The organism is Enterobacteriaceae endosymbiont of Donacia fulgens, assembly GCF_012567545.1.
In the GTDB taxonomy this organism is placed as follows: domain Bacteria; phylum Pseudomonadota; class Gammaproteobacteria; order Enterobacterales; family Enterobacteriaceae.
In genome coordinates, this window is the sequence record NZ_CP046182.1 from 117,666 (window position 1) to 233,008 (window position 115,343).

At 19.5% G+C, this 115,343-nt stretch carries 89 protein-coding genes, 6 tRNA genes and 1 pseudogene (2 of these 96 cut by a window edge); 42 read left to right on the top strand and 54 right to left on the bottom strand.

What is annotated here, in order from left to right; all coding sequences use genetic code 11:
- Positions 1–78 carry the 5' portion of an ATP phosphoribosyltransferase gene (hisG, locus tag GJU05_RS00610; protein WP_208753624.1) on the bottom strand. It extends 822 nt beyond the left edge of the window, so only the first 78 of its 900 coding nucleotides appear in the window; the start codon lies at positions 76–78; its stop codon lies beyond the left edge, outside the window.
- Positions 79–212: 134 nt separating this feature from the next.
- On the bottom strand, positions 213–686 hold the full coding sequence (rnhA, locus tag GJU05_RS00615; protein WP_208753625.1) for a ribonuclease HI: 474 nt from the start codon (positions 684–686) through the stop codon (positions 213–215).
- Positions 687–725: 39 nt separating this feature from the next.
- Here rnhA and dnaQ point away from each other — a divergent pair, with 39 nt between their 5' ends.
- The gene (dnaQ, locus tag GJU05_RS00620; protein WP_208753626.1) at positions 726–1,469 is read left to right on the top strand and encodes a DNA polymerase III subunit epsilon; all 744 of its coding nucleotides are present in this window, start codon (positions 726–728) and stop codon (positions 1,467–1,469) included.
- Between the two features lie 45 nt (positions 1,470–1,514).
- A tRNA-Asp gene (locus GJU05_RS00625) sits at positions 1,515–1,588 on the top strand.
- Between the two features lie 32 nt (positions 1,589–1,620).
- Here GJU05_RS00625 and GJU05_RS00630 read toward each other — a convergent pair.
- The 4 genes from GJU05_RS00630 to tkt form a co-directional block, all read right to left on the bottom strand.
- Entirely contained in the window at positions 1,621–2,454 is an 834-nt protein-coding gene (locus GJU05_RS00630) for a mechanosensitive ion channel domain-containing protein (protein ID WP_208753627.1), read from the bottom strand.
- Between the two features lie 63 nt (positions 2,455–2,517).
- A complete protein-coding gene (gene fbaA, locus GJU05_RS00635) occupies positions 2,518–3,597 on the bottom strand; it encodes a class II fructose-bisphosphate aldolase (RefSeq protein ID WP_208753628.1) in 1,080 nt (359 codons plus the stop codon).
- Positions 3,598–3,664: 67 nt separating this feature from the next.
- Complete coding sequence (locus GJU05_RS00640; protein ID WP_208753934.1) at positions 3,665–4,825, bottom strand: phosphoglycerate kinase; 1,161 nt, start codon at positions 4,823–4,825, stop codon at positions 3,665–3,667.
- Positions 4,826–4,860: 35 nt separating this feature from the next.
- Complete coding sequence (gene tkt / locus GJU05_RS00645) at positions 4,861–6,867, bottom strand: transketolase (protein WP_208753629.1); 2,007 nt, start codon at positions 6,865–6,867, stop codon at positions 4,861–4,863.
- A gap of 214 nt (positions 6,868–7,081) precedes the next feature.
- On the opposite strand from tkt, the gene metK reads away from it, so the two are divergent.
- Positions 7,082–8,239 (top strand): methionine adenosyltransferase, encoded by a 1,158-nt coding sequence (gene metK / locus GJU05_RS00650; RefSeq protein WP_208753630.1) that lies wholly within the window; start codon positions 7,082–7,084, stop codon positions 8,237–8,239.
- 30 nt (positions 8,240–8,269) lie between these two features.
- On the opposite strand, the gene gyrA is transcribed toward metK, so the two are convergent.
- The 3 genes from gyrA to GJU05_RS00665 all read right to left on the bottom strand — a co-directional run bounded on the left by gyrA (position 8,270) and on the right by GJU05_RS00665 (position 14,303).
- The gene (gyrA, locus tag GJU05_RS00655; protein WP_208753631.1) at positions 8,270–10,810 is read right to left on the bottom strand and encodes a DNA gyrase subunit A; all 2,541 of its coding nucleotides are present in this window, start codon (positions 10,808–10,810) and stop codon (positions 8,270–8,272) included.
- Between the two features lie 227 nt (positions 10,811–11,037).
- Positions 11,038–13,431, bottom strand: coding sequence for a DNA mismatch repair protein MutS (mutS, locus tag GJU05_RS00660; protein WP_208753632.1), 2,394 nt, complete (start codon positions 13,429–13,431; stop codon positions 11,038–11,040).
- 131 nt (positions 13,432–13,562) lie between these two features.
- Positions 13,563–14,303, bottom strand: a complete 741-nt coding sequence (locus GJU05_RS00665) for a Bax inhibitor-1/YccA family protein (protein ID WP_208753633.1) — start codon at positions 14,301–14,303, stop codon at positions 13,563–13,565.
- A 119-nt stretch (positions 14,304–14,422) separates the two neighbouring features.
- On the opposite strand from GJU05_RS00665, the gene rsmH reads away from it, so the two are divergent.
- The 8 genes from rsmH (at position 14,423) to GJU05_RS00705 (ending at position 24,289) form a co-directional block, all read left to right on the top strand.
- Complete coding sequence (gene rsmH / locus GJU05_RS00670) at positions 14,423–15,352, top strand: 16S rRNA (cytosine(1402)-N(4))-methyltransferase RsmH (RefSeq protein ID WP_208753634.1); 930 nt, start codon at positions 14,423–14,425, stop codon at positions 15,350–15,352.
- 65 nt (positions 15,353–15,417) lie between these two features.
- Entirely contained in the window at positions 15,418–16,920 is a 1,503-nt protein-coding gene (gene murE, locus GJU05_RS00675; RefSeq protein WP_208753635.1) for a UDP-N-acetylmuramoyl-L-alanyl-D-glutamate--2,6-diaminopimelate ligase, read from the top strand.
- Positions 16,913–18,286: a UDP-N-acetylmuramoyl-tripeptide--D-alanyl-D-alanine ligase gene (locus tag GJU05_RS00680; protein WP_208753636.1), complete on the top strand. Its 1,374-nt coding sequence runs from the start codon at positions 16,913–16,915 to the stop codon at positions 18,284–18,286. The genes murE and GJU05_RS00680 overlap by 8 nt, the downstream gene beginning before the upstream one ends.
- Positions 18,277–19,362, top strand: a complete 1,086-nt coding sequence (gene mraY / locus GJU05_RS00685; RefSeq protein ID WP_208753637.1) for a phospho-N-acetylmuramoyl-pentapeptide-transferase — start codon at positions 18,277–18,279, stop codon at positions 19,360–19,362. Before GJU05_RS00680 ends, mraY begins: the two co-directional genes overlap by 10 nt.
- Before the next feature lie 10 nt (positions 19,363–19,372).
- A complete protein-coding gene (gene murD / locus GJU05_RS00690; protein ID WP_208753638.1) occupies positions 19,373–20,689 on the top strand; it encodes a UDP-N-acetylmuramoyl-L-alanine--D-glutamate ligase in 1,317 nt (438 codons plus the stop codon).
- 66 nt (positions 20,690–20,755) lie between these two features.
- Entirely contained in the window at positions 20,756–21,817 is a 1,062-nt protein-coding gene (murG, locus tag GJU05_RS00695) for an undecaprenyldiphospho-muramoylpentapeptide beta-N-acetylglucosaminyltransferase (RefSeq protein ID WP_208753639.1), read from the top strand.
- Positions 21,818–21,852: 35 nt separating this feature from the next.
- Positions 21,853–23,316, top strand: coding sequence for a UDP-N-acetylmuramate--L-alanine ligase (gene murC / locus GJU05_RS00700; RefSeq protein WP_208753640.1), 1,464 nt, complete (start codon positions 21,853–21,855; stop codon positions 23,314–23,316).
- Between the two features lie 49 nt (positions 23,317–23,365).
- Positions 23,366–24,289 (top strand): D-alanine--D-alanine ligase, encoded by a 924-nt coding sequence (locus GJU05_RS00705; protein ID WP_208753641.1) that lies wholly within the window; start codon positions 23,366–23,368, stop codon positions 24,287–24,289.
- Positions 24,290–24,326: 37 nt separating this feature from the next.
- Here the strand turns inward: GJU05_RS00705 and GJU05_RS00710 are convergent, their stop codons facing one another.
- Positions 24,327–24,803, bottom strand: coding sequence for a hypothetical protein (locus GJU05_RS00710; protein ID WP_208753642.1), 477 nt, complete (start codon positions 24,801–24,803; stop codon positions 24,327–24,329).
- Between the two features lie 114 nt (positions 24,804–24,917).
- On the opposite strand from GJU05_RS00710, the gene secA reads away from it, so the two are divergent.
- Positions 24,918–27,659, top strand: a complete 2,742-nt coding sequence (secA, locus tag GJU05_RS00715) for a preprotein translocase subunit SecA (RefSeq protein ID WP_208753643.1) — start codon at positions 24,918–24,920, stop codon at positions 27,657–27,659.
- A 59-nt stretch (positions 27,660–27,718) separates the two neighbouring features.
- On the opposite strand, the gene dnaJ is transcribed toward secA, so the two are convergent.
- Entirely contained in the window at positions 27,719–28,834 is a 1,116-nt protein-coding gene (dnaJ, locus tag GJU05_RS00720) for a molecular chaperone DnaJ (RefSeq protein WP_208753644.1), read from the bottom strand.
- Between the two features lie 118 nt (positions 28,835–28,952).
- Positions 28,953–30,866: a molecular chaperone DnaK gene (gene dnaK, locus GJU05_RS00725; RefSeq protein ID WP_208753645.1), complete on the bottom strand. Its 1,914-nt coding sequence runs from the start codon at positions 30,864–30,866 to the stop codon at positions 28,953–28,955.
- Positions 30,867–31,205: 339 nt separating this feature from the next.
- Here dnaK and GJU05_RS00730 point away from each other — a divergent pair, with 339 nt between their 5' ends.
- From GJU05_RS00730 to aroC, 7 genes are all read left to right on the top strand, one after another.
- Positions 31,206–32,699, top strand: coding sequence for a leucyl aminopeptidase (locus GJU05_RS00730; protein WP_208753646.1), 1,494 nt, complete (start codon positions 31,206–31,208; stop codon positions 32,697–32,699).
- 50 nt (positions 32,700–32,749) lie between these two features.
- Positions 32,750–35,542, top strand: a complete 2,793-nt coding sequence (locus GJU05_RS00735) for a valine--tRNA ligase (RefSeq protein ID WP_208753647.1) — start codon at positions 32,750–32,752, stop codon at positions 35,540–35,542.
- Positions 35,543–35,571: 29 nt separating this feature from the next.
- A complete protein-coding gene (gene argF, locus GJU05_RS00740; protein ID WP_208753648.1) occupies positions 35,572–36,612 on the top strand; it encodes an ornithine carbamoyltransferase in 1,041 nt (346 codons plus the stop codon).
- Positions 36,613–36,834: 222 nt separating this feature from the next.
- Entirely contained in the window at positions 36,835–37,893 is a 1,059-nt protein-coding gene (locus tag GJU05_RS00745) for an extracellular solute-binding protein (protein WP_208753649.1), read from the top strand.
- 129 nt (positions 37,894–38,022) lie between these two features.
- Positions 38,023–38,095 (top strand) — tRNA-Asn (locus GJU05_RS00750).
- A gap of 90 nt (positions 38,096–38,185) precedes the next feature.
- The gene (prmB, locus tag GJU05_RS00755) at positions 38,186–39,094 is read left to right on the top strand and encodes a 50S ribosomal protein L3 N(5)-glutamine methyltransferase (protein WP_208753650.1); all 909 of its coding nucleotides are present in this window, start codon (positions 38,186–38,188) and stop codon (positions 39,092–39,094) included.
- Between the two features lie 52 nt (positions 39,095–39,146).
- Positions 39,147–40,217 carry a chorismate synthase gene (aroC, locus tag GJU05_RS00760; RefSeq protein ID WP_208753651.1) on the top strand — a complete coding sequence of 357 codons (1,071 nt, stop codon included), beginning with the start codon at positions 39,147–39,149 and terminating at the stop codon, positions 40,215–40,217.
- Positions 40,218–40,239: 22 nt separating this feature from the next.
- On the opposite strand, the gene GJU05_RS00765 is transcribed toward aroC, so the two are convergent.
- The 6 genes from GJU05_RS00765 to GJU05_RS00790 all read right to left on the bottom strand — a co-directional run bounded on the left by GJU05_RS00765 (position 40,240) and on the right by GJU05_RS00790 (position 45,644).
- Entirely contained in the window at positions 40,240–40,845 is a 606-nt protein-coding gene (locus GJU05_RS00765) for a redoxin domain-containing protein (RefSeq protein WP_208753652.1), read from the bottom strand.
- A gap of 337 nt (positions 40,846–41,182) precedes the next feature.
- Positions 41,183–42,220 carry a methyltransferase gene (locus GJU05_RS00770; RefSeq protein WP_208753653.1) on the bottom strand — a complete coding sequence of 346 codons (1,038 nt, stop codon included), beginning with the start codon at positions 42,218–42,220 and terminating at the stop codon, positions 41,183–41,185.
- A 4-nt stretch (positions 42,221–42,224) separates the two neighbouring features.
- On the bottom strand, positions 42,225–43,061 hold the full coding sequence (locus GJU05_RS00775; RefSeq protein WP_208753654.1) for a symmetrical bis(5'-nucleosyl)-tetraphosphatase: 837 nt from the start codon (positions 43,059–43,061) through the stop codon (positions 42,225–42,227).
- Between the two features lie 22 nt (positions 43,062–43,083).
- On the bottom strand, positions 43,084–43,464 hold the full coding sequence (apaG, locus tag GJU05_RS00780; RefSeq protein WP_208753655.1) for a Co2+/Mg2+ efflux protein ApaG: 381 nt from the start codon (positions 43,462–43,464) through the stop codon (positions 43,084–43,086).
- A gap of 4 nt (positions 43,465–43,468) precedes the next feature.
- Positions 43,469–44,269, bottom strand: a complete 801-nt coding sequence (rsmA, locus tag GJU05_RS00785) for a 16S rRNA (adenine(1518)-N(6)/adenine(1519)-N(6))-dimethyltransferase RsmA (RefSeq protein WP_208753656.1) — start codon at positions 44,267–44,269, stop codon at positions 43,469–43,471.
- An 85-nt stretch (positions 44,270–44,354) separates the two neighbouring features.
- Positions 44,355–45,644, bottom strand: coding sequence for a peptidylprolyl isomerase (locus GJU05_RS00790; protein ID WP_208753657.1), 1,290 nt, complete (start codon positions 45,642–45,644; stop codon positions 44,355–44,357).
- Positions 45,645–45,794: 150 nt separating this feature from the next.
- Between GJU05_RS00790 and djlA the strand changes: the two genes are divergently transcribed.
- Positions 45,795–46,688 (top strand): co-chaperone DjlA, encoded by an 894-nt coding sequence (djlA, locus tag GJU05_RS00795; protein WP_208753658.1) that lies wholly within the window; start codon positions 45,795–45,797, stop codon positions 46,686–46,688.
- 8 nt (positions 46,689–46,696) lie between these two features.
- Here the strand turns inward: djlA and acpS are convergent, their stop codons facing one another.
- The 11 genes from acpS to orn all read right to left on the bottom strand — a co-directional run bounded on the left by acpS (position 46,697) and on the right by orn (position 57,812).
- The gene (gene acpS, locus GJU05_RS00800) at positions 46,697–47,083 is read right to left on the bottom strand and encodes a holo-ACP synthase (protein ID WP_208753659.1); all 387 of its coding nucleotides are present in this window, start codon (positions 47,081–47,083) and stop codon (positions 46,697–46,699) included.
- Positions 47,084–47,121: 38 nt separating this feature from the next.
- A complete protein-coding gene (gene era, locus GJU05_RS00805) occupies positions 47,122–47,949 on the bottom strand; it encodes a GTPase Era (protein WP_208753660.1) in 828 nt (275 codons plus the stop codon).
- Between the two features lie 30 nt (positions 47,950–47,979).
- Positions 47,980–48,660, bottom strand: coding sequence for a ribonuclease III (rnc, locus tag GJU05_RS00810; protein ID WP_208753661.1), 681 nt, complete (start codon positions 48,658–48,660; stop codon positions 47,980–47,982).
- Between the two features lie 49 nt (positions 48,661–48,709).
- Complete coding sequence (gene lepB, locus GJU05_RS00815) at positions 48,710–49,471, bottom strand: signal peptidase I (RefSeq protein ID WP_208753662.1); 762 nt, start codon at positions 49,469–49,471, stop codon at positions 48,710–48,712.
- A gap of 115 nt (positions 49,472–49,586) precedes the next feature.
- The gene (gene lepA / locus GJU05_RS00820) at positions 49,587–51,377 is read right to left on the bottom strand and encodes a translation elongation factor 4 (protein ID WP_208753663.1); all 1,791 of its coding nucleotides are present in this window, start codon (positions 51,375–51,377) and stop codon (positions 49,587–49,589) included.
- Between the two features lie 56 nt (positions 51,378–51,433).
- Positions 51,434–53,479: a M3 family metallopeptidase gene (locus tag GJU05_RS00825; RefSeq protein ID WP_208753664.1), complete on the bottom strand. Its 2,046-nt coding sequence runs from the start codon at positions 53,477–53,479 to the stop codon at positions 51,434–51,436.
- A gap of 68 nt (positions 53,480–53,547) precedes the next feature.
- On the bottom strand, positions 53,548–54,303 hold the full coding sequence (gene rlmB / locus GJU05_RS00830; RefSeq protein WP_208753665.1) for a 23S rRNA (guanosine(2251)-2'-O)-methyltransferase RlmB: 756 nt from the start codon (positions 54,301–54,303) through the stop codon (positions 53,548–53,550).
- 86 nt (positions 54,304–54,389) lie between these two features.
- Entirely contained in the window at positions 54,390–55,343 is a 954-nt protein-coding gene (miaA, locus tag GJU05_RS00835) for a tRNA (adenosine(37)-N6)-dimethylallyltransferase MiaA (RefSeq protein WP_208753666.1), read from the bottom strand.
- 8 nt (positions 55,344–55,351) lie between these two features.
- Positions 55,352–57,055, bottom strand: coding sequence for a DNA mismatch repair endonuclease MutL (gene mutL / locus GJU05_RS00840; protein WP_208753667.1), 1,704 nt, complete (start codon positions 57,053–57,055; stop codon positions 55,352–55,354).
- A 60-nt stretch (positions 57,056–57,115) separates the two neighbouring features.
- Positions 57,116–57,189 (bottom strand) — tRNA-Gly (locus GJU05_RS00845).
- 53 nt (positions 57,190–57,242) lie between these two features.
- Entirely contained in the window at positions 57,243–57,812 is a 570-nt protein-coding gene (gene orn / locus GJU05_RS00850) for an oligoribonuclease (RefSeq protein ID WP_208753668.1), read from the bottom strand.
- Positions 57,813–58,052: 240 nt separating this feature from the next.
- Here orn and asd point away from each other — a divergent pair, with 240 nt between their 5' ends.
- Entirely contained in the window at positions 58,053–58,520 is a 468-nt protein-coding gene (gene asd / locus GJU05_RS00855) for an archaetidylserine decarboxylase (RefSeq protein WP_208753669.1), read from the top strand.
- Positions 58,521–58,647: 127 nt separating this feature from the next.
- Positions 58,648–58,731: pseudogene (locus GJU05_RS02305) on the top strand (phosphatidylserine decarboxylase); the annotation flags it as partial.
- 73 nt (positions 58,732–58,804) lie between these two features.
- Here the strand turns inward: GJU05_RS02305 and epmA are convergent.
- Positions 58,805–59,773 (bottom strand): elongation factor P--(R)-beta-lysine ligase, encoded by a 969-nt coding sequence (gene epmA / locus GJU05_RS00865; protein ID WP_208753670.1) that lies wholly within the window; start codon positions 59,771–59,773, stop codon positions 58,805–58,807.
- A 25-nt stretch (positions 59,774–59,798) separates the two neighbouring features.
- The gene (gene efp, locus GJU05_RS00870) at positions 59,799–60,365 is read right to left on the bottom strand and encodes an elongation factor P (RefSeq protein WP_208753671.1); all 567 of its coding nucleotides are present in this window, start codon (positions 60,363–60,365) and stop codon (positions 59,799–59,801) included.
- Positions 60,366–60,431: 66 nt separating this feature from the next.
- Between efp and GJU05_RS00875 the strand changes: the two genes are divergently transcribed.
- Positions 60,432–61,409 (top strand): KamA family radical SAM protein, encoded by a 978-nt coding sequence (locus tag GJU05_RS00875; RefSeq protein WP_208753672.1) that lies wholly within the window; start codon positions 60,432–60,434, stop codon positions 61,407–61,409.
- A 130-nt stretch (positions 61,410–61,539) separates the two neighbouring features.
- On the opposite strand, the gene groL is transcribed toward GJU05_RS00875, so the two are convergent.
- Entirely contained in the window at positions 61,540–63,186 is a 1,647-nt protein-coding gene (gene groL, locus GJU05_RS00880; RefSeq protein ID WP_208753673.1) for a chaperonin GroEL, read from the bottom strand.
- Between the two features lie 77 nt (positions 63,187–63,263).
- Positions 63,264–63,554, bottom strand: coding sequence for a co-chaperone GroES (locus GJU05_RS00885; protein ID WP_168893030.1), 291 nt, complete (start codon positions 63,552–63,554; stop codon positions 63,264–63,266).
- Positions 63,555–63,829: 275 nt separating this feature from the next.
- On the opposite strand from GJU05_RS00885, the gene GJU05_RS00890 reads away from it, so the two are divergent.
- Positions 63,830–63,902, top strand: a tRNA-Phe gene (locus GJU05_RS00890).
- Positions 63,903–63,988: 86 nt separating this feature from the next.
- On the opposite strand, the gene GJU05_RS00895 is transcribed toward GJU05_RS00890, so the two are convergent.
- From GJU05_RS00895 to GJU05_RS00940, 10 genes are all read right to left on the bottom strand, one after another.
- Entirely contained in the window at positions 63,989–65,296 is a 1,308-nt protein-coding gene (locus GJU05_RS00895) for an OmpA family protein (protein WP_208753674.1), read from the bottom strand.
- 69 nt (positions 65,297–65,365) lie between these two features.
- Complete coding sequence (gene ygfZ / locus GJU05_RS00900; protein WP_208753675.1) at positions 65,366–66,367, bottom strand: CAF17-like 4Fe-4S cluster assembly/insertion protein YgfZ; 1,002 nt, start codon at positions 66,365–66,367, stop codon at positions 65,366–65,368.
- A gap of 24 nt (positions 66,368–66,391) precedes the next feature.
- Positions 66,392–69,631: a carbamoyl-phosphate synthase large subunit gene (gene carB, locus GJU05_RS00905; RefSeq protein WP_208753676.1), complete on the bottom strand. Its 3,240-nt coding sequence runs from the start codon at positions 69,629–69,631 to the stop codon at positions 66,392–66,394.
- 1 nt (position 69,632) lies between these two features.
- Positions 69,633–70,778, bottom strand: a complete 1,146-nt coding sequence (gene carA / locus GJU05_RS00910; RefSeq protein ID WP_246228875.1) for a glutamine-hydrolyzing carbamoyl-phosphate synthase small subunit — start codon at positions 70,776–70,778, stop codon at positions 69,633–69,635.
- Between the two features lie 241 nt (positions 70,779–71,019).
- Positions 71,020–72,501, bottom strand: coding sequence for a ketol-acid reductoisomerase (ilvC, locus tag GJU05_RS00915; protein WP_208753678.1), 1,482 nt, complete (start codon positions 72,499–72,501; stop codon positions 71,020–71,022).
- Between the two features lie 224 nt (positions 72,502–72,725).
- Positions 72,726–74,585 (bottom strand): dihydroxy-acid dehydratase, encoded by a 1,860-nt coding sequence (gene ilvD, locus GJU05_RS00920; RefSeq protein WP_208753679.1) that lies wholly within the window; start codon positions 74,583–74,585, stop codon positions 72,726–72,728.
- Positions 74,586–74,616: 31 nt separating this feature from the next.
- The gene (locus GJU05_RS00925; protein WP_208753680.1) at positions 74,617–75,546 is read right to left on the bottom strand and encodes a branched-chain amino acid transaminase; all 930 of its coding nucleotides are present in this window, start codon (positions 75,544–75,546) and stop codon (positions 74,617–74,619) included.
- Positions 75,547–75,591: 45 nt separating this feature from the next.
- A complete protein-coding gene (gene ilvM / locus GJU05_RS00930; RefSeq protein WP_208753681.1) occupies positions 75,592–75,825 on the bottom strand; it encodes an acetolactate synthase 2 small subunit in 234 nt (77 codons plus the stop codon).
- Positions 75,826–77,487, bottom strand: coding sequence for an acetolactate synthase 2 catalytic subunit (ilvG, locus tag GJU05_RS00935; RefSeq protein ID WP_208753682.1), 1,662 nt, complete (start codon positions 77,485–77,487; stop codon positions 75,826–75,828). It lies immediately after the preceding gene.
- 231 nt (positions 77,488–77,718) lie between these two features.
- Positions 77,719–77,791: transfer RNA gene (locus tag GJU05_RS00940), tRNA-Trp, on the bottom strand.
- A gap of 194 nt (positions 77,792–77,985) precedes the next feature.
- On the opposite strand from GJU05_RS00940, the gene GJU05_RS00945 reads away from it, so the two are divergent.
- Both GJU05_RS00945 and tpiA read left to right on the top strand, forming a co-directional pair.
- Positions 77,986–78,738, top strand: coding sequence for an FAD-binding oxidoreductase (locus GJU05_RS00945; RefSeq protein ID WP_208753683.1), 753 nt, complete (start codon positions 77,986–77,988; stop codon positions 78,736–78,738).
- Between the two features lie 22 nt (positions 78,739–78,760).
- Positions 78,761–79,543: a triose-phosphate isomerase gene (gene tpiA, locus GJU05_RS00950; RefSeq protein ID WP_208753684.1), complete on the top strand. Its 783-nt coding sequence runs from the start codon at positions 78,761–78,763 to the stop codon at positions 79,541–79,543.
- Here the strand turns inward: tpiA and lysS are convergent.
- The 4 genes from lysS to GJU05_RS00970 form a co-directional block, all read right to left on the bottom strand.
- Positions 79,529–81,049: a lysine--tRNA ligase gene (gene lysS, locus GJU05_RS00955; RefSeq protein WP_208753685.1), complete on the bottom strand. Its 1,521-nt coding sequence runs from the start codon at positions 81,047–81,049 to the stop codon at positions 79,529–79,531. The genes tpiA and lysS overlap by 15 nt on opposite strands.
- Before the next feature lie 28 nt (positions 81,050–81,077).
- Positions 81,078–82,176, bottom strand: a protein-coding gene (prfB, locus tag GJU05_RS00960; RefSeq protein ID WP_208753686.1) for a peptide chain release factor 2 whose coding sequence is annotated in 2 segments (ribosomal slippage) — positions 81,078–82,100 and positions 82,102–82,176 — 1,098 coding nt in all. Because the reading frame shifts where the segments join, the coding sequence is not laid out codon by codon here.
- Positions 82,177–82,317: 141 nt separating this feature from the next.
- Positions 82,318–82,390 (bottom strand) — tRNA-Ile (locus GJU05_RS00965).
- Between the two features lie 60 nt (positions 82,391–82,450).
- Entirely contained in the window at positions 82,451–83,905 is a 1,455-nt protein-coding gene (locus GJU05_RS00970) for a Do family serine endopeptidase (RefSeq protein WP_208753687.1), read from the bottom strand.
- A 182-nt stretch (positions 83,906–84,087) separates the two neighbouring features.
- Here GJU05_RS00970 and rpiA point away from each other — a divergent pair, with 182 nt between their 5' ends.
- The 13 genes from rpiA (at position 84,088) to lpdA (ending at position 104,670) form a co-directional block, all read left to right on the top strand.
- The gene (gene rpiA / locus GJU05_RS00975) at positions 84,088–84,756 is read left to right on the top strand and encodes a ribose-5-phosphate isomerase RpiA (protein ID WP_208753688.1); all 669 of its coding nucleotides are present in this window, start codon (positions 84,088–84,090) and stop codon (positions 84,754–84,756) included.
- Positions 84,757–84,812: 56 nt separating this feature from the next.
- Positions 84,813–85,637 carry a diaminopimelate epimerase gene (gene dapF / locus GJU05_RS00980; RefSeq protein WP_208753936.1) on the top strand — a complete coding sequence of 275 codons (825 nt, stop codon included), beginning with the start codon at positions 84,813–84,815 and terminating at the stop codon, positions 85,635–85,637.
- A gap of 32 nt (positions 85,638–85,669) precedes the next feature.
- Positions 85,670–87,871 carry a UvrD-helicase domain-containing protein gene (locus GJU05_RS00985; protein WP_208753689.1) on the top strand — a complete coding sequence of 734 codons (2,202 nt, stop codon included), beginning with the start codon at positions 85,670–85,672 and terminating at the stop codon, positions 87,869–87,871.
- Positions 87,872–87,967: 96 nt separating this feature from the next.
- Positions 87,968–88,924, top strand: a complete 957-nt coding sequence (gene corA, locus GJU05_RS00990; RefSeq protein ID WP_208753690.1) for a magnesium/cobalt transporter CorA — start codon at positions 87,968–87,970, stop codon at positions 88,922–88,924.
- A 1,036-nt stretch (positions 88,925–89,960) separates the two neighbouring features.
- Positions 89,961–92,672, top strand: a complete 2,712-nt coding sequence (locus GJU05_RS00995) for a 2-oxoglutarate dehydrogenase E1 component (RefSeq protein WP_208753691.1) — start codon at positions 89,961–89,963, stop codon at positions 92,670–92,672.
- 26 nt (positions 92,673–92,698) lie between these two features.
- Positions 92,699–93,871: a dihydrolipoyllysine-residue succinyltransferase gene (gene sucB / locus GJU05_RS01000; RefSeq protein WP_208753692.1), complete on the top strand. Its 1,173-nt coding sequence runs from the start codon at positions 92,699–92,701 to the stop codon at positions 93,869–93,871.
- Between the two features lie 129 nt (positions 93,872–94,000).
- Positions 94,001–95,584, top strand: a complete 1,584-nt coding sequence (locus tag GJU05_RS01005) for a cytochrome ubiquinol oxidase subunit I (protein ID WP_208753693.1) — start codon at positions 94,001–94,003, stop codon at positions 95,582–95,584.
- A 9-nt stretch (positions 95,585–95,593) separates the two neighbouring features.
- Positions 95,594–96,739: a cytochrome d ubiquinol oxidase subunit II gene (cydB, locus tag GJU05_RS01010; protein WP_208753694.1), complete on the top strand. Its 1,146-nt coding sequence runs from the start codon at positions 95,594–95,596 to the stop codon at positions 96,737–96,739.
- 46 nt (positions 96,740–96,785) lie between these two features.
- Positions 96,786–96,872 (top strand): cytochrome bd oxidase small subunit, CydX/CbdX family, encoded by an 87-nt coding sequence (locus GJU05_RS02310; protein WP_208753937.1) that lies wholly within the window; start codon positions 96,786–96,788, stop codon positions 96,870–96,872.
- Between the two features lie 233 nt (positions 96,873–97,105).
- Positions 97,106–99,025 carry a DNA topoisomerase IV subunit B gene (gene parE, locus GJU05_RS01020; protein WP_208753695.1) on the top strand — a complete coding sequence of 640 codons (1,920 nt, stop codon included), beginning with the start codon at positions 97,106–97,108 and terminating at the stop codon, positions 99,023–99,025.
- Between the two features lie 186 nt (positions 99,026–99,211).
- Positions 99,212–101,878: a pyruvate dehydrogenase (acetyl-transferring), homodimeric type gene (aceE, locus tag GJU05_RS01025; protein ID WP_208753696.1), complete on the top strand. Its 2,667-nt coding sequence runs from the start codon at positions 99,212–99,214 to the stop codon at positions 101,876–101,878.
- Between the two features lie 12 nt (positions 101,879–101,890).
- Positions 101,891–103,201 (top strand): 2-oxo acid dehydrogenase subunit E2, encoded by a 1,311-nt coding sequence (locus tag GJU05_RS01030; RefSeq protein WP_208753697.1) that lies wholly within the window; start codon positions 101,891–101,893, stop codon positions 103,199–103,201.
- Between the two features lie 50 nt (positions 103,202–103,251).
- On the top strand, positions 103,252–104,670 hold the full coding sequence (lpdA, locus tag GJU05_RS01035; RefSeq protein WP_208753698.1) for a dihydrolipoyl dehydrogenase: 1,419 nt from the start codon (positions 103,252–103,254) through the stop codon (positions 104,668–104,670).
- A gap of 94 nt (positions 104,671–104,764) precedes the next feature.
- On the opposite strand, the gene dapE is transcribed toward lpdA, so the two are convergent.
- The 6 genes from dapE to GJU05_RS01065 all read right to left on the bottom strand — a co-directional run bounded on the left by dapE (position 104,765) and on the right by GJU05_RS01065 (position 111,532).
- The gene (gene dapE / locus GJU05_RS01040) at positions 104,765–105,940 is read right to left on the bottom strand and encodes a succinyl-diaminopimelate desuccinylase (protein ID WP_208753699.1); all 1,176 of its coding nucleotides are present in this window, start codon (positions 105,938–105,940) and stop codon (positions 104,765–104,767) included.
- Between the two features lie 26 nt (positions 105,941–105,966).
- On the bottom strand, positions 105,967–108,300 hold the full coding sequence (gene lon, locus GJU05_RS01045) for an endopeptidase La (RefSeq protein WP_208753700.1): 2,334 nt from the start codon (positions 108,298–108,300) through the stop codon (positions 105,967–105,969).
- 54 nt (positions 108,301–108,354) lie between these two features.
- The gene (gene clpX, locus GJU05_RS01050; protein ID WP_208753701.1) at positions 108,355–109,614 is read right to left on the bottom strand and encodes an ATP-dependent Clp protease ATP-binding subunit ClpX; all 1,260 of its coding nucleotides are present in this window, start codon (positions 109,612–109,614) and stop codon (positions 108,355–108,357) included.
- A gap of 73 nt (positions 109,615–109,687) precedes the next feature.
- On the bottom strand, positions 109,688–110,314 hold the full coding sequence (clpP, locus tag GJU05_RS01055; RefSeq protein WP_208753702.1) for an ATP-dependent Clp endopeptidase proteolytic subunit ClpP: 627 nt from the start codon (positions 110,312–110,314) through the stop codon (positions 109,688–109,690).
- A 54-nt stretch (positions 110,315–110,368) separates the two neighbouring features.
- The gene (locus GJU05_RS01060; RefSeq protein WP_208753703.1) at positions 110,369–110,659 is read right to left on the bottom strand and encodes a BolA family protein; all 291 of its coding nucleotides are present in this window, start codon (positions 110,657–110,659) and stop codon (positions 110,369–110,371) included.
- Positions 110,660–110,755: 96 nt separating this feature from the next.
- Positions 110,756–111,532 carry an inositol monophosphatase family protein gene (locus tag GJU05_RS01065; protein ID WP_208753704.1) on the bottom strand — a complete coding sequence of 259 codons (777 nt, stop codon included), beginning with the start codon at positions 111,530–111,532 and terminating at the stop codon, positions 110,756–110,758.
- Positions 111,533–111,725: 193 nt separating this feature from the next.
- Here GJU05_RS01065 and GJU05_RS01070 point away from each other — a divergent pair, with 193 nt between their 5' ends.
- The 3 genes from GJU05_RS01070 to GJU05_RS01080 all read left to right on the top strand — a co-directional run bounded on the left by GJU05_RS01070 (position 111,726) and on the right by GJU05_RS01080 (position 115,118).
- Positions 111,726–112,301, top strand: a complete 576-nt coding sequence (locus GJU05_RS01070; RefSeq protein WP_208753705.1) for a NifU family protein — start codon at positions 111,726–111,728, stop codon at positions 112,299–112,301.
- Between the two features lie 120 nt (positions 112,302–112,421).
- Positions 112,422–113,312, top strand: coding sequence for a homoserine O-succinyltransferase (locus GJU05_RS01075; RefSeq protein ID WP_208753706.1), 891 nt, complete (start codon positions 112,422–112,424; stop codon positions 113,310–113,312).
- Between the two features lie 51 nt (positions 113,313–113,363).
- Positions 113,364–115,118, top strand: a complete 1,755-nt coding sequence (locus GJU05_RS01080; RefSeq protein WP_208753707.1) for a proline--tRNA ligase — start codon at positions 113,364–113,366, stop codon at positions 115,116–115,118.
- Here GJU05_RS01080 and tilS read toward each other — a convergent pair.
- On the bottom strand, positions 115,093–115,343 hold the 3' portion of the coding sequence (gene tilS / locus GJU05_RS01085; protein WP_208753708.1) for a tRNA lysidine(34) synthetase TilS. The gene runs 1,072 nt beyond the window's last position; 251 of the gene's 1,323 nt are visible here — the last part of the coding sequence; the start codon falls outside the window, past its right edge; the stop codon is at positions 115,093–115,095. The two genes, GJU05_RS01080 and tilS, sit on opposite strands and share 26 nt — an antisense overlap.

Consider the following 115,343-nt stretch of genomic DNA (forward strand, 5'->3'; position numbering starts at 1 on the left):
TTTTAATAGTTTACTAGATTCATTACTTAAACGACCAGATTTTTGCATAGCTATGCGTAAACGATTGTTATCCGGCATACTTTTATCCTTTTTTTTTAAAATTTAAAATTTTTAAAAATTAAATTTTATGTTAAAAATTAATTATTTTAATTAAACTTAAATAAATTATAAAAAAATAACAACTATTTTTCTTAAAATTTTATGCAAAAATTTTAATTATTTATTTTTTTTATATATCCTAAATCTTGATTTAAAGGATTTTTTGCTGAAATACGAGCTAATTTATCACATTTATTATTCATTTTATTATATGAATGACCTTTTATCCATTTCCAACAAATATTATGTTTAGATAAAGATAATTCTAATCTTTTCCATAAATCAATATTTTTTACTATTTTTTTATTATTACGTATCCAATTATATTTTTTCCAATTATACAACCATATTGTAATTCCTTGTTTTAAATAATTACTATCAGTAAATAAATAAATATTACAATTTTCTTTTAAAGATTCTAATGCAATAATAGAAGCCATTAATTCCATTCTATTATTAGTTGTAAAAAAAAAACCTTTAGTTAAAACTTTTTCATATTTATGATATTGTAATATAGCAGCACAACCTCCAGGACCAGGATTATATATACAAGAACCATCAGTAAAAATATTTATATTTTTATACATATTACTTTGATTAAAATTTATATTATTTATATAACAAATATGAAAAAAATTAATATACGTCAAGTAGTTTTAGATACAGAAACAACAGGGATGAATTTATCTTATCCATATTATATAGGACATCGTATTATAGAAATAGGTATTATTGAAATTATTAATCGTAATATTACTAAAAATTATTTTCATACATATTTAAATCCACAAAGAACTATAAGTAAAGAAGCATTTAATATTCATGGTATTTCTAATCAATTTTTATCTAAAAAACCTATTTTTTCTGATATATTAGATAATTTTATTAATTTTATTAAAGGAGCGGAACTGATTATTCATAATGCTCAATTTGATATTAATTTTATTAATTATGAATTATCATTATTAAAAAAAAAAATACCTAAAATTGAAAACATTTGTACAATAACAGATACGCTTAAAATAGCTCGAAATATTTTTCCAGGAAAAAGAAATTCATTAAATTCTTTATGTAATAGATTTAATATTAATATAAGTAAACGTAATTTACATGGTGCTTTATTAGATGCAAAATTATTAGCTTATGTTTTTTTATTTATGACTACAAAACAAAATTCATTTAAATTAAAATTTTTAAAAGAAAAAAATAATATATTTAATAATAAATTAAAATTTTTATATAAAAATCTAAAAAGAAAAAACATATTAGTTATACATGCTTCTAAAGAAGAATTAAAATTACATAAATTAAAATTAAATTTAATTAAAAAAAAATGTGGTTTTTCTTTATGGGAAAACAAAAATAAATAAAAATATTGACGATTAAAGATATTATCTATATTATAAAATAATTACGGTGCGATAGTTCAGTTGGTTAGAATACCGGCTTGTCACGCCGGGGGTCACGGGTTCAAATCCCGTTCGCACCGTATGATTTATTTTAGAATAAAAAATAATAATGTTAATCATTATTAATCCATAATACACATGATTTTTTATATAATTCTAAATTATTTTTTAATATATTAATTAAATCTGAACAAATTTCTTTTTTATTTATAAAATCGTTAATCCAAAAAAACACAGTAAAATTAATTGAATTATTAGTAATTTCATCAACAATAACATTAACAATTGAATTTTTTATTATTTTTTCATTTACTGAAACAGTATCTAATAAAATTTTTTTAATCATATTAATATCTTTTTGTATTAAATTTCTTGCAATACCTAAAGTAATTTTATTTCGATATTCATTAGATTTAGAAAAATTTATTATATTTTCCGTAAGTATTTTTCCATTAGGAACAGATATAATACTTCCATCAAATGTTTTAAAAAGAGTACAAAAAATTTCAACATTAGTAATTTTACCAGTTACATTACCTATATTAATATAATCTCCAACTTTAAAAATACGGAATGTAATAATTAATAATCCTGATGCTAAATTTGATAAAGCACTTTGCCATGCTAAACCTATTACTAATCCTATAGTTCCAAAAGCAGCAAAAATTGATGATGTTTTTAATCCTATACTACTTAATGCACTAACTATAACAAATATAGTTAAACTATATTTAAAAATATTTGTAAGAAATCCAGTTGTAATTGGATCTATATTTCTAATAGTAAAAACATTCCTTGTTGTTTTCGTAACAATTTTTACACCCCATAATCCAAAAAATAAAATCATACCTGCCAAAACAAAATGTTCGCATTGATATAAAATAAAAGCTCTATTTTTAAATATCCACAATTTTATAAAATCTAATACACTAGTAAATTTATTCATATTTTCATAATCCATTCTATGAAATAATTTGTATTGTTTTTTATAATTTAAATAATTTGTTTTTTATAATATATTAATTGCATTTAATTCATTAAATGTTTTTTCTAATCTTTTTTTCATAGAAATTTGTGATGCTCTAATCCATGATCTAGGATCATAATATTTTTTATTTGGTTTATTAAAACCTTTTGGATTACCAAGTTGTTTTTGTAAATATTTTTCATATTTTTTATAAAATTTTAATACACCTTGCCATGTAGCCCATTGTGTATCTGTATCAATATTCATTTTAACAACACCATAATTAATCGATTCTTTAATTTTTAATAATGAAGAACCTGAACCTCCATGAAATACAAAATTTATAGAATTATTAGGAATATTATGTTTTTTACTAATAAAAATTTGTGCATCTCTTAAAATTTTTGGTAATAATTTTACATGTCCTGTTTGATATACTCCATGTACATTTCCAAAAGATGCTGCAATAATAAATTGAGAACTAATTAATTTTAGTTTTTCATAAGCATAATTTATATCATAATAATCAGTATATAATGATTTTTTAGTTATATTACTATTATCAATACCATCTTCTTCCCCACCTGTACATCCTAATTCAATTTCTAATGTCATTTGCATTTTTGACATTCTTTTTAAATAATGACTACATATTTTAATATTATCTTTAATTGATTCTTTAGAAAGATCTATCATATGAGATGAAAATAAAGATTTTTTATGGATTAAATAATGTTTTTCATTTTCATCTAATAAATTATCTATCCAAGATAATTTATTTTTTGGACAATGATCAGTATGTAAAATCACTGGAATACCATAATATTTAGCAAGTTTATGAACATGTTTAGCCCCAGAAATGGCACCAATAACAGGAGCTAATTGTGGATTTATCATTTGTAATCCTTTACCTGCAATAAAAGAAGCTCCTGAATTAGAAAATTGAATAATAACTGAAGATCTTACTTTAGCTGCAGTTTCTAAAACTATATTTATAGAATCAGTACCTATACAATTAACAGCTGGTAAAGCAAATTTATTTTCTTTTGCTATTTTAAATATGGTTTGTAAATCATGACCAACAACAACACCAGGTTTTATATAATTTAAAATTTTAGACATAATATATACTTTACCCTATTAAAATTTTAATTGTTAACAATTTTATTATTTTATTTTAAATAAAATGTTATGAAATACTTTCTAATATAGATATAACAGGTAATTTATTTCCTTCTATATATTTTAAAAAAGCTCCTCCACCTGTAGAAATATAAGAAATTTTATCAAAAGAATTAAATAATTCTACTGCAGCTAAAGTATCTCCTCCGCCTACAATAGAAAAAGCATTACTATTTCTAATAGTTTTAATAATAATTTCAGTTCCTTTTCTAAATTTTTTAAATTCAAAAACTCCAATAGGACCATTCCATAATATGGTTCCAGCTTTTTTTAATTCACATTTAATTATATTTATAGTTTTATTACCTATATCAAGAATTTTTTCATTTTTTAAAATATTATCAATATTTTTATTTTTTATAAAAGAATCATTACTAATAGATGTACTAACTATACAATCAATTGGGAGAATTATATTTTTATATTTTTTATTAATTTCTTTGGCTAATAAAATTGCATTAGGTTCATATAAGGAACTTCCAATATTATTATTTAATGATAATAATGTATTTGCTATACCTCCTCCTACAATAACTTTCTCTGATAATTTACATAATTTTTTTAAAACATTAAATTTTGTAGATATTTTAGATCCTCCTATAATAGAAATTATAGGTTTTATAGGATTTTTTAAAAATTTTTTTAAATTTTTTATTTCATTTATTAATAATAATCCTGCACAAGATTTTTTAGCAAAGTTTATAATTCCATAAGTAGATGAATGCATACGATGTGAAGTAGCAAATGCATCCATAACAAATATATCACATAAAGATGCATATTTTTTAGATAATTTTTCATTATTATCTTTTTCACCAATATTAAATCGTACATTTTCCAAAAGAATAATTTCATTTTTTTTAAAAATACATCCATTTAAATAATTTTTTTTTAAAATAACTTTATGATTTAAAATTTTTTCTAAATATATAGCAATTTTTTTTAAAGAAAATAAAGAATTATATTTACCTTCAATAGGTCTTCCCAAATGTGATGCTATAATAATTTTAGATTTTTTTTCTAAAGCATATTTTATAGTAGGTAAAGATAATCTGATTCTAATATCAGATGTAATATTACCCCTTTTATCTAAAGGTACATTTAAATCTGATCTTATTAATAAAATTTTATTTTTAATATTTAGATTTAAAATACTTAACATAGTAATTAATCCTATTAATTTAAAATTTAAAAAATAAATAATTATATAATTTTAAAAGTTTTTTTTATTTTTAAAATAATATTTTCAACTGTAAAACCAAATTTTTGAAATAATTTTTCTGCAGATCCAGAATATCCAAATTCATTAATACCAATTACAAGACCATCCAACCCTACATATTTATACCAAAAATCTGTAGATCCAGCTTCAATAGCTATTCTATTTTTAATATGTTTAGGTAATACATAATCTTGATATTCTTTTGTTTGTCTATCAAAAGTATCAGTAGATGGCATAGATATTACTCTAATTTTATATTTCAAAAAAGATAATTTTTTATATACTTCTGTTGCTAAAATTACTTCTGAACCAGTAGCTATTAGTATAATTTGAGGATTTTTATCTAAACAATCTTTTAAAATATATGCTCCATATGATATTAATGATATTTGTTTTTTACTTCTTTTTTGTGTAGGTAAATTTTGTCTTGATAAAATTAAGACAGTTGGTTTATGTATATTTTCAATACTAATTTTCCATGATATAGCTGTTTCAATTTTATCACATGGACGCCAAATACTTATATTAGGGATCAGTCTTAAACTAGATAATTGTTCTATCGGTTGATGTGTTGGACCATCTTCACCTAAACCAATAGAATCATGAGTATAAATCATTATATTTCTAATTTTCATTAAAGCAGACATTCTTATTGCATTACGACAATAATCTGAAAAAACTAAAAAAGTAGCTGTATAAGGTATAAATCCTTTATATAAAGAAATTCCATTTGAAATTGCCATCATACCAAATTCTCTTACTCCATAATAAATATAATTTCCATCTTTAAATTTATTAATTGGTTTAGAATTTTTTAAAATAGTTAAATTACTACTAGATAAATCTGCAGAACCGCCTATTAATTCTGGTAATAATTTGGAATATTCTTGTAAAATATATTGAGATGATTCTCTTGTTGAAAAATTAGTATTAATATTATTTAATTCATAAATAAATTTATTTACTTTACTATTCCAATGTTTGGGAAGAAGATTATTGATCCTTCTTTTAAGCTCTTTAGCTAAAAGAGGGAATTTATTACAATATTTTTTAAACATATTTTCCCATTTAGATTCTTTTATATTGCCTATTTTTTTTGCATCCCATTTTTTATAAATATATAAAGGAATTTCGAAAGGTTTATAATTCCAATTTAAATTTTTTCTTGTAAGAATAACTTCTTCTTTACCTAAAGGTGCCCCATGAGCAATATTTTTTCCTGATTTATTAGGTGATCCAAAAGCAATAATTGTATTACAAATTAATAAAGAAGGTTTTTCTTCTGTTAGAGATCTAGCTTTATTAATGGCTTCTTCTATTTCTTTAAAATTATGTCCATCTATATTTGATATAACATTCCATCCATAAGATTTAAATCTTTTTTTAGTATCATCATTAAACCATCCTGTAATATTTCCATCTATAGAAATACCATTATTATCATAAAAAACTATTAATTTTTTTAATTTTAATGTTCCTGCTAAAGAACATACTTCATGAGAAATACCTTCCATTAAACAACCATCACCTAAAAATATATAAGTATAGTGATCTATTATATTATAATTTAATCTATTAAATTGTGAAGCTAATGTTTTTTCAGCTATAGCCATACCAACCCCATTAGCTAATCCTTGACCTAATGGTCCAGTACTAGTTTCAATATTAGGAGTACATCTAAATTCAGGATGCCCAGGAGTTTTAGAATATAGTTTTCTAAAATTTTTTAAATCAGAAATTGTTAAATTATATCCACTTAAATGTAATAAACTATAAATTAACATAACACAATGACCATTAGATAATATAAATCTATCACGGTTAATCCATGTTGGATTATTAGGATTATGATTTAAATAATTGCGCCAAAGTACTTCTGCTATATCAGCCATACCCATTGGTGCTCCAGGATGTCCTGATTTAGAATTTTCTATAGCATCTATACTTAAAAATCTAATAGCATTAGCAAGATCTCTTCTAGAAGGCATAATATAAATTACTCCTAAAACTTAAATAAAATATTTTTTAAAAAAATTATTTATATAAAGAAATATATACGTAAAATGTTTTAAAATCTATTTTTATAATTTTAAAATTTTAAAAAATAAAATTTATTAAAATTTTAATTTTATATTTATTTTATTTTATTTAAATATATAATAATATAAGTAATTTATTTATTAAAAATAAAAGGTAATATTAATGACAGAATATTTATTTACTTCAGAATCTGTATCAGAAGGACATCCTGATAAAATAGCAGATCAAATTTCTGATGCTATTTTAGATAAAATAATTGAACAGGATATTAATTCTCGTGTAGCATGTGAAACATATATTAAAAATAATATAGTATTAATTGGAGGAGAAATAACAACAAAAGCTAAAATAAATATAGAAAAAATAACAAGAAAAACTATAAAAGAAATAGGATATACTAATCCTGATAAAGGATTTGATGCTAATACATGTACAATATTAAATATTATAAGTAAACAATCAAATGATATTGATAAAGGTATAACATCTAATTTAGATAAAGCTAATCAAAAAGCAGGAGATCAAGGATTTGTATTTGGTTATGCAACAAATGAAACAGATGTTTTCATGCCGGCACCTATTATATATGCACATAAGTTAATGTATCAACAATCGTTAATAAGAAAAAAAAAAATTTTATCATGGTTAGAACCAGATGCAAAGAGTCAAATTACTTTTAAATATAAAAATGATCAAATTATTAATATAGATTCTGTAGTTTTATCAACACAAATTTCTAAAGAAATATCATTTAAAAAATTAAAAGAAGCAATTATGGAAGAAATTATTAAACCTGTTTTACCTAAAATATGGATAAATAAAAAAACAAAATTTTTTATTAATCCTTCTGGTCGTTTTATTACTGGGGGACCTATTAGTGATTGTGGTTTAACTGGAAGAAAAATTATTGTAGATACTTATGGCGGTATGGCTAGACATGGAGGAGGAGCTTTTTCCGGAAAAGATCCATCTAAAGTAGATAGATCAGCTGCTTATGCAGCTCGGTATATAGCTAAAAATATAGTAGCATCATCTTTAGCGTCACGATGTGAAATACAAATTGCATATATTATTGGTATTGCTAAACCAATTTCAATAATGGTAAATACATTTGGTACTGGAAAAGTATCTGATAAAAAAATAACTTCATTTATTAAAACAACTTTTGATTTAAGACCTTTTAATTTGATAACAATGTTAGATTTATTAAAACCAATATATAAAAAAACTGCATCTTATGGTCATTTTGGTAGAAATATTTTTTCATGGGAAAAAACAGATAAAATATCAAAATTTAAAGATTTTTTTAAAATTAATTAAAAATTTAAAATAGAAAAAATTATAAGTTTTTTAAATTTTTTGTAATCCAATAACTTTTTCATTAAATTTTGTTTTAATAATAATTACGCCTTTTGTGTTACGTCCAACAACACAAATTTCAGATATATTTATACGTATTAAAGTTCCCATATTCGTAATTATAATTACTTGATCACTATCTATTACTTTTAAAGATCCTGCTAATTTACCATTTCTTTGATTAATTTTCATAGATATAATTCCTTTTGTAGCTCTAGATTTTGTAGGAAACTTTTTATTATTAGTGCATTTTCCATATCCATTTTCTGTTATAGTAAAAATATTTTTTTTAAATTTATGATTTAATACTATTAATGAAACTACATAATCTTTTTTTTTATTCAAAAAACTAATACCTTTTACACCTATTGTATTCCTTCCCATGGATTTAATTTCAGATTCATTAAATTTAACTACCTTACCTAATGAAGAAAATAACATAATTTTATCATTTTTATTAATAATAGATACTCCTATTAAATTATCTTTTTTTTTTAACTTTATTGCAATAATTCCATTAGATCTAGGTTTATTAAATTTATTTAAATTTGTTTTTTTAATTTTACCTTGTGAAGTTACCATAACTAAATTAGAATAATTTGTATAATTATTTATTACAATAAAAGTATTAATAATTTCATTATTTTTTAAGGGAATAAAATTTATAATAGGTTTTCCTTTTGCATATCTATTAGCTTCAGGTATATCATATACTTTTAACCAATATAAATATCCTTTATTAGAAAAACATAAAATTTGATCATGAGTATATGCTATTAATATTTTATATATAAAATCATTATCTTTTAATTTTACAGCTATTTTACCTTTACCACCTCTATGTTGTAAATTATATTCAGTAATTTTTTGATACTTAATATATCCTTGATAAGATAAAGTAATAATAACTTTTTCATGATTAATTAAATCTTTTTTTTGAATTATAGAATGATTGTTTTTATTTAAAATAATTTCCGTTTTTCTCTTATCTCCAAATTCTTTTTTTACTAAGACTAATTCATTATATATTACTTTCATTAAGTATTCATAATCTTCAATTATTTTCATTAAATTTGATATTTTATATATTAAATTTTCATATTCTATACATAATTTTTTATGTTCTAAATTTGTTAATTTATTTAATTTTAGTTCTAAAATAGCTTTAATTTGTGTATAACTAAAATGATAATTATCATTAAATTTTATTAAATTAGAATTAGTTAAATAAATATTTAATGTTTTTTTTTCTTGTAAATTAAATATTTGAAATATATTTGGAATTTTCCAAGATTGTAAATAGATTTTATCTTTTATAGTTTCTGATACTTTAGAAAAGCGAATAATTTTAATAATTTCTTTTATATTTAATAAAGCTACTATTAATCCTTCTAATATATGTGCTTTACTACGAGCTTTATTTATTTCATAATTTGTTCTTCTTATTACTATTTCACGTCTATGAGAAATAAAAGCTTTAATAATATTTTTTAAAGACATTAATGTAGGCTTACCTTTATATAAAGAAACCATTTTTATACTAAAAGTAGTTTGTAAAGGAGTTAATTTATATAAATTATTTAAAATTACATTAATAGATATATCTTTTTTAATTCTAATTAAAATTCTGACCCCATCTTTATCAGATTCATCTCTTAAAGTTTTAATACCCTGAATTTTCTTTTCTTTTATTAAAAAAGCTATTTTTTCTATTAATTTAGATTTATTTATTTGATAAGGAAGTTCATAAATTATGATTTTTTTATATTTTTGTTCTTTATTTTTAATAATTTTAATACGTCCTCTAAGAAAAATTTTTCCTTTTCCCGTATTATATGCATTTTCAATTTCATTAATACCATAAATAATACCTGCGGTAGGAAAATCAGGACCTGGAATATAATTCATTAATTCTTTAATAGTAATAGTATTATTTTTAATATAAGCTAAACAAGCATTAATTACCTCAGTAATATTATGAGGAGGAATATTAGTTGTCATACCTACTGCTATACCAGATGATCCATTTATTAATAAATTAGGTATTTTTGTAGGCATTATTTCAGGTATTTTTTCTGTATTATCATAATTAGATAAAAAATTTACTGTATTTTTTTCTAAATCGTTAATAATTTCTTGAGAAATTTTAGACATTTTTATTTCAGTATAACGCATAGCTGCAGCAGAATCTCCATCAATAGAACCAAAATTACCTTGTCCTTTTATTAATGGATATCTTAATGAAAAATTTTGTGCTAATCTTACAATTGTATCATAGACTGCATTATCCCCATGGGGATGATATTTTCCTATTACATCTCCGACTATTCTTGCTGATTTTTTATAAGATTTATTCCATGTATTTCCTAATATATACATAGCATATAATATACGTCTATGTACTGGTTTTAATCCGTCTCTTACATCTGGTAATGCTCTTCCTATTATAACTGACATTGCATAATCTAAATAAGAATTTTTTAATTCTTCTTCAATATTAATTAATTTTATTTCTTTAGCAAAAAAATTCATGTAAATAAATATCCTTTTAACTTATAACTTTATAAGTTATAAATTTGTGATTATATTTCTAAATATATAGTTCAAAATAATTAAGTTTATAGAATTATAAAAATAAGCGCTAATTTATAACATTAATTTTTATAATTTTATATTTAACTTATGTAATAAGAATAATTTTATTAAAATAATAAATTTATATATTTTATTTTAAATAAAACTTTTTTAAAAAATATAATTTAAATATTATAATTTTCTAGTTGTTTAATTTTTTTCTTTGCTTGTTTAATAACTTCTTTAGGAATACCTGCTAAAGATGCTACAAATAAGCCATAATTTTTATTAATTGATCCATTTTTAATCTTATATAAAAATACAATAGAATTATTAATTTCTATTGCATCAAAAAACATGTTTTTTATACATTTATTTTTAATTTTTAAATTTGCTAATTCGATATAATTAGTTGCAAATAAAGTAAGTGATTTAATTTTTTTAGCGATATTTTCCGCACAAGCCCATGCTATAGCTAAACCATCATGAGTAGATGTACCTCTTCCTATTTCATCCATTAATACTAAGCTTTTTTTTGTTGCATTTCTTAAAATATTTGCAGTTTCTATCATTTCTACCATAAAAGTAGATAATCCAAAAGAAATATTATCTGCAGAACCTATTCTAGTAAAAATTCTATCTATAGGACCTATAATAGCTTTATCTGCAGGAACATAACTACCTATATAAGTCATTAATATAATTAAAGCTATTTGTCTCATATAAGTACTTTTACCACCCATATTAGGACCTGTTATTAATAACATATTTTGTTTATCAGTTAATATAACATTATTAGCTATAAAAGATGATTTTATAATATTTTCAACAATGGGATGTCTAGAATTAATTAATGATATTCCTATTTTTTTGCTAATTATAGGACATGTGTAATTTAAAGTTAGAGATCTTTCAGATAAATTACATAATACATCTAATTCAGATAAATATAATGATATTTTTTGTAAATTTACTAAAAAAGGATTAATATAAGAAAATAATTTATTATATAAATATTTTTCTAAATTTAAGAGTTTTTCTTTAGATAAAAAAATATTTTTTTGATATTTTTGTAATTCTGGAATAGAATATCTTTTAAAATTTTTTAAAGTTTGAATTTGAATATATTTATTAGGTAAATTACCTTTATAACTTTTATTAATTTGAATATAATATCCATGAATTGTATTATATCCTATTTTTAATTTTTCTATTTTTAATAAATTACGTTCTTGATTTTCTATAAAAAATAAATATTTATTTGAATCATTTGATAATTCTCTCAATTTGTCTAATTCTTGATTATATCCAGTAGCTATAACATTTCCTTCTTTTAAAGATAAAGCAGGTTTTTTTTTTATAGATTTTTCTAATAATTTTTTTAATTGAGAAAAAAGTCCTAAATTTAAAATTTTTGATTTTATTTCACAATTATTAATTTTTTGAAGAATTTTATAAATTTTAGGTAAATAATTTAATGTTTGTCTTAAAGACACTAAATCATTTGGTTTTGCAGTTTTTAAAGCTAATCTAGCAATAATTCTTTCAATATCACTAATTTTTAATAATATTTTTTGAAAATCTAAAAAATATTTTTGTAAAACAAAAATATTTTTTTGTCTATTTAAAATAATTTTTATATCACGTATTGGATTATTTAGCCATCTTTGTAATAAACGACTTCCCATACTAGTTGTAGTATAATCTAATACTTTAATTAAAGTATTATCCTTATCTCCTGAAATACTATTAATAATTTCTAAATTTTTACGTGTATTTTCATCCATAATAATTTCATTATTATGATTTTCTAAAAAAATATTATTAATATGTGGTAAATATACTTTTTGTGTATCTTTAACATATTGGATTAAACATCCTGCCGCTCTAATAGCTAAAAATGATTTATCAATACCAAAACTTTTTAAGTTCTTAGTTCTAAATTGCATATTTAATTGTTGAATTGCTGTATCTATATCAAACTCCCATAATGGTCTACGTCTAATACAATTTCTTTTTTCTAATAAACTTATATCTTGAAAATTTTCAGAATATAATAATTCTTTTGGATTTGTTCTTTGTAATTCTCCTGCAATTATATTAATATCTTTATTTTCCATGATTCTAAAATCGCCAGAACTAATATTTAGTGTTGCATAACCAAATCCTAATTTTATATCTTGATATATTGATCCTAATAAATTATCAATTTTATTATTTAATAAAATATCATCACTAACTGTTCCAGGTGTAATAATTCTAACTATTTTTCTATTTAAAATTTTATTTTTAGATAATGTATTTTTTTTTTTTTCTATTTGTTCACAAATAGCTACAGATTCTCCTAATTTAATTAATTTTGATAAATAATTTTCTATACTATTAACTGGTATTCCTGCCATAGGAATAGGTTTTCCATTTAATTTTCCTCTTTTAGTTAATACAATATTTAATATTTTTGATGCTTTTTTTGCATCTTCAAAAAACATTTCATAAAAATCTCCTAATCTATAAAAAAGTAAAATATTAGGATATTGTTTTTTAAATTTAAAATATTGCTCCATCATAGGTGTAGACATATTTAATTACTTTTTAATATTAATTATTTTAAAATTTAGATATTTTATTTAAATAATGTTTTTGTTTAAAATTAATAAAATAATAAAAATAATTAATAATTCTAATTATTTTTTAGAATATTAATTAATATCTATTTATCATCATTATTATCATTATTTTCATTATTACTAATTAAATTTAATATTATAAAAAATAGATTAATAAAATCTAAATATAACATAAGAGCACCTAAAATAGCGTATCTTCTTAAATTATCTTTGTCATTTATATTTAAACTAATTTGTTTTGCAATATTTTTTAATTTTTGTGTATCATATGCAATAAGTAATGTAAAAAAAATTACACTAACATAATTTATTATAGACGATACAAAATTATTTTGTAACCAAAAATTTATAAATGATGATATAATTATACCAAGGATCCCCATTAGAATAATATTACCTAGATAACTTAAATCTTTTTTAGTAAAATATCCCCATAAACACATAGATAAAAATGTTAATGATGTAGTTATAAAAGCTGTAAAAATTGTATTTTGATTATATGCAGAAAATACCCCCGCTGTTGTTAATCCTGTTAAAGAAGAATAAAACATAAATAATGTAGTTAATGTTTTACCTGATAATCTGTTTAATAAATTAGACATAATAAAGACTAATGCAAATTGTAAAAAACATAAACCTAATAAAAAAAATCTATTATTTAATAAATAATTTATTACTTGTATTGTGTTAGAAACATACCAAGAAACAAATGCTGTTAATAATAAACCACAAGACATCCATCCATATACTCTTCTAAAGTATGTCTGTATATGATATTTTTCTTGTTTTAAAGTAGTACTTTTTAAATTTTGATATTCTATCATAATCATACCCTTTAAAATTTAATAAATTTTTTTAAAAATATATTAAAAAATATATATAAATTATGTTTATATTATATAATATTTTATATAAATTACATAGAAATTAATTTAATTATATAATGAAACACATACCAGTTTTATTAAAAGAATCTATTCAGAGTTTAAATATTAAAACTAATGGAATATATATAGATGCTACTTATGGATGCGGAGGACATACAAAATTAATTTTATCTAAATTAGGAAATTATGGACGAATTTATGCAGTAGATTGTGATATAAAAACAATTTTAAAATATAAAATTATAGATAATAGAATTATTTATATTAATAAAAATTTTTCAAAATTAAAATATGTTTTAAATAATAAAATAGGTAAAATAGATGGAATATTATTCGACTTAGGAATTTCTTCATTTCAATTAAATAATCCCCAAAGAGGTTTTTCTTATATGTCTAATGGCCCATTAGATATGCGTATAAATCAAAAAAAAAAAAAAACAGCTTATACTTTATTAAAAAATATAAATGAAAAAAAATTATCCGAAATATTAAAAAAATATGGTGAAGAAAGATACCATAAAAAAATAGCATATAATATAAAAAAATATATTTTACAAAAAAAATTAAATAATACACAAGATTTATCTACTTTAATATGTTCTATTAGTAAAAATAATAAATTTAAACATCCAGCTAAAAGATCTTTTCAAGCAATAAGAATTTTTTTAAATAAAGAAATAAAAGAGTTAAAAAAATCTTTAAAAATTTCATTAAAATTATTAAAAAAAGGTGGTATTTTATCAATTATTAGTTTTCATTCAATAGAAGATAGAATAATTAAGCATTTTATGAAAAAATATAGTACTTCATATAAAAAAAATATTCATCATAAACTACCTATAACTGAAAAGGAAATAAATAATTTTTATTATAAAAATAATACGATAAATTTAAAAATTATTGATAGAATTTTCCCGAGTAAAAAAGAAATTTTTAATAATCCCAGATCAAGAAGTGCAATACTACGTATTGCAGAAAAAATTTAAAAAAAATAATAATTTTAATTTATTATTTTGTTTCCTAAAATATTTTAAATTAAGGATTTAAATCATTGATTTCTTCTTTATTTAGTTTACAAAAATTATTAAATGGTTATGTAAAAAATAATTTAATTAAAAATATTTTAATAAATAAAATGGTTTTAGATAGTAGAAAAATTAAAGGTAAAAACTGTCTTTTTATAGCAATAAAAGGATGTAAAAATAATGGTAAAAATTTTATTAAAGATGCGATATTAAATGGTGCTGTTGCCGTATTAACATATCCAGATGATAAAATATCATCTTTTAGTATTATTTTTAAAAAAAATATACCTATTATATATTTACCTAATTTAAATAAACATATTTCATATTTTGCAGGCCTATTATATGATAATCCAAGTAAAAAAATACCAGTTATAGGAATTACAGGTACTAATGGAAAAACAAGTATAACTCATTTTTTAATGCAATGGATTAAATTATTAGGAGGAAATCCTGCTATTTTAAGTACCATTGGTAATGGATTTAGTAATAAATTAATTCAAACTAATAATACGACAGATTCAGCAATAAAAATACAATCTACAATAAAAAAATTTATAAAAAAAAAAGCAAATATTATAATAATGGAAGTTTCTTCCCATGGATTAACACAATTTAGAGTATATAATGTATTTTTTACTATTGGAATTTTTACAAATTTAACTAGAGATCATTTAGATTATCATCATAATATGAATAATTATGAATTATCTAAATGGAGTTTTTTTTCTACTCATAAAGTAAAAAAAAAAATTATAAATATTGATGATAATATTGGATTAAAATGGTTTAGAAAATTATCTGAAGTAATATACGTTACTACTAAAAAAAAAATATATAAATCTAATATATTTATTTATATAAAAAATGTGATTTATTTACCTAATAAAACAATTATTTTATTTAATTCTAGTTGGGGTAATGGCAAAATGAAAATAAATTTAATAGGTAAATTTAATGTTTTAAATATTATTTTAAGTATGGCTGCATTATTAAGCTTAAATTATCCTTTAAAAAAATTATTACAAACAGTATCTAAAATAAAACCAGTTCCAGGACGTATGCAAAAAATTTATTTTAAAAAAAAATATTCTAATATCATAATTGATTATGCTCATAGTCCTGATGCATTAAAAAATATATTATTAACTATAAGATTAATTACTTATGGAAAAATATGGTGTGTTTTTGGATGTGGAGGTGAAAGAGATTTAGGAAAAAGAAAAATAATGGGATATATAGCAACTAAATATGCTGAAAATGTAATTTTAACTACTGATAATCCTAGAACAGAAAATATAAATAATATAATTCAAGATATAAAAAAAGGATGTAGTATATCAAGTAATATATATATTATTCTTGATAGAATCAAAGCTATTTCTTATGCAGTATATAATTCTTCTAAAGAAGATACAGTTTTAATAGCAGGTAAAGGTCATGAAAATTATCAAATTATTGGTAATAAAATTTTAAACTATTCAGATTTTAATACTATTCAAAATATATTAAGAAATAAATATGAATAAGTTAATTAGTTTAAAAAAACTATCAAAAATAGTTAATGGGGTATTAATTGGAAATAATATTAAAATATTAAATTTTTCTATAAATAGTAAAAAAATTAAAAAAAATTGTATCTTTATTGCTATTAATGGAAGAAAATTTGATGGGCATTCTTTTATTAAAGAGGCAATCCAAAATGGAGCATTAGCTATTTTAGTAAATAAATTTTTTAATGTTAATATTTCTCAAATAATTGTATTTGATACCATTTTAGCATTAGGAAAATTAGGTTTATGGAAAAGAACACAATTTAATAATTCTGTAATAGGAATAACAGGTTCATCAGGTAAAACTTCAGTAAAAGAAATGACAATATCTATATTAAAAAAAAAATATAAAATTATATTTACTAAAAAAAATATGAATAACCATATTGGTGTTCCTTTAACATTATTAAATATTAAAAATAAATATCAATGTGCAGTAATTGAAATAGGAGGAAATCAAATAAATGATATTGCTTATACTTCTAGTTTAGTAAAACCTAATATTGCACTAATTAATAATATATCAGAATCACATTTACAAGGATTTAAATCCTTAAATAATATTATTCAATGTAAAAGTAATATTTTTAATTATTTAACAAATAAAGGAACTGCTATTTTTAATTATGATGATAATAATCAAAAAAAAATTTTAAAAAACTTAATTAATAAATGTAATATTTTAACTTTTTCTTTATATAATAAAAAAACTAATTTTTTTACAAAAAATATAAAAATTTTATCTAATAAAATTACATTTACTTTAATATCTCCTATTGGAGAGATATTAATTAAATTATTTTTAATAGGAGGGGGAATACATAATATTAGTAATGCATTAGCATCTGCTGCATTATCTTTTTCTGTAGGATGTTCATTAAATGAAATTGCTTATGGTCTAAAATATTTTAGACCTATTCAAGGAAGAATGTATCCAATTATTATTGATAATAATAAATTAATTATAAATGATACATATAATGCAAATCCTCATTCGGTAAATATAGCAATTAATATTCTTAAAAATTTTACAGGTACTAAAATTTTAGTTATTGGTGATATGTTAGAACTAGGAATATATACATTATTTTATCATAAAAAAATTAAAAATTTAATTGTACAAACTAATATAGATTATATTTTTAGTTTTGGAAAATATAGTAAATATCTTACCGAAGGTAATATAAATGCAAAACATTTTTTAAGTAAAAAAAAATTAGTAAATCAATTATTTTTAATAATAAAAAAACTAAAAAATTATACAATTTTATTTAAGGGATCACGTAATAATAAAATGGAAATATTAATTAATATTTTATTGGAGAAATTAAAATGTTATTAATATTATTTAAATATTTACAATATTTTTTAAAAAATGTAGATTTATTTTTTTTAAACTTTAAAATTCGTCTTATAATAGCATTTTTAACATCTTTTATAATTACTTTTTTTTTAAGTCCATTTTTTATTAATTATTTTAATAAAAAAAAAATTTCTCAAATTATTAGAAAAAACGGTCCTGTTACACATTATTCTAAAAATAATACCCCTACTATGGGGGGGATAATATTATTATTAGCTATTTTAATAGCTGTTATTTCTTGTTCAGATTTATCAAATAAATATATTTTTTACTCATTAATTATAATGATATTATATTCAATAATCGGATTTATAGATGATTTTTATAAAATTATTTTAAATAATTCTAAAGGACTATCTCCTTCTAAAAAATTTTTTTTTCAATCTATTTGTACAATTATAACAATATCATTTATTTATATAAATAATACAGAAAAATTATATATACAATTTATTATACCTTTTACAAATAAAATTATTAAATATAATTTAAACTTTACTTTATATTTAATTATTTCTTATTTAATAATTATAGGAATAAGTAATTCTGTAAATTTAACTGATGGATTAGATGGTTTAGTAATAATGCCTGTAATTTTTATTTCTTTAGGATTATCTATATTATGTTATTTTTCAGGAGATATATATTTTTCTGAATATTTTAATTTTATTTATATAAAAAATGCAAAAGAATTAATAATTATCTGTTTAGCTATTATTGGATCAGGATTAGGATTTTTATGGTACAATACTTATCCTGCTAAAATTTTTATGGGAGATGTAGGATCTTTATCATTAGGTTGTATTATATCTATAATAGCAATATTAATAAGACAAGAATTTTTATTCCTTATAATGTGTGGTGTATTCATACTAGAATCAATTTCTGTAATAATTCAAGTAATTAAATTTAAATATGATAAAAAGCGTTTTTTTTTAATGGCTCCTTTACATCATCATTATGAATTAAAAGGAATTACAGAACCTTGTATTATTATTAGATTTTGGATTATTTCATTAATATTAGTGTTATTTTCTTTAATTATAATAATATAAAAAATTTAAAATGAATAAAAAAATACTTATTATAGGATTAGGATTAACAGGTATATCATGTTTAAATTTTCTTTTAAAAAAAAATATTATACCTTCTGTTATGGATACATGTAATCATCCAAAATTTATAAAAAAAATACCATCTTATATTCCATGTCATTTAGGTTATTTAAAAAAAGAATGGATATTAAATTCGCAATTAATAATTTTAAGTCCTGGTATATCAATTTTTAATAATCTTTTATTAGAAGCAAAAAAAAAAGGTATTGAAATAATAGGAGATATAGAATTATTTGCTCGTTATAATACAACCCCCGTAATAGCTATTACAGGTACAAATGGTAAAAGTACTGTAACCAACATGATCGGTAAAATTATGAAAAAAAATAATTTTAATATTAGTGTTGGGGGTAATATAGGTTATCCTGTTCTAGATTTATTATCTTTTACAAGAGATTTCTATATTTTAGAAATATCTAGTTTTCAACTAGAAACAATAAAAAAATTAAATATTTACATTGCAATTATTTTAAATATCTCTCAAGATCATATGGATAGATACCCATTAGGTATGGAACAATATCGTGATTTTAAATTACGTATTTATAAATATGCTTCTATTTGCATATATAATGCAGACAATATATTGTGTTATCCTAAATATTTTGATCAAAAAAAAAAATATATTACTTTTGGAGAGTTTTCTGGTAAATATACATTATATTATGCAAAAAACAATATTTATTTACAAATTAATAATAAAAAAATTTTAAATTTTAATAAAACAAAATTAATTGGTATTCATAATTATTTAAATGCTTTAGCAGTACTAGCAGTAACAGATGTATTAAAAATTTCTAAAAAAATTTCTTTACAAGAAATAAGTAATTATTTAAATATGGATCATATATTACAAATAATACATATAGAAAATGGTGTTACTTGGATTAATGATTCAAAATCTACAAATATTAGTAGTACTAAAGCAGCTTTAAAATATTTATATAAAAAAAAAAGGATTTGGTTATTATTAGGAGGATATGATAAAAATTGTGAATTATATTTATTAAAAAAATATTTACAAAAAAAAAATAATATTAATGTTTATTGTTTTGGAATATCAGGTAAAAAAATATTGTCATTTTATCCTAAAGCAAAAATAGTAAAAACAATATATCAAGGAGTAAAAAAAATAATTAAATTAGTACAATTTGGAGATGTTGTATTATTATCACCAGCTTGTTCTAGTATTGATCAATTTAAAAATTTTAAACATCGTGGTAAAGAATTTATAAGATTAGTTAAAAAATTTCATAATTCTAAATAATATATTTTTATAAAAAAATAATATATAATTTTATATATTTTAATTTATATTAAAAATATTTTAGATATGAAAAAAAGAAAAATTATTATCGTAGCAGGTGGAACAGGAGGACATATTAACCCAGCTTTAAATATAGCATATAAATTAATAAAAAAAGGTTGGGACGTACGTTGGTTAGGAACATTATCTAGAATGGAAGCTAAAATTATTCCTAAAAAAAATATACGTATTTATTTAATAGAATTTTACAGGTTTAAAAATAAAAATATTTTTTCTATAATTATTACCATAATTAAATTAATTATATCAACTTATAAATCAATTCTAATTTATAAAAAATATCAACCACATTTAATTTTAACAATGGGAAGTTACATTTCAGGTCCTAGTGGTTTAGCTGCATGGTTATGTAATATCCCATTAATAATACATGAACAAAATAGTGTTTCTGGAATAACAAATAAAATTCTATCTAAAATAGCAACAATAAAAATGCAAGCATATCCAAATACATTACATAATGCAATCTTAGTAGGAAATCCTATAAGTAATAAGATAATTAAATTATCTTTATATAAGAGATCTTGTATAAAAATTCATAAACCTATTCATTTATTAATTACAGGAGGAAGTCAAGGAGCAACTATAATAAATAAAATAGGTATAAAATTAGCAAAAATTTTAAAAAATAAAATATCTATTTTACATCAAGTTGGAAAAGGTAATCTTAAAAAAATATATTATGAATATAAAAAAAATAAGATTAATAATCTAATTATAAAAGAGTATATAGAAAATATTGATAAAGCATATAAATGGGCTGATATTATATTATGTAGATCAGGAGCTATGACTGTAACTGAAATTATTACAATAGGATTACCTGCTATTTTTATACCTTTTCAACATAAAGATAAACAACAATATTTTAATGCAATAAACTTAAAAAGAATAGGAGCTGCTAAAATATATGAACAACATAATTTAAATATAAATAAAATTGCTAATAATATATTAACTTTAAATAAAAAAAAAATAGCATATATGGCTAAAAGATCATATAATTTGATAAAATTAAATTCTACAGAATTAATTTATCAAGAATTAAAAAAAATAAAAATTAATTAATTAATTCAATTTTAAATAAAATAAAATTTATAAATATGCTTAATAAAAAAAATTTAAATAAAATACCAAAAATGAAAAATATTAATCATATATATTTAATTGGTATTGGTGGTTCTGGAATGGGAGGTATTGCAACAATTTTAGCTAAACAAGGTTATAAAGTTAGTGGATCAGATATATATTCTAATTTTATTATAAAAAAATTAAGTTTATTAAATATAAAAATAAATTTAAAACATGATGCCAAAAATATTACAAATAATATAGATCTTATTATTGTATCTACTGCTATTAAAAATAATAATCCAGAATTAATTGCAGCTAAAAAATTAAATATTATTATTATTAGTAGAGGACAAATGTTAGCAGAATTAATGAGATTTTTTTATGGAATAACTATTACAGGAACTCATGGTAAAACTACAACTACTGCAATAATATATAAAATATTTAAACTATTTATGTTAGATCCTACATTTATTAATGGTGGTTTTTTAAAATTTTCTAAAGAAAATGCTTATTTAGGTTCAAGTAAATATTTTATTGCAGAAGCAGATGAAAGTGATAAATCATTTTTATATTTAAATCCAATAATAAATATTATTACAAATATTGAAAATGAACATTTAGATTATTATCAAAATAATATTGAAATTTTAAAGAAAACATTTTTAAAATTTATAAAAAAAATCCCATTTTATGGATGTATTATTATTTGTATAGATAATATTCATAATTTTAATTTAATAAAACAAAATAAAAATATTTTAAAACAAAATATTATTACATATGGTTTTCATAAAGAAGCTGATTTACAATTATATAATTATCAACAAAATGGATATAAAAGTAAATTCTTTTTATTAGAAAAAAAAAAAAATATATCATTAGAAATAAATTTAAATATTCCTGGATATCATAATGCTTTAAATGCAACTGCTGCATTTGCAGTATCATCTTATATGGGTCTCGACTCAATGATGGTTATAAAATTTTTAAAAAAATTTGAAGGTATCGAAAGAAGATTTGATGTTTTAGGATATATATTACCTTACCAAAAAATAAAATATAAAAAAAATATAATTATTATTGATGACTATGGTCATCATCCTACTGAAATAAATATAACTATTAATACATCACGAAAAATATGGCCTAATAGAAAATTAGTAATGATTTTCCAACCTCATCGTTATTCTAGAACTAAAAATTTACTAAATGAATTTATAAAAATATTATCTAAAGTTGATAAACTATTTATTTTAAATACTTATTCTGCAGGAGAAAATATTATTAAAGAAGCTAATAGTAAATTTTTAACTAAAAAGATAAAAGAATTAGGTATAATTAATCCTAAATTTATTAATTTAAAAAATTATTATGATATTGTAAATAATATATATTTAAAATTAAAAGGAAATGAAGTGTTAATTTTTCAAGGAGCAGGTGATATAAATCATATCTCATCATTATTAATAAGTAATAGTATTAAAAATTAAAAAAATTAAATTAATAATCAGTAATTATAATAAGTTTAAATTAAAAATTATGTCAAAAAAAATAGCTGTTTTATTTGGAGGTAATTCTCCAGAAAGAGAAATTTCTTTAAAATCTGGTAAAGCAATTTTAAATGCTTTAATAAAATCAGGAATTAATGCTATTGGGATAGATCCAATAAATTTTCCATTATTATATTTAAAAAAATATGGATTTAAAAAAATTTTTATATCTTTACATGGTAAAGGAGGAGAGGATGGAACTATTCAAGGGATATTAGATTATCTTAATATTCCTTATACTGGAAGTAATTTATTAACTTCAGCAATTACTATGAATAAATATCTTACAAAGACTATCTGGAATGAATATGGATTACCAGTTATTTATCCTCATTATTTATTAAATAAAAAAGATTTTATAAAATCAAATTATTTAAAAATAGAAAAAAAAATTTTAAAATTAAATTTACCTGTTTTTATTAAACCCAATTGTAATGGTTCTAGTTTAGGTAATGCTAAAATTGATCATATAGATGATTTATTTAATTCACTAGAAAAATCATTTATATATAATGATGATATTTTAATCGAAAAATATATAAAAGGAGAAGAATATACAATAGGGATTTTAAATAAAAAAATTTTACCTCCTATAAAAATAGAATATCCTAATTCTTTTTATAATTATCAAGCTAAATATTATTTAAATACAACTAAATATTTTTGTCCTAGTGGATTAAGTAAGAATAAAATAAAAGAATTAGAAAATATTGTTTTACAAGCATGGAAAGTATTAAACTGTCAAACATGGGGAAGAATTGATGTAATTTTAGATGTAAATAAAAAGTTTCAACTATTAGAAATAAATACCATCCCTGGGATGACAACACATAGTCTATATCCATTAGCAGCAAAAGAAATAGGATTATCTTTTTATGATTTAGTTATAAAAATTTTAAATTTAACTAAATAAATTTTTTTTTAAAAAATTTTTATTTAAAAAATTAATATTACATAACTTTTACAAATTTTTTAATTGTATAACTTAATTTTTTAGAACTTTGTTTTGCGATATTTAATAATAATTTAGTACTATATTTACTTAATACATTTTTTTTAGGTATATATTTATTATTAGTATGATTATTAATAAAATTTTTTTTAAAAAAGAGAGGATTAATTTTAATATCTATCTTTTTTAAAGATGGAATAATGTTTTTTTTTAAAAAATATAAAAGATTAGATTTTTCTGATAAAAATCTAATCATATAACTAGCATTATATGTTTCTATTATTAGAATATGATTTTTAAAATTATTTACATTATATAAATTATGTAATTCTATAGGTAAATATTTCTTTATACAATTTTTAATTTTTATTAAAATATCTGTATGTGTATATATTTTATATAAAATTTTTGTATATGATGAATATTTATTTTTTTGAAAAATTTTATTAATCAGTAATAATTTATTATTACGCATAATTTTATCCTTTAATTTTTATAAAAAATTATATATATTTTTTTTTATTTTGTTAAAATAAACGTCAAATAATATTTCTAATATATACAAATATATTTTATCAAGAGTATTAATATGTTAAAAAAAATTTTTACTAAAATTTTTGGTAGTAATAATGATCATATTTTACGAAATATTCAAAAAACCGTAAATATTATTAATAAAATGGAAATAGAATTTGAAAAATTAACTAATTTTGAATTACAAAATAAAACTTTATATTTTAAAGAAAAATTAAAAAATAATTTTTCTTTAGAAAATATTTTACCAGAAGCTTTTGCTACAGTTAGAGAAGCTAGTAAAAGAATATTTGGTATGCGTCATTTTGACGTTCAATTAATAGGAGGTATTGTCTTAAATAATAATTGTGTAGCTGAAATGAAAACAGGAGAAGGTAAAACATTAACTTCTACATTACCAGCATATCTTAATGCTCTTAATGATAAAGGGGTCCATATTGTTACTGTTAATGATTATTTAGCACAACGTGATGCTATAAATAATAAAAAATTATTTGAGTTTTTAGGATTAACTGTCGGTATTAACATATCTTCTATGTCATTAAAAGAAAAAAGAAATGCTTATAAAGCAGATATTACTTATGGAACTAATAATGAATATGGCTTTGATTTTTTAAGAGATAATATGGTATTTAATTATAGTGATAAGGTACAACGTAATTTACAATATGCTATTATAGATGAAGTTGATTCAATACTAATTGATGAATCTCGAACTCCTTTAATTATTTCAGGAGCTGCCGAAAATAGTTCAAAACTATATATAAAAATAAATAATATTATACCTAAATTAATTTATCAATCACAAGAAGATTCTAATTCATTTCAAGGAAAAGGACATTTTTTTATAGATGAAAAATCTCGTCAAGCATATTTAACTGAAAAAGGTTTAATTTTTTTAGAAAAATTACTTATAGAAGAAAAAATAATAAATCAGGGTGAATCTTTATATTCTAGTGATAATATTATTATTATACATCATATTATTTCTGCTTTAAGAGCACATAAACTTTTTAAAAAAAATGTAGATTATATATTAAAAAATAATAAAATTATAATAGTAGATGAACATACTGGAAGATTAATGGAAGGAAGAAGATGGTCAGAGGGATTACATCAAGCAATAGAAGCAAAAGAAAATGTAAAAATTAATAATGAAAATCAAACTCTAGCATCTATTACTTTTCAAAATTATTTTAGATTATATAAAAAATTATCTGGAATGACAGGTACTGCGATTACTGAATCTTTTGAATTTAAAGAAATTTATAAATTAGATACAATAGTTATTCCTACTAATAAACCAATGATTAGAAAAGATTTACCAGATTTAATCTATTTAACTAAAAAAGAAAAAATAAAAGCAATAATTAACGATATTAAAGAAAAAAATTTGAAAGGTCAACCTATATTAGTTGGTACTGTTTCGATAAAAAAATCAGAATTAATTTCTCAGAAATTAAAAAAAATAGGTATAAAACATAATGTTTTAAATGCAAAATTTCATGCTAGAGAAGCAGAAATAATATCAAAAGCAGGCATGAAATATGCAGTAACAATAGCAACTAATATGGCAGGAAGAGGTACTGATATTGTTTTAGGTGGGACTTTTATATTAAAAAAAAAATATAGTTTAGATGAATTAAAAAAATTAAAATTACAATGGCAAATAAAACATGAAGAAATTATAAAATTAGGTGGTTTATATGTTATTGGTACTGAACGTCATGAATCTAGAAGAATTGATAATCAATTAAGAGGTCGTTCTGGAAGACAAGGTGATCCAGGTATTTCAAGATTTTATCTATCAATGGAAGATTATTTAATGCGTATTTTTGCTCCTAAAAATATGTTATTTTTAATGCAAAAACTTGGTATGAAAAATAATGATTATATTGAACATCCTTGGATAACTAAAGCTATTTCTAAAGCACAAAAAAAAGTAGAAAATTATAATTTTGATATACGTAAACAATTACTTGAATATGATGATGTAATAAATGATCAACGTTTATCAATATATTCTCAAAGAGATAAATTAATAAAATCATTAAAAACTGAACAAATAATTAAAAATTTTAGAATTGATGTATTCACAAAATTAATAAATAATTATATTAAATCTAATAATTATATAAAAGAAAAATGGGATTTAAAAAAAATAAAAGTTTATTTTATTAATGTTTTTAATTTAGAATTACCAATTGAAAATTGGATAAATATATATATAAAAAAAAATAAAAAAGAAATCAATAAAGATTTTTTTTTAAAAAAAATTATTAATTTTTCAGAAAAAGAATATTTAAAAAAAATAAATAATTTAAAAATAAAAAATATAAAAATTTTTGAAAAAAATATTATTTTAAAAATTTTAGATAATTTATGGACAGAACATCTTGCTGCAATAGAATACTTAAAACAAGGTATTCATTTAAGAGGTTATGCTCAACAAGATCCTAAACAGGAATATAAAAAGGAATCTTTTAAAATGTTTAATATAATGTTAAATATTTTAAAGAAAAAGGTTATTATTATTTTAAGTAAATTAGAAAAAGAAATAATAACAAATTATTATGAATCGTCAGATATTTTATCAGAAAATGCTAAAATTGTAAATAATAATATAAAAAATAATAATTTAATGATTATAAAAAAAACATCTGATTCTTTATATATGAATAAAAAGGATAAATATTTAAATAATATGAATTTTTTAAAAAAAAAAATAGGTAGAAATGAAAAGTGTCCTTGTTATTCAGGTAAAAAATATAAATTTTGTCATGGTTTAAATAATTAAATAAATTTAATAATAGAGAGTATAAAAAATAAATTTATTTTTTATACTCTCTATTATTATTAGTTTTTTATATTATAAAAAAAATCTTTAATATTATTTAAAAAATTACTTATTTTAGGAGTATTTTTATAGTTAGAAATATTTTTAAAACTTTTATCTAATTGATATAAAATATTTTTTTGTTCATTATTTAAATTAATCGGTATTTCAACTATTATTTTACATAATAAATCACCAAAATTACTATTTCTTCTAATTGATTTTATACCCTTATTACGTATTCTAAACATTTTACCTGTTTGAGTACCTTCTGGGATTTTTAATTTTACATAGCCATTAAATGTAGGTATTTCTATATCTCCACCTAAAGTAGCTGTAATAAAATTTATTGGTAATTCACAATACAAATTATTACCTTCTCTAATAAAAATAGCATGTTTTTTAATTTTAATTTCTATATATAAATCTCCAGATTGAGCTCCATTTTCACCTAATTCACCTTTACCGTTTAATCTAATACGATCTCCGTTATCAATTCCACTAGGAATTTTTACTAATAAATTTTTATAAACTTCTAATTTACCTTTACCTTTACAATAAAAACAAGGATTTTTAATAAAATTGCCTTGACCATTACATCTAGGACATGTTTGTTGAACAGTAAAAAATCCCTGGCTCATTTGTATCTGTCCATGACCATTACATGTATTACATTTTTGTAATGATCCTTGGGATCCTGTTCCATTACAATAATTACAATTTTTTAAAACAGGAATTTTTATATTTTTATTTATACCTTTTATCGCTTCTTCTAAAGAAATTTCAATTAAATATTTTAAATCAGAACCTTTTCTAGATCTTTTTTTAGATCTTGAATTTCCTCCAAATATATCTCCAAAAACATCTCCAAAAATATCACTAAAATCAGTTGTATTACTTACATTTTCTTGTTCGAAAGCAGAATGCCCATATTGATCATAAGTAGCTCTTTTTTTTGAATCACTTAAGATTTCATACGCTTCTTTTATTTCTTTAAATTTATTTTCAGCATTTTTATTTCCGGGATTACGATCTGGGTGAAATTTTATAGCTAAACGTTTATATGCTCTTTTAATTTCACGATCTTCAGCATTCCTAGTAATACCTAAAATATCATAATAATCTTTTTTTGCCATAATACATTATTGTCCTAATCTAATCCCATAATTTTATTAATACTAATTATTTTATTAATAAAAAATAAACAGTACTAATAATATAATTTAATATTTTTTTTATAAAATTATTAAATAATTATTTTTTTTTATCTTTAACTTCTTCAAATTCAGCATCAACAACTTCATTTTCTTGATTATTATTTTTAATATTATTATCTTTTTCTTTTGTAGTATTCTCATTATTAGTTAAATTCATTATTTTACTAGAAGTTTCAATTAATTTTTGTATTTTTGTTCTTATATCATTTTTATCTTCTTTTTTAAGAGATTTATTTAATTCATTAATAGAATTTTTTATTAAAATTTTGTCTTCTTTATTAACTTGACTATCTACTTCTTTAAGTTTTTTTTCAGTATTATGAATAAGTTGATCACCCTCATTACGAATTTTAACTAATTCTTCAAAAAGACGATCAGATTCAGTATTAGCTTCTGCATCTCTTATCATTTTTTCTACTTCATGTTTATTTAAACCTGATGATGCTTGTATTGTAATTTTTTGTTCTTGTCCACTTTTTTTATCTTTTGCAGAAACATGTAAAATACCATCTGCATCTATATCAAATGTTACTTCTATTTGAGGAATACCCCTAGGAGCAGGACTAATTCCATCTAAATTAAATTGTCCTAAAGATTTATTATCACTTGCTCTTTTACGTTCTCCTTGTAGAACATGAATTGTAACAGAAGATTGATTATTTTCAGCTGTTGAAAAAATCTGACTATGTTTAGTTGGGATTGTTGTATTTTTATTTATTAATGTAGTCATTACTCCCCCAATAGTCTCTATACCTAGAGATAAAGGAGTTACATCTAATAATAATACATCTTTAACATCACCTGCTAATACCCCACCTTGAACCGCTGCACCAATTGCTACTGCTTCATCAGGATTCACATCTTTTCTTGGTTTTTTCCCAAAAAATGATGATACTTTATTTTGAACCATAGGCATACGAGTTTGTCCACCTACTAAAATAACATCATTAATATCTGAAGGAGATAAATTAGCATCTTTTAAAGCCATTTTTAATGGTTTTATTGATTGATCAATTAAATCTTCTACTAGAGACTCTAATTTAGCTCTTGTTAATTTAATATTTAAGTGTTTTGGACCTGAAGAATTAGCTGTAATATAAGGTAAATTTACATCTGTTTGTTGTGCTGAAGATAATTCAATTTTTGCTTTTTCTGCAGATTCTTTTAATCTTTGCATTGCTAATGGATCATTTTTTAAATCTATTCCTTGTTCTTTTTTAAATTCTTTTACTAAATAATTTATAATACGACTATCAAAATCTTCTCCACCTAAATGTGTATCACCATTAGTAGATAATACCTCAAAAGTTTTTTCACCATCTACATCATCAATTTCAATTATAGAAATATCAAAAGTTCCTCCACCTAAATCATATACAGCAATTATTCTATTCCCTTTACCTTTATCTAATCCGTAGGCTAATGCAGCTGCTGTAGGTTCATTTATAATTCTTTTAACTTCTAACCCTGCTATTCTACCAGCATCTTTAGTTGCTTGACGTTGAGCATCATTAAAATAGGCAGGCACTGTAATAACAGCTTCATTTATTTTAACACCTAAAAAATCTTCAGCTGTTTTTTTCATTTTTTTTAAAATTTCAGCTGAAATTTGAGGTGGAGCCATTTTTTTTCCTTTAATATCTATCCATGCATCTCCATTATCAGACTTTATAATTTTATATGGCATTATTTTTATATCACGTTGTACTTCTTTATCATTAAATCTTCTACCGATTAATCTTTTTATAGCAAAAAGAGTATTTTTAGGATTTGTGACAGCTTGACGTTTTGCTGGTTGTCCTACTAAAATTTCTCCATCTTGTGTATATGCAATAACTGAAGGAGTAGTTCTTTCACCTTCAGCATTTTCTAAAACACGAGGTTTATTTCCATCAATAATTGCTACACAAGAATTAGTTGTACCTAAATCAATACCAATTATTTTACCCATATTAATTATTAACTCCTATTTTATATATAAAGTAATTAATTTTTTAAAATATAAAAATTATTAAAATAAATTTTAATAATATATTTTATATAAATAAATTCCCTAATGAAAGGGAAATGGGGCCACATATTGATGCATCAAGGGGCTTGTCTATTTTTTTTTTCAAATATAAAAATTTTTTTTTATTTTAAACATAAATTATTATTTTTTTGAAAAAATGTTATATATTAATTACAATTAACTTATTTTTTTATTAAAAAATAAATTTTATTTTTTAAATACATAAAAATAATTTATATTAACTTTAATTATTTTATTTCCAATTATGGAGATCATAAAATGCAATATTTTGCAGAAAAAATAATTTTTTCAAATAAAAATTTACTAGATTGTATAGTAATACCTATATTTGAACAATATAAATTTTCTAAAATTTTAAAAAAAATAAATGATATATCAAATAATTACATTTTAAATATTTTAAAAAAAAATAATATACAAGGTAAAATTAATCAAAATATAATTTTATATAAAATACCTAATTTTTTATGTAATAAAATTATTATTGTAGGTTGTGGTATTAAAAATACTCTTAATAGAGAGAAAAATAAATTAATTGTAAATAATGTTATTAATATTTTAAAGAAATATTCTATTAAAGAAATTTATTGGTATCTTACAGATATAAAAATAGATAATTATGAGTTATATTGGAATATTAGAGATACAATAAATGTTATTGAACATAATATTTATTTATTTAATAAATTTAAAAAACAGAAATTATTTTTTTCTTCAAAAATAAAATTTATTATTACTAATAATAATGAAAATACTTATTTTTCTGCAATAGAACATAGTAAAGCTATTAATTTAGGTATAAAAAAAGCTAAAAATATAGCTAATTTACCACCTAATATATGTACTCCTAAATATTTATCTATTAAAGCCGAAAAATTAATTAAACAATATAATAATATTTCTGTAGAAATTATTAATAAAAAAATTATGAAAAAAATAGGTATGAATTCCTATTTAGCTGTTAGTAAAGGATCAAAAAATAATCCTTATATGTCTATAATAAAATATCAAAATAATAACAAATTACAACCTATAATTTTACTAGGTAAAGGAGTTACTTTTGATTCTGGAGGAATATCCTTAAAACCTAGTAAAAATATGGAAGATATGAAATATGATATGTGTGGTGCTGCCGCTATATATGGTACAATACATGCAATAGCACAATTAAAATTACCTTTAAATATTATTGCTATTTTAGCTTGTGGTGAAAATATGCCTAGTTCTAATGCATATAGACCTAGTGATGTTATAAAAACAATGTCTGGTATTACTGTTGAAATTACAAATACAGATGCTGAAGGACGTTTAATATTATGTGATGTATTAACATATATTGAAAAATATAATCCTAAATATGTAATTGATATTGCTACTTTAACAGGAGCATGTGTTATAGCATTAGGTAATAATATTAGTGGTTTAATGTCTAATAATAAAAAACTATCTAAAAAAATTATAAAAGCTTCATTAGAAGCAGATGATCGTGTTTGGGAATTACCTATTAATGATCAAAAATATTTTCATCAATTAAAATCAAATATTGCTCATTTAGTTAATAGTAGTAATGGGATTGCAGGTGCAATCACTGCTGCTTGTTTTTTATCTAAATTTACAAAAAAATATAAATGGGCTCATATAGATATAGCTGGCACAGCTTGGTATTATAAAAATAATAGAGCAATGGCTTCTGGTAGACCTATTAATATGTTATGTCAATTTTTAATTAACCAAACATTTAATCATAAATAATTTTTTATATTTTAATATAAATTTTATTATATATAGGATATTTTTTTATTATGGATAAAATATATAATCCAAAAATTTTTGAAAAAAAAATTTATAATTATTGGGAAAATAATAATTTTTTAAAAAATAAATTAGATAATTCAAAAAAATGTTTTTCTATTATGGTTCCTCCACCTAATATTACAGGTTATTTGCATCTAGGACATGCATTACAATATACTTTAATTGATATTTTAATACGTTATCATCGTATGTTAGGTAAAAATATATTATGTCAAGTAGGAATAGATCATGCAGGTATTGCTACCCAAAATTTAATAGAACAAAAAATTTTTAATGAAACAGGAAAAACAAAAAATCATTATAGTAAAAAATTTTTTTTAAATCAAATTTGGAAATGGAAAGATAAATATTGTAATATTATTTATAATCAAATGAAAAGTTTAGGTTTATCTACAGAATGGGAAACAACAAGATTTACAATGGATAATAAATTTACAAAATCTGTAAGAGATATTTTTATTATTCTTTATAATCAAGGATTAATTTATAGAAAAAAAAGATTAATACATTGGGATTTTAAACTTAAAACTGTTATTTCTGATTTAGAAGTTGAGTACAAAAAAAAAAAAACAAACATATGGTATTTAAGATATTTGTTTCAAGATGGTATAACCACTTTAGATAAAAAAAATTATTTAACTGTTGCTACAACTAGACCAGAAACACTATTAGCAGATAGTGCAATTGCTATTAATCCATTAGATAAAAGATATACTAATTTAGTAGGTAAAATGGTAATAATACCGATTATTAATCGACCAATTCCTATTATAGCTGATAACTATGCTAAAATAACAAAAGGAACAGGATGTGTTAAAATTAGTCCAGCTCATGATTTTAATGATTATCAAGTTGCAATAAAACATAATTTACCTTTAATTAATATTTTTGATTTAAATGGTAAAATTTTAGAAAAATATGAAATATTAAATAATGAACAACAAAAAATAAAATTAAATTATGATATTCCAAAAAATTTACAAAAAATAAATTTTTTAAAAGCAAGAAATATAATTATAAAAAAAATAAAACAAAAAGATTTATTAGATAAACATGAAATAAAAATTAGATTAATACCATTTAGTATTCGTAGTAATACTATTATTATTCCTATGCTAACAAATCAATGGTATTTAAATACCAGGATTTTATCTAAAAAAGCAATAAATGCTGTAAAAAATAACAAAATTATATTTTTTCCTAAAAAATATAAAAATATGTTTTATTCTTGGATGAATAATATTCAGGATTGGTGTATATCTCGCCAATTATGGTGGGGTCATAGAATCCCAGTTTGGTATGATATTAAAAATAATATTTATGTAGGAAAAAATGAAAGTGAAATAAAAAAAAAATATAATTTAAATAAAAATATTATTTTAAAACAAGATTCTGATGTTTTAGATACATGGTTTTCTTCTAGTTTATGGACTTTCATTACTTTAGATTGGCCTAATAATAAAAATTTTTATTTATTTCACCCAACTAATATTATTATAAGTGGTTTTGATATTATTTTTTTTTGGATATCTAGAATGATAATGATGACAATGCATTTTGTTAAAAACAAAGATAATAGTCCTCAAGTACCTTTTAAAAATATTTTAATGACAGGATTAATTAGAGACAGTAAGGGAAATAAAATGTCCAAATCAAAAGGTAATGTTATTAATCCTATAGATTTTATTGAAGGTATTTCTTATATAAATTTTAAAAAAAATAATAATTTTAAAAAAAATAATAAAATTTATGGAGCAGATGCATTAAGATTTACATTAGCAGCTTTATCATCTACAGGCCGTGATATATATTGGGATATGACTAGATTAGAGGGTTATCGTAATTTTTGTAATAAAATTTGGAATGCAAGTATTTTTATACTAAAAAATATAAAATATGAGTTTACTAATAAAAAAATAGACTTATCTTTAGTCGATCAATGGATCTGGTCAGAATATTATTTAATTGTAAAATATTACACAAAAGCATTAAATGAATATCGTTTTGATTATGCTGCTAATATTTTATATAATTTTATATGGAATAAATTTTGTGATTGGTATTTAGAATATAGTAAAATAGTTTTCAGAGAAAAAAATCAATTAAAATATATTAGTACACATTATACATTATATAATCTTTTTGAATCTTTATTAAGACTTTCTCATCCTATAATTCCATTTATTACAGAAGTAATATGGCAAAAAATAATTAAAAATAAAAAAAATTTATTTAAAAATAGTATCATGATACAATCTTTTCCAAAAGTTAATAAATTAGAAATAAATAAAAAAGCTATAAATATTTTTAATACATTTATTAATATAGTTACAATTATTCGTAATCATAAAATAGAAATGAATATAAAGAATAATATAAAAATTAATTTATATATAAAAGATATAAATAATGAATTTAATAATTTTTTAAAAATGAATATAAATATTTTTAAAAAATTTATAAATCTTAATAAAATTTTTTTTCTTAAAAAAACAATTAACTTTCCAGAAAAAACATTAATTAATAAAATTAATAATATTGAATTTGGAATTCCATTAAATAATAAAATTATTGATCAAAAAAAATTATTAAATCAAATTAATAAAAAATTAAATGATAATCAACAAATGATAAATTTTTTAATAAAAAATACAAAAAATAAAAATTTTTTATCTAAAGCACCTAAAAATATTATTTTAAGAAGTTTAGAAAAATTAAAAAATTGTAAAATTTTAAAAAAAGAACTATCACAAAAAATTTTTTTAATTAAAAATTTATAATTTTAAATTATTTATAAATAAGGATTATTATGAATCAATTTTATAATAAACATTTTTTAAAATTATCAGATTTTTCAAAAGAAAATATTTATGAATTAATTAAAATTTCAGAAAAATTAAAACATAATAAAAAAAATTTTAAAGAAAAAAAAAAATTAATTAATAAAAATATTATTCTTATTTTTGAAAAAAATTCAACAAGAACTAGATGTTCTTTTGAAATAGCTTGTTTTGATCAAGGAGCAAATGTTACTTATTTAAATATAAAAGATAGTCATATTGGTAATAAGGAATCATTAAAAGATTCAGTTAGAATTCTAAATAATATGTATCATGGATTAGGTTATAGAGGAAAATATCAAAAAAATATTGAAAAATTAGCTAAATATTCAACCATTCCTATATGGAATGGATTAACAAATGAATTCCATCCTACTCAAATATTAGCAGATTTATTAACTATTAAAGAAAATATAAAAAATAGAAAAATAAATCAAATTAAATTATCTTATATAGGAGATATAAATAATAACATATCTTATAGTTTAATAGAAGCATCTATTATTATAGGTTTTGAATTATATTTAATTTCTCCACAAAAAATTAAATCAAATAATAATATTTATATATCTAATATAATAGATAAAATTAAAAATAATAATAATATTCATATTACTAATAATATAGATATAGGTATAAAAGATACAGATTTTATTTATACAGATATTTGGTTATCTATGGGAGAAAAAATATCTTTACAATTATGGGAAAAAAAAATAAAAAAATTACATAATTATCAAGTTAATAAATTATTATTAAAAAAAAGTAAAAATAAAAATATTAAAGTTATGCATTGTTTACCTTCATTACATTTATATAGTCATTATAAAAATTTATTTTCTAAAGAAATTATTTCAAAATATAATTTATATAATGGATTAGAAATAACAGATGAAGTTTTTGAATCTAATAATAATATTATATTTCAACAAGCAGAAAATAAAATTCATGCTATTAAAGCAATAATAATGACTTCTTTATTAAAAGAAAAATATGAAAAATATCTATAATAATTTTTATAAAAAATAAAAAACATAATAATACACTATTAACGAATTTTTTTATAAATTTAAATAAAATTAATATTTTTTATGAAAAATATTTAAAAAAATAAAAAATTAATAATTTAAATCTATATACAATTATATTACATTTAAAAATGTAAAATTTAAAATTAAAGTTATTTTTAATAAAAAATAAATACTTTAAATATATTTATAAGGTTTAATAAAATGTTTTCATTTTTTAGATTAATATTTATTATTTTTATATTATTATTGCCGATTACAAAAAAATATTTAAATAATACAAAATCTTATCAAAATACTATTTTTTTTTATAACTGGACAGAATATGTCCCCCAAGAAATTTTAAATCAATTTACAAGAGAAACAGGTATTAAAATTATTTATTCTACATATGAATCTAATGAAAGTATGTATGCTAAATTAAAAACTTACACAAAACAATCATATGATTTAGTTGTACCTTCTACTTATTTTGTAGAAAAAATGAAAAATGAAGGTATGATACAAAAAATAGAAAAAAAAAAAATACCTAATTTTGCTAATTTAGATTATAAATTTTTAAATAAATCTTTTGATTTAAAAAATGAATATTCTATTCCATTTATGTGGGGTGCAACAGCAATAGGAATTAATACAAATATAATAAAACCTGAATCTGTCCATAGTTGGAAAGATTTATGGAATCCTAGATATTATAAATCTATATCTCTAATAGATGATGCTAAAGAAGTATTTCAAATGTCATTAATAAAATTAGGTTATCCTGCTAATACAAATAATACTAATTATATAAAAAAATCTTTTATAGATCTAAAAAAATTAATGCCTAATATTATTTCATTTAATTCTGATAATCCTGGATATCCTTTTATTGAAGGTTCAGTAAATATAGGTATGATTTGGAATGGATCTGCTTATATGGTTCAAAAATTAGGAATTCCTTTAAAATTTATTTGGCCTAAGGAAGGAGGTATTTTTTGGATGGATAGTTTTGTTATTCCTAAAAATGCAAAAAATATTAAAGGTGCGTTAAAATTAATTAATTTTTTATTAAGACCTGATATTGCTGCAAAAATAGCTAAAAAAACAGGTTTTTCAACTCCAAATTTAAAAGCAAAAAAATTATTACCCTTAGATATGATTAATAATGAGATATTATATCCTAATGATGAGATTATTAATAAGGGAGTATGGCAAAATTATGTTAATAATAATATAAGTAAAAGATATGAAATAGATTTTCAAAAATTAAAAAATTTATAATTTTAAATATAAAATATTTTTTAATATAAAAATATTTTTTTAAAAAAAGATTAATTTATTTTATAAAATATAATTTTCTTGACATATATATAATATTATTAATATAATATAAATAAAGTTGTTAGTAAATCCTCTGTAGTTCAGTTGGTAGAACGGCGGACTGTTAATCCGTATGTCACTGGTTCGAATCCAGTCAGGGGAGAAAATTATAAAAATTTTTTATCATAAAATATATTTTTATATTGTTTATATTTAAATTATTTAATAAATATTTTATTATAGGATATATAATATGGTAATAAAATTAAAATATCTACTTAATGAAAAAATTATAAATGAATTATTATCTGTTCAGGATATAATACGTTGGATAACAAGTTGTTTTAGTATTTCTAATTTATGGTATGGACATGGTAGTAATAATCCATGGGATGAAGCTATAAATTTAGTTCTACCATTATTAGGATTACCTCCTTATCTATATAAAAAGGTTTATAAATCTAAATTATCATTTAAAGAACGTGAATTAATTTATCAATTAGTTTATAAACGTATAAAAAAAAGAATACCAGTAGTATATTTAACAAAAAAAACTTGGTTTTGTGGTTATGAATTATATATAGATAATAGAGTATTAATACCTAGATCTCCAATTGCTGAATTAATTAATAATAAATTTAAATCAGTTATATTACCTAATAATAAACCTAAATATATATTAGACTTATGTACTGGAAGTGGTTGTATAGCTATTGCATGTTCATATTTATTTCCAAATTCACATATTGATGCAGTAGATATTTCTGTAGATGCTATTAATGTTGCAGAATATAATATTCAATTACATGGATTAGAAAATCGTATTACACCAATATGTAGTAATTTATTTAATAATTTAACAAAATCAACTTATGACTTAATTATAACTAATCCTCCATATGTAGATAAAAGAGAAATAAAATATTTACCAAGAGAATATTTATATGAACCTAAAATAGGTTTATTTTCTAAAAATAATGGTATGGAGATTATTGATAAAATAATATCTCAATCACCTTTTTACCTTAAAAAAAATGGTATTTTAATTTGTGAAGTAGGAAATAAAATGTTAAATATTATAGAAAAATATCCTAAAATATGTTTTCAATGGCTTGATATAAAAAATGGAGGTATAGGAATATTCAAAATAGAAAATATTTAATATTAAATTTTATTTTAATAAATAATTTTTATAAATTTAGGAGAAAATATTTATGTCAGGTAATAGTATTGGAAAATTATTTAAAGTTACAACTTTCGGTGAATCACATGGAAAATCTTTAGGATGTATTGTAGATGGTGTCCCTCCCAGAATTCCTTTAAAAATACAAGATATACAAAAAGATTTAGATAGAAGAAGACCAGGACAATCAAAATATACTTCTCCTCGTAAAGAATTAGATAAAATACAAATTTTATCAGGTGTTTTTAATAATTTTACTACAGGAACAAGTATTGGATTATTAATAAATAATATGGATGTACGATCTAAAGATTATAATAATATTAAAAATATTTTTCGTCCTGGTCATGCTGATTATACTTATGAAAAAAAATATGGAATTAGAGATTATAAAGGTGGAGGTCGTTCATCAGCTAGAGAAACAACTATGCGTGTTGCTGCAGGAGCTATTGCTAAAAAATATTTATTAATAAAATATAATTTAAAAATTAAAGGATATTTATCTCAAATGGGGGATATAGTTTGTAATTTTGATAATTGGTCTGAAGTTAGTAAAAATCCTTTTTTTTGTCCAAATAAATATCAAATAAAAGATTTACAAAATATGATAAATATTTTAAAAAAATCTGGTAATTCTATAGGAGCTAAAATTACTATTATTGTAGAAAATGTACCTGTAGGGTTAGGAGAACCAGTATTTGATAAATTAGATGCTGAATTAGCTCATGCAATTATGAGTATAAATGCAGTAAAAGGTATTGAAATAGGTGATGGATTTAATTCAATAAATAAATTAGGAAGTAATTATAGAGATGAAATGGATAAAAATGGATTTAAAAGTAATAATTCTGGTGGTATTTTAGGAGGTATTAGTACAGGACAAAATATAATTATAAATTTTGTAGTTAAACCAACTTCTAGTATTTCTATTCCAGGAAAAACAATAAATTTAGTAGGAAAAGAAATGTCTTGTATTACACAAGGACGCCATGATCCTTGTGTAGGGATTAGAGCTGTTCCAATAGGAGAAGCTATGGTTGCTATCATTTTAATGGATCATTTATTACGTTATCGTGCACAATGTATTGATATTATTAAATAAATATATATATATATTTTTTTTTTTAAAATAATTCATTTATATTATTTGATAAATAATTAACAATACCTTTAGAATTAGGAGTTATACTTTTTTTACCCTTTTCCCATTGTGCAGGACATACATCTCCATATCTTTCATTGTGTTCTAAAGCATCAATTATCCGAATTATTTCATTTATATTTCTTCCAAATTGGAGATCATTAATTAATTGATGTCTTATAATTCTTTTTTTATCTATTAAAAATAATGCTCTTAATGCAACACCTAATTGAGGATGTTCAATTCCATAAGATTTCTGTATATTTTTTGTAATATCAGATATCATTATAAATTTAATATTTCCTATACCTCCTTTATTAATAGGAGTATTACGCCAAGCTTGATGAACAAATTGTGAATCACATGATATACCTAATATTTTAATATTTTTTTTATAAAAAATATCATAATGTTTATTTAAAGATATAATTTCTGTAGGACAAACAAATGTAAAATCTAAAGGCCAAAAAAATAGTATAGTTATTTGATTTTTTGAATATTCATATAAATTAAAATTATCTATAATTGATCCATCAGGAAGAACTGCTGAAGCATTAAAATCTGGAGCTTTTTTAGTTACTAATATCATATTTATCTCTCTTATTTATATTTATTGAAAAAATTATTATATATATTATTTTATATAAAATTTTTTTTTATATATATATTATATATAAAAAAATAAATAAAATAATATTATTATTTATATTTTTCTAAATTAATTTTTTTATAAAAAAATTAATTAATTTAAAATTAAATTTTAAAAAAAAAATTTTATTAAAATTATATAAATTATATTTTTTTTAAAAAATTATAAAAAATATTAATTTTTATTTAGAAAAAATATTTTTTAAAAAAACTAAAATACTATATAATTATGTATAATTTTTAATAATATTTTTTTACAAAAAATTTTTTATTAAAATTTATATATTTTTAATTCTAAATACAGAAAAATTTTTATTTTTAGATAAAATATAAATTTTTAATGGAAAATTATTAAATAATTTTTTATATGATATAAAATTATTTATTACAAATAATAATTCTCCTTTATAATTTATATTTTTTTTAAAATTATTTATCATTTGATAAATAAAATTTAATGAAAAAGATAAATTTTTATGAATAGGAGGATTAGATATAATTAAATCAAATTTTTCTTGAACATTAGAATAAATGTTACTAGGAAATACATGAACATTTTTTATCATATTTTTATTAAATGTTTTTATAGTTGAATAAATTGCTTTTGCATCTATATCAATAGCATAAATTAAATAATTTTTTTTAAAATTATTTTGTATAGCAGTAGAAATAATTCCAGAACCACAACCTAAATCTAATATTTTACCCTTTATAAGGAGGTTACTATTATTAATAGTAGAAATTAATAATTTACTCCCATCATCAATTTTTTTATTTCCAAATACTCCAGGTAAACTATATATTTGATAATTGTCATAATAATAATAATTCCAATAGTTTTTTATATTAAAATAAATATTTTTTGTTAAAATCCCATGAAAAATAATATGTTTTCTTACATTAAGAATTTTTTTTAAATTTAAAATTTCTAATTCTTTTATATTATTAATTTTTTTAACACCACAATTATTAGAACCAATAATGAATATTTCTACTTTTAAAGATAATAAAGATAAAATATTATTTAATATAAATAATGATTCTTGTTTATCTTTTAACCAAAAAAATATTAAAACATTAAAATTGTAATTTTTATATTTATTATCCATTAAGCCATAACATAAATAATTATTATTTATTTTTTTTTTTAACCAATTATAATAATCATAATTATGAGTATTTATAAAACTTATAAGAGTTTTTAAATAAATAGGTATTTTATCGATAATATTTCCAGCAAAAATAACTTTTTTATTTAAAAATTTATTTTTAAATAAACTTAAAAAATATTTATTTATTGATAATAATCTGTACATTATTTTAAATAATACAATTAATATTATAAAATTGTTTTTTTTCCCATGAATAAATTGTTAATTTCTTCCCCCAACAACATCCAGTATCTAATCCTATTATATTTTTTTGAGTATATTCTCCTCCTTGTAAATCAGACCAATGACCAAAAAATATTGTATATTTTTCATATAAAATATTTGGAATCCAAAACCATGGTTTTAATGTTTTAGAATTAATATCATTAGGCGCTTTTTTAGTTAACATTTCTAATGTACCATCTAAATAACAATATCTCATTTTAGTTAGTCCATTAATAATATAATTAAACCGTTTAAAACCTACTAATGTATTTTTTTTCCAATCAATTATTTGATATTTTTCATTATTTATATAATCTAAAAAAAAACTATTATTTTTACTTGAAATAATATTTTTTGCTTCATTAGAAGCAGATAATATAATATCTATATTATCCCATTGGGGAGGGATACCTGCATGTGACATTAAAATCTTTTTTTTTTTATCATATTGTATTAATGGTTGATATTTTAACCAAGTATTTATAATAAATATTATTTTTTTATCTTTTAATAAATTTAAAATTTTTGTATCATTAATATTATTATTTTTAGGATTTAATATAAGAAATATTAAATATAAATCATGATTTCCTAAAACTAATTTTATAGATTTTTTAATAGAATATAAAAAATATAAAACTTTTATAGAATCTGGACCTCTTGCTATAAGATCTCCTGTAATCCATAATTTATCATTTTTATAATCAAAATTAATTTTTCTTAATAAGGAAATAAATTCATTATAATGACCATGAATATCTCCAATAAAATAAGTAGTCATATTTTTTTATAAATTAATTATATTAGTGAATATAGGTTTTAATTGCTAAACGAAAAATAGGGATTTCTACATGATAAACATCATTATTTTCGTCTATTATTATATAATGTCCTTCTATAATTCCAATAGGAGTTTCTAAGATAGTTACATTAGTATAATGAAAATTATTCCCTGGTTTAATATATGGTTTTTTACTTATAATTCCTTCACCATATATTTGAATTTTTTTACCATTACCGTTAGTTATACTCCAATAACGACTAATTAATTGTAAAATTTTTTTTCCTAAATTGTGAATAGTAATTGTATAAGTAAAAACATAACGATTAACTGTAGGTATGGATTGTGATTTTATATAAATACTATTTGTTTTTATATAAATTTGAGATAATAATGATTTCATTAAATTATAACCTTTTATTATTAAATTCCAACCAATTAGCTAATTGACAATATTCTGATACCGAAACATCTTCAGCACGTATTTTATGATCAATACCTAAATAATTTAGTTCTTCTATAGAAAATAAATTAATTAGACTATTTCGTAAAATTTTTCTTCTCATACTAAAAGCTTGTTTTATAATTTTTTTTAAAAAGAAAATATTATTTAAATTATAAGGATTATTAATATAAGGTCTTAAAAATACCATATTAGAAATAATTTTAGGTTTAGGAAAAAAAGAATTTTCTTTAATTTCTATTAAACATTTTATTTTACAAAATAATTGAGCTATTATACTTAAACATCCATAATTTTTACCTCCAGGATAAGCAGTTAAACGCTTTACTACTTCTTTTTGCATAATAAAATTCATATCTTTAATATTATTTAAATATTTAAATAAATAAAAAATTATTGTAATAGAAATATTATACGGTAAACTACCAAATATACGTATTCTTTTTTTATATTTTTGAGTTAAAATTAAAAAATTAAAATTTAATATATTATTTAATATAATATTAATATTTGAATTTATTAAAATTTTATTTTTTTTTAAAATATTAACAAAATTTTTATCTATTTCAATAATAGAAAGATTTTTATTATATTTTATAATTGGAATAGTTAAAGCTCCTAAACCTGGACCTATTTCTAACATAATTTGATAATATTTTGGATTAATAAAAGATATAATCTGTTTAATAATTTTTTCATTAACTAATATATGTTGTCCGTATTTTTTTTTAAAAATAATTTTCATATTATTAATAAATAATTTTTTTATAAAAAATTAATTATTATTATATATATAATATTATATTTTAATATAAATTATATTTTTATTATTAATTTATATTTTTTATATATATTCTTTTAGCATATGTAAAAATAAAAAGGTTAGCTTCTCTTTCTATATGTTCTTGTAAAATAATATTATATGCTTTTTTACTAAAAAATAATTTATTATTTTTAATATTATCTTTATCTAATAATTGTATTATAAAAACTCCATCTGATTCTTGAATAGGTAAACTAAATTCATTAATTTTTAATTTTGTGATAATTTTTTTAAATTTTAAAGAAAAACTATTTAATAATATCCAATTTTTATTATTTTTATATTTAATTGATAATATATCATCAGAAAATAATTCAATTGCTTTTTTAAAAGTTATTCTTTTTTTTAAAAGATTAAAATATATATTTTTAATTTTTTTATTAAAATCCTTATTACTTAAATTATTTTTTTTTATATAAATATATCTTAATAAAACTTTTTCATTATCTGTATTATTATTAATAATAATATTATTTATTTTAAAAATAAATAATTTTGAATTAAAATATATTGGTCCAATTATATCTTTTTTTTTAACATTATCTAAATAATTAATAATATTATTTGGTAATTGATTTTCTTTTTTATTTTTAAAAAAATTTTTTTTTATATTAAAATGAGAAATAAATGTTTTTATATTATATTTTTTTAAATTATTATTTAATTTCTTATTTTTTAATAAAAATATTAATTGATTCAATAAAAAAATTTTATGATTAAATTTATTTTTTAAATATCCTTTATTAATTAAAAAATAAAATAATGTAATATCATATATTTTATTTGTTTTTTTTTTTAAATATAATCTATTACTTAATGAATCAATTTCTTCATCATAAATATTAAAATCTTCTAATAAAAATTTATTTTTTAATACATTAATTAATATAATATTTTTAAAAATTTTATAAAATTTTTTATAATTAATATTATTATCTAAAAAATTTTTTTTTAATAAGTTTTCATCAATATTATTTGATTGATATATATTTGAAATAAGATCATCAAAATCATCTTCTGGTAAAAAAAAATTATTATTTTTTATAATATGTAAAAAAATAAAATATTTTATTACATCTTTAGTATTTTTAATATTTAAAAATAAATATAATATTGGATATTTACTATTATAAATTTTTTTTGTAATAGATAAAATTTCATCTATTTTTTTTTTTAAAATCATATCATCATTTATAATAAATTTAATATTATCAATATTTTTAATAGGCATACATTGAGAAATATTGAATAAACAGAAATATAATATTATAATATAAATTGCTTTTTTGATTATCATTTTAATCCTATTAATAATTAATTTCATATCAATTTATAATAATAAACAATTATTATTATTAATAATAATATTTAATTATTGTAATTTAGTACAATTATTAATTATTATAGATAATTAAATTATAATTTAAATATATTTATTGGAGAATATATGTTTTCTTATTTACAATTATTATTCTTTTTAATAAATTTAATTATTAATTACTATATAAGTTTTAATTTATTAAATATTATTTTATTAATATTAATTAGTTATTTAATTAATCAAATAACTAATTCTTATAATAAAAAACATAATTATAGTTATAAAAATAATATAAAAAAATTATTTCTTCAAACTAATTTTGAAGTTATGGGTTATATAAGTAAATCAAAAGGTTTTATTAGTAAAAATGATATAAATTTTGCTATTCAATTAATTAAAAAAATGAATTTGAATAATGAAGAAATAAGTTTTGTAAAAAAATCATTTAATAACGGTAAAAAAAAAAATTATCCTTTAATTTATAAAATAAATAATTTAAATTATTTATTTTATAAAAATAAAAGTTTAATAAATAAATTTTTAGAAATACAAATTGAATTATCTTTCATAAATAATTTTTTAAATAATAAAAATAAAAAAATATTAAATATTATTTTTCAAGAATTACATGTATCATTTATTGATTTATTTTTTATAATAAAAAAGTTAAAATATAATAATAAATTTATTAATGAAAAAGATTTATTTGATAATTATTATCATCAAAATCAAAAAAAAACAGAATACTATTCTAGTAATTATGAATTTTTTTATAAAAAAAATAATTTTCGAAATAAAAAAAATTATAGTTCAGAATTAGATAAAGCTTATAAATTATTAGGAATTAATTATAATGATAATTTATTAACTATAAAAAGAGCATATCATAAATTAATTAGTAAATATCATCCAGATAAATTGATATCTAAAGGATATTCATCTAAACAATTAGAAATAGCAAAAGTTAAAACACAAAATATACATAAAGCTTATAATATAATTAAAAAACATATTACATAAATAAAATTTTATTTTTTTTCAATTATAACTATTGCACAAGTATATTTTTTTTCATCAGATAATGAAATATGAATATTATATTTATAAACTGTATTTTCTAAAAATTTTAATGCTTGATGATAAAGTTTTAATTTTGGTTTTCCAGTTAAATAATGAGATAACTCTATTTGATTAAAAAATATACCATTACTAAATCCAGTATTTAGTGCTTTTACAGTTGCCTCTTTTACTGAGAAATATTTTGCTAAAATTTTAATTTTATTATTATGTTTTTTATATACATCTAATTCATGTTTAGTAAGTATTTTATATGCAAAACGTTTACCAAAACGTATAAAAATTTTTTTAATTCTATTTATTTCTACTATATCAATTCCTATTCCAATAATTTTCATTTTATGTTTTAAATTTAAATAAATTTTTTATAAATTAATTATTTTATTTTTATCCATAAATTTACATTTATTTTTTTTTTAAAAAAATTTTCTATTTTTTTTTCAGATCTATATTTAATTAATTTTATTATTATAGAATTTTTACCTATTATAATTTTTTTTTGATTTATATTTTTTATTAATAAAAAAACATTTATTTTGTCTGGTAATATTTTTAATTTTTTAAAATAATTTACTTTAATATCTATTAAATATGGTAATTCTTTATGAATATATTTTATAATACTTTCTCTTATAATTTCTTTAAAAATAAATTTTTCTGTTTGATTAGTAATATAATTTTTAGGATAATTATGTTTTTTTTGAGGTAATTTTTTACAAATAGTATTATTAATATCATTAGTATATAATTTATATTTAGCTGAAATTATGAATAAATAAATAAATTTAATTTTTTTTTTAAGAAAATTAATATAAGGTAATAAAATACTTTTATCATTAATTTTATCAATTTTATTAATAATTAAAACTACTGGTATAGTTATTTTATTAAAAATTTTTACAAATTTTTTTTCTATATAATTCCATCGATTTCGATCTAAAATAAAAAAAATATAATTATATTTATTATGTTTTAATGAATTTAAAATTTTATTATTATAAAATATATTTCCTGGAGTATCAATATATTCTATTTGATAATAATTTTTATTATATATTCCTATAATATTATAATTAGTAGTATTAATTTTATGAGAAATTATAGATATTTTTTTACCTACTAAAGTATTTAGTAAAGTAGATTTTCCTGAATTAGATCTTCCCAAAATTAAAATATTACCATAATATGAAGATATTTTTTTCACATAAATTACCTTTGTTTGTTATAAAATAAATTATTCAAGACCAAGTTTTTTTAAAGCTTTTTCTGCTGCTGATTGTTCAGCTTTACGACGACTTGATCCTATTCCTATTATTATTGCTGATATTCCACTAATTTTACATTGTATTGTAAATTTTTGATTATGTACTTCACCATTTATTTGTATTATAAAATAATAAGGTAAAGGAAGATGTGATCTTTGTAAATATTCTTGTAATCTTGTTTTTGGATCTTTTTGATTATTACCAGGTAATATTTTTTTTAATCTAAATTGATACCAAAGTAAAATAATCTTTTCTACAACTTTTATATTACTATCTAAACAAATACTACCAATCAAAGCTTCCATGGTATCAGCAAGAATAGATTCTCTATTATATCCTCCATTTTTAAATTCTCCTGGTCCTAAAAATAAATATTCACCTAATTTAAATTCTCTTGCAATACTTGCTAATGTATTTCCTCTAACTAGAGTAGCACGCATACGACTCATATTACCTTCATTTACACTAGGAAATTTATTATATAATGCTTTAGCTATTATATAGCTTAATATAGAATCTCCTAAAAACTCTAATCTTTCATTATGTTTACTACTTGCACTTCTATGTGTTAAAGCTTGATATAATAAATCTTGATGAATAAAAATATAACCTAATCTTTTTTGTAATTGATTAATCATAATAAAATTCACATAATTGTATTTTAATCTATTATATAAAATAAGTTTTATTTTGAATAAATTAATTAACTTTATGTATTCGATTAAATCTAATTTTAAAAAACCATGAATTTGATTTCTTTTGAATATTTAACCAAATTAATATAGCTTTTCCTAATAAATATTTTTTATGAACAAATCCCCAATATCTACTATCAAAACTATCATCACGATTATCACCCATAACAAAATAATAATTATTTGGAATTATCCAAGTATATAATGGAACATTTTTTTGTTTATATATATTTAATGTTTCATTTTCTAATTCAGGCATAAATAAAATTTTATGTGATAATTTATTTATATATTCTGTATATTGGAATAATCTTAATCCACCCAAAATATGGTGTTTTTTAGAATTTTTAAAAATTTTAATAAATTTACTTTTTTTTAATTTTTTATATTTAAAAATATTTTTTTTAAAATTTTTACTCTTTAAAAGAGTTACTTGTTTATTTTTATAATTATAAACAATAATATCTCCTGGTAAACCAATAATTCTTTTAACATAATTTATTTTAGTATTTTTAGGATATTTAAAAACTACTATATCCCCTCTATTAGGTATTTTATTATTAATAATAATCTTATTATTCAAAGGATTTTTAATTCCATAAATAAATTTATTTACTAGAATAAAATCACCTTCTAATAAGGTAGGCATCATTGAATTTGATGGAATATAAAAAGGTTCATATATAAATGAACGAATTATAAAAATTAATAATATTATAGGTAATAAAAAACTTATTTGTTTTATCCAATATTTTTTTTTTAACATATATTTTTTATAGTAAAAGTTAAATATATTATTTTTTATATAAATAAAATAATTTAAATTTTTATTTAGTAAATAAATATATATATTACTATTTAAATTATATTTTATAAATAAATTATTTATTTATCTTTAACATAGCTAAAAAAACTGAAGTTGGTAATTTTATATTACCAATATTTTTCATTCTTTTTTTTCCTTCTTTTTGTTTTTGAATTAATTTTTTTTTTCTACTAATATCTCCTCCATAACATTTTGCAATAACATTTTTTCTTAATTGTTTAATATTTGTACTAGAAATAATTTTTTTTCCTATTGTAGCTTGAATTGTAATATCAAATTGTTGTCTTGGAATTAATTTTTTAATTTTTTCTATTAAAATACGACTATAAGAATAAATTTTTTTTTTATAAGTAATTGTTGTTAATGCATCAACATTTTTTTTATTAATAAGAATATTAATACAAATTAAATCAGATTTTTTAAAATTTATAAAATTATAATCTAAAGATCCATATCCTTTTGTAATAGATTTTAATTTATCAAAAAAATTTATAATTACTTCAATCATAGGTATTTCATAAATTAATATTACTTGATTACCATGATATATTATATCTTTTTGTATCCCATTTTTTGTTATACATAATTGAATAATTTTTCCTATATATTTAATAGGGGAAATAATTTTACATTTTAAAATAGGTTCTCTTATTTCTTTTATTAAGAAAGATGATGGAAATTTAGATGGATTATCTATATATAAAATATCTTTATTAATTGTTTCTATCTCATATTTTACAGAAGGTGCAGTAGTAATAATATTTATATTATATTCTTTTAATAAACGTTGTTGTATAATTTCCATATGTAATAAACCTAAAAAACCACATCTATATCCATAACCTAATATTTCTGAATTTTCTGGTTCAAAAAATAAAGCAGAATCATTTAAACTTAATTTTTTTAATGCATTACTAAAAATTTTATATTCGTCTGATATTATTGGAAATAAACCAGCAAAAACTTTAGGAACACTTTTTTTAAATCCAGATAACATTATATTAGATGGTTTTATATATGATGTTATAGTAGCTCCTACTGGAACTTCATTTATATTTTTTATACCTAAAACTATCCAACCAACATCACCACATTTTAATACATTTAAATTTATTTTTTTAGGAGTAAAAATTCCTATTTTTTCAACAACATATTTTTTTTTTGTATTTAAAATAATTATTTTCATTCCTTTAAAAATTTGACCATTTTTAATACAAATTAAAACTATAACTCCGAGATAATTATCAAACCATGAATCTATAATAAGAGCTTGTAAAGAGGTATTAATATTTCCTTTTGGAGGGGGGATATTTTTAACTAAATTTTCTATTATTTCTTTAATTCCTAGTCCAGTTTTAGCTGAACATTTAAGAATTTCTTTAGATTTAATACCTATTATTTCTTGAATATCTTCTTGAATTTTTTTAATATTAACAGTTAATAAATCAATTTTATTAATAACTGGTAATACTTTCAATCCCATTTTTAGAGCAGTATCACAATTAGACAAAGTTTGAGCTTCAATCCCCTGTGAAGCATCTATTAATAATAATGCTCCTTCACATGCAGATAAAGATCTAGAAACTTCATAAGAAAAATCTACATGACCTGGAGTATCAATAAAATTTAATTTATAAAAATTATTATTTTTTGCTTTATAATTTAAAGAAACACTTTGTGCTTTTATTGTAATTCCTCTTTCTCTTTCTAAATCCATAGTATCTAATACTTGTGATGTCATTTCTCTATTAGATAATCCACCACAAATTTCAATTAATCTATCTGCAAATGTTGATTTTCCATGATCAATATGAGCAATAATTGAAAAATTTCTTATATTTTTCATAAAATAATATTTTAAAACCTATAATATAAAAGAAAATTTTTTAATAAAATATATTATTAATTATAATTAATACCTCTTTGTATAAGTATAGAATTACTATTTAATTCTTTACCTCTAAATTTTTTAAATAAGATAAGAGGATCTTGAGAACTACCTAAAGATAAAAGATTATTTAAAAATTTTTTTCCAATTTTTTGATTAAATAGTCCATTTTTTTTAAAATATAAAAAAGAATCTGCAGCTAATTGTTCTGCCCATAAATAACTATAATATCCAGCAGCATATTCTCCACCAAATACATGATTAAATACATTGGTATATTTATACCAAATAGGCATAGGAGAAATAGTTATTAAATTTTTTCTTATTTCTGTAATTAAATCTGATATCTGATTTTTTTTATTTAAATTAAATTCGTTATGTATTCTAATATCAAATAAACTTAATTCTATTTGACGCATAAGTAATAAAGCAGAATTATATTTTTTAGATTTAATTAATTTATCAATTATATTTTCTGGAATATTATTTTTTTTTTTATAATGCTGAGAAATAAGTTGTAAAGATTTAATCTCCCAACACCAATATTCCATAAATTGACTTGGAAATTCTACAATATCTAAAGGTATTCCATTAATTCCTGAAATATTAGATATATTTATTTTAGAAGTAATATGATGTAAAGCATGTCCAAATTCATGGAATAAAGTTAAAACTTCATTATGATTGAGTAAAAAAGTTTTATTAGAAGATGGGGTAAAATTACAATTAACATAAGCAATTGGATATTGAATTATTCCATTTTCTTTTAACATTCTTGTTTGACATATATCCATCCAAGCACCACTACGTTTTTCTGTACGAATATATAAATCAAAATAAATACTTCCATATAATTGATATTTTGAATTAAAAACATCAAAAAACATAACACTTTTATGCCAAACGGATACTTTTCTTTGTTTAAAAATTAAACCATATATTTTATTAATAATATTAAACATACCTTTCATTACAATATTAATTGGAAAATAATCACGAATAATATTATCATCAATTCCATATAAATAAAATTTATATTTTTCTGAAAAAAATGCTATATCCCATGGATTTATTTTAACTAAATTATATTTTTTTTTAATAAAATTTTTTAAATCAAAAACTTCTTTTTCTGCTTGTTTTTTAGATAGTTTTATTAATTTATATAAAAAAGATAAAACTTTATCAACTTTTTTAGCAGATTTAACTACTAAAGATTGTTCAGAATAAGAATTATATCCTAATAATTTAGATAATTTTAGACGTAACGATAATTCTTTTATTATGATAGATTCGTTATTAAATTTAGATTTATTTTGGTCTAAAGAAGATGCTCTTGTATTATACATATAATATATTTTTTTTCTTAATACATTATTTTTACAAAATGTTATTATAGAAGAATAAATAGGAAAATCAAAAGTAATTAAATATCCTTTTTTATTTTTTAAAATAGCATTTTGATATAAAATATCTATTATATGATTAGGGATTCCATTTAATTCTTTTTTATCTAAAATATTTTTTTCTAACTTTTGAGTACTATCAAAAACATTATTATTAAAAATATTTTGTAATTTTAATAAATGTGTTACATATTTTATATATATTTTTTTTTTTTCTTGAGATAATAAAATTCCTGAAAATTTAAAATCACGTATTATATTATTAAGAGATGTAATTTTTAATTTATCAAAATTTAAATTTTTTTGATTATTTTTTAATTCTATATAAGCATTATATAAATATATATTTTGTTTAATCCATATATAATAATTAGTTATCATTTTAATAATAGTTTCATAATTTTTTCTAATTTGATTATTGTTACAAACATAATATAAATGACTTATGGGAGAAAAAATACGATATAAATTTTCATCTAATTCTAATATTTTTTGACAAAAATTTTCCCAGTTATAATTATGTTTATATTTATTTAAAATTTTATTAATTTTTTTTTTAGAATTTTTAATTGTAATTTCTATTGCAGAAATCATACAATCATTAGTTATTTTATCAAAAGGTGGTAATAGGAAATCAGATAATAAAGGATTACACATAGTAAAATTCCAGTTTATATATAAAATATGATTAAAAAATATTCATAAAATAAATGTATTTTATAAAATTAATTTTTAGGATTAAAAATAAAATTTTGTCTCATTATTTCAAATAGACAAATTCCTGTTGCTACAGAAACATTTAAAGAATTTAAATTATTAAACATAGGTATAGAAATTAATAAATCACATTTTTTTTTAATAGTATTTTTAATACCTTTATCTTCAGATCCCATGATTAAACATATAGGATATATTAATTTATTATAATAAATAATACTATTTTTTTTATTATTATCAGCTCCCATTATTTTAATTTTATAAGACTTTAGAAGATCAATAGTATTTTTTAAATTTTTTACAAAAATTATAGGTATATATTCTGATGTTCCACAAGATATTTTTTTTACCATAGCATTTATTTTAACAGAATTCTTCTTAGGTAAAATAATCATATTAACATTAAATGCAACAGCACTTCTTATGCATGCTCCTAAATTATGAGTATCTGTAATTCTATCTAAAATAAGAATAAATATTTTTTTTGAAATATTAATAATTTTTAAAATATCTTTTTCAGTGAAAGATTTTGATATATTTATTATTGCCATAATTCCTTGGTGAATACTATTATTAGTTTTTTTATTAAGCCATTTTTTATTTACTCTATGTATATTTATGTTATATTTATTAATATAATAAAATAATTCTTTAATTTTATTAGATTTTTTTTTACTATTTAAAATAAATATCTCTTTTAAAGAAAGAGGATTTTTTTTTAAAATATTAATAACAGAATGTATTCCAAAAATAATATCTTTCATAATTATTTAATAATTATTTTTAATAAATTAAATATATTGTAAAATAAAAATATAAATTTTAACTTTTTTTTAAAATTATGTAAAATTTATTGATTTAATTTTTCTTTTATAAATTTAATGATAAAATCATAAGCTTTATAAATAGAGTTGCTATCAAACCAATATATATTTTTCCAATAACGTAACCAAGTTAGTTGTTTTTTTGCTAAATGACGTGTATTAATAGTAGTTTGTTCAATCATTTCTTTATAAGAAATTTTATTTAAAATATATAAAAACATTTGTTTATATCCAATGCAACGTATTGCAGGAAAATCAATTTTTAAATATTCATTTTTAATAAGATCTCTTACTTCTTTTTCAAAACCTAATTCTAACATTTTAAAAATTCTCTTTTCTATATTTTTATATAAAATTTGTCTATTATAATAAGTTAATCCAAATTGATATATTTTATAAGGAATTTTAGTACCTATATTTTTTTGTAATTCACTTAATGGTTTACCAGTTAAAAAAAATATTTCTAAAGCTCTTAAATTTCTTTGTATATCATTACGATGAATCTTATTTGCAGATATAATATCAACTGTTTTTAACATATGATGATATGATTTATATAATTTATCTTTTATTTTATTAGTAATTATTTTACGTATTTTAAGATTAGATTTAGGTAATAAAGGAGAAATAGTATTAATTAATTTATTATAATAAAACATATTTCCTCCAACTAAAAATGGGATTTTTCCTCTTTTAATAATTTCATCTATGATTTTTAAAACATCATGATAAAATTCCATAACAGAATATAATTGATAAGGTTCTTTAATATCAATTAACCAATGTTTTTCATAAAAAAAATCATTTTTTTTTGGTTTATCAGTTCCTATATCTAATTTTTTATAAATTAAAGATGAATCTACACTAATTAATTCAATAGGTAAAATTTTTGCTAATCTAGTAGCTAAATAAGTTTTTTTAGATGCTGTAGTTCCCATTAAAAAAATAACTATTGGTAATTTTTTATTTTTTTTATTCATATTATCAATTATATGTTTATTAAACAAAATAATTTTTTTATAGAAAAATTATTTTCTTCTAATTTTAATAATTCTAATTCCATTAATAAATTTATAATTTTAGAATAATCCCATAATGTATATATATTAATTATATAATTAATTATCCATTTTTTAATTTTAATTAAAGAAATTTTTTTTATATTTATAAAATATTTTAATAAATTTAAAAAAAAATCTTTTATATTATAAAATGATATAAATATAGGGACACATAATATGTAAATATTCTTTTTATTATTTAATTTTAAATTAAAACCTAGTTTTATTAAAAAAAGTTTTATTTTATATAAAATAAAATATTCTTTTTCTTTTATTTTTATTTTAATATTTGTTTTTATTTTACTTATAATATTTTTTTTTTCTAAATGTAATTTAAATTTTATTTGTAATAATAAAAAAATTATTTTTTTTATTAAAATAGAGTATAAAAAATTTTCTTTTTCTATAATAATATAAGTATTTTTTAAAATTGTTAAAAATTTACCAAAATTTTTAAAATAAAAATTTGGTAAATTATCTAAATAGATTATCTTTTTTTTTTTAATATCATTAAATAATGATTTATTTGTAATTAATAACTTATTTTTGGTCAAAAAATATTCTAAATTTTGTTCATTTTCTTTATTATTTTTTAATAAACTAATATTTTTTGTATTTTTTAAAAAATTATTATTAAATAATAATTTTTTAATATTTTTAAATATAAAATTATATATTAATTTTATGTTATAAAAACATATATCATTTTTTTGAGGATGTATATTTATATCAATTTGATTAGGTTCTATTTTTAAAAAAAATATAAAAGAAAAACTATAATCATTATTTAAATAACTATATATTATTTCTTTAATAATACGATAAATAAAATTAGTAGATACTATACGATTATTAACATAAAGATATTTAAATAAGGTGTTTGTTGAATTTTCTTTTTTAAAAAAAACTATCCATCCATATAATTCTAATTTTTTATATATATAATCTATTTTTAATGCATTTTTTAAAAAATAATTACCACAAATAATTTTTATTCTATTTGAATAAGAAACATTATCAGTTACTTGTTTAAAATTATAAATAATTTTATTATTATATTTAAATTGTATTCCTATACCAAATTTCATTAAAATAATTTTTTTAATAATATTTTTAATATAAATAAACTCTATTTTTTCACTAGAAAGATATGATCTTCTCGCAGGAAAATTATAAAAAAGATCAGACAAAATAATAGTAGTTCCTATAGGATGTGAAATTGGTTTTAAATAAATAATTTTTTCATTAAACCCTTCTGTATATAATTGCCAAGCAATTTTTTGTCTTAATGTTTTAGATGTAATAGTCATTCTAGATATAGTTTTTATACTAGTTAAAGCTTCTCCTCTAAAACCAAAACTTTCAAAAGAATCTAGATCATCTAGATTATTTATCTTACTTGTAGCATATCTTTTAATACACAAAATTAAATTTTTTTTATTCATCCCTATCCCATTATCATTTATATAAATGTATTTTATACCTCCTTTTTTTATACATAAATTTATTTGTGATGCTTTTGCATCAATACTATTTTCAATTAATTCTTTAATAACAGTAGCAGGTCTATCTATTACTTCCCCTGCAGCTATCTTTTTTATAACATCTTTAGGTAAAATTTTAATAGACATTAAATATTATATTAATAAAAAAATTTGTAATATATATTATTACTATTTATTAATATATAAAGCGGGAAACGAGATTCGAACTCGCGACCCCAACCATGGCAAGGTTGTGCTCTACCATACTGAGCTATTCCCGCTAATATATAATTATAAATAATAATTTAATCATATTAAATTTAACTTTTATTTGTCAATCTATTTTAGATAATAATTTATTATTAAAAACAAAATTTTTATAAAATTTTAATTCATTTATAGATTCATATATATCATTATATGCATTATGTTGATGTTTTTTTTCTTCTAATTTAGAATAAATTTTAGGTTTCCATCTTTTAACAAGTTCTTTTATTGAACTAATATCAATATTTCGATAATGAAAATATTTTTCTAATTTAGGCATATAATTATATAAAAATATACGATCTTTATAAATACTATTACCACATAAAGGTGTGGTATTAGGTTTAATATAATATTTTAAGAAATCTAAAATATATATTTCTGCTTTTTTTTCATTAAATTTACTATTTTTAATTCTTTTAATTAAACCAGTTTTTTTATGTATATTTTTACACCATGAATTCATATAATTTAAAATATTATTTGATTGATATATTGGGATAACTATACCTTTATTTATAATATCTAAATTAATATTAGTAATAACTATAGCAATTTCAATTATATGATCTTTATTAGGATTAAGTCCTGTCATTTCTAAATCTAACCATATTAATAAATTATTATTAATTTGCACAAATATCCTTATTTTATTTATAATTTAAGTTTTTAAATATTATTATATATTGTTTTTTTATATTATATTAAAATATTTCATAAAATAATTAATTATAAAATGAAGAAAAAATATATATATATATAAAATTTATTACCAAAATTATTAATTACAAAATTTTTTAGTTATTTTTCAAAAAAAAAACTTAGTTTAATAACTAATTTTTTTATATTTCTATATATTAAAACATATAAAATAAATATGAAAGAAACACAATATCCTAATATTTTTTATTATAAAACTTTTAATAAATTTTTTATAAGAAAATTAAATATGAATAATAGACCAATTGATAATAATATAAATCACATAATTCAAAATACAGATGGTATTATTAATGAATTAGGTATTATAAAAAAAAATAAACTTTTGCAATTTAAAGGTTGTAAATATTTATTATATGATCTTTTAGGCCAAAATAAAAATATATATAAAATTTTCACTAATGGATATTTTATTAATATATATTTATCACCTAGAAATTATCATAGAATACATATATCTTATAATGGTTTTTTATTAAAAATGATATATATACCTGGAAAGTCATTTCCAGTTAATAATATATTTTCTGAAAATTTACGTAATTTATTTATTTTAAATGAAAGAGTAATTTTTTTATTTAAAATATCTTTTGGTTTTATGATTAAAATTTTAATTGGTACTTAAATAGTAGGTAGTATTTATAATTCTTGGTATGGTTTAGTTATTTCTTCTAAAAAAAATAATATTAAAACTTGGAATTGGCCATATATTAAAAATCTTTATAAAAAAGATTCTATTTTTTTAAAAAAAAGGAGAAGAAAGGGGTTATTTTAATTTAGGTTCAACTGTTATTACTTTATTTCCTCCTAAAACAATTAAATTTAATCCTATTTAAAAAAAGGATTAAATATTAAAATTGGAGAATTATTAGCTTATGTTATTTAACATAAAATATTTTAAAAAAAATATTAAGCATTTTTTATAGAAAAACTAATAGATTTATGAATAGATTTTTTTTTTAGTAAAAACATAATAAATCTATCTAAACCTATTGCCATACCTGAATAATTTGAAATACCATATTTTATTGCTTTTAAGAAATAAATATCAACTTTTTTAATTGGTAACCCTATTAATTTACGTTTATTATTATCTTCATTAAATCTTTTTTTTTGTTCTTTATAATTTGTTAATTCATGAAATCCATTGCCTAATTCAACACCTTTAAAAAATATTTCAAATCTATTTGCTATATTTTTATTTTTTATATTTATAGTTTCTGTAGTTTTTTGAGAGGCAGGAAAATTATATATTAATACAGGAGATTTTAATCCTAATTTAGGTACAATATATAAATCAAATAATATTTGTAAGTAATTATCTGTAATTAAAGTATTATTTTTATTTTTTACAAAACCTATTTTTTCTATTAAAAATAAAAGTTTTTTTTTACTTATATGAAAAGGATTTATTTTAAAATATTTTAAAAAAATTTTTTTATATGAATATCTTTTAAGTTTCTTAAATCCAAATTTTACAAAAAAATTATCTATTTCTGCCATTAATTGTTTTAAATGATAATTTTTATGATACCATTCTAGCATAGTAAATTCAGGATTATGATATTGACCTAATTCACCATTACGAAAACTATGACATATTTGATAAATTGAAGAATTTATTTTAGATGCAAGTATCCTTTTCATATGAAATTCAGGACTAGTAATTAAAAATAATTTTTTTTTATTTTTATTATTAATAAAATTTGTATTAAATTGTTGTAAATAAATATTTGTATTTTCAAATTGAGTTAATATTGGAGTTTCTACTTCAATAAAATTTTTATTATCAAAAAATTTTCTTATTTTTTTTATTATAATAGTACGTTTAATTAAATCATTTATTTTTGCACTAGTTAAGTAATTTAAATTTTTCATATTAATTTTTAAATTGTATATTTGATTATTTAAAACGAGAAATATATTTTTTTTTTCTTGTATCAATTTTAATTATATCTCCAATTTTAATAAAAGATGGAACTTTTATTATTTCTCCGTTACTAATTATAGCTTGTTTATTATTATTTACTGTATCTCCTTTTAAAATCATATTTGTACTTATTACTTTTAAATTTAAAAAATTAGGTAATATTAAAAATATTGGTGATTTATTCCAAAATGTTATAATATAATCATATTGAGAAATTAACCATTTTTTTTTATTTTTTATAATTTTACTATGAATTATAATTTGTTCAAAATTATTTTTATCCATAAAATAATAAAAATAATTTTTTTCATTGTATAAATATTTTAATTTTTTTTCAAAAATATCTGCTGTATTTAGATTATCAGTAGATTTAAATGTTTTATCAATTAATTTTTCCGTGATTAAATTTCTCATTTTTATTCTAACAAATGCTTGTCCTTTTCCAGGTTTAACAAATTCACTAGATTCTATAATATATGGTTGGTTTAAAAAAATAAATTTCATTCCAATTTTAAAATTATTACTATAATAGTTAATCATTTTAATCTTTTTTAAAAAAAAATATTAATTTATAATAATACATATTTATAAAAATAAAATTATTTTATGAAAGAATTATGGTTAAAACAATTATCAAATAATATCAATAATAATATTGATCTTATTAAGATTACAGAAATAAAAAAAAAAGATCATCATCAATTTTTATATAAAAAAAAAAATATATTTTTTAAGGTAAAAATACCTGTAATTTTTATAAAAAAGATAGAAAAAAAAAATTCTAAAGATCCTATTTTACTACAGTTTATTTTTAATAGAAAAGAATTAATTCAATATAAAAAATATAATAAAAATCCATTAAATGAAAAATTTATTATTCCTGGTATGATTCATAAATATAAAAATAGAATATTAATATTATTAACAGGAATATGTGCAGTACATTGTAGATATTGTTTCCGAAAAAATACTAAACAAGTAAATTCAATCACAATATGTAATTGGAATAAAATAATTAATTATATAAAAAAAAATTTTGAAATTAATGAAATCATTTTTTCTGGAGGAGATCCTTTAGTTTTAAATGATAATAAAATAAATTTTTTTATTAATGATATTAATAAAATATCTCATATTAAAATATTAAGAATACATACTAGAATAGTATGTATTCTTCCTCAAAGAATTTCTAAAAATTTATTAAAAATATTTAGTAAATGTAAATTTCATATTGTAATAGTGACACATATTAATCATCCTAATGAAATTAGTGATGAGTTATCTGAAAAAATTCATTTTCTAAAAACAATGGGGATAACTGTTTTAAATCAAAGTGTTTTATTAAAAAATATAAATGATAATCATAAAATTTTAATTAAACTAAGTAATAATTTATTTGATATTGGAATAATACCTTATTATTTACATCTTTTAGATAAAATAGAAGGAAGCAAACATTTTTATGTATCTGAAAATAAAGCTAAAATAATTATGAAAAAAATATTATTATCTTTATCAGGATTTTTAGTACCTAAACTAACTAAAGATATTTATGGAGGTAAAAATAAAAAATTTATTTTTTAATAAAATATAAAATTTAAAAAATAAAAAGCTGTGCTTAAAATAAATGCACAGCTTATATTAATATATTAATAAAATAGTAAAAAATTATATTTTAAATTTATTTAAATAAATTTAAAGTTTGTAATAAAAATTACATCATACCACCCATACCTCCACCCATACCACCTGGTGGGGTATTAGATATTTCTGATTTTTCATCTTTTGGTAAATCTGTAACCATACATTCTGTTGTAATCATAAGACCTGCTACAGAAGCAGAATATTGTAATGCTGATCTTGTTACTTTAGTTGGATCTAAAATACCAAATTTAATCATATCTCCATATTCTTCGTTTGCAGCATTATATCCATAATTACCATGTCCATCTTTAACATTATTTGCAATTACTGATGGTTCTTCTCCAGCATTAGAAACTATCTGACGTAAAGGAGCTTCCATTGCTCTTAAAGCTACTTTTATACCCATATTCTGATCTTCATTTTGACCAGTTAAATTCATTAATTTAGCAGCTACACGTACTAATGCAACTCCACCTCCTGCCACAACACCTTCTTCTACTGCAGCTCTAGTAGCATGTAAAGCATCTTCTACTCTAGCTTTTTTTTCTTTCATTTCTACTTCAGTTGCAGCCCCAACTTTTAATACAGCTACTCCACCTGCTAATTTTGCTACTCTTTCTTGAAGTTTTTCACGATCATAATCAGAAGTTGCTTCATCTATTTGTTGTCTGATTTGATTAACACGACCTGAAATATCTTTTTGTTTACCAACACCATCTATTATGGTTGTTGTGTCTTTATTTATAACTATTCTTTTTGCTTGACCTAAATCTTCTAATGTAGCTTTTTCTAATTCTAAACCTATTTCTTCTGAAATAACATTACCACCTGTAAGGATAGCAATATCTTGTAACATAGCTTTACGACGATCTCCAAAACCAGGAGCTTTAACTGCGGCAACTTTTACTACTCCGCGCATAGTATTAACTACTAATGTAGCTAAAGCTTCTCCATCAACATCTTCAGCTATAATTAATAATGATTTACTTGATTTAGCAACCATTTCTAAAATAGGTAAAATTTCTCTAATATTTGAAAGTTTTTTATCTACTAATAGAATATATGGATTATCAAGTTCTACAGTACCAGATTCTGATTTGTTTATAAAATATGGTGATAAATATCCTCTATCAAATTGCATTCCTTCAACAACATCTAATTCATCTTGTAATCCAGTACCTTCTTCAACTGTAATAACTCCTTCTTTTCCTACTCTTTCCATAGCTTGCGCTATTAAATTACCTACAGTTTCATCTGCATTTGCAGAAATAGTTCCTACTTGAGCTATAGATTTTGAATCAGAACATGGAACAGAAATAACTTTTAATTCTTCTACAGCTGCAATAACAGCTTTATCTATTCCTCTTTTTAAATCCATAGGATTCATACCAGCAGCAACTGCTTTTAAACCTTCACTAACAATAGATTGAGCTAATACACTAGCTGTAGTTGTACCATCACCTGCCACATCATTAGCTTTGGAAGCAACTTCTTTTACCATTTGTGCTCCCATATTTTCAAATTTATCTTCTAATTCTATCTCTCTAGCTACTGTTACCCCATCTTTAGTTATAGCTGGAGCACCAAATGATTTATCTAGTACTACATTTCTACCTTTTGGTCCAAGAGTAATTTTGACTGCATCTGCAAGTACGTTTACACCTCGTAACATTTTTACACGAGCATCATTACCAAATTTTACGTCTTTAGCTGCCATTTTAAATATTCCTTAAATTTATTTATATTAAAATAATTAAATTTTCTATAATTTTATTTATCTAATGACAAATTTTATTATTTAATAATAGCCAAAATATCACTTTCAGACATTATAAGAACTTCTTCATCATCAATTTTTTCTGTTTTTACACTATAACCATCATTAAATATAATTGTATCACCTTTTTTTACATCTAATGGTTTTACTGTTCCATTATCTAATATACGTCCTTTACCAACTGCTAATACTTCTCCTCTTGTAGATTTTCCTGCAGCAGAACCTGTTAAAACTATTCCACCTGAAGATTTAGATTCAACTTCTTTTCTTTTTACAATAACACGATCATGTAATGGGCGAATATTCATTAATAATTCTCCTTTTAAGAAGTTTAACTATTGTTAATTAATATTAATTTATTTTGAATAATGTGCACTGAAAGATAAGGACATATAGTCTCTGTTTCAAGTCTTATCTAAAAAAAATTATTTTAATAAAACTATATTTTAAAATTTAATTTATATTTAATTTATTATTAATAATAATAAATTTTAATTTATATTGAAATTTTATTTATTTTTTAATAAAAAATATTGACGTTTACTAATAAATATTGTCATAATGTAAATATATTTTGATTTATGCCCGAATAGCTCAGTCGGTAGAGCAGTGGACTGAAAATCCCCGTGTCGGTGGTTCAATTCCGCCTTCGGGCATTTTTATTTTATTATCTAAAATATCTTTATATTCTCCTTTCATAAATAAAAAATGCAGAAAATAAAATATTTTCTGCATTTTTTATTTAAAATAATTTAAATAAAAAAATATTTATTAAATATAAATTTTTTTGTAATCGATATATTTTAACTAATTTATTTTCTAAAAATAAATTATATTTTTTATATATAAAAAACTTATTTTTATAATTATGTAATCCATGATTAAAATAATTATCATTATCATAATTATTATGATCCATTAAAAAATGATTTTTATAAAAATTATGTTTTTTTATATTTTTTTTTAAAACTTTTAAAATTTTTATTTCTACATAACGATCTCTTACTAAACATTTTTTTAAAAATTCATAATTTTTTATTTTTTGACAAGTTTTATTAATTAATAAATTACTTCCTAATCCTTTTATAAAAATTATTTTTTTCAATAAATTTTTATCTTTAGATTTTAAATATTCGACAACTTGTTGAGCTCTTTTTTGAGATAATATATTATCATTATCTTTTTCTAAATAGTCAGAATGACCTAAAATTACAATTTTATTATCATTATCTTTAGATAAGTTTTTATTTTTAATATTAATATCTAATATTTTACTTAATTTTTTTTTATTTTGTGTTCCTAAAATAATTTCATTAGAATCAAAATAAACTTTTGTTTTAGATAAAATATCACTATTACCATAATTATTATAATAATTATTTTTTGCTTTTTTAATTAAAGATCTTATTGATGGTACATGATATTTATCAGTAAATTTATATATTAAACTAAGAGTAAACATAGAATTATTAGTTTCTTGACCTAAATTATCATTATCTTTATTTCCTATATTACCTGCAAATTGATATTCTACTCTAGATGAAAAATTATTATTTATAATATATTCTCCTCCTAAAACCATTAATGGAGATATATTATAATATTTATTATTTATATTTTTATTATAATTATTTTTATCATATTGTTGATTAATTGATTGAGTAAATAAACCACCTAAACGACTATATAAATATATATTTTTAAATATAGGATATCTAATATTAGATGTTAATTGAATACCTTTAGATTCAAAAAAATTTGTAGTATTCTTATCTTCTATATTTTTTTTAATAGCTCCTAACCAATCAAAACCCATTTCAAAACCTAAAAAATTATTTGATTGATAACCAAAAAATAATCCATTTCCTATTTTATTAAATACAGTATATTCTTTATCATCAATATCTTTTCCTAATAATTTAATATTATCATATTGTGATAATCCAAATTTAGAACCGAAATACCAATAATCTTTAAAATTAGATTCAGCATTAGCAATATTATACATATTCATTATAATCATTATAAAAATAATAGTCATCTTTTTCATTTTGATATAAACCCTTTATTATTAAAAGAATAATATTTAAATTTATATTTTTAAAAAAATATTTTTTAATTATTTAAAAATCTTAATAATAGAAAAAATACTTTTTTTATCTTTCTTTAATCTAATTAAAGAATTTTTAAAAATATTATTTTGCAATATAACTTGTATCCAAATTAAATTGGATTTAATCATTAATGATTTTAAAATAATACTACCTCTTATTATTTGCCATTTTTGAGTTTTATTTTCTTTAATTTCTAATAAATCATCAAATAATGGGCAAAATTTTGTTTTACCTTCTAATAAAAATAATTGTTTATTTTTCTTATTTTTAAATTTTAAACTACTAATTATTTCTTGCCCTAAATAACAACCTTTATTAAAATCAATTGAATTAAATTTTTCCATATTACTTTGTTGTGGGAAAAATAAATTACAATTTTTATTATTATCAATAATAGGATAACCTATTTTCATATAAAATTTATTCCAAAAATTATTGTTTTTAACAAAAATTATTTTTTTTATAGAAAAATCTTTCATTAATAATTTATTATTTTTTTTTGATAAAATTAAAAAATAATAATTATTAGAATAACAAAATTTTAAAAAAATATTTTTTTTAAAAAAAAATAATGTTTTTTGTTGATAAAAAACATTATTTTTTTTAAAAATTTTAAAAATTTTTTTTTTTAATTCTATATCAGATAATAAAAAAATTTTTTCTTGTGGATCTAAATAAATTTCTATGTCATAAATTAAAGTATATTTTTTAATATCTTCTAAATATTTTTTTACTATATTTTTTTGAATAATATATTTATAATGATTATTATCATTTTTTAATATATGCATATTTGTTAATATTTTACCCTGAGAATTACAATGAATAGCATTTAAAAAATTTTTATTATTATCTAATCTATTAATATCAATTGTTAGCTGATTTTGTAAAAAAATTTTACTATCAACACCTTTTATATTTATAATTTGTAAATTATTCAAATAAAAAATTTTTAATAAACTATATTTTTTTTCTTCTACATTCATTTTTTCTATATAATTAGACATTTTTTTATAAAAAATATTATTATTTTAAATATTAAAATTTTTTTTTAATAAAATTTTATGTAATTCTTGTAAAGAAAATACTCTTTGTTGAAAATTTTTTCCTATAGCAATTAAACTAGCTTTAGCACCATTAATAGTAGTATTATAATAAATATTATTTTGTAATGCTAAAATTCTAATTAATTTAGAATTAATAATAGATTCTTTTTTTTCTACAATATTAATTATATAAGTATATCTTTTATTTTTAATAAAATTAACTATATTAGGTTTTTTTTCTGTAGATTTTCTAACTGTTTTAACTAATAAATTTAATTTTTTTAAAAATTTAGCAGTTCCATATGTAGCTTCAATTTTAAAACCATAATTTATTAATTTTTTAACTATTGGAAAAATTAATTTTTTATCTTTATTTTGTACAGATACTAATATAGTACTATTTTTTTTTATACAAAATTTTGTTCCTAATATTGCTTTATAAAATGCTTCTGCAAAAGAAAACCCTATACCCATAACTTCTCCCGTAGATTTCATTTCTGGACCTAAAATAGGATCTATATTATCAAATTTATCAAAAGGTAATATTACTTCCTTTACAGCAAAATATGGTGGAATAATTTCTTTATTAAGATTTAAATCTGGTAAAGTTTTACCAATCATAACTAATGCACCCATTTGTGCTAATGGAATATTTATTGCTTTAGAAATAAAAGGGATTGTTCTAGATGCTCTAGGATTAACTTCTATTATATAAATTTCATCATTTTTTATAGCAAATTGAATATTTATTAATCCACATACATTAATTTTAATAGCTAATTTTTTTGTTTGAATTTTAATTTTTTTTAAAATACTTTTACTTAAAGTACGTGTTGGAAAAGAACAAGCAGAATCTCCAGAATGGATTCCTACATATTCAATATGCTCCATAATTCCACCTATAAAAATATTTTTTTTATCACAGATAGCATCAACATCAATTTCTATTGCATTTTTTAAAAATTTTTCTAATAAAACATGAATATTATCTTTTATATTTAATAAATAATAATTTTTTAAATCATTTTCATTATATACTATTTCCATAGATCTACCTCCTAAAACATAAGAAGGTCTAACTATAAGAGGAAAACCCATTATATTTGCTTTATTTAAAGCTTCATTTAAATTTTTTACTATATAATTAGGAGATTGTTTTAATTTTAAAGAATTAATAATATATTGAAATTTTTTTCTATTTTCAGCAAGATCTATAGATGAAGGACTTGTACCTAAAACATTAATATTCTCTTTTTCTAATTTTTTAGCTAAATTTAATGGTGTTTGTCCTCCATATTGTATAATTACTCCTTGAGGTTTTTCTATTCTAATAATTTCTAATATATTTTCTAAAGTAATAGGTTCAAAATATAAACGATCTGAAATATCATAATCAGTAGATACAGTTTCTGGATTACAATTAATCATAATTGTTTCAAAATTATTTTTACGTAATATCATAGATGCATGTACACAACAATAATCAAATTCAATACCCTGTCCTATTCTATTAGGCCCACTACCTAAAATAATAATTTTTTTTTTATTATTATTCGGATTAGCTTCACATTCTGTTTCATATGTTGAATATATATAAGCAGTATTAGTTTTAAATTCAGCAGAACATGTATCTACTCTTTTATATACTGGATGTATATTTAATTTATATCTTAATTTTCTTATTTTTTCTTCAGAATAATTTAATAAATTAGCTAATCTAGCATCAGAAAAACCTTTTTTTTTTAAATTAAAAAAAGATTGTTTATCATATAAATATTTTATACCTATTTTTTTTAACTTATTCTCAATATTAATTAAATCTTCTATTTGGAATAAAAACCATTTATCTATTTTAGAATAATGATATATATCTTTAATATTTATACCTATACGTATAGCATCTGCAATAAATCTGATTCTATCAGGACCTGGTTTTTTTAATTCTTTTATAATTAAATTATAATTTTCTTTATTTTTAATTAAATTAATTTTAGAATCAAAACCATTTATACCAATTTCTAAACTACATAATGCTTTTTGAATTGATTCTTGAAAAGATCGTCCTATAGACATAACTTCACCTACTGATTTCATTTGAGTTGTTAATCTATCATTAACATTATGAAATTTTTCAAAATTAAATCTAGGTATTTTAGTTACTATATAATCAATAGATGGTTCAAAAGCAGCAGTAATATGATTACTTGTTATATCATTTATTAATTCATCTAATGTATAACCAATAGAAAGTTTTGCTGATATTTTTGCAATTGGAAAACCTGTAGCTTTAGACGCTAAAGCTGATGAACGTGATACACGAGGATTCATTTCAATTACTATTAATTTTCCTGTTTTGGGATTTACAGCAAATTGTACATTAGCACCTCCTGATGTAATATTCATAGATTTCATAATTAATATAGAAGCATTTCTCATTATTTGATATTCTTTATCAGATAAAGTTTGTGCAGGAGCTACTGTAATTGAATCTCCTGTATGAATACCCATAGGATCTATATTTTCAATTGAACATACAATAATAGAATTACCATTTTTATCTCTTATAATTTCCATTTCATATTCTTTCCATCCTATTAATGATTCATCAATAATTAATTCATGATTATGAGATAAACTAAAACCATTTTTACAAATTTTTTTAAATTCTTCTATATTATTTGCTATTCCTCCCCCACTTCCCCCCATGGTGAATGATGGTCTAATAATACATGGAAAACCAATTTTTTTTATATTATTTATTGCTTCATTAAGATTATGGACAATTAAAGAATAAGGAACATTAAATCCTAATTCTTTTATAATATTTGCAAAATAATAACGATTTTCTGCTTTATTTATAGTTTCAATTGAAACTCCAATAGTTTCTACATTAAATTTATTTAAAATATTATTTTTATGTAAATCTAAAACACAATTTAAAGCTGTTTGTCCACCCATTGTTGGTAAAATAGCATCAGGTCTTTCTTTTTTTATAATTTTAGCTATAATTTTCCAATTCATAGGTTCTATATAAGTAATATCAGAAATATCAGGATCAGTCATAATAGTAGCTGGATTAGAATTAACTAAGATTAAATTATATCCTTCTTCTTTTAACGCTTTACATGCTTGAGTACCAGAATAATCAAATTCACAAGCTTGACCAATAACAATAGGACCGGAACCTAAAATCATAATGTTTTTTATATCAGTACGTTTTGGCATTTTATAATCTCTTATATTTTTTTTTACAATATATTTGAATTAATTTTATAAAATAATCAAATAAAATAGATGCATCATGTGGTCCAGGACTAGCTTCAGGGTGTCCTTGAAATCCAAAAGCAGGTTTATTAATATAATGAATTCCTTGTATAGTATTATCAAATAAAGATTTATGTGTAATTTCTAAATTTTTAGGAAAATTATTTTGATCAATAGTAAATCCATGATTTTGAGTAGTAATTAATACTTTATTATGTTTTAAATCCTTAACAGGATGATTACTTCCATGATGACCTATATCCATTTTTTTTATTTTTGCTCCACTTGCAATAGCTAATATTTGATGCCCGAAACAAACTCCAAATATTGGAATATTTGTTTTTAAAATTTTTTTTATAGTATTAATAATAGATAAACATGGAGTAGGATCTCCTGGTCCATTAGATAAAAAAATACCATCTGGATTTAATAAAATTAAATTTTCATAACTAGTAAAAGCTGGGACAACAGTAATTTTACATTTTCTATCAATAAACATTTTTAAAATACTTGTTTTAACACCGAAATCTATTACTACAATATGTATGGAAAATACACAATTTTTAATTATTTTAGTATTTTTATTTCCTTTAATCCAAGAATAATTTTTTTTTGTTGTAATATTTTTTATTAAATTAACTCCTTGTAATCCTTTATATTTATTAATTTTTTTAATAATATTTTTATAATTAAAAGATTCTTTAGTAACTATTAAACTTATTTTATTAATTTTTTTATTACGTATTAATCTTGTTAAATATCGAGTATCTATTCCTTCAATAGCAATAATGTTATGTTTTTTAAGAAATATATCTAAATTTTCAGTACTACGATAGTTACTTGATATTTTAGATAAATTATTAATAATAAGTCCTTTTAAATAAATTTTTGATGATTCATTATCTTCTAAATTAGTACCTACATTACCAATGTGTGGATATGTTAAAGTAACAATTTGCTTATAATAAGAAGGATCGGTAATTATTTCTTGATATCCAGTAATAGCAGTATTAAATACTATTTCTCCTATAATTATTCCTTCAACTCCTATAGATTTTCCAAAAAGTTTAGTACCATCTTCCATTAATACTATGGCTTTATTATTCAATTTATTCTCCATAATCTATATATTTATACTATTTTAGTATATAAATATTTTATATTAGAATTTTATATAAGAAAATACAATTTAAAATTAGATAAGAAGTTTTTTTGAAGTTTAAAAGATATAATTTTTAACTTAAATAAAATTTTAAAAATTAATTTTAAGAGAAATATTAATAAATATTTTTAAATATAAAACATATTACTCTCTTTATAAAATATAAAAAGAGAGCAAATTTTTAGTTTTATTTTCTAATATTAATTAAAGATTTCATATGAATCATATAATTTCTTAATATATATCCTACTTTTTCTATAGGATGATTTCTAATATTATAATTTAAATCACGTAAATATTTATTATTTATTAATTTATTTTTTATTTGAACAATACCTAGATCTTCTGATGTAAGATTATTTATAAAATTTTTTAATAACGGGATAGCATTATTAGAAAATAAATAATTACCATATTCTGCTGTATCTGATATAACTTTATTCATTTCATATAATTTTTTTCTTGCAATAGTATTAGCAATTAAAGGTAATTCATGTAGTGATTCATAATATGCTGATGCTGATGCTATACCTGATTCTATCATTAATTCAAATGATAATTCAATACTACTCTTAATTATAGCAATCATAAAAATCCCCTTATCAAAATAATCTTGTTCTTTTATATTATTATCTTGAATATTTTTAGTTTTTTCAAAATTATTATTTTTATATATTTTTCTCCATTTAATTAAATTAATATTATTATTATTCCAATCTTCTATCAATTTTTTTGAAAATTTTCCTGAAATTATATTATCTATATGTATTTTAAATAAGGGTTTTAATTTTTTTTTTAAAATTAATGATAATTCATAAGCACGTATTTTATTCAAATTATTTAATCTATCCATCATTAAACTAATACCTCCTTGTTTTAAGGCTTCTGTAATAGTTTCCCATCCAAATTGGATTAATTGTGAAGCATATGATGGATTAATATTTAATGTTAATAATTTATCGAATAATAAAATAGATGTTGTTTGTAATATTCCACATAATACTGTTTGTTCACCCATTAAATCTGATTTTACTTCAGCAGAAAAAGATGATTCTAATATCCCAGCTTTATGACTTCCAATAGAAAAAGCCCATGATTTAGCAATATTAAATCCATTATTATGTATACCATTTTGATGAACAGCAATTAGGGCTGGTACACCAAAACCTCGTTTAAATTCTTCTCTTACTTCAGTTCCAGGACATTTAGGTGCTACCATAATAACAGTAATATTTTTAGGAATTTTTTCTCCTTCTTCAATAATATTAAAACCATGGGAATATCCTAATGTTGCTCCTTTTTTTATTAAAGGTTTTATTTTTTTTAAAATATTATGATGATGATTATCTGGAGTTAGATTAATTATTAAATCTGCATTTGGTATTAAATCTTTATAAGAACCAATATTAAAATTATTTTTATATGCTCTTTGCCAAGATAAATTTTTATTTTTTATAGATTCTTTTTTTAATGCATATGAAATATTTAATCCAGAATCTCTCATATTTAATCCTTGATTTAATCCTTGAGATCCACAACCTATAATAACAATATTTTTATTTTTTAAATAATTTATACTGTTTGTAAATTCTTCAAATTGCATTAATCTACATTTTTGTAAATTTTTTAATTTTTTACGAAAATTTAAATTATTAAAATAATTATTCATTAAATAATCCTATATTTTATTAATAAAACTATTATTTAGTTGATTTTTTTAATTAATACTATTTTATTATTTTGTTTAAAAAAATTATTTTTAATCAAAAAATTTTTATTTTATTAATATATAATTAATTTTAATAAAAATATTTTTATTAAAAAATTTATATTTAAACAATTTTTTCTTAAAAATAGAAATTTATATATACTCTTAAATTTAAAAAATTAAATTTATTTATAATTTAATTTATTTTTATCTCGTACTGCACCTTTATCTGCACTAGTTGCTAAAAAAGCATAAGCTTTAAGTGCTAAAGAAATTTTTCTTTTTCTTTTTAGTAAAGGAGTATATGCTAAATTACCTCTTTTTTCTTCCTCCTCTCTTCTTTTATTTAATGTAAAAGATGAAATATCTAATTTAATAGATCTATTTGGAATATCAATTTTAACAATATCACCATTTTTTACTAATGCTATAGTACCCTTACTTGCAGCTTCAGGGGATATATGACCTATAGATAACCCTGAAGTACCTCCAGAAAATCTTCCATCTGTAATTAAAGCACAACTTTTATCTAATTTCATTGATTTTAAATAAGATGTAGGATATAACATTTCTTGCATTCCAGGTCCACCTTTAGGACCTTCATATCTTATAACAATTACATCTCCTGGAGAAATATTTTTATTCAGAATTGCATATACTGCTGACTCTTGACTATCAAATACTTTTATTTTACCTATAAAAACCATTAATTTTTTATTTACACTAGCAGTTTTAACTACACATCCATCTTCAGCAAGATTTCCATATAAAATAGCTAATCCTCCATCTTTACTATATGCATATTTATAGGAACGTATACAACCTTTTTTTCTATCTATATCTAAATCCCATATTTTATTTTGTTTAAAAGGATGTCTTGTTTTTATATTACCAGGAGCTGATTGATAAAATTTTTTTATTTTATTACTATTTGTAGTAGTTATATCATATTTATGAATAGTTTCTTCTATTGTTAATCCTAATATATTTTTAGCATCTTTATTTATTAATCCTATTTTATTTAATTCACTTAGAAGACTAATTACTCCTCCTGCTCTATGAAAATCTTCCATATAAAATTTATTTGTACTGGGAGAAACCATACATAACCATGGTGTATTTTTTGATAATTGATCAATTTTTTTTAAATCAAATGCTACTTTATTTTCTTGCGATAAAGCTAACATATGTAAAATTGTATTTGTTGAACCACCCATAGCAATATCTAACATAGTTGCATTTTCAAATGATTTTTGATTAATAATATTTTGGGGTAAAACATTAGTTTCGTTATTTATATAATATTTTTTTGTAATTTCTACTATTTTATGTGCAGATTCTATACATAATTTTTTACGATTTATATGAGTGGATAATAAAGATCCATTACCTGGTAATGCTAAACCTAAAGCTTCTACTATACAATTCATTGAATTAGCTGTAAACATTCCAGAACAAGAACCACAAGTTGGACATGCATTTAATTCTATTTCTTTTATATATTTATTTGATTGTTCTAATTTACCTGATTGAATCATAGCATCTACTAAATCAATTCTTTTTATTTTTGTAGTTCCTTTTATATTAATTCTTCCAGCTTCCATTGGGCCACCAGATATAAATACAGTAGGTATATTTAATCGTAAACTAGCCATTAACATTCCTGGAGTAATTTTATCACAATTAGATATACAAATCATAGAATCTACACAATGTGCATTTATAACATATTCTATAGAATCTGCAATAAGTTCTCTAGAAGGTAAAGAATACAACATCCCATTATGGCCCATAGCTATTCCATCATCTATAGCTATAGTATTAAATTCTTTTGGTACTCCTCCATTATTTTTGATTTCATTAGCAATAATCTTACTTAATATTTGTAAATGTACATGTCCCGGAACAAATTGTGAAAAAGAATTAACTATAGCAATAATAGGCTTATTAAAATCTTCATCTTTCATCCCTGTTGCTCTCCAAAGAGCTCTTGCTCCAGCCATATTACGGCCTTTTGTTGTAGTAAACGAACGATAATTAGGCATATTCTTTCTTTTTTGTAATTAGTAAAAATAGTTATTTTTTAATATGATCTAACCAATTCCATTTATCTTTTATTTTCCCTGTTAATAAATGTAAAAATTCTTTTTGTATATTTTTTGTTATTTTTCCTCTTTTACCATTATTAATTAATATATTATCTACACTACATACAGGAATAATTTCAGTTGCTGTTCCTGTTAAAAATATTTCATCAGCTAAATATAAAGATTCTCTTAATATTAAACATTCTTTTATTTTAAAATTAAGATTTTTAGCTATTTTTAAAACTGAATCTCTAGTAATTCCTGGTAAAATTGAAGAATTAAGTGGAGGAGTAAATAAAATATTATTTTTTATTTTAAAAATATTTTCTCCAGCTCCTTCTGAAACAAATCCTGAACTATCTAAAGCAATCCCTTCATCATATCCATTTCTTCGAGCTTCACTTCCAATTAATAAAGAAGATAAATAGTTTCCTCCTGCTTTTGCTAAACTAGGTATAGTATTAGGTTTAATCCTATTCCAAGAAGATATCATAGTATTAATCCCATTTTTTTTTGCATTATTACCAAGATAATCTGTCCAAGGAAATGCACTAATCATCATATCTGTATAATATTCTTGAGGGGGATTAATACCTAAACCAACATCTCCTATAAATACTAAAATTCTAATATAAGCTTCATTAAGTTTATTAATATTAATTATATTATGAACAGCAGTCATTATTTCTTTTATATTAAATTTTAATGGAAACCTATAAATTTTAGCAGAATTATATAAACGATTAATATGATCTTTATGACGGAAAATAGCTGGTCCTTTATATGATTGATAACATCTAATACCTTCAAAAACAGAAGTTCCATAATGTAATGCATGAGTCATAACACTAATTTTAGCATCTTCCCATTTTATAATATTACCATTTAACCAAATAAAATCTGCCTTTTTTATAGACATTATTATATTTCCTTATTTTGTGTAATAATAATGTTATCATAAAATTTATGTGATTATTACTATATCTAATACATCTATTAATTTTTTAATTTGTTTAACTAAAAAATCTATAGATTTATAACTTTTTACTATTAATGTAAAATTAATTTTTTCTAATTTATTTTTTACATTAATATTTATAGTCTTAATTAAAAATCTTCTATGACGAATAATTCTTATTATTCTTTCAATAATTTCAGGACTAATATTTGTTTTAATAAATAATTGATATTTATTCATTTAATTTTTCTCCATCATATGATCATTACTATATCCAGGAGGAACTAATGGCCATACATTATCATATTCATTAATTAAAACATGTAATATATAAGGTTTTTTAATAGAAAAAATTTTTTTTAAACTGTTGTTAATTTCATTTTTATAACTAATACTATGTCCTGAAATTCCAAAAGATTTAGCTAATTTTATAAAATCTGGATTATCATATAGAGTAGTTTCACTATATCTTTTTTTAAAAAAGAGTTCTTGCCATTGTCGTACCATACCTAATCTTTTATTATCTAACAAAATAATTTTTATAGGTAAATTTTTTCTTTTAATTGTACTTAATTCTTGAATATTCATTATAAATGAACCATCACCTGAAATACATATAACATCATTATTAGGTTTAGCAATTTGTGCACCAATAGCAGCAGGTAATCCAAAACCCATAGTTCCTAAACCACTAGAAGTGATAAAATTTTTAGGATTAGAAAAAGTTATATGTTGTGCAGTCCACATTTGATGTTGTCCTACATCAGTTGTAATAATAGTTTTTTTATTTTTAATATCTGATAATTTTTTAAGTAAGAGAGGAGCATAAATTTTATTATTTTTTATAAAAAAATTATATTTATAAGAATATCTTTTTTTTATTTTTTTTATATAATTTTGCCATTTTAAAATATTTTGAGGTTTTTTCAATAATGGTATTAAAAGATTTAAATTTCCTAATAATTCTACATTTACTTTACAAATTTTATTAATTTCAGCAGGGTCTATATCCATATGTATAATTTTTGCATACGGTGCAAATTTTTTTATATTACCTGTTACTCTATCATCAAATCTAGCTCCAATAGCTATTAATAAATCACATTTTTGAACAGTATAATTAGCTGCTTTACTTCCATGCATACCTAACATTCCTAAATAATAGGGATTTGTACTCTCTATCGTCCCTAATCCTTTTAATGTAACAACTGTTGGTATTTTAGAAATTTTTACAAATTTTCTTAATGTATAAACTGCATTACTTATATTTACACCTCCTCCTATATATAATATAGGCATAATAGATTTTTTTAATAAAAAATTAGCTTCTTTAATCTTTTTTTTTGAATATTCTTTTTTTTTAATAAAAAATTTTTTTTTATTTTTTAATTTTATTATTTTTGGTAATTTAGATAATTGTATATCTTTTGGTATATCTATTAATACAGGCCCAGGTCTATCAGATAATGCTATAAAAAAAGATTTTTTTATTATTTTAGATAATTCTAATGATGAAGTTATTGAAAAACTATGTTTAGTACATGATAAAGACATTCCTATAATATCTATTTCTTGAAAAGCATCAGTACCAATTAATGAAAGGGGTACTTGTCCTGTAATTGCAATAAGAGGTACAGAATCAACCATTGCATCGGCAAGGCCTGTTATTAAATTAGTAGCTCCAGGACCAGATGTTGCAATACAAACCCCCACTTTACCAGTGGTTCTAGCATATCCAATTGCAGCTATAGCAGCTCCTTGTTCATGTCTGCATAAAATATGTTCTATATCTTCATTATATAATGCATCATAAAGTGGCATAATAGCACCACCAGGATATCCAAATACTGTTTCAACTTTTTGTCTTTTTAATTCTTGAATTATACATTGTGCTCCATTCATATTAAAACCTCTTTAAATGTTATAAAATAATATGCATAATTCAATTTAATTTATTTAAATTTTTTAAAATTTAAAAAATATGATTTTTATTTTATTTTGATATGTTATTAAAATTTTGAAAATTATATAAATAATACTTAATATATCTTATATATATAAAAATATATATTTTTATTATTATTTTAATATAAATTTATTAAATTTTATTTTATATTAAAAGTTTTATATAAACAGGGGTGGAGGGATTTGAACCCCCAACCATTGGTTTTGGAGACCAATATTCTACCAATTAAACTACACCCCTTAATATTTTATAGTATACTATACTAAAATATATTTTATATATATATTATATTTATTAATTGAATAGATTCAATAAAAATATATAATTAAATCATTAATTTAAATTTTATTTGTCAATTTTTTATAAAAAATATATTATAGATTAATAATTATATTTTTTCTAAAATATTATTTTTTTATATAAAAGGATAAGATATGACAGAATGGAGTATTGGTAAAATAAAAAAAATAAAGTATTGGACAAAAAATTTATTTAGCATTATTTTAAATGCAAAAATTAATAATTTTTATGCAGGTCAATTTACAAAATTAGCATTAGAAATTAATAATAAAAAAATAAAAAGAGCTTATTCTTATATTAATCCCCCCCAAAGTAAAAATTATGAATTTTATATTTCTAATGTTAAAAAAGGTAAATTAAGTCCATATTTATATAATTTACAAATTAATGATAAAATTTTTATTTCTAAAAATTCATCAGGTATCTTAATTTTAGATAATATTAAATCTTGTGAAAATTTATGGATGTTATCAACAGGAACTGGGATTGGACCTTATCTTTCAATATTACAAGATAATATATGTTTTAAAAAATTTTCAAAAATAATTTTAGTACATTCTATTAGATATATAGAAGATTTTAGTTATTTAAATTTATTAAAAAAAATACAAAAAAAATCCTTTAATAAATTAATAATTCAAATTATTTTAACTAGAAATATTAATATAAATAAAAATATCTTATATGGTTATATTCCCAATTTAATAAAAAATGGAAAATTAGAAGAAAAAGTCGGATTAAAAATCAATAATAATAATAGTCATGTAGTGTTATGTGGTAATCCAGAAATGATTAAACAAACACAAGATTTTTTAGAAAAAAATAGAAATTTATCTAAAAATTTAAAAAAAAAAAATGGTAATATAACATCTGAAAGATATTGGTAAAATAAATTATAAAGAAAATAATATGAAAAAATTTTTAATTATTGCTAATTGGAAATTAAATGGTAACTTTTATTTTATAAATAAAAATATAAATTTAATTAAAAAAAAAATAGATAATTTATTATCTTTTTGTGATCTATCTATAGCACCTCCTTACTTATATATAAGTTATATTAATAATTTTTTAAAAAATACATCTATATCTTTAACTGCACAAAATGTTGATATACATACAGAAGGATCTTTTACTGGAGAAATATCAATTAATATGTTAAAAGATGTTGGAGTAAAATATGTAATAATTGGACATTCAGAAAGAAGATTATATCATAATGAAGATAATAATCTTATATCTAAAAAATTTATTTTAATTAAAAATAATGGATTAATTCCAATAATATGTTTAGGAGAAACAGAAAAACAAAAAGAACAAAATCAAACAGAAAAAGTTTGTATTCAACAAATTAATAACATATTAGAAAATAGTAATATTAATATTTTAAATAAAACTATTATTGCTTATGAACCTATTTGGGCTATTGGATCAGGAAAAAGCGCAAATATTAATGAAATAGAAAAAATTATTTTATATATTAAAAAATATATAGCATCTTTAGATGCTAAAATAGCAGAAAATATTTATTTTTTATATGGTGGATCTGTTAATTATTCTAATTTAGATATTTTTTTGAAAAAAAAAATTATTAATGGTTTATTAGTAGGAAAAGCTTCTTTAACAACAGAAAATTTTATATCTTTAGTTAAAAAAGCTGAAAAAATAATAAATTCATTAAATAGGTCTTAACATTGGAAATAAAATTACATCTCTAATTGATTTTGTATCAGTAAATAACATTATTAATCTATCTATACCGATACCTAATCCTGCAGTAGGAGGTAAACCATGTTCTAATGCTTCTATATAATCTTGATCATAAAAATTTTCATAAGTATTTTTATCATTATGTATATTTTTAATATTTTGTTGTTCTTTAAATCTTTTTTTTTGTTCTTCAGGATCATTAAGTTCAGAAAAACCATTAGCTATTTCCATACCACAAATAAAAAATTCAAATCTATCGGTAAATGAAGGATTTAAATCATTATTTCTTGATAATGGAGAAATTTCAATAGGATATTCTGTAATAAATGTTGGTTCTATAATTTTATTTATAATTTTTTCTTCAAAAATTTCAAAAATAATTTTACCTTTACTCCAATCTTGATTTATTTTAACATTTAATAAATTAGCAATTTTTATTAATTTTTTACTATCTTCTAAATTTTCTAAAGAAAAATTAGGATAAAAATATATAATAGATTCTTTCATTGTTAATTTATTAAATTTTTTATTCAAATCAAAAATATAATTATTATATTTTAATAAATTATTTTTAAATATTATTTGATATATTTTTTTAAATAATTTTTCAAAAAAAATCATTAAATCTTTATAATTAGAATATGTTATATATAATTCCATCATAGTAAATTCAGGATTATGTTTTGTTGAAATTCCTTCATTTCTAAAATTTCTATTAATTTCAAAAATTTTATTCAAACCTCCAATTATGAGGCGTTTTAAATAAAGTTCAGGAGCAATACGTAAATAAATATTTTTGTTATAAGTATTATGATATGTTATAAATGGTCTAGCTAAAGCTCCTCCTGGAATATTATGCATCATAGGAGTTTCTACTTCTATAAAACCTTGTTTATTCATAAAATTACGAATATTTAATATAATTTGTGATCTTTTTTTAAAAATATAACGTGTTTTTTTATTAACAATTAAATCTAAATATCTTTTTCTATATTTTATTTCTTTATCTTGTAATCCATGATATTTATCAGGTAATGGTCTAATTGCTTTTGTTAATAAATAAATTTTTTGACAAAAAATAGATAAAATGTTAGTTTTAGTTTTAAAAATATAACCAATAATACCTATTATATCTCCAAGATCATATTTTTTTAAAAAATTTTTATATATTTTTTGTGAAACTTTATTTTGAGATATATAAATTTGTATCTTTCCTGTATAATCTTGAATATTAATAAAAGAAGCTTTTCCCATAATTCTTAAATTTACTATACGTCCTGCAATATTAAATATTTTTTTTTCTGAAAAAATATTTTTATGATTATATTTTTTATATATTTCATGTAATGAAATACTAATTTTAAAATTATTAGGAAAAACTATATTATTATTTTTTCTTAATTCTGTTAATTTTTTATGCCTAAATTTTATTTCATTATTATCAATATTTTTTATATTATTATTAAATTTTTTTTTATTTTCAGACATAATAAAATAATCCTATTATTATTTTTATTTATAAACCTAGTTTTAAACTAGCTTGAATAAATTTATCTAAATTACCATTAAGTATATACTGTACATCATTAGTTTCTATACCTGTTCTTATATCTTTAATTCTTGAATTATCTAGTATATAAGAACGTATTTGGTATCCCCAACTAATATTAAATTTTTTTTTTTCTATTTTTTTTTTTATTTTTTTTTTTATATTATTTTGTAATTGATATAACTTAAATTTTATTTGTTTCATAGCTTGAATTTTATTTTGATGTTGTGATCTATTATTTTGACATTGTGTTACTATTCCAGTTGGAATATGTGTAATTCGTACAGCAGATTCTGTACGATTTACATGTTGTCCACCTGCTCCTGAAGATCGATACACATCAATACGTAAATCTTCTGAATTAATAGATATATTAATATTATCTTTAATTTCTGGATATATAAAAGTTGAAGCAAAAGATGTATGCCTTCTCCCAGATGAACTAAAAGGACTTTTTCTAACTAAACGATGAATACCATTTTCTGTACGTAACCATCCAAAAGCATAATCACCTATAATATGTAATGTAGATGATTTTATACCTATAACTTCTCCTGGAGATTCACTTATTATTTTTACTTGAAAATTTTTTTTTTCTGCCCATTTTAAATACATTTTCATTATTATTTTTGCCCAATCTTGAGATTCTATCCCCCCTGATCCAGATTGGATATCCATAAAACAATTTCTTTTATCATTTTTTTGAATAAAGATTTTTTTAAATTCTAAATTATTTATTTTATTTTGAATATTAAATAATATTTTTATTGATTCTTTTAATATTTTGTGATCATTAGTATTAATTGCTAAATTAATTAATTCATTAATATCAATAATTTCTTGATTAATATTATCTAAACTTGATATTAAATTTTTAATATGTGTTTTTCTTTTATTTAAAGAACATAAATAATCAAAATTATTCCAAATATTAGGATTTTTAAGTTGATTTTTTATTATTAATAATTTTTTTTTATATTTTGAATAATTAAAGAAACCCCCTAATAAAAATATTCCTTTTTTTTATTTTTTTTAATTTATTTTTTATTAAATAAATTTCTAACATATTTCTCCTAATTTTTTAATTGAAATAAATTTTCAATTAAATTTAATATAGAAAATTAATTTTAATTATTTTATTTATATTAAAATTAATATATTTAAAATTGATAGAAGTTTAAATAAATTATTATATTAATAAAAAAAATGGCCCTTGTTGGATTTGAACCAACGACCTAACGATTATGAGTCGTTTGCTCTAACCACTGAGCTAAAGGGCCATTAATATTATATATTATGATATATTTTAATATATATTTCAATTAAATTTATATTTTTTTTTAATTAAGTAAATAAAATTTATTTTTTCCTCTTAAAATATATAATAAAATTAACGATGGATGTTTATCTAAAATTTCTTTAACTTTTTTTATATCAACAGTACGTTTTCTATTAATTGATAATATTATATCATCTTTTTTTAAACCTATTATTGCTGCAGGAGAATTAGGTAATATTTTTATAACTTTAACTGCAGTATTTTTTCCTATTTTAAAATATACATTTCTATTTTTTAAATCAGTATTAATTAAATAACTTCCTTCAATACCATAATACATCATATTATTTACAAAAAAATCATTATTACAATAATCATTTAATTTTATTTTTATATTTTTAAAAATACCTTTTCTTACAATTCCTAATCTAATAATAGTACCTCTCATAAAAGTACTTATTTTTGCTTTTAATAAAGCATAACTATTAACTTGTCTACCATTTAATGATACAATAATATCACCAGGTTGTAACTGATTATCTTTAAATGGTACAATATCACGCACAAAAGTACCTTTCCATACATTAGAAATATTCATAACTTTAGCTAGTTGAGGATCTAATTCAACTCCATAAATTCCTAAAGAACCTCTTTTTATTTTTCCAAATTTCATAAATTGATTAACTAAACTAACAACAGTATTGCTAGGTATAGCAAAACCTATCCCGATATTACCTTCATTAGGAGTTAAAATAGCAGTATTAATCCCAATTAAATCTCCATTTAAATTAACTAATGCTCCACCAGAACTACCACGATTAATTGCAGCATCTGTTTGAATAAAATTTTCAAAATTTTCAATATTAAGACCTGTACGTCCTAATCCAGATATAATCCCTGATGTTACAGTTTCACCTAAACCGTATGGATTTCCTATTGCTATAGTATAATCACCAACTTTTAAATTATCAGAATTAGCTATTTTTAAACTTTTTAACTTTTTTGTTTGATCTTTAATTTGTATTAAAGCTATATCCATTTGTGGATCTTGACCTATAATTTTAGCTTCATAAGTTTTACCATTATTTAATTCTACTGAAATATAGTTAGCATGATTAATAACATGATTATTAGTAATAATTATGCCTTTTTTAGAATTTATAATCACACCAGACCCAATTGCATGAAATTTTTGTTCAAGAATATTATTATTATTTCCACAAATAGGAGTATTTTCATATGGTGATCCTTCTTTACATAATGAAAAATGTTCATTTAAATATTCTTGTATTTTAGGAGGTAATCTAAATTGTGATACAAAAGTACTTCCTTGAACATCAATACTAACAACTGAAGGAGTAACTTTTGATAATACTTTTGATAAACTTGGTAATGAATTATTATTCCATTTTTTTATTAAATTAAATGGTAATAATTTAGCATTAACATGTTTTTGTTGTATTGTTATTACAATAATAAAAAAAAATATATAAAAAAATATTTTAAATTTTTTCATAAAAAATCTCTTAATAGAGTTTATTAAATAAAATTTATATAAAATCATTTAATTTTAATTAAATACTATTTTTACAATAAATTTTAATTTAAAATTTTTAAATAATTAAAATATAAATTTTTTTACAAATTATTATACTTAATATAATATATATTATATCTTATATAAAGATATAAATATGTATGTTTAATAAATTAAAAATTCTTGCAGCAAAATCAGCAATAAAATATATTAAAAATAATAATATTATTGGAATTGGATCAGGAACAACAATATCTCATTTTATTGATATCTTATTTACTAAAAAAAAGAATATTAAGGGAATAGTATCTGCTTCTAAAAGTTCTACAAAAAAATTAAAAAAATATAAATTTAATATTTATCAAATTAATAAAATAAAAAAAATTGGAATATATTTTGATAGTGCTGATGAAATTAATAAAAAAATGCAAATGATAAAAGGAGGAGGAGCTGCATTAACTAATGAAAAAATTATATCTAGTGTTTCAGATATATTTATATGCATAATAGATGAATCAAAATATGTAAAAAATTTAGGTATATTACATCCAGTACCAGTAGAAATTATACCTTTAGCAGAAAAATTTATTATTAGAAAATTATTACATATAGGAGCAATTGCTAAAAGACGAATAAATACAATTACAGAACATGGAAATATAATATTAGATGTATATAAATTAAATTTACATGAACCTATGAAAATAGAAAAGTATATAAATAATATTCCTGGAGTTATTACAGTTGGTTTATTTACACAAAGATGTGCTGATATAGTTATAATAAGCAAAAATAATCAGACAATCTCAATAATAAATAAGAAAAATTAAATTAATAATTTATTTTAACTATTTAGTTTTTTAAAAATTTAATACATTATATGAAAATAAAATTTACAAAAATGCATGCATTAGGAAATGATTTTATTATTATAAATAATATAAAAAAAAATTTCTTTTTAAAAAAAGAAATAATACAAAAATTATCTAATAGATATTTAGGAATAGGATTTGATCAATTATTATTATTAGAATTATCATCAAATAAAAATATTGATTTTAATTATAGAATTTTTAATTCTAATGGTAATGAAGTAGAACAATGTGGTAATGGAGCACGTTGTCTTGCATTATATTTAAAAATAAAAAAATTAACCTTAAAAAAAAAAATATGTGTAAGTACAAAAAATCGTTTAATATATTTAAAAATTTTAAATAATAATTTAATTTCTGTAAATATGGGTATACCTTTATTTAATCCAAAAGAAATTCCATTTATAACTAATAGTATTAAAAATACATATAAATTATTTTTTCAAAATAAATATATTTATTTTAATATTGTTTCGTTAGGAAATCCACATTGTGTTATTCAAGTAAAAGATGTTTTAAATACTCCAGTATCATTAATAGGTTCTTTTTTTGAGAATCATAAATTATTTCCTCAAAAAATTAATGTAGGTTTTATGGAATATTTAAATATTGATAATATCAAAATAAGGGTATTTGAACGTGGAGTAGGAGAAACTATGTCTTGTGGATCAGGAGCTTGTGCAGCTGTAGCAATAGGTATAAAAAAAAATATTTTATCTAAAAAAGTATACGTACATCTTACTGGAGGAGTTATTGTTATAACTTGGCTAGGAAATAATCATAATTTATATATGCAAGGAAGTGCTAATTATGTTTATGATGGTAAAATATTACTATAATAAATTTTATTTTAATTCTGGTACTTCAATTAATGAAAAATTTTAATTTATTAAAAAATTTAAATAATAAACAAAAAGAAGTTGTATCTGAAATAAGAAAAAATTTGTTAATATTAGCTGGAGCAGGTAGTGGAAAAACACTTGTATTAATTCGTAGAATAGCATGGTTAATTTATAAAGAAAAATGTTCTCCTAAATCTATCTTAGCTATGACTTTTACAAATAAAGCAGCATTAGAATTAAAAAATAGGATTAAATTTTTAATAGATAATGATCAAAAAAATGATATTTGGATAGGAACATTTCATAGTTTTGCATATTATATATTAAGAATTTATTATTTAGAAGCAGGATTAACTAAAAATTTTCAAATTATAGATACTTTTGATCAAAAAAATTTTATTAAAAAAATTTTAAAAAAATTATCTTTACAAAACAAAAATTATTCTATAGATAATATTTTAAAATATATAAATAATTTTAAAAATAATTTTTTTAATAAAAATAATAATTATTTTGATGAAAATAATTCTTCTTATAATGAAATTTTTTCTAAAATATATATTGAATATCAAAATTATTGTAAAATTACAGAAGTTATTGATTTTAATGATTTAATATTATGTTTATATAAATTATTTTTATATAATTCTCATATATTAAAAATATATCAACAAAGATTTAAAAATATTTTAATTGATGAATTTCAAGATACAAATGATATACAATATAAATTTATATCTTTATTATATAGTAAATATTATGATACTAAAATTTTTCTTGTTGGTGATGATGATCAATCAATTTATGGATGGAGAGGTGCACAAGTTGAAAATATGCATCGTTTTTTAAAAGATTTTGATAAAGTTAAAATAATTTTGTTAGAACAAAATTATCGTTCTACCTCAAATATTTTAGAAGCTGCAAATAAATTAATTTCTTATAATAATACTAGGTTAAAAAAAAAATTATGGACTCATGAAAATCATGGAAGACTTATTTATATATATTCTGCATTTAATGAATTTGATGAAGCTAAATATATTGCAAAATATATATACAAAAATTTTATAAAAAAAGATTTAGAATTAAATAATTGTGCAATTCTTTATAGAAATAATTTTCAATCTCGTATTTTAGAAGAAATTATGTTAAAATTTGCTATTCCATATAAAATTTATGGAGGAATACGTTTTTTTGAACGTCAGGAAATAAAATATATTTTATCATATTTAAGATTAATATCTAATTATAATGATGATAATTCTTTTGAAAGAATTATAAATATTCCTAAAAGGAATATTGGAGAAAAAACATTAAATATAATAAAATTTATTTCTAAAAAATATTCATTAACATTATGGAAATCTAGTATTTATTTATTAAAAAATAAAAAATATTTAAATACTATGTCATTTAATGCATTAAAAAAATTTATTGTTTTAATTAAATTTTTAAAAAATAATATAAAAAATAAGCCATTATCAATTATTATAAAAGAAACCATAAAAGATTCTGGATTATGGGAAATGTATAATAAAAGTTGTTTTAATGAAAAAAATTTTAGTAAAACAAATAATTTAAAAGAATTAATTAATGCTGCTGACGATTTTACAAAAAATTCATTAAAAAATCAAAATGAATTATTTTATACAAATATTAAAGAAAATTTATTAATAGATTTTCTTTCACAAACATTATTATTAACTGATGATGTTAATTCAAATAAAACAAATCAAAAAATTAACAATTATATCCAAATGATGACTATTCATTCATCTAAAGGACTAGAGTTTTCTGAAGTTTTTATTATAGGTATGGAAGAGGGTATTTTTCCTAATAAAATTTCTTTTACTAATAAAAATATAAATGAAGAAAGACGTTTAGCATATGTAGGAATTACTAGAGCAAAAAAAAAATTAACATTAACTTATACAAAAAAACGTTATTTATATGGTAAAGAAATTAATTCAATACCATCAAGATTTATTAGTGAATTACCAGAAAATTGTATAAAAAAAATTAGTTATTTAAAAAATAATATTTTATTTAAATCAAATATTATTTTAAATAAAAAAAAATATTTTATAGGACAAATAGTTTATCATAAAATTTTTGGTAAAGGAATTATTCTAAAAATAGAAGTTATTAAAAATAATATAAAATTACAAATTAAATTTAATAATAAAGTAACAAAATGGATAATATCTGATTATATACAATCTTATGTATAATAAATATATTTATAAAATAAAATTCAAAAAAAAATTAAAAAATATAAATTTATTTTAAATATTAATTATAAAATAATATCCTAATTAGGAGATTTTATGTTAAATGCTTATAAAATATATAACAAACATTTAATTTATATAAAATTAAATAATAATTATAATAATCTTTTAGATGCAATTTGGATTGATTTAATTAAACCTGAAGATAATGAAAGAAAAAAAATTTTTTATTTATTAGGACAAAATTTAGCTACTAGACCTGAATTAGAAGATATAGAAGCTTCTGCAAGATTTTTTGAAAATAAAGAAGGATTACATATTCATTCTTTCTTTTTTTATAAAAATAAAGATGAATATGCTGGAATTACTACTGTTGCATTTACAATTAAAAATAATAGATTATATACTTTAAGAGAAAAAGAATTATCTGCTTTTCGTTTATATAGAAAACGTATGTATAATCATAATGCCATGATATATGGTAATCCTTATGAATTATTATTAGATATATTTGATACTAAAATTGAACAATTAGCTGATAAAATAGAAAATATATATAGTGATTTAGAGTCTTTAAGTTGTATTATTATGAAAGGACATAAAAGTGATCAATTTAATAATGCATTTTCTACTTTAGCTGAATTGGAAGATATTGGTTGGAAAGTAAGATTATGTTTAATGGATACACAAAGAGCAGTAAATTTTTTAATGAGAAAAACTAGATTACCTAAAATTCAAATAGAACAAGCTAGAGAAATATCAAGAGATATTGAATCACTTCTACCTCATAATGAATCATTATTTCAAAAAGTTAATTTTTTAGTTCAAGCTGCAATGGGTTTTATAAATATAGAACAAAATAGAATTATAAAAATTTTTTCATTAGTATCTGTTATTTTTTTACCACCTACTTTAGTAGCATCTAATTATGGTATGAATTTTTCTTTTTTACCTGAATTAAAATGGAAATATGGTTATTTTTATGCCATCATCATAATGATAATTTCAGCATTAGCTCCTTACTTTTATTTTAAAAGAAAAAAATGGTTATAATATATAAAATATTTTTATATTAAAATTTATTTAATATTTTATTATAAATAAATATTAAATTTATAATAAAATATTAATTTAAGATAAATAAAACATAAAAAATTTATTTAGTATTTAAAAAAAAATAAAAAAATGATGAATTAGTTTAAATAATTCACCTATTTATTTTTTTTTAAATATTAAAAAAATATAATTTTAATTTATATTTATATATTGTTATAAACAATAATTATTAAAATTATTAAGTTATTAACTTAATAAAAAATATTATATACATAAAATATATTAAAAAAATAATAAAAAAATAAGATATTAATATTAATTATATTAATTAAAATATAAATTCTATCTAAAAATATAATTTTATAAAATATTACTAATAATTTTAGTAAAATTATTTTATAATTTTCACATTTTAATATTAAAATAATTAATTTTATATATATAAAGAGAGAAAAATTTATTTTTTTACATGATAATAATATAGAATATATTTTATGAAAAAATTTATTATATTTTCAATATTTATTAAAAATAATGAATATCATTAACATGGTTAATTTCATCAAAATTATATTAATTTTTATTTAATAAATTAATAATTAAAATTAAATTTTAATAAAATATTTAATTATAATAAAATTTTAAATTTTATACATAAAAACTACTGATATTTAAAATAAATAATCTAAAAAAAAATTATTCATTTTACTATATTAATTATTTTTATTTAAAATATTAATTATTATATTATTATATTTAAAATTTTAAATTATTTTTTTATTTATTATTATTTAATAATATCAATTTTTTATTATTAAATTAAAATTATATTTTTTATAATTTTATAAAATTTTAATAAAAAATATATTTTTTTAAAAATATTTTTTAATTAAAATAAATAATTATTTTTTAAAATTTTTTTTTAAAAAAAATGATTATTTTGTAAAAATACATTTATAATTATGTTTTAAATATATTTTTTTACTAATACTAAAATATAATAAATATTATTTTATTGAAATAAGAGATTATAATGAATGATAGTTACTTAAAAAAAAATATTTTATACGAAAATATTCTATATATTGAAAAATTATATCAAAATTTTTTAATAAATCCTAATTCTGTAGATCAAAATTGGATTAATATTTTTACAAATTTTAAAGAAAAAAATAAGTATTTAAATAAAAATAATAAATTTAAAAATAAATATTTTTATAAAAAAATATTTTTAAAAGAAAAAATTAATCAATTAATAAATAATTTTAGAATTTTTGGTCATTATTATTCAAATATAAATCCCTTAATTTTAAATAAAAAAAAATTAGGTAATCTTTTAGAATTAAAAAATTATCAGATTAATGAAAAAGATTTTCAAGAAAAAATTACATTAAATTCATTTTTTCAAAATGAAAAAATAATTAATATTTATAATTTTTTTAAAAAAAAATATTGTAATTTTATAGGTATAGAATTTTTTCATTTATTAGAAAACGAAAGAAAATGGATAAAAAGAAATATAGAAATTAAAAATTATAATTTAAAATCAATAGAAAAAAAAATATTTTTAGAAGAATTAATTGCTACTGAAATTTTTGAAACAAATATAGGAAAAAAATTTCCAGGATCTAAAAGATTTTCTTTAGAAGGTTGTGATGTTTTAATTCCATTAATAAAAGAAATAATACGTTATTCAAGTAAATCAAAAAATGAAACAAAAAAAATAATTTTTGCGATGGCACATAGAGGAAGATTAAATTTTTTAGTAAATATAATGGGAAAAAAAATAAAAAATATAATAGATGAATTTTTAAATATTTTACCAAAAAAAAATAATATAGATGATGTAAAATATCATTTAGGTTATTCTTCTATTATTGAAATAAATAAAAAAAAAATAGAATTAGAATTAGCATTTAATCCTTCTCATTTAGAAATTATTAATAGTATTACTATGGGTATTACTAGATTTAATAATGATATTTTAAAAAAAAAAAATATTAATAATTCTAATATTTTACCTATAAATATACATGGAGATGCTTCTTTTAGTGGACAAGGAATAATACAAGAAACTTTAAATTTATCTCAAACTAGAGGATATGGAATTAACGGTACTATTCATATTATTATTAATAACCAAATTGGATTTACTATCTCAAAAAATATAGATATGAGATCTAGTTATTATTGTACTGATATAGCAAAAATGATTCAATGTCCTATTTTCCATGTAAATGCAGATAATTTAGAAAGTGTTATTTTTGTAACAAGATTAGCAGTTAAATATAGAAATTTATTTCATAAAGATGTATTTATTGATCTCGTATCTTACAGAAGGCATGGACATAATGAAATGGATGATCCTTATATAACTCAACCACTAATGTATAGTTATGTTAAAAATCATAAAAAAATACAAAATTTATATTTTAATCAATTACTTTTACAAAATATCATAAATATTGAAGAAAAAAATAAATTATATCAAAAATATCAAACTTTATTTGATAAAGGTAATGTTTTTATTAAAACATTTTTTCCGATTAAAAAAAAACATAAAAATGTTTTTTATAAAAATATGAAAATTAATGAATTAAAAAAATTACTTTTTAAAATTAGTAGTTTTCCTAAAAATTTTAATATTCATCCTATAGTAAAAAAAATTTATTTAGATAGATTTAATATGAGTAAAGAGATAAGAAAAATAGATTGGGGGGCAGCAGAAAATTTAGCATTTGCAAATATTTTAAATCAAGGAATATCTTGTCGTTTTTCAGGAGAAGATGTTAAAAGAGGTACTTTTTCTCATAGACATGCTGTTATATATGATCAAAAGAGTGGAGTATCATATACTCCTTTAAATAATATTAATTTACAACAAGGAATCTTTAATATTTATAATTCTATTTTATCAGAAGAAGCCGTTTTAGGGTTTGAATATGGTTATTCTTTAAATAATAAAAATGGTATTACAATATGGGAAGCTCAATTCGGAGATTTTATTAATGGAGCCCAAATTATTATAGATCAATTTATTAGTTCTGGAGAAATAAAATGGAATTATAAAAGTGGGATAATAATTCTTCTTCCACATGGATATGAAGGACAAGGACCTGAACATTCCTCTGCAAGAATAGAAAGATTTTTACAATTATGTGCAAAAAAAAATATGAAAATTTGTATTCCTTCTAATGCATCTCAAATATATCATTTATTATGTGAACAAGCTTTTAATGCTATAAAAAAACCACTTATTATATTTTCTCCAAAATCTCTTTTAAGACATCCATTAGCATGTTCTTCATTAAAAAATTTTATAAATAATTCTTTTAAATTAGTTATAGATGAATTAAATACAAAAATTAATATAAAAAATATTAAACGTATTATTTTTTGTTCTGGAAAAATATATTATGATTTATTAGAATATAGAAATTTTATAAAAAATAATAATATTATTCTAATTAGAATAGAACAATTATATCCATTTCCAAAAAAAGATTTAAAAAAAATAATTGAGAAATATAAAAAAATAAAATATTTTTGTTGGTGTCAAGAAGAACCAAAAAATCAAGGACCATGGATATATATTCAAAATTGTTTTAAAAATAAATTAAATTTAAATATTAATTATTTTGGACGAAATAAATCTTCTTCTCCTTCAACAGGATATTTTATTATTCATAAAAAACAACAACAAAAAATAATACATTCTGTTTTTAATATTAATATAAAAAAATAAAAAAATTAATTTATAAGGATAAAAAAATGGATAATATTAATATAATTGTTCCTGAATTACCTGAATCAATAAATAATGCAATTATAATAAAATGGTATAAACAACCAGGAGAAGAAGTAAAAATTGATGATATTCTTCTAGAGTTGGAAACAGATAAAGTAGTATTAGAAATACCTTCAACTATTAATGGTTTATTAGAAAAAATTTTAGTAAAAGAAGGAGAAAAAGTAAAATCTCAACAAATAATTGGTATTTTAAAAAAAGAAAAATCTTTAAAAGATAAAGAAATTACTAATAATAATATAAAAAAATCAAAATTTATTAATAATATTATTAATCAAAAAAAAATATTAAAAAACTTAAATGATTTTAGTCCTTCTGTTAGAAGGACTATTAAAAAAAATCATTTTTCATTAAATGAAATAAATAATTTTAATAATAAAATTAATTCAAATTTAACAAATCTAGATAAATTAAAAGAAAAAAAAGAAAAAATTTTAAAAAATAATAATTTTGAAAAAAAAAAAATGAGTCCAATAAGAAAATATATTTCTAAAAAATTAATGGATTCTAAAAATAATACTGTTATGTTAACTACTTTTAATGAAGTTAATATGAAAGAAATTATTAATATAAAAAATAATTATAAAAATTTTATTTCTGAAAATTACAATATTAAATTAGGATTTACTTCTTTTCATATTAAAGCTGTTACACGAGCATTACAATCTTTTAAAAAAATTAATGCATTTATTGATGGAGAAAATATTATTTATAATAATTTTTATAATATAAATATTGCAATTGCTACAAAAAGAGGATTGATTGCTCCTATAATATATAATACAAATACATTATCATTAATTGATATTGAAAAAAAAATTAAAAAATTAATTATAAAAAGTAATAAAAATCAATTATCTATTAAAGATTTAGTTAGTGGTACATTTACCATTACTAATGGGGGAGTTTTTGGATCTTTAATGTCTACACCTATTATTAATCCCCCACAAAGTGCTATTTTAGGAATGCATGTTATTAAAGAAAGACCTATTGTTATAAATCATAAAATATATATCATGCCTATGATGTATTTAGCATTATCATATGATCATCGTTTAATAGATGGTAAAGAAGCTATAGGTTTTCTTATGTTAATAAAAACATTATTAGAAGATCCTATAAAATTATTTTTATAAATTTTATTTAATTATTATTAATATTTTATAAAAGTATTAATTTTATTTCTTTTAAAAATAAATAATTCAAATATTTATAAATTATTTTAAAAAAATTTTGTAAATATTTAAATCATATAAGGGTTTATAATGTTAAACGTTATTGATTTATCAAGATTACAATTTGCATTAACAGCAATGTACCATTTTATATTTGTACCCTTAACATTAGGACTTTCTTTTTTATTAGCTATAATGGAAACTTTATATATTTTATCTAAAAATAAAATATATAGAGATATGACCCAATTCTGGGGAAAATTGTTTGGAATAAACTTTGCCTTAGGCATAGTAACAGGATTAACTATGGAATTCCAATTTGGTACAAATTGGTCTTATTATTCTCATTATGTAGGAGATATTTTTGGAGCTCCATTAGCAATAGAAGGTTTAGTTGCATTTTTTTTAGAATCAACTTTTGTTGGTTTATTCTTTTTAGGATGGGATCGTTTAAATAAAATACAACATTTATTTGTAACATGGTTTGTTGCTATAGGTTCAAATCTTTCCGCTCTTTGGATTTTAATTGCTAATGGATGGATGCAAAATCCTATTGCATCTTCTTTTAATTATCATAATATGAGAATGGAAATGAATAATTTTTGGAAATTAATTTTTAATCCTATAGCACAAATAAAATTTTTTCATACTGTAACAGCTGGATATACAACTGGTTCCATATTTATTATTGGAATTAGCGCATATTATATTTTAAAAAAAAGAGATATAGAATTTTCAAAAAAATCTATTATGATTGCTTCTTGTTTTGGTGTATTTTCTATTATTTCAGTAATGATATTAGGAGATGAATCAGGTTATCAATTAAGAACTACCCAAAAAACAAAATTAGCAGCTATTGAAGCTGAATGGGAAACACAAAAACCTCCTGCATCATTTAATATTATATGTTTACCAAATCAAAAAAAAAAATTAAATAAATTTTCTATTAAAATTCCATATATATTAGGTATTCTTGCTACAAGATCTACCCATTTACCTATTTTAGGTATAAAAGATTTAATTAAAAATAATGAATTAAAAATTAAAAATGGATTAAAAGCATTAATTGCATTAGAAAAAATAAAAAATGGGGATTTAAATTTAAATAATATAAAAATATTTGAACAATATAAAAAATATTTAGGATATGGTTTTTTATTTCAACAATATTATCAAAATATTTATAATATTAATTATAAACAAATAGAAAAAGTAGCTAAAATAGCTATTCCAATAATTAGTCCCTTATTTTTTGCTTTTAGAATCATGGTTTTATCTAGCTTCATTTTACTTATTATATTAATAATAGTTTTTTTTGTTACTATTATAAAAGATACTATTGAAAAAAAAAAATATTTGTTAAAAATATGTTTATATATAATACCTTTACCATGGGTTGCATCTGAATCAGGATGGTTTGTCGCTGAATATGGCAGACAACCATGGGCAATAAAAGATATATTACCTACATATATGGCAGGTTCTTCTTTACAATTTACAGAAGTATTATTTTCAATGATAATTATTTTTATTTTTTATACAATTTTATTAATAATAGAATTATATTTAATATATAAAATATCTAGTATAGGACCAAGTATTTTAAAAACTGGAAAATATTTTTTTGAAAAAAACACTATAAAAAAAAATATTTTAAAAAAAAAAATTAATTAGGTTATTTAAATGTTAAATTATGAATTTTTATGTTTAATTTGGTCTATAATAATTGGTGTATTAATTACAGGATTTATAATTACTGATGGATTAGATATGGGAGTTGGTATTTTATTATTTATAATAGGTAAAAATAATATTGAACGTAGAATTATGATAAATACTATTGCTCCTCATTGGGATGGAAACCAAGTATGGTTAATTACAACTGGAGGTGCATTATTTGCTGCATGGCCTATTGTTTATGCAACAATATTTTCTCATTTTTATATAATGATGATATTATTATTAATATCATTATTTTTACGACCTGTAGGTTTTGAATATCGTTCGAAAGTTAAAAATAAAATATGGCAAAAAATTTGTGATTTGTGTATTTCAATAGGAAGTATAATACCCCCAGCTATTATTGGAATAATATTAAGTAATATATTAAAAGGGATTCCATTTTATATTGATAATTACTATCATATACATTCTCAAGGAGATTTTTTTAAACTATTTAATTTATCTAGCATTATTATTAGTTTTACAACTATAGTTTTAATTGTAAATCACGCTGCAGCTTATTTACAAATAAGAATAAAAGATACTAATATTAATAATAGATTAAAAAAAATATTAAAGTTTTCTTCTATATTATTATTAATATTTTTTATTTTATCTTTTATAAATATTTTATTTTTTATGAAAGGATATAAAATTAATTCTTTTATTCATAAAGAAACAAATCTCTTTTATGAAAAAAATTATCATATTATTTATAAAAAAAAAGCATGGATATCTAATTTTCAAAATCATAAATATTTATTTTTAATACCTTTATTAAGTATAATTTTACCATTTTTAACAATGTTATCATCTATATATAAAAAGTTATTAATAACATTAATATGTTCTTCTTTAACTATAATTAGTATTAACTTAAGTATTGGGATTATAATGTTTCCTTTTATTCTTCCTTCAAATATAAACTATAATCAAAGTTTAACAATTTGGAATGCTACATCAAGTCAATTAACACTAAATATAATGTTATATATAGTTATTATATTTATGCCTATTGTTTTATTTTATACTTTTTGGTGTTATAAAAAAATGTTTTTTTATCTTAATAAAGAAAAGATTAAAAAAAAATCTGATTTTTATTATTAAAAGTAAAATAATTATAAATTTTTTTTTAATTAATGGATAATGAAAAATGTGGTATTTAATATGGTTATTAATAATGTTATTTACATGTAGTTTTACTATTTTAATAGTTTTAAAAAAAGAATCTAAAAAATAGATATCTAAAATTTTTTAATTATAAAATAGAAAATAAAATAGATAATTTATTTTTTTTGAATAATTATGTTATAATAAGTAAGAATTTTACTTTATATATTCAAAATTTAATATAATATAATTATTTAAAATTATTAAATTAATTTATTTATATAAAAAATTTATTAAAATTAATTGACTTAAAATGGATTTTTTTTATATTTTAAATATAAAATTATTATATACTTAATAAAAATGAACCATTTAAATCAATATAACGCAGATTCAATAGAAGTTTTAGAAGGTTTAGATCCTGTAAGACGTCGACCTGGTATGTATACTGATCTTACTAGACCTAATCATTTAGCTCAAGAAGTAATAGATAATAGTGTAGATGAAGCATTAGCTGGTTATGCAAAAAATATTTTTGTTACTTTATATAAAGATCAATCATTAGAAGTTATTGATGATGGTAGAGGTATGCCTACTGATATACATTCTAGAGAAGGTATTCCAGCTATTGAACTTATATTATGTCGATTGCATGCTGGAGGAAAGTTTTCTAATAAAAATTATCATTTTTCTGGAGGATTACATGGTGTAGGTATTTCTGTGGTTAATGCATTATCAAAAAGAATGGAAGTTAGTATTTTTCGTAAAAATAAAATCTATAAAATAGTTTTTGAAAATGGATATAAAACTAAAAATCTTTCATTTTACGAAAATATGAATAATCAAAAAAATGGTACAAAAATTAGGTTTTGGCCTAATGAAAAATTTTTTGAACATCATACTTTTTTAATTTCTAATTTAATTAATTTATTAAAAGCAAAAGCAGTTTTATGTTCAAATTTAAAAGTATGTTTTACAAATAAAAATACTAATGATTATTATTGTTGGAATTATAAACAAGGATTATCAGAATATTTAATTAATTCTGTAAAAAATATAATTACAATACCAAGTTCCCCTTTTATTGGGGAATATTTTAATAATACTAAACATTTAAATTGGGCTTTATTTTGGATTCCAGAAAATAATAATAATATTATTACTGAAAGTTATGTTAATTTAATCCCTACTACTTATGGGGGTACACATGTAAATGGATTACGTTTAGGATTATTAGATGCAATACGTCATTTTTGTAATTTTCATAATATGTTACCCAGAAATATAAAACTAATAGGAGAAGATATTTGGTATCAATGTTCTTATGTGTTATCTATTAAAATTCAAGATCCTCAATTTACAGGTCAAACAAAAGAACGTTTATCTTCTAGACAATGTACTATATTTGTTGCAAACATAGTAAGAGATTCTTTTATTCTTTGGTTAAATCAAAATTTTAAAATTAGTTCTATTTTAATTGATCTTTTTATTACAAATGCTCAAAAACGTATTAGAGAATCCAAAAAATTTATAAAAAAAAAAAATTATAACACAAACTCAATTTTACCAAATAAATTATCTGATTGTATTATTCATAATAAAAAAACAACAGAACTTTTTTTAGTAGAAGGTGATTCTGCGGGAGGTTCAGCAAAGCAAGCAAGAAATAAAAATTTTCAAGCTGTGATGCCATTAAAAGGAAAAATTTTAAATACATGGGAAATAAATTCTGAAGAAATTTTATCTTCACAAGAAATATATGATATTTCTTTAGCAATAGGAATTTATCCAAATAATGAAGATTTAAAAAAATTAAGATATAACAAAATTTGTATTTTAGCAGATGCAGATTCAGATGGATTACATATTGCTACTTTATTATGTGCTTTATTTATAAAACATTTTTTACCATTAGTAAAAAACGGACATATTTATGTTGCAATGCCTCCTTTGTATCGAATAGATTTAGGAAAAAAAATTTTTTATGCTTTAGATGAAAATGAAAAAAGTAAAATTTTAAAACAAAATTATATTAAAAACGATAAACAACAAATAAATGTACAAAGATTTAAAGGATTAGGAGAAATGAACCCAACTCAATTAAGAGAAACAACTTTTAATCCTAATAGTCGTCGATTAATACAATTAGTATTAAATAATACTGATAAAGAAATTAAAAAAACATTTTCTTTAATGGATATGTTATTAGCCAAAAAAAGAGCGGAAGATCGTCGTAAATGGTTACAAGAAAAAGGTGATATTACAACAATAATAAATATTTAAATAATTAAAAATTAACAAAAAATTTATAAAATTAGTTTAAATAATTTTTATTTAAAAATTAATAATAAAATTTTATTTATTTATGATATTTTAATAAATTTTAATAAATAAAATATTTCATCATAAAATAATTAAAATTTAGTTATATATAATATAATTTATTTATCAAAATAAGGAATAATAACCATGTCAGATAATTATATTTTTTATAATGACGTGGATCCAATTGAAACAAATGATTGGATACAATCTATCGATTCTGTAATAAAAGAAGAAGGAATTGAAAGAGCTAAATTTTTATTAAAAAAAACTATAATACATCTTAATAAACATGGAATTAATTTTAATTTATATAATAATAATTATGTAAATTCTATTTCTAGAAAACAAGATAATATTTATCCTGGAAATTTAATTTTAGAAGAAAAAATAAGATCTGTTATTAGATGGAATGCAATAATGATTATTTTAAGAGCTTCTAAAAAAAATTTAGATTTAGGTGGGCATATTTCTTCTTATCAATCATCTTCATATATATACGAAGTTTGTTTTAATCATTTTTTTAAAGCATATAATAATCAAAATAATGGAGATATTATTTACTTTCAAGGACATATATCTCCTGGAATATATGCTAGATCATTTGTTGAAGGAAGGATAAGTGTTAATCATCTAAATAATTTTCGTCAAGAAGTTTTTGGTAAAGGATTATCTTCATATCCTCATCCTAAACTTATGCCTAATTTTTGGCAATTTCCTACTGTTTCTATGGGATTAGGACCAATATCTGCAATATATCAAGCTAAATTTATTAAATATTTAGAAAATAGAGAATTACAAAAAAAAATAAATAGAAAAATTTTTGCATTTTTAGGCGATGGAGAAATGGATGAACCAGAATCTAAAGGAGCTATAAATATAGCTGTAAGAGAAAAATTAGATAATTTAATTTTTGTAATAAATTGTAATTTACAAAGATTAGATGGCCCTGTATATGGTAATGGAAAAATTATTAATGAATTAGAGAATATTTTTAAAGGAGCTGGTTGGGAAGTTATTAAAGTTATCTGGGGTAATACTTGGGAAAATTTATTATTAAAAGATAAAACTGGTAAATTAATTGAATTAATTAATAATACTTTAGATGGAGATTTTCAAAATTTTAATTCTAAAAATGGATCTTATATTAGAAAAAATTTTTTTGGCAAATTTCCAGAAACATTAGAACTTGTTAAAAATCTTTCTGATCAAGAAATAGAAAAATTAAGTTATGGAGGTCATGATCCTAAAAAAATTTATACAGCTTTTAAAAAAGCCTATGAAATAAAAAATAAACCTATAGTAATATTATTTCATACAATAAAAGGTTTTGGTTTAGGTAAAATAGCTGAAAGTAAAAATATTGCTCATCAAATTAAAAAAATTGATATTAATACAATAAAATATATACGTGATAATTTACATATTCCTATTAATGATAAAGATTTATATAAATTACCTTATTTATCTTTTAAAAAGAATTCTTTAGAATTTAAATATTTACATAATCAACGTAAAAAATTAGGAGGATATGTTCCATCTCGAAGAATAAATTTTACAGAGAAATTAATTTTACCTAAATTAGAAGATTTTAATATTTTGTTTAAGAAACAAGATAAAATATCTACAACAATTATATTTGTACGTATATTAAATATATTACTTAGAAATAAAAATATTAGTAATAGAATAGTACCAATAATAGCTGATGAAGCTCGTACATTTGGTATGGAGGGATTATTTCGACAAATAGGGATATATAACTCAAATGGTTTAAAATATACTCCTCAGGATAAATCTTTATTAACATATTATAAAGAAGATATAAAAGGACAAATCTTACAAGAAGGAATAAATGAATCGGGAGCATTTGCATCATGGTTAGCTGCTGCTACTTCTTATTCTACAAATAATTTTCCTATGATCCCGTTTTATATCTATTATTCTATATTTGGTTTTCAACGAATTGGAGATTTTTGTTGGGCTGCTGGGGATCAACAAGCTAGAGGATTTTTAATTGGAGCAACTTCAGGGCGTACTACTTTAAATGGAGAAGGGTTACAACATGAAGATGGACATAGTCATATTCATTCTTTAACAATTCCTAATTGTATTTCATATGATCCTACTTATGCATATGAATTAGCTGTTATTATACATAATGGTTTAAAAAGAATGTATGGTAAAAAACAAGAAAATATATATTATTATATAACTACTATGAATGAATTTTATAATATGCCTACAATGAATATAAAAAATATAAATGGTATTTGTAAAGGTATATATAAAATTTCTTCTAAAAAAAATATTATAAATAAAATTACTATACAATTATTAGGTTCCGGGGCAATATTACGTAATATGTTTAAAGCTGCTAATATATTATATTATGAATATAATATTAATTCAGATATTTTTAGTGTAACTTCTTTTACTGAAATTGCTAGAGAAGGACAAGATTGTGATCATTGGAATCTATTACATCCTTTTGAAAAACGTCGTATTCCTTATATTACAAATATAATGAAAAATTATCCAACAGTAGCTGCAACAGATTATATGAAACTTTTTGCAGAACAAATTCGTAAATATGTACCAACCAATAATTATTTTGTTTTAGGTACTGATGGTTATGGTCGTTCTGATAGTCGTCAAAATTTACGTGATTTTTTTGAAATTAATGAGTTATATATAGTACTCGCTGTTTTAAATATATTATTAGATTTAAATCTAATTAATTTAAAAAAAATTTTATATTTTATTAAAAAATATAAAATTAATATAAATAAAGATAATCCTAGAACTTCATAAAAAAGGGATAATATGTATAAAAAAATAAAATTTCCTGATACAGGAATAGAGGAGATGAAGATTACTGATATTTTAGTAAAGGAAGGAGACGAAATTTTACAAGAACAATCGATTATTACAGTAGAAGGAGATAAAACATCTATAGAAATCCCTTCTACACAAAAAGGTATAATTAAAAAAATTTTTATAGCTGTAGGTAATAAAATACGTAAAGGAGATATAATATTAGAAATAATAAATAATGAAAATAATAATTTAACTATTAATTCTCATAAAATATTAGAAAATAAAAAAATAAAATTAGAAAATTTACATTTTTCTAATGAAAAAAATCAAAAAATAAAAAATTTTAATATTTTAGAAGAAAAAAATAACATAATTAAAAATAATAATTTTGAAAAAAATAAAATTTTAAATATAAAAAAGAAAAAATATATACATTCTTCACCAATTATAAGAAAAATGGCAAGAAAATTAAATATTAATTTAGAAAATATAAAAGGAAGTGGTTTAAAAAATAGAATTATTAAAGAAGATATATTAAAATATATTAATAATAATAAAAAATTAGAAAATAATAATTTTGAAAAATTTTCATCAATTTATACAAAATTTGGATCTTGTGAAGAAATTATTTTAAATAATATACAAAAAATTACTAGTAAAAATTTATCTAATAATTGGAAAAATATTCCTCATGTTACACAACATATTGAAACTGATATCACAGAATTAGAAAAATTTAGAATTAAAAAAAATAATGAATTTTATAAAAAACAAAAAAATATCAAGTTAACTTTATTAAGTTTTATGATTAAAATATGTGCACATGCATTAAAAAAATATCCTAATTTTAATTCTTCTTTATCTAATTCAAACCAAAATTTAATAATAAAAAAATATTTTAATATTGGTATTGCTATTAATACAAAAAAAGGTTTATTAGTTCCTGTAATTTTTGATGTTTTAAATAAAAGTATTAATGATTTATCTAAAATATTAATTAGTCTAGCTAATAAAGCAAAAAAAAATAAATTACATCCTCTTGATATGAAAGGAGGTTGTTTTACAATTTCTAATTTAGGACAATTTAAAGGTAGTTTTTTTACACCTATAATTAATGCGCCAGAAGTAGCAATTTTAGGTATTTCACAAGCAAACATAAAACCAATATGGGATAAAAATAATAATAAATTTATTCCAAAATTAATTTTACCATTATCATTATCTTATGATCATAGAGTAATTAATGGGGTTGAAGGTATTAACTTTTTAAATTACATTTGTATGTTAATATCTGATATTAGAAATATATTAATATAATTTTTTTTATAAATTAAAACATATCATTATTAATTAATAGAGATTATATCATGAATAATATAATAAAAACTCAAGTAGTTGTAATTGGTGGAGGACCTGCAGGATATTCTGCAGCTTTTCGTTGTAGTGATTTAGGATTAAAAACAATAATAGTTGAGAATTATAAGAATTTAGGTGGAGTTTGTTTAAATGTAGGTTGTATTCCCTCTAAAACATTATTACATATTGCAAAAATTATTAAAGAAAATCAAAATTTTTTAAAAAATGGAATATTTAATAATATTCCTGAAATTAATATTAATAATATTATTAAATTTAAATACAATACTATTAATAAATTAACAAATGGTTTAAATTTTCTTGCAAAAAGACGTAATGTAGAAATTATAAATGGTATGAGTTTTTTTGAAACAGAAAATTGTTTAAATATTATTCAATATGATAATAAAAATCTTCAAATTATATTTGAAAATGCCATAATAGCAACTGGTTCAAGTCCTATTAAACTACCATTCATTCCTTATGAAGATAATAGAATTTGGAACTCTACAGACGCATTATTTTTAAAAAACATTCCTAAAAAAATGATGATTTTAGGAAGTGGTATTATTGGTTTAGAAATGGCAACAATTTATCAATCTTTTGGTTCTAAAATAGATATAGTAGATATCTCAAATAATTTTTTACCAGAAGTTGATGATGATATTATTAAAGTATATAAAAAAAATATACAAAACAAATTTAATTTTTTATTAGGAACAAAAGTAATATCAATAGATAATAATAATTTATTACAAGTTCATATGACTAGTGATGATAATAAATCTATTTATTCAAAACAATATGATAATATTCTTATTGCTATAGGTAGAAAACCTAATTCTAATTATATTAATAAAAAATTTAATAAAATTAAAATTAATAATTATGGTTTTATTAATGTAGATAATCAAATGAGAACTAATATTCCTAATATATATGCAATAGGTGATGTTGTTGGAAATCCTATGCTTGCACATAAAGGAATTCATGAAGGACATTTAGCAGCTGAAGTCATTGCTGGTAAAAATCATTATTTTATCCCTAAAGTTATACCATCAATAGCTTATACTAATCCAGAAATAGCTTGGGTAGGTATAACAGAAAAAAAAGCTATAAAAAATAATATAGATTATAAAGTTTCTTCTTTTTCTTGGAATTCATTAGGAAGAGCAGTTTCTTCTGATGAATCAAACGGATTAACTAAATTAATTGTAGAAAAAAATTCTAGTAGAATTATAGGAGGTAGTATTATTGGATATAATGCCGGGGAATTATTAGGAGAAATAAGTTTAGCTATTGAGATGGGGTGTGATATAGAAGATATTGCCCTTACTATTCATGCTCATCCAACTTTTTATGAATCCATAGGTATAGCTGCAGAAATATATACAGGATCAGTAACAGATATTATTAATTATAATAAATAATTCTTATTATTATAAATTTATAATAATTTTTTAATAAAATAATCTTTTTTTTATTAAAAAAATTTTAAATAAATATTTTAATTCTAAAATAAATTTATTTTTTATTTTTTTTAAGAAGAAAAATTTCTTTTATTATTTTATAATATATTTTATATAAAATATATAAATCATTTATATTAACATGTTCATTTATTTTATGAATAGTTGAATTAATTAAACCTAATTCAATTATTTGTGCTTTTGTTTTTATTATAAAACGTCCATCAGAAGTTCCTCCATTATTAATTAAAGTTGGATATATATTATTAATTGAATAAATACTTTTTTTAACTATTTCTATTAAATTTTTTTCTTTTATATAATTTTTTGAAATACTTAAAAATGGTAATCCTGATAATTCCCATTTAATTTCATATTCAACTATATATTTTTTTATAATATTATTAAAAATTTCTAATATATTTTTATAACATATTTCATTATTAAAACGAAAATTTATAAATATAATAATATTTCCTGGTATTATATTATTATTTTTTATATCAGAACTAATTTTTGTTATTTGCATACTAGTTTCTGGAAATAAATTATTTTTTTTACTCCAGTTTATTAATATTAATTTATTAAGTAAAGGTATAACCATATGAATAGGATTTTTTGCTAAATTATGATATGCAACGTGTCCTTGTACACCTATTATTTTTAATTGAATATTTAATGATCCTCTTCTACCATTTTTAATATTATCTCCAATAATTTTATTACTTGTAGGTTCACCTAATATACAAAAATCCAATTTTTCTTTTTTTTCTAATAAATTATTTACTATTTTAGTAGTACCATTTTTTGCATTACCTTCTTCATCAGAAGTAATAAGAAAAGCTATACGTCCATTATAATTATGATATTTTGTAATAAATTTTTTAGCCGCAAAAATCATTGCGGCTAAAGAACCTTTCATATCACAAACTCCTCTACCATATAAAATATTATTATCTAAAATAGCTTTAAAGGGATTAAATTTCCATTTTGTAATTTCTCCAGGAGGAACTACATCAGTATGTCCAGCAAAAACTAAAGTATTATACATACTTTTATGTTTATTATGTATTGCCCAAAAATTTTTTGTATCCTTGATATTCATTAAATTTATATTAAAATTTAATTTTTTTAAAAATTTAATTAAAATATCTTGACATCCTGCATCATCAGGACTAATAGAATGACATTTAACAAGTTGTTTAGTTAAACTAATAATTTTTTTTAACATATAAAATTTTACTTTAAATTTAAATATTAATATGGTTTATTTTGTAAAGCTAATAGTAATACTTCTTCAATATTTTTTACTGTTAAAATTTTTAAATCTGTAATAATATTTTTTGGTATATCTTCTAAATTTTTTTTATTTTGTTCTGGTATTAAAACCATATTAATACCTCCTCTATGAGCAGCTAATAATTTTTCTTTTAATCCTCCAATAGCTAATACTTGACCTCTCAAAGTAATTTCCCCAGTCATAGCTATATTAGCTTTAACAGGATTATTAGTTAAACTAGAAACAAGAACTGTACACATAGATATACCTGCACTAGGTCCATCTTTAGGTGTAGCTCCTTCAGGAACATGTATATGAATATCTATATTTTTATATAATTCAATATTAATATTTAATTTTTTTGTTCTTGCTTTTACTACAGTTAAAGCTGTTTGTATTGATTCTTGCATAACTTCACCAAGAGATCCTGTATATGTTAATTTTCCTTTACCAGGTATACATACAGCTTCAATAGTTAATAATTCTCCTCCAACTTCTGTCCATGCTAATCCAGTAACTTGACCTACTAAATTTTGATTTTCTGCTTTACCATAATCAAATTTTTTTACACCTAAATATTTTTTTAAATTTGAACAATTTATTTCAATAGATTTAATATTTTTTTCTATTAAAATCGCTTTAACAGTTTTTCGACATAATTTAGATAATCCTCTTTCTAATCCTCTAACTCCTGATTCTCTAGTATAATATCTGATTATATCTATAATAGCATTATCATTGATAATTAATTCTTTTTCTTTTAAAGCATTACGATTAAATTGTTTTGGTAATAAATATTTTTTTGCTATATTTAATTTTTCATCTTCTGTATAACCTGTAATTTTAATAACTTCCATTCTATCTAAAAGAGGTAACGGTATATGTATAGAAGAATTTGAAGTTGCTACAAACATAACATTAGATAAATCATAATCTATTTCAAGATAATGATCATTAAAAGCAATATTTTGTTCTGGATCTAAAACTTCTAATAAAGCTGCTGCAGGATCTCCTCTCATATCATATGATATTTTATCAATTTCATCTAATAATAATAATGGATTTTTTACACCTACTTTTACCATTTTTTGAATAATTTTACCAGGCATAGAACCAATATATGTTCTACGATGACCTCTAATTTCCCCTTCATCTTTTATACCTCCTAATGCAATTTTAATAAATTTACGTCCTGTAGCTCTTGCAATTGATTTTCCCAAAGAAGTTTTTCCTACACCTGGAGGACCTACTAAACATAAAATAGGGCCTCTAATTTTATTAGATCTATTCTGAACAGCTAAATATTCTAAAATATGTTCTTTAACAGATTCTAAACCAAAATGATCTTGATCTAAAATTTTTTTTGCTTTACATAATTCTTTTTTTAATCTACTTTTTATATTCCATGGAATCTGGATCATCCATTCTATATATCCTCTAACTACTGTTGCTTCTGCAGACATAGGAGACATCATTTTTAATTTTCTTAATTCAGAATATGTTTTTTCTTTTGCTTCTTTAGGCATTTTTGCTAATTTTATTTTTTTTTTTAAAATTTCATTTTCATTAGGATGTTCATCAATTTCACCTAATTCTTTTTGAATAGCTTTCATTTGTTCATTTAAATAGTATTCTTTTTGACTTTTTTCCATTTGTTTTTTAACTCTATTACGGATCTTTTTTTCTATTTGTAATAAATCAATTTCAGATTCCATAATAGCCATTAAATATTCTAATCTTTCATTAATATTAAACATTTCTAATATTAATTGTTTATTAGCTAATTTTAAAGGAAGATGAGCTGCTATAGTATCTGCTAATTTAGCAGCTTCATTAATATTATTTAATGAATTTAATACTTCTGGAGGGATTTTTTTATTTAATTTTGTATATCTTTCAAATTGATTAATAGATGTTCTTATTAAAATTTCTTGTTCTTTAGTTTTAAGAATTGGAGAAGATAAATATTCTATTTGTGCTGTAAAATAATTATTATTATCAAATACAATAGTTAATTTTGCTCTTTGTAATCCTTCTACTAAAATTTTAACAGTACCATCAGGTAATTTTAACATTTGTAAAATAGAAGTAATTGTTCCAACACTAAATAAATCATTTAAACTAGGATTATCATTAGATGCATCTTTTTGTGCTACTAACATCACTTTTTTATCATTATTCATAGCAGCTTCTAAACAACGAATAGATTTATCTCTTCCAATAAATAAAGGAATTACCATATGAGGATATACAACTACATCACGTAATGGTAAAACAGGAATTACAATATTTTCTGAATTCTCAGAATTCATAAATTTCTCCCTTTATTAAAATATGTTAAAATTATATTTATATATATAAAATAATTAATTTTTTTTATATTTAATAATAGGTTCAGCTAAATTATTAATAACTTTACTATTAATTTTAATTTTATATATATTTTTTATTGAAGGCATATCATACATTATGTTTAACAATGCTTTTTCTAAAATAGATCTTAATCCTCTAGCTCCAGTATTTAATAAAATAGATTTTTTAGCAATTGCTTCAATTGCACTATTATCAAATTCTAATTTAATATTTTCATATTTAAATAAAGTTTTATATTGTTTAATAAGAGCATTTTTAGGTTTTAATAAGATTTGTACTAATTTTTTTTCATTAAGTTCATTTAATGCAACTCTAATAGGTAATCTTCCTATAAATTCTGGTATTAATCCAAATTTAATTAAATCTTCCGGAAGCATTTTTTTTAAAAGTTTATATTTATTTGTAACTTTATTAATATTTTTTTTTATTTTTGAATGAAATCCTATATTAGTAGATATATTAATTCTGTTAGAAACAATGTCTTCTAATCCATAAAAAGAACCAGCACAAATAAATAAAATATTTTTAGTATTTATTTGTATAAAATCTTGTTGGGGATGTTTACGTCCTCCTTTTGGAGGTACAGAAGCAATAGTACCTTCAATTAATTTTAATAAAGCTTGTTGAACCCCTTCTCCAGAAACATCTCTAGTAATAGATATATTTTCTGATTTACGTGCAATTTTATCAATCTCATCAATATATATTATACCATATTCTGTTCTTTTTATATCATAGTTAGCATTTTGTAATAATTTTTGTATAATATTTTCTACATCTTCTCCAACATATCCTGCTTCTGTTAAAGTAGTTGCATCTGTAATTACAAAAGGGACGTTAAGAAAACGTGCAAGTGTTTCAGCTAATAATGTTTTTCCACTTCCTGTTGGACCTAATAAAAGAATATTACTTTTTTCAATTATATTATCTTTTTTATTATAATTATTTAATTTTTTATAATGATTGTATACAGATACTGCAAGTATTTTTTTAGCCTGTGATTGACTAATAATATAATTATTTAAATAATTAAAAATTTTATGCGGAGTTATAAATTTTAAATCTTTATTTTGAAAAAAAATATTATTTTTATTTATATTTTCTTTTTCTAAAATATTATAATATAATTTAACACATTCATCACAAATAAAAACAGATTGGTCTCTTGAAATTATTTTTTTTACTTCATTTTGATTTCTTTTACAAAATGAACAATAAAATTTTATATTTAAATTCTCCTTATTATCTGTCATTAAAAACCTCATTTTAATAAAAAAAACAATAAATTTTATAATTATATTTTAAAAAATTTAAAAAATATAAATATTATTTTTTACTAGTAATAATATTATCTACTAAACCATATTCTATCGCTTCTTGAGCTGATAAAAATCTATCCCTATTTGTATCTTTTTCAATAATTGAAATAGATTTTCCTGTATGTAATGACATAAGCTTATTTATAGAATTTTTAATTCTTAAAATTTCTTGAGTATGAATTTCTATATCCGTTACTTGTCCTTGATAACTACCTATAGGTTGATGTATCATTATTCTGGAATTAGGTAAACAAAATCTTTTTTTTTTATTACCAGCAGCTAATAAAAAAGCAGCCATTGAACATGCTTGACCAATACAAAGTGTACTGATATCAGAATTTACAAATTGCATAGTGTCATAAATAGACATTCCTGATGTAATTATACCTCCTGGACTATTTATATATATAAATATATCTTTATGTGAATTTTCTGAATCTAAAAATAAAATCTGAGCAACTATTAAATTTGCCATATTATCTTCAATAGGTCCTGTTAAAAAGATAATACGTTCTTTTAAAAGTCTAGAATAAATGTCATATGATCTTTCACCTCTAGAAGTATTTTCAATTACAATTGGGATTGTATTAGTTTGATTTTTTTGAATAATTTTATTATTTTTTTTATATGACATTATTATCCTTTAATAAAAATGTTGTAAATTTTTTATAATTATAAAATAAAAATTTTATATATTCTGAATTTTTTCCCATTCAGATACTGTATAAGTATTTAATGATACTGAATGAATACTATTTATTTTTTTTCCTATAATATGATAAATTAATCTATGACGAGTAATTAATGATTTTTTAATAAAAAAATTACTTACAATAATAATTTCTAAATGTGTTATTAAATTTTTAATATCATTATTATTATTTTTTATATGATTATGATACTGACTATTATCATTAATTTTTAAAAATATAGGTTGTAATTTAGATATTATTTTTTTTTTTATTTTTTTTATAATCATTATTATTGTATTTCCAAGATATTTAATTATTATTAAATAGAGAAATTTTCTTATGTTAAGTATTTTAATATTATTAATAATAATTTATTTAATATTTTAAATATTAGAAATTACTAATTTTATAATATTAGAATTACCAGCTAATATATTTGAAGAATTTTTATAATTATAATTCCCTATAAAATCTGTTATTAATCCTCCTGATTCTTTTATTATTAATTCTCCAGCAAGTAAATAATTAAAATTTTTTACATTATTATTAATATAACAATTAATTTTATTTGCGGCTAAATAAGCTAAATCTAAAGATATAGAACCACTAATTCTGATTGAAATTAAATTATTTTCAAATAAATTAATTAAATTAATATTTTTTTTTTTAAAAAAAAAATAATTAGTATTTAAAGCAAATAACAAAAAATTATTTTTTTTGTATATATCACAACGTAATTTATATCCATTTAATTGAGCATTTTTACCTCTTATTGCAGTAAATAAATCATTTTTTAATGGATCATATATTAAAGCAATTTCTGTTTTTTCTTTTATACAAATAGCTATCGATATTGAAAAATGAGGTATTTTTTTTAAAAAATTCATAATTCCATCTAAAGGATTAATAATCCATATAGTTTTTTTATACTTAATAATAAAAAAATTTTCTTTATTTAAAATAATAATATTTTTTGAATATATATTATAAAATATTTTTGTAATTATATTAATTAAATTTTTATTAATTTTTTTTATAAATACATTACTATCATAATTATTATTAAATATATCGATATTTTGTATCTCATAATTTTTTATAATAAAATTTCCAATATTTCGTATTATACGTATAGCAATATTAAGCATTGGAGAACGCATATATTATTTCTCATTTATATTTATTATAATATTATAAATTAAATAATTAAATAACATTTTTTTTATTTTATAATAAAAAATTAATATTTAAAATATTTATTTTAATAAAAAATTTTTTATAAAAAATATTGTTTTTTTTTAAAAAACATATATTATTTAAAATAAATATTTTAAATAATTTATTTTATTAATTATGTTACAAATAACAAAATCAGCTCAAGAATATTTTTTAAAATTATTATCAAAAAAAAATAAAAATATATGTATTAGAATTTCAGTTTTAATTAAAAATAATATATTTAAAGGAAATGTTTCTTTTTGTGATATACAAAAAATTAAAAATAATGATATTAAATTAAATTTTAAAAAATTAAATATATTTATAGACTATAATAGTAATAAATTTTTAGAAGATATAAAAATAGATTTTATAAAAAAAAAATTATCTACAAAATTAGAATTTATAGTTTTAAATAATAAAAAAATAAAAAATAATAAAAACATACAAAATCTTAAAAAAGATATTGATAATTTTTTAAAAAATATTATTAATCCTAAATTATTAAATCATGGAGGATTTATTACATTAAAAAATATAACAATTAATAATATTTTATTATTAGAATTTCATGGTGGATGTCAAGGATGTTCAATGAGTAATCATACATTTAAAAATTGGATTGAAAAAGAAATAATATATAATTTTCCAAATATTAAAGGAGTATACGATATAACTTTTCATAAAAAAAATAAATTATCTTATTATTAAATAAATAAGTATATCATTTTTTATTTAAATATTTTATGATTCTTAAAATATATAATTACTATTAATTTATTAGTATAAAAATATTTATTTATTCAATATTTAAATAAGGAATAAAGATATATGCCAGTAATAGTTCCAAAAAAATTACCTGCTATTAATTTTTTAAAAAAAGAAAATATATTTTTATTAATAAAATCTAAAAAATATCAAAAATATTCAAATTCATTAAAAATACTTTTTTTAAATTTAATGTTTAAAAAAATTGAAACAGAAAATCAAATAATTAGATTATTATCTAATTCTTCTTTATTTATAGATTTATCATTATTATCTGTAAGAGATAATAAATCATCTAATAATTTATCAATAAATCATATTAATAAATATTACTTAAATTTAGATCAAATTTATAATAAATATTATGATGGTTTAATTATTACAGGAGCTCCTTTAGGATTAATTAATTTTACAGATATAAGATATTGGAAAGAATTTGTAAAAATTATACATTGGGCAAAAGAACATGTTAATTCTATTTTTTCTATATGTTGGTCTGTACAGGCAATACTAAATATATTATATAATATACCAAAAAAAATTAATCAATCAAAAATTTTAGGTATATTTAAACATAAAATTTTATTAAAAAAAAATTTTTTAGTTCAAGGATTTGATGATTATTTTTTTGTTCCTCATTCTAGATATTCTGATTTTTCTTTAAATTTTATAAAATATTATACTGATTTTAAAATTATTTCTTATTCAAAAAAAGCTGGTGTATATATTTTTTCAAGTAATGATAATAAATATATATTTATTACTGGTCATCCGGAATATGATGCATTAACAATAAATCAAGAATATTTAAATGATTTAAAAAATGGATTAAATATTAATTTACCATATCATTATTATCCTTTAAATAATCAAAAATTAATACCAAAAATTAATTGGAGAAGTCATGGTAATTTATTATTTTTAAATTGGTTAAATTTTTTATTTTATAAATAAAAATATTTTATATAAATTTTTTTAAAATATTTAATTTTAAAAGGAGTTTAAATGTTAACAAGTAAATATTTATTTTTTACATCTAAAAATAAAATACATAATAATAATATGAATAGTTATTCCTTAATGATTAAAGCAGGAATGATTAGAAAATTATCCTCAGGGATATATACTTGGTTACCTACTGGATTAAGAGTAATTAATAATTTTAAAAAAATAATACATTATTTTATGAAAGATATAGGAGCAATAGAATTATTATTACCTATATTACATCCAAGTAATATATGGAAACAAAGTGGACGTATAAATGATTATGGTGATGAATTATTAAAAATTTTAGATCGTAAAAGACATAGTTTTATTTTAGGACCTACACATGAAGAAGTTATAACTTATTTAATAAAAAATGAAATTAAATCATATAAATATTTACCTATTCATTTATATCAAATCCAAACAAAATTTAGAGATGAAATTAGATCACGTTTAGGAGTTATACGTTCTAAAGAATTTTTAATGAAAGATAGTTATTCTTTTCATATAGATGATTTATCTTTAAAAGAAACTTATAATATTGTATTAAAAACTTATAAAAAAATATTTAATATTATTAAAATAAATTTTTTAATGATAAAAGCAAATAATAATGTTATTGGAGGTGATATTTCTCATGAATTTCATATTTTTTCTCATAATGGGGAAAACTCGATTTATTTATCTAAAAATAAAAAATTAATTTTAAATAAAGAATTAGGAGAATATTTTATTTATAAAAAAAATAATATAAATAAAAAAAAAATTCTTAAAAAAAAAATATTAAATTTAAAAAATTGTTTATCGTATAAACATTTAGCTAAAATTTGTAATACATCAATAAAAAATATTATTAAAACAAATATTATACAAACATCAGATAAAAAAAATCCTTTTATTGCTTTATTAATTAGAGCTGATTATAGATTAAATTTACATAAAATTCAAAAAATTAATAATAAAATAATTAAAATTTTATCAGAAGTAGAAATAGAAAATTTTTTTAAAATAAATATAAATTCAATAGGTCCTTTTAATTTAAAAATTCCTATTATTGGAGATTATTCTATAATTAATATGTATAATTTTATTATAGGATCTAATATTAGAGATACATATTTAATTAATGTAAATTGGAAAATAGATTTACCTATACCTAATAATATTAAAGATATTCATGATGTAACTAAAAATAGTTTAATTTTAAATAATAAAAATTTAGTAAAAATTAAAAATACTATTGAAATAGCACATATTTTCCAAATTGGAACAAAATATTCTAAAACAATGAATGCATATATTTATGATAAAAATAAAATTAAAAAACCAATATATATGGGATGTTATGGAATTGGAATATCAAGATTAATTGCAGCTATAATAGAACAAAATTATGATTCTCAAGGGATTTATTGGCCAAATTCATTATTAGCTCCTTTTTTAGTAGCAATTATTCCAATTAACATGAATAAATATTCTATAGTTGAAAAATATTCTTTTTTACTTTATGAAAGATTTAAATTATTAGGAATAGATGTAATACTTGATAATAGAAATTTAAATCCTGGAGTAATGTTTACAGATATAGATCTTATTGGAGTACCACATATAATAATTATTAATAATCATAATATTCTTAATAAGAATATCGAATATAAATATAGAAAAACAGGATTAAAAAATATTATTTCTGTTGATTTAATTGTTGATTGTATTTTTAATAAAATTAAGTTAAATAAATGTTTTAATATATTTTATTCCAAAAAATAAAAAAATTATCTTTTTTAAAAAGAGTTGCAGTACCTTCTTTAGTAATTAATTTATTTTCTAGTTCTGCAATTAATATATTATTATAAAATAATAATGGGATTTGTTCTCTTTTCCATTTAGGAATGGATAGTTTTTCCCATATAGAATTTATATTATTTTTATTTTTAAAAAAATATTTTTCTGAAATATTAAATTTTACATATATAATTTCATTATTTTTTGGTT

Bases quoted from the DNA above. Each gene is read 5' to 3' on its own strand.
- lysS (WP_208753685.1), bottom strand. From the start codon at position 81,049: ATGTCTGAAAATAAAAAAAAATTTAATAATAATATAAAAAATATTGAT.
- apaG (WP_208753655.1), bottom strand. From the start codon at position 43,464: ATGAAATCATTATTATCTCAAATTTATATAAAAACAAATAGTATTTAT.
- groL (WP_208753673.1), bottom strand. From the start codon at position 63,186: ATGGCAGCTAAAGACGTAAAATTTGGTAATGATGCTCGTGTAAAAATG.
- GJU05_RS00770 (WP_208753653.1), bottom strand. From the start codon at position 42,220: ATGTACAGATTATTATCAATAAATAAATATTTTTTAAGTTTATTTAAA.
- GJU05_RS01030 (WP_208753697.1), top strand. From the start codon at position 101,891: ATGTATAAAAAAATAAAATTTCCTGATACAGGAATAGAGGAGATGAAG.
- GJU05_RS01075 (WP_208753706.1), top strand. From the start codon at position 112,422: ATGCCAGTAATAGTTCCAAAAAAATTACCTGCTATTAATTTTTTAAAA.
- GJU05_RS00765 (WP_208753652.1), bottom strand. From the start codon at position 40,845: ATGATATTAGTAACTAAAAAAGCTCCAGATTTTAATGCTTCAGCAGTT.
- GJU05_RS02310 (WP_208753937.1), top strand. From the start codon at position 96,786: ATGTGGTATTTAATATGGTTATTAATAATGTTATTTACATGTAGTTTT.
- lpdA (WP_208753698.1), top strand. From the start codon at position 103,252: ATGAATAATATAATAAAAACTCAAGTAGTTGTAATTGGTGGAGGACCT.
- GJU05_RS00665 (WP_208753633.1), bottom strand. From the start codon at position 14,303: ATGATAGAATATCAAAATTTAAAAAGTACTACTTTAAAACAAGAAAAA.
- asd (WP_208753669.1), top strand. From the start codon at position 58,053: ATGAAAGAAACACAATATCCTAATATTTTTTATTATAAAACTTTTAAT.
- carB (WP_208753676.1), bottom strand. From the start codon at position 69,631: ATGCCAAAACGTACTGATATAAAAAACATTATGATTTTAGGTTCCGGT.
- cydB (WP_208753694.1), top strand. From the start codon at position 95,594: ATGTTAAATTATGAATTTTTATGTTTAATTTGGTCTATAATAATTGGT.
- efp (WP_208753671.1), bottom strand. From the start codon at position 60,365: ATGATTAACTATTATAGTAATAATTTTAAAATTGGAATGAAATTTATT.
- GJU05_RS01080 (WP_208753707.1), top strand. From the start codon at position 113,364: ATGTTAACAAGTAAATATTTATTTTTTACATCTAAAAATAAAATACAT.
- GJU05_RS01005 (WP_208753693.1), top strand. From the start codon at position 94,001: ATGTTAAACGTTATTGATTTATCAAGATTACAATTTGCATTAACAGCA.
- dnaK (WP_208753645.1), bottom strand. From the start codon at position 30,866: ATGGGTAAAATAATTGGTATTGATTTAGGTACAACTAATTCTTGTGTA.
- clpX (WP_208753701.1), bottom strand. From the start codon at position 109,614: ATGACAGATAATAAGGAGAATTTAAATATAAAATTTTATTGTTCATTT.
- acpS (WP_208753659.1), bottom strand. From the start codon at position 47,083: ATGAAAATTATTGGAATAGGAATTGATATAGTAGAAATAAATAGAATT.
- GJU05_RS00730 (WP_208753646.1), top strand. From the start codon at position 31,206: ATGCAATATTTTGCAGAAAAAATAATTTTTTCAAATAAAAATTTACTA.
- rpiA (WP_208753688.1), top strand. From the start codon at position 84,088: ATGTTTAATAAATTAAAAATTCTTGCAGCAAAATCAGCAATAAAATAT.
- GJU05_RS01070 (WP_208753705.1), top strand. From the start codon at position 111,726: ATGTTACAAATAACAAAATCAGCTCAAGAATATTTTTTAAAATTATTA.
- GJU05_RS00970 (WP_208753687.1), bottom strand. From the start codon at position 83,905: ATGAAAAAATTTAAAATATTTTTTTATATATTTTTTTTTATTATTGTA.
- mutL (WP_208753667.1), bottom strand. From the start codon at position 57,055: ATGTCTATTAAAATTTTACCTAAAGATGTTATAAAAAAGATAGCTGCA.
- ilvD (WP_208753679.1), bottom strand. From the start codon at position 74,585: ATGCCTAATTATCGTTCGTTTACTACAACAAAAGGCCGTAATATGGCT.
- lepA (WP_208753663.1), bottom strand. From the start codon at position 51,377: ATGAAAAATATAAGAAATTTTTCAATTATTGCTCATATTGATCATGGA.
- ilvM (WP_208753681.1), bottom strand. From the start codon at position 75,825: ATGAATAAATATCAATTATTTATTAAAACAAATATTAGTCCTGAAATT.
- rlmB (WP_208753665.1), bottom strand. From the start codon at position 54,303: ATGAAAGATATTATTTTTGGAATACATTCTGTTATTAATATTTTAAAA.
- rsmA (WP_208753656.1), bottom strand. From the start codon at position 44,269: ATGAAAATTATTTTTAAAAAAAAATACGGACAACATATATTAGTTAAT.
- GJU05_RS01065 (WP_208753704.1), bottom strand. From the start codon at position 111,532: ATGCGTTCTCCAATGCTTAATATTGCTATACGTATAATACGAAATATT.
- GJU05_RS00705 (WP_208753641.1), top strand. From the start codon at position 23,366: ATGTCAAAAAAAATAGCTGTTTTATTTGGAGGTAATTCTCCAGAAAGA.
- clpP (WP_208753702.1), bottom strand. From the start codon at position 110,314: ATGTCATATAAAAAAAATAATAAAATTATTCAAAAAAATCAAACTAAT.
- miaA (WP_208753666.1), bottom strand. From the start codon at position 55,343: ATGAATAAAAAAAATAAAAAATTACCAATAGTTATTTTTTTAATGGGA.
- dapE (WP_208753699.1), bottom strand. From the start codon at position 105,940: ATGTTAAAAAAAATTATTAGTTTAACTAAACAACTTGTTAAATGTCAT.
- GJU05_RS00745 (WP_208753649.1), top strand. From the start codon at position 36,835: ATGTTTTCATTTTTTAGATTAATATTTATTATTTTTATATTATTATTG.
- lepB (WP_208753662.1), bottom strand. From the start codon at position 49,471: ATGTTAAAAAAAAAATATTGGATAAAACAAATAAGTTTTTTATTACCT.
- epmA (WP_208753670.1), bottom strand. From the start codon at position 59,773: ATGAAAAATTTAAATTACTTAACTAGTGCAAAAATAAATGATTTAATT.
- GJU05_RS00680 (WP_208753636.1), top strand. From the start codon at position 16,913: ATGAATAAGTTAATTAGTTTAAAAAAACTATCAAAAATAGTTAATGGG.
- ygfZ (WP_208753675.1), bottom strand. From the start codon at position 66,367: ATGTCTAATTATATAGAAAAAATGAATGTAGAAGAAAAAAAATATAGT.
- aceE (WP_208753696.1), top strand. From the start codon at position 99,212: ATGTCAGATAATTATATTTTTTATAATGACGTGGATCCAATTGAAACA.
- GJU05_RS00790 (WP_208753657.1), bottom strand. From the start codon at position 45,644: ATGATAATCAAAAAAGCAATTTATATTATAATATTATATTTCTGTTTA.
- prmB (WP_208753650.1), top strand. From the start codon at position 38,186: ATGGTAATAAAATTAAAATATCTACTTAATGAAAAAATTATAAATGAA.
- GJU05_RS00775 (WP_208753654.1), bottom strand. From the start codon at position 43,061: ATGACTACTTATTTTATTGGAGATATTCATGGTCATTATAATGAATTT.
- murG (WP_208753639.1), top strand. From the start codon at position 20,756: ATGAAAAAAAGAAAAATTATTATCGTAGCAGGTGGAACAGGAGGACAT.
- mutS (WP_208753632.1), bottom strand. From the start codon at position 13,431: ATGTCTACACCTATGATGGAGCAATATTTTAAATTTAAAAAACAATAT.
- aroC (WP_208753651.1), top strand. From the start codon at position 39,147: ATGTCAGGTAATAGTATTGGAAAATTATTTAAAGTTACAACTTTCGGT.
- GJU05_RS00735 (WP_208753647.1), top strand. From the start codon at position 32,750: ATGGATAAAATATATAATCCAAAAATTTTTGAAAAAAAAATTTATAAT.
- fbaA (WP_208753628.1), bottom strand. From the start codon at position 3,597: ATGTCTAAAATTTTAAATTATATAAAACCTGGTGTTGTTGTTGGTCAT.
- GJU05_RS00630 (WP_208753627.1), bottom strand. From the start codon at position 2,454: ATGAATAAATTTACTAGTGTATTAGATTTTATAAAATTGTGGATATTT.
- GJU05_RS00925 (WP_208753680.1), bottom strand. From the start codon at position 75,546: ATGTCTATAAAAAAGGCAGATTTTATTTGGTTAAATGGTAATATTATA.
- tkt (WP_208753629.1), bottom strand. From the start codon at position 6,867: ATGCCTTCTAGAAGAGATCTTGCTAATGCTATTAGATTTTTAAGTATA.
- rsmH (WP_208753634.1), top strand. From the start codon at position 14,423: ATGAAACACATACCAGTTTTATTAAAAGAATCTATTCAGAGTTTAAAT.
- parE (WP_208753695.1), top strand. From the start codon at position 97,106: ATGAACCATTTAAATCAATATAACGCAGATTCAATAGAAGTTTTAGAA.
- GJU05_RS00825 (WP_208753664.1), bottom strand. From the start codon at position 53,479: ATGTGTAATCCTTTATTATCTGATTTCCTATTACCACCTTTTGATAAA.
- metK (WP_208753630.1), top strand. From the start codon at position 7,082: ATGACAGAATATTTATTTACTTCAGAATCTGTATCAGAAGGACATCCT.
- dnaJ (WP_208753644.1), bottom strand. From the start codon at position 28,834: ATGGCAAAAAAAGATTATTATGATATTTTAGGTATTACTAGGAATGCT.
- murC (WP_208753640.1), top strand. From the start codon at position 21,853: ATGCTTAATAAAAAAAATTTAAATAAAATACCAAAAATGAAAAATATT.
- gyrA (WP_208753631.1), bottom strand. From the start codon at position 10,810: ATGAATTTTTTTGCTAAAGAAATAAAATTAATTAATATTGAAGAAGAA.
- GJU05_RS00875 (WP_208753672.1), top strand. From the start codon at position 60,432: ATGAAAGAATTATGGTTAAAACAATTATCAAATAATATCAATAATAAT.
- GJU05_RS01060 (WP_208753703.1), bottom strand. From the start codon at position 110,659: ATGATTATAAAAAAAATAAAAAAAAAAATAATATCTAAATTACAACCT.
- djlA (WP_208753658.1), top strand. From the start codon at position 45,795: ATGTTTTCTTATTTACAATTATTATTCTTTTTAATAAATTTAATTATT.
- ilvG (WP_208753682.1), bottom strand. From the start codon at position 77,487: ATGAATGGAGCACAATGTATAATTCAAGAATTAAAAAGACAAAAAGTT.
- GJU05_RS00895 (WP_208753674.1), bottom strand. From the start codon at position 65,296: ATGAAAAAGATGACTATTATTTTTATAATGATTATAATGAATATGTAT.
- corA (WP_208753690.1), top strand. From the start codon at position 87,968: ATGTTAAATGCTTATAAAATATATAACAAACATTTAATTTATATAAAA.
- murD (WP_208753638.1), top strand. From the start codon at position 19,373: ATGAATAAAAAAATACTTATTATAGGATTAGGATTAACAGGTATATCA.
- ilvC (WP_208753678.1), bottom strand. From the start codon at position 72,501: ATGAATAATTATTTTAATAATTTAAATTTTCGTAAAAAATTAAAAAAT.
- GJU05_RS00710 (WP_208753642.1), bottom strand. From the start codon at position 24,803: ATGCGTAATAATAAATTATTACTGATTAATAAAATTTTTCAAAAAAAT.
- tpiA (WP_208753684.1), top strand. From the start codon at position 78,761: ATGAAAAAATTTTTAATTATTGCTAATTGGAAATTAAATGGTAACTTT.
- GJU05_RS00995 (WP_208753691.1), top strand. From the start codon at position 89,961: ATGAATGATAGTTACTTAAAAAAAAATATTTTATACGAAAATATTCTA.
- GJU05_RS00885 (WP_168893030.1), bottom strand. From the start codon at position 63,554: ATGAATATTCGCCCATTACATGATCGTGTTATTGTAAAAAGAAAAGAA.
- GJU05_RS00945 (WP_208753683.1), top strand. From the start codon at position 77,986: ATGACAGAATGGAGTATTGGTAAAATAAAAAAAATAAAGTATTGGACA.
- rnhA (WP_208753625.1), bottom strand. From the start codon at position 686: ATGTATAAAAATATAAATATTTTTACTGATGGTTCTTGTATATATAAT.
- argF (WP_208753648.1), top strand. From the start codon at position 35,572: ATGAATCAATTTTATAATAAACATTTTTTAAAATTATCAGATTTTTCA.
- GJU05_RS00985 (WP_208753689.1), top strand. From the start codon at position 85,670: ATGAAAAATTTTAATTTATTAAAAAATTTAAATAATAAACAAAAAGAA.
- lon (WP_208753700.1), bottom strand. From the start codon at position 108,300: ATGAATTCTGAGAATTCAGAAAATATTGTAATTCCTGTTTTACCATTA.
- secA (WP_208753643.1), top strand. From the start codon at position 24,918: ATGTTAAAAAAAATTTTTACTAAAATTTTTGGTAGTAATAATGATCAT.
- dnaQ (WP_208753626.1), top strand. From the start codon at position 726: ATGAAAAAAATTAATATACGTCAAGTAGTTTTAGATACAGAAACAACA.
- mraY (WP_208753637.1), top strand. From the start codon at position 18,277: ATGTTATTAATATTATTTAAATATTTACAATATTTTTTAAAAAATGTA.
- sucB (WP_208753692.1), top strand. From the start codon at position 92,699: ATGGATAATATTAATATAATTGTTCCTGAATTACCTGAATCAATAAAT.